The organism is Pseudomonas sp. AC136, assembly GCF_979258585.1.
The window spans coordinates 2,410,001-2,522,432 of record NZ_OZ409865.1 but is presented as its reverse complement, the minus strand read 5'-3'; the positions used below and the strand labels follow the sequence as shown (position 1 = coordinate 2,522,432).

General features: G+C 62.1%; 103 protein-coding genes and 1 pseudogene (1 of these 104 only partly in view). 55 read left to right on the top strand and 49 right to left on the bottom strand.

Annotated elements, in window-relative coordinates; genetic code table 11:
- Positions 1-540: 540 nt before the first annotated feature.
- On the bottom strand, positions 541-1,671 hold the full coding sequence (locus ACZZZU_RS11470; protein WP_463550645.1) for a M14 family metallopeptidase: 1,131 nt from the start codon (positions 1,669-1,671) through the stop codon (positions 541-543).
- Positions 1,672-1,786: 115 nt separating this feature from the next.
- Positions 1,787-2,080, bottom strand: coding sequence for a hypothetical protein (locus ACZZZU_RS11465; protein WP_122493265.1), 294 nt, complete (start codon positions 2,078-2,080; stop codon positions 1,787-1,789).
- Between the two features lie 263 nt (positions 2,081-2,343).
- Between ACZZZU_RS11465 and ACZZZU_RS11460 the strand changes: the two genes are divergently transcribed.
- The 9 genes and pseudogenes from ACZZZU_RS11460 to ACZZZU_RS11420 all read left to right on the top strand — a co-directional run bounded on the left by ACZZZU_RS11460 (position 2,344) and on the right by ACZZZU_RS11420 (position 10,322).
- Positions 2,344-3,471, top strand: coding sequence for an MlaE family ABC transporter permease (locus ACZZZU_RS11460; protein ID WP_463550644.1), 1,128 nt, complete (start codon positions 2,344-2,346; stop codon positions 3,469-3,471).
- Positions 3,468-4,262: an ABC transporter ATP-binding protein gene (locus tag ACZZZU_RS11455; RefSeq protein WP_463383913.1), complete on the top strand. Its 795-nt coding sequence runs from the start codon at positions 3,468-3,470 to the stop codon at positions 4,260-4,262. The genes ACZZZU_RS11460 and ACZZZU_RS11455 overlap by 4 nt, the downstream gene beginning before the upstream one ends.
- A 1-nt stretch (position 4,263) precedes the next feature.
- Positions 4,264-5,202: an MlaD family protein gene (locus tag ACZZZU_RS11450; RefSeq protein WP_463540187.1), complete on the top strand. Its 939-nt coding sequence runs from the start codon at positions 4,264-4,266 to the stop codon at positions 5,200-5,202.
- Positions 5,199-5,822, top strand: coding sequence for an ABC-type transport auxiliary lipoprotein family protein (locus ACZZZU_RS11445; RefSeq protein WP_463550643.1), 624 nt, complete (start codon positions 5,199-5,201; stop codon positions 5,820-5,822). Before ACZZZU_RS11450 ends, ACZZZU_RS11445 begins: the two co-directional genes overlap by 4 nt.
- Positions 5,823-5,986: 164 nt before the next feature.
- Positions 5,987-7,054: pseudogene (locus ACZZZU_RS11440) on the top strand (PDC sensor domain-containing protein); the annotation flags it as partial.
- A 126-nt stretch (positions 7,055-7,180) separates the two neighbouring features.
- The gene (locus tag ACZZZU_RS11435) at positions 7,181-7,918 is read left to right on the top strand and encodes a methyl-accepting chemotaxis protein (protein ID WP_463542250.1); all 738 of its coding nucleotides are present in this window, start codon (positions 7,181-7,183) and stop codon (positions 7,916-7,918) included.
- A gap of 125 nt (positions 7,919-8,043) precedes the next feature.
- Positions 8,044-9,396, top strand: a complete 1,353-nt coding sequence (gene mpl, locus ACZZZU_RS11430; protein WP_463550642.1) for a UDP-N-acetylmuramate:L-alanyl-gamma-D-glutamyl-meso-diaminopimelate ligase — start codon at positions 8,044-8,046, stop codon at positions 9,394-9,396.
- Between the two features lie 7 nt (positions 9,397-9,403).
- A complete protein-coding gene (gene ubiX / locus ACZZZU_RS11425) occupies positions 9,404-10,033 on the top strand; it encodes a flavin prenyltransferase UbiX (RefSeq protein ID WP_463552131.1) in 630 nt (209 codons plus the stop codon).
- Positions 10,026-10,322: a YceK/YidQ family lipoprotein gene (locus tag ACZZZU_RS11420; RefSeq protein WP_463550641.1), complete on the top strand. Its 297-nt coding sequence runs from the start codon at positions 10,026-10,028 to the stop codon at positions 10,320-10,322. Before ubiX ends, ACZZZU_RS11420 begins: the two co-directional genes overlap by 8 nt.
- 1,116 nt (positions 10,323-11,438) lie before the next feature.
- Here the strand turns inward: ACZZZU_RS11420 and ACZZZU_RS11415 are convergent.
- The 4 genes from ACZZZU_RS11415 to ACZZZU_RS11400 form a co-directional block, all read right to left on the bottom strand.
- The gene (locus ACZZZU_RS11415; protein ID WP_163016551.1) at positions 11,439-11,759 is read right to left on the bottom strand and encodes a DUF5629 family protein; all 321 of its coding nucleotides are present in this window, start codon (positions 11,757-11,759) and stop codon (positions 11,439-11,441) included.
- A gap of 77 nt (positions 11,760-11,836) precedes the next feature.
- Entirely contained in the window at positions 11,837-12,478 is a 642-nt protein-coding gene (locus tag ACZZZU_RS11410) for an oxidoreductase (protein WP_122493257.1), read from the bottom strand.
- A gap of 36 nt (positions 12,479-12,514) precedes the next feature.
- Positions 12,515-14,236: a C13 family peptidase gene (locus ACZZZU_RS11405; RefSeq protein ID WP_463550640.1), complete on the bottom strand. Its 1,722-nt coding sequence runs from the start codon at positions 14,234-14,236 to the stop codon at positions 12,515-12,517.
- A 171-nt stretch (positions 14,237-14,407) separates the two neighbouring features.
- A complete protein-coding gene (locus ACZZZU_RS11400; protein WP_122450688.1) occupies positions 14,408-14,863 on the bottom strand; it encodes a MaoC family dehydratase in 456 nt (151 codons plus the stop codon).
- Positions 14,864-15,086: 223 nt separating this feature from the next.
- Between ACZZZU_RS11400 and ACZZZU_RS11395 the strand changes: the two genes are divergently transcribed.
- From ACZZZU_RS11395 to ACZZZU_RS11385, 3 genes are read left to right on the top strand one after another with little or no spacing between them, the layout of a single operon-like run.
- The gene (locus tag ACZZZU_RS11395) at positions 15,087-15,455 is read left to right on the top strand and encodes a CidA/LrgA family protein (protein WP_122493255.1); all 369 of its coding nucleotides are present in this window, start codon (positions 15,087-15,089) and stop codon (positions 15,453-15,455) included.
- Positions 15,448-16,161, top strand: a complete 714-nt coding sequence (locus ACZZZU_RS11390; protein WP_463550639.1) for an LrgB family protein — start codon at positions 15,448-15,450, stop codon at positions 16,159-16,161. Before ACZZZU_RS11395 ends, ACZZZU_RS11390 begins: the two co-directional genes overlap by 8 nt.
- Positions 16,162-16,215: 54 nt before the next feature.
- Positions 16,216-16,803 (top strand): LON peptidase substrate-binding domain-containing protein, encoded by a 588-nt coding sequence (locus ACZZZU_RS11385; protein WP_463550638.1) that lies wholly within the window; start codon positions 16,216-16,218, stop codon positions 16,801-16,803.
- A 77-nt stretch (positions 16,804-16,880) separates the two neighbouring features.
- Here the strand turns inward: ACZZZU_RS11385 and ACZZZU_RS11380 are convergent, their stop codons facing one another.
- On the bottom strand, positions 16,881-18,212 hold the full coding sequence (locus ACZZZU_RS11380; RefSeq protein ID WP_463550637.1) for a bifunctional DedA family/phosphatase PAP2 family protein: 1,332 nt from the start codon (positions 18,210-18,212) through the stop codon (positions 16,881-16,883).
- On the bottom strand, positions 18,209-18,946 hold the full coding sequence (locus ACZZZU_RS11375) for a DNA-3-methyladenine glycosylase (RefSeq protein ID WP_463550636.1): 738 nt from the start codon (positions 18,944-18,946) through the stop codon (positions 18,209-18,211). The genes ACZZZU_RS11380 and ACZZZU_RS11375 overlap by 4 nt, the downstream gene beginning before the upstream one ends.
- A gap of 63 nt (positions 18,947-19,009) precedes the next feature.
- On the opposite strand from ACZZZU_RS11375, the gene ACZZZU_RS11370 reads away from it, so the two are divergent.
- Complete coding sequence (locus ACZZZU_RS11370; RefSeq protein ID WP_463550635.1) at positions 19,010-19,849, top strand: class I SAM-dependent methyltransferase; 840 nt, start codon at positions 19,010-19,012, stop codon at positions 19,847-19,849.
- A 221-nt stretch (positions 19,850-20,070) separates the two neighbouring features.
- On the opposite strand, the gene ACZZZU_RS11365 is transcribed toward ACZZZU_RS11370, so the two are convergent.
- Complete coding sequence (locus ACZZZU_RS11365; RefSeq protein WP_463550634.1) at positions 20,071-21,300, bottom strand: alpha/beta fold hydrolase; 1,230 nt, start codon at positions 21,298-21,300, stop codon at positions 20,071-20,073.
- Between the two features lie 294 nt (positions 21,301-21,594).
- On the opposite strand from ACZZZU_RS11365, the gene ACZZZU_RS11360 reads away from it, so the two are divergent.
- From ACZZZU_RS11360 to lipA, 12 genes are all read left to right on the top strand, one after another.
- Positions 21,595-22,860, top strand: coding sequence for a glutamate-5-semialdehyde dehydrogenase (locus tag ACZZZU_RS11360; RefSeq protein ID WP_463540176.1), 1,266 nt, complete (start codon positions 21,595-21,597; stop codon positions 22,858-22,860).
- Between the two features lie 17 nt (positions 22,861-22,877).
- Entirely contained in the window at positions 22,878-23,522 is a 645-nt protein-coding gene (gene nadD / locus ACZZZU_RS11355; RefSeq protein WP_463384760.1) for a nicotinate-nucleotide adenylyltransferase, read from the top strand.
- A 35-nt stretch (positions 23,523-23,557) separates the two neighbouring features.
- The gene (gene rsfS, locus ACZZZU_RS11350; RefSeq protein WP_122450763.1) at positions 23,558-23,938 is read left to right on the top strand and encodes a ribosome silencing factor; all 381 of its coding nucleotides are present in this window, start codon (positions 23,558-23,560) and stop codon (positions 23,936-23,938) included.
- Positions 23,939-23,947: 9 nt separating this feature from the next.
- Positions 23,948-24,415, top strand: coding sequence for a 23S rRNA (pseudouridine(1915)-N(3))-methyltransferase RlmH (gene rlmH / locus ACZZZU_RS11345; RefSeq protein ID WP_122493246.1), 468 nt, complete (start codon positions 23,948-23,950; stop codon positions 24,413-24,415).
- A gap of 9 nt (positions 24,416-24,424) precedes the next feature.
- Positions 24,425-26,317 (top strand): penicillin-binding protein 2, encoded by a 1,893-nt coding sequence (mrdA, locus tag ACZZZU_RS11340; RefSeq protein ID WP_463550633.1) that lies wholly within the window; start codon positions 24,425-24,427, stop codon positions 26,315-26,317.
- A gap of 60 nt (positions 26,318-26,377) precedes the next feature.
- Positions 26,378-27,481: a rod shape-determining protein RodA gene (gene rodA / locus ACZZZU_RS11335; protein ID WP_206000647.1), complete on the top strand. Its 1,104-nt coding sequence runs from the start codon at positions 26,378-26,380 to the stop codon at positions 27,479-27,481.
- Between the two features lie 17 nt (positions 27,482-27,498).
- The gene (gene mltB / locus ACZZZU_RS11330; protein WP_122493243.1) at positions 27,499-28,509 is read left to right on the top strand and encodes a lytic murein transglycosylase B; all 1,011 of its coding nucleotides are present in this window, start codon (positions 27,499-27,501) and stop codon (positions 28,507-28,509) included.
- The gene (locus ACZZZU_RS11325; protein WP_463550632.1) at positions 28,510-29,514 is read left to right on the top strand and encodes a septal ring lytic transglycosylase RlpA family protein; all 1,005 of its coding nucleotides are present in this window, start codon (positions 28,510-28,512) and stop codon (positions 29,512-29,514) included.
- A 69-nt stretch (positions 29,515-29,583) separates the two neighbouring features.
- Entirely contained in the window at positions 29,584-30,744 is a 1,161-nt protein-coding gene (locus ACZZZU_RS11320; RefSeq protein WP_463550631.1) for a D-alanyl-D-alanine carboxypeptidase family protein, read from the top strand.
- Between the two features lie 97 nt (positions 30,745-30,841).
- Positions 30,842-31,114 (top strand): DUF493 domain-containing protein, encoded by a 273-nt coding sequence (locus tag ACZZZU_RS11315; RefSeq protein ID WP_122493240.1) that lies wholly within the window; start codon positions 30,842-30,844, stop codon positions 31,112-31,114.
- Entirely contained in the window at positions 31,114-31,767 is a 654-nt protein-coding gene (gene lipB, locus ACZZZU_RS11310) for a lipoyl(octanoyl) transferase LipB (protein WP_463550630.1), read from the top strand. Before ACZZZU_RS11315 ends, lipB begins: the two co-directional genes overlap by 1 nt.
- Entirely contained in the window at positions 31,764-32,768 is a 1,005-nt protein-coding gene (gene lipA, locus ACZZZU_RS11305) for a lipoyl synthase (RefSeq protein ID WP_122493238.1), read from the top strand. The genes lipB and lipA overlap by 4 nt, the downstream gene beginning before the upstream one ends.
- Before the next feature lie 160 nt (positions 32,769-32,928).
- Here lipA and ACZZZU_RS11300 read toward each other — a convergent pair whose 3' ends face one another.
- The 5 genes from ACZZZU_RS11300 to leuS form a co-directional block, all read right to left on the bottom strand.
- Positions 32,929-34,239: a lytic murein transglycosylase gene (locus ACZZZU_RS11300; RefSeq protein WP_463383896.1), complete on the bottom strand. Its 1,311-nt coding sequence runs from the start codon at positions 34,237-34,239 to the stop codon at positions 32,929-32,931.
- 59 nt (positions 34,240-34,298) lie between these two features.
- Positions 34,299-34,484, bottom strand: a complete 186-nt coding sequence (gene arfA, locus ACZZZU_RS11295) for an alternative ribosome rescue factor ArfA (RefSeq protein ID WP_463550629.1) — start codon at positions 34,482-34,484, stop codon at positions 34,299-34,301.
- 90 nt (positions 34,485-34,574) lie between these two features.
- Positions 34,575-35,612, bottom strand: a complete 1,038-nt coding sequence (gene holA, locus ACZZZU_RS11290; protein WP_463540169.1) for a DNA polymerase III subunit delta — start codon at positions 35,610-35,612, stop codon at positions 34,575-34,577.
- Between the two features lie 55 nt (positions 35,613-35,667).
- Entirely contained in the window at positions 35,668-36,279 is a 612-nt protein-coding gene (locus ACZZZU_RS11285; protein ID WP_122493234.1) for an LPS assembly lipoprotein LptE, read from the bottom strand.
- 93 nt (positions 36,280-36,372) lie between these two features.
- Entirely contained in the window at positions 36,373-38,994 is a 2,622-nt protein-coding gene (gene leuS / locus ACZZZU_RS11280) for a leucine--tRNA ligase (RefSeq protein ID WP_463550628.1), read from the bottom strand.
- A 223-nt stretch (positions 38,995-39,217) separates the two neighbouring features.
- On the opposite strand from leuS, the gene ACZZZU_RS11275 reads away from it, so the two are divergent.
- Together ACZZZU_RS11275 and ACZZZU_RS11270 are read left to right on the top strand one after the other, a co-directional pair.
- On the top strand, positions 39,218-39,655 hold the full coding sequence (locus ACZZZU_RS11275) for a hypothetical protein (protein WP_463540166.1): 438 nt from the start codon (positions 39,218-39,220) through the stop codon (positions 39,653-39,655).
- 26 nt (positions 39,656-39,681) lie between these two features.
- Positions 39,682-40,443: a YdcF family protein gene (locus tag ACZZZU_RS11270; protein ID WP_463383891.1), complete on the top strand. Its 762-nt coding sequence runs from the start codon at positions 39,682-39,684 to the stop codon at positions 40,441-40,443.
- 132 nt (positions 40,444-40,575) lie between these two features.
- Here the strand turns inward: ACZZZU_RS11270 and lnt are convergent, their stop codons facing one another.
- The 5 genes from lnt to miaB form a co-directional block, all read right to left on the bottom strand.
- A complete protein-coding gene (gene lnt, locus ACZZZU_RS11265) occupies positions 40,576-42,096 on the bottom strand; it encodes an apolipoprotein N-acyltransferase (RefSeq protein ID WP_463550627.1) in 1,521 nt (506 codons plus the stop codon).
- An 88-nt stretch (positions 42,097-42,184) separates the two neighbouring features.
- Entirely contained in the window at positions 42,185-43,024 is an 840-nt protein-coding gene (locus ACZZZU_RS11260) for an HlyC/CorC family transporter (RefSeq protein ID WP_122450714.1), read from the bottom strand.
- Positions 43,025-43,065: 41 nt separating this feature from the next.
- Positions 43,066-43,521 (bottom strand): rRNA maturation RNase YbeY, encoded by a 456-nt coding sequence (gene ybeY / locus ACZZZU_RS11255; RefSeq protein WP_122493230.1) that lies wholly within the window; start codon positions 43,519-43,521, stop codon positions 43,066-43,068.
- Positions 43,514-44,539, bottom strand: coding sequence for a PhoH family protein (locus ACZZZU_RS11250; protein ID WP_122493229.1), 1,026 nt, complete (start codon positions 44,537-44,539; stop codon positions 43,514-43,516). Before ACZZZU_RS11250 ends, ybeY begins: the two co-directional genes overlap by 8 nt.
- Before the next feature lie 87 nt (positions 44,540-44,626).
- Positions 44,627-45,994 (bottom strand): tRNA (N6-isopentenyl adenosine(37)-C2)-methylthiotransferase MiaB, encoded by a 1,368-nt coding sequence (gene miaB, locus ACZZZU_RS11245; protein ID WP_122493228.1) that lies wholly within the window; start codon positions 45,992-45,994, stop codon positions 44,627-44,629.
- Positions 45,995-46,136: 142 nt separating this feature from the next.
- Between miaB and ACZZZU_RS11240 the strand changes: the two genes are divergently transcribed.
- From ACZZZU_RS11240 to ACZZZU_RS11225, 4 genes are all read left to right on the top strand, one after another.
- Positions 46,137-46,463, top strand: coding sequence for a DUF1820 family protein (locus ACZZZU_RS11240; RefSeq protein WP_122450718.1), 327 nt, complete (start codon positions 46,137-46,139; stop codon positions 46,461-46,463).
- 717 nt (positions 46,464-47,180) lie between these two features.
- On the top strand, positions 47,181-48,065 hold the full coding sequence (gene yedA / locus ACZZZU_RS11235; protein ID WP_463550626.1) for a drug/metabolite exporter YedA: 885 nt from the start codon (positions 47,181-47,183) through the stop codon (positions 48,063-48,065).
- A gap of 58 nt (positions 48,066-48,123) precedes the next feature.
- A complete protein-coding gene (locus ACZZZU_RS11230; protein WP_463550625.1) occupies positions 48,124-51,642 on the top strand; it encodes a response regulator in 3,519 nt (1,172 codons plus the stop codon).
- Positions 51,643-51,670: 28 nt separating this feature from the next.
- Positions 51,671-52,861 carry a response regulator gene (locus tag ACZZZU_RS11225; protein WP_463550624.1) on the top strand — a complete coding sequence of 397 codons (1,191 nt, stop codon included), beginning with the start codon at positions 51,671-51,673 and terminating at the stop codon, positions 52,859-52,861.
- 117 nt (positions 52,862-52,978) lie between these two features.
- On the opposite strand, the gene ACZZZU_RS11220 is transcribed toward ACZZZU_RS11225, so the two are convergent.
- On the bottom strand, positions 52,979-53,620 hold the full coding sequence (locus ACZZZU_RS11220; protein WP_463550623.1) for an NAD(P)-dependent oxidoreductase: 642 nt from the start codon (positions 53,618-53,620) through the stop codon (positions 52,979-52,981).
- A 102-nt stretch (positions 53,621-53,722) separates the two neighbouring features.
- On the opposite strand from ACZZZU_RS11220, the gene ACZZZU_RS11215 reads away from it, so the two are divergent.
- The 4 genes from ACZZZU_RS11215 to bfr all read left to right on the top strand — a co-directional run bounded on the left by ACZZZU_RS11215 (position 53,723) and on the right by bfr (position 57,153).
- On the top strand, positions 53,723-54,613 hold the full coding sequence (locus ACZZZU_RS11215; RefSeq protein WP_463550622.1) for a LysR family transcriptional regulator: 891 nt from the start codon (positions 53,723-53,725) through the stop codon (positions 54,611-54,613).
- Between the two features lie 111 nt (positions 54,614-54,724).
- Positions 54,725-55,618 (top strand): PA4780 family RIO1-like protein kinase, encoded by an 894-nt coding sequence (locus tag ACZZZU_RS11210; protein WP_122493222.1) that lies wholly within the window; start codon positions 54,725-54,727, stop codon positions 55,616-55,618.
- Positions 55,619-55,768: 150 nt separating this feature from the next.
- A complete protein-coding gene (locus ACZZZU_RS11205; protein WP_463383883.1) occupies positions 55,769-56,629 on the top strand; it encodes an EamA family transporter in 861 nt (286 codons plus the stop codon).
- Positions 56,630-56,688: 59 nt separating this feature from the next.
- Positions 56,689-57,153 carry a bacterioferritin gene (bfr, locus tag ACZZZU_RS11200; RefSeq protein ID WP_122493220.1) on the top strand — a complete coding sequence of 155 codons (465 nt, stop codon included), beginning with the start codon at positions 56,689-56,691 and terminating at the stop codon, positions 57,151-57,153.
- 72 nt (positions 57,154-57,225) lie between these two features.
- On the opposite strand, the gene cueR is transcribed toward bfr, so the two are convergent.
- The 7 genes from cueR to ACZZZU_RS11165 all read right to left on the bottom strand — a co-directional run bounded on the left by cueR (position 57,226) and on the right by ACZZZU_RS11165 (position 64,585).
- Entirely contained in the window at positions 57,226-57,624 is a 399-nt protein-coding gene (cueR, locus tag ACZZZU_RS11195) for a Cu(I)-responsive transcriptional regulator (RefSeq protein ID WP_122450727.1), read from the bottom strand.
- Positions 57,621-60,020 (bottom strand): heavy metal translocating P-type ATPase, encoded by a 2,400-nt coding sequence (locus ACZZZU_RS11190; protein ID WP_463550621.1) that lies wholly within the window; start codon positions 60,018-60,020, stop codon positions 57,621-57,623. The genes cueR and ACZZZU_RS11190 overlap by 4 nt, the downstream gene beginning before the upstream one ends.
- 301 nt (positions 60,021-60,321) lie before the next feature.
- Positions 60,322-61,083: an SDR family NAD(P)-dependent oxidoreductase gene (locus ACZZZU_RS11185; RefSeq protein WP_122493218.1), complete on the bottom strand. Its 762-nt coding sequence runs from the start codon at positions 61,081-61,083 to the stop codon at positions 60,322-60,324.
- 35 nt (positions 61,084-61,118) lie between these two features.
- A complete protein-coding gene (locus tag ACZZZU_RS11180; RefSeq protein ID WP_463383881.1) occupies positions 61,119-61,889 on the bottom strand; it encodes an amino acid ABC transporter ATP-binding protein in 771 nt (256 codons plus the stop codon).
- The gene (locus ACZZZU_RS11175; protein WP_463383880.1) at positions 61,882-62,544 is read right to left on the bottom strand and encodes an amino acid ABC transporter permease; all 663 of its coding nucleotides are present in this window, start codon (positions 62,542-62,544) and stop codon (positions 61,882-61,884) included. The genes ACZZZU_RS11180 and ACZZZU_RS11175 overlap by 8 nt, the downstream gene beginning before the upstream one ends.
- A 12-nt stretch (positions 62,545-62,556) precedes the next feature.
- The gene (locus ACZZZU_RS11170) at positions 62,557-63,198 is read right to left on the bottom strand and encodes an amino acid ABC transporter permease (protein WP_122493215.1); all 642 of its coding nucleotides are present in this window, start codon (positions 63,196-63,198) and stop codon (positions 62,557-62,559) included.
- Positions 63,199-63,697: 499 nt separating this feature from the next.
- Positions 63,698-64,585, bottom strand: a complete 888-nt coding sequence (locus tag ACZZZU_RS11165; RefSeq protein WP_463550620.1) for a transporter substrate-binding domain-containing protein — start codon at positions 64,583-64,585, stop codon at positions 63,698-63,700.
- Positions 64,586-64,783: 198 nt separating this feature from the next.
- Between ACZZZU_RS11165 and pdxR the strand changes: the two genes are divergently transcribed.
- Positions 64,784-66,280 carry a MocR-like pyridoxine biosynthesis transcription factor PdxR gene (gene pdxR, locus ACZZZU_RS11160; RefSeq protein WP_463550619.1) on the top strand — a complete coding sequence of 499 codons (1,497 nt, stop codon included), beginning with the start codon at positions 64,784-64,786 and terminating at the stop codon, positions 66,278-66,280.
- A gap of 661 nt (positions 66,281-66,941) precedes the next feature.
- Here the strand turns inward: pdxR and ACZZZU_RS11155 are convergent.
- Together ACZZZU_RS11155 and ACZZZU_RS11150 are read right to left on the bottom strand one after the other, a co-directional pair.
- Positions 66,942-67,331 carry a hypothetical protein gene (locus ACZZZU_RS11155; RefSeq protein WP_463550618.1) on the bottom strand — a complete coding sequence of 130 codons (390 nt, stop codon included), beginning with the start codon at positions 67,329-67,331 and terminating at the stop codon, positions 66,942-66,944.
- Between the two features lie 32 nt (positions 67,332-67,363).
- Complete coding sequence (locus ACZZZU_RS11150; RefSeq protein ID WP_463550617.1) at positions 67,364-67,993, bottom strand: TetR family transcriptional regulator; 630 nt, start codon at positions 67,991-67,993, stop codon at positions 67,364-67,366.
- A 152-nt stretch (positions 67,994-68,145) separates the two neighbouring features.
- On the opposite strand from ACZZZU_RS11150, the gene ACZZZU_RS11145 reads away from it, so the two are divergent.
- From ACZZZU_RS11145 to ACZZZU_RS11135, 3 genes are all read left to right on the top strand, one after another.
- Positions 68,146-69,309 (top strand): efflux RND transporter periplasmic adaptor subunit, encoded by a 1,164-nt coding sequence (locus ACZZZU_RS11145; RefSeq protein ID WP_122493210.1) that lies wholly within the window; start codon positions 68,146-68,148, stop codon positions 69,307-69,309.
- Positions 69,310-69,321: 12 nt separating this feature from the next.
- On the top strand, positions 69,322-72,498 hold the full coding sequence (locus ACZZZU_RS11140; protein ID WP_122493209.1) for an efflux RND transporter permease subunit: 3,177 nt from the start codon (positions 69,322-69,324) through the stop codon (positions 72,496-72,498).
- Between the two features lie 355 nt (positions 72,499-72,853).
- Complete coding sequence (locus ACZZZU_RS11135) at positions 72,854-74,044, top strand: Bcr/CflA family multidrug efflux MFS transporter (RefSeq protein WP_463550616.1); 1,191 nt, start codon at positions 72,854-72,856, stop codon at positions 74,042-74,044.
- Between the two features lie 26 nt (positions 74,045-74,070).
- Here the strand turns inward: ACZZZU_RS11135 and ACZZZU_RS11130 are convergent, their stop codons facing one another.
- Both ACZZZU_RS11130 and ACZZZU_RS11125 read right to left on the bottom strand, forming a co-directional pair.
- Entirely contained in the window at positions 74,071-74,250 is a 180-nt protein-coding gene (locus ACZZZU_RS11130) for a hypothetical protein (RefSeq protein WP_122449729.1), read from the bottom strand.
- A 199-nt stretch (positions 74,251-74,449) separates the two neighbouring features.
- On the bottom strand, positions 74,450-75,463 hold the full coding sequence (locus ACZZZU_RS11125; RefSeq protein ID WP_463383872.1) for a zinc-binding alcohol dehydrogenase family protein: 1,014 nt from the start codon (positions 75,461-75,463) through the stop codon (positions 74,450-74,452).
- 130 nt (positions 75,464-75,593) lie between these two features.
- On the opposite strand from ACZZZU_RS11125, the gene ACZZZU_RS11120 reads away from it, so the two are divergent.
- From ACZZZU_RS11120 to ACZZZU_RS11105, 4 genes are all read left to right on the top strand, one after another.
- Complete coding sequence (locus tag ACZZZU_RS11120; RefSeq protein WP_463550615.1) at positions 75,594-76,502, top strand: LysR family transcriptional regulator; 909 nt, start codon at positions 75,594-75,596, stop codon at positions 76,500-76,502.
- 85 nt (positions 76,503-76,587) lie between these two features.
- Complete coding sequence (locus ACZZZU_RS11115) at positions 76,588-76,968, top strand: DUF2946 domain-containing protein (RefSeq protein WP_122493389.1); 381 nt, start codon at positions 76,588-76,590, stop codon at positions 76,966-76,968.
- Between the two features lie 48 nt (positions 76,969-77,016).
- The gene (locus ACZZZU_RS11110; protein WP_463550614.1) at positions 77,017-77,511 is read left to right on the top strand and encodes a copper chaperone PCu(A)C; all 495 of its coding nucleotides are present in this window, start codon (positions 77,017-77,019) and stop codon (positions 77,509-77,511) included.
- A gap of 18 nt (positions 77,512-77,529) precedes the next feature.
- Positions 77,530-78,915 carry a PepSY-associated TM helix domain-containing protein gene (locus ACZZZU_RS11105; protein ID WP_463550613.1) on the top strand — a complete coding sequence of 462 codons (1,386 nt, stop codon included), beginning with the start codon at positions 77,530-77,532 and terminating at the stop codon, positions 78,913-78,915.
- A 138-nt stretch (positions 78,916-79,053) separates the two neighbouring features.
- On the opposite strand, the gene ACZZZU_RS11100 is transcribed toward ACZZZU_RS11105, so the two are convergent.
- Positions 79,054-80,007 carry an adenosine deaminase gene (locus tag ACZZZU_RS11100; protein ID WP_463550612.1) on the bottom strand — a complete coding sequence of 318 codons (954 nt, stop codon included), beginning with the start codon at positions 80,005-80,007 and terminating at the stop codon, positions 79,054-79,056.
- 135 nt (positions 80,008-80,142) lie between these two features.
- Between ACZZZU_RS11100 and ACZZZU_RS11095 the strand changes: the two genes are divergently transcribed.
- Positions 80,143-81,225 carry a calcium:cation antiporter gene (locus tag ACZZZU_RS11095; protein WP_463550611.1) on the top strand — a complete coding sequence of 361 codons (1,083 nt, stop codon included), beginning with the start codon at positions 80,143-80,145 and terminating at the stop codon, positions 81,223-81,225.
- Between the two features lie 123 nt (positions 81,226-81,348).
- Here ACZZZU_RS11095 and ACZZZU_RS11090 read toward each other — a convergent pair whose 3' ends face one another.
- From ACZZZU_RS11090 to ACZZZU_RS11075, 4 genes are all read right to left on the bottom strand, one after another.
- Entirely contained in the window at positions 81,349-82,035 is a 687-nt protein-coding gene (locus ACZZZU_RS11090; protein ID WP_463550610.1) for an SDR family oxidoreductase, read from the bottom strand.
- Between the two features lie 144 nt (positions 82,036-82,179).
- Entirely contained in the window at positions 82,180-83,148 is a 969-nt protein-coding gene (locus ACZZZU_RS11085) for a 2-oxoglutarate and iron-dependent oxygenase domain-containing protein (RefSeq protein WP_463550609.1), read from the bottom strand.
- Positions 83,149-83,283: 135 nt separating this feature from the next.
- A complete protein-coding gene (locus ACZZZU_RS11080; protein ID WP_463540138.1) occupies positions 83,284-84,366 on the bottom strand; it encodes a BMP family ABC transporter substrate-binding protein in 1,083 nt (360 codons plus the stop codon).
- Between the two features lie 197 nt (positions 84,367-84,563).
- Complete coding sequence (locus ACZZZU_RS11075) at positions 84,564-85,919, bottom strand: 8-oxoguanine deaminase (protein WP_463550608.1); 1,356 nt, start codon at positions 85,917-85,919, stop codon at positions 84,564-84,566.
- A 239-nt stretch (positions 85,920-86,158) separates the two neighbouring features.
- On the opposite strand from ACZZZU_RS11075, the gene ACZZZU_RS11070 reads away from it, so the two are divergent.
- The gene (locus ACZZZU_RS11070; RefSeq protein ID WP_463550607.1) at positions 86,159-86,608 is read left to right on the top strand and encodes an REP-associated tyrosine transposase; all 450 of its coding nucleotides are present in this window, start codon (positions 86,159-86,161) and stop codon (positions 86,606-86,608) included.
- A 320-nt stretch (positions 86,609-86,928) separates the two neighbouring features.
- Here the strand turns inward: ACZZZU_RS11070 and ACZZZU_RS11065 are convergent, their stop codons facing one another.
- The 5 genes from ACZZZU_RS11065 to ACZZZU_RS11045 form a co-directional block, all read right to left on the bottom strand.
- Positions 86,929-87,855, bottom strand: a complete 927-nt coding sequence (locus ACZZZU_RS11065) for an ABC transporter permease (protein ID WP_463550606.1) — start codon at positions 87,853-87,855, stop codon at positions 86,929-86,931.
- Between the two features lie 145 nt (positions 87,856-88,000).
- Complete coding sequence (locus ACZZZU_RS11060) at positions 88,001-89,098, bottom strand: ABC transporter permease (RefSeq protein ID WP_463550605.1); 1,098 nt, start codon at positions 89,096-89,098, stop codon at positions 88,001-88,003.
- Positions 89,099-89,110: 12 nt separating this feature from the next.
- Positions 89,111-90,691: an ABC transporter ATP-binding protein gene (locus ACZZZU_RS11055; protein WP_463550604.1), complete on the bottom strand. Its 1,581-nt coding sequence runs from the start codon at positions 90,689-90,691 to the stop codon at positions 89,111-89,113.
- 158 nt (positions 90,692-90,849) lie between these two features.
- Positions 90,850-91,449, bottom strand: coding sequence for an IMPACT family protein (locus ACZZZU_RS11050; protein WP_463550603.1), 600 nt, complete (start codon positions 91,447-91,449; stop codon positions 90,850-90,852).
- Positions 91,449-92,114, bottom strand: coding sequence for a TetR/AcrR family transcriptional regulator (locus tag ACZZZU_RS11045; RefSeq protein WP_122493193.1), 666 nt, complete (start codon positions 92,112-92,114; stop codon positions 91,449-91,451). The genes ACZZZU_RS11050 and ACZZZU_RS11045 overlap by 1 nt, the downstream gene beginning before the upstream one ends.
- A 395-nt stretch (positions 92,115-92,509) precedes the next feature.
- On the opposite strand from ACZZZU_RS11045, the gene ACZZZU_RS11040 reads away from it, so the two are divergent.
- From ACZZZU_RS11040 to ACZZZU_RS11020, 5 genes are all read left to right on the top strand, one after another.
- Entirely contained in the window at positions 92,510-93,691 is a 1,182-nt protein-coding gene (locus ACZZZU_RS11040; RefSeq protein WP_463550602.1) for an ABC transporter substrate-binding protein, read from the top strand.
- A gap of 60 nt (positions 93,692-93,751) precedes the next feature.
- A complete protein-coding gene (locus ACZZZU_RS11035; RefSeq protein ID WP_463550601.1) occupies positions 93,752-94,801 on the top strand; it encodes an aromatic ring-hydroxylating dioxygenase subunit alpha in 1,050 nt (349 codons plus the stop codon).
- A complete protein-coding gene (locus ACZZZU_RS11030; RefSeq protein ID WP_463550600.1) occupies positions 94,798-95,604 on the top strand; it encodes an ABC transporter ATP-binding protein in 807 nt (268 codons plus the stop codon). The genes ACZZZU_RS11035 and ACZZZU_RS11030 overlap by 4 nt, the downstream gene beginning before the upstream one ends.
- Before the next feature lie 158 nt (positions 95,605-95,762).
- Complete coding sequence (locus ACZZZU_RS11025) at positions 95,763-96,560, top strand: ABC transporter permease (RefSeq protein WP_122493188.1); 798 nt, start codon at positions 95,763-95,765, stop codon at positions 96,558-96,560.
- Positions 96,561-96,583: 23 nt separating this feature from the next.
- On the top strand, positions 96,584-98,020 hold the full coding sequence (locus tag ACZZZU_RS11020) for an amidohydrolase family protein (protein WP_463550599.1): 1,437 nt from the start codon (positions 96,584-96,586) through the stop codon (positions 98,018-98,020).
- 119 nt (positions 98,021-98,139) lie between these two features.
- On the opposite strand, the gene ACZZZU_RS11015 is transcribed toward ACZZZU_RS11020, so the two are convergent.
- The 3 genes from ACZZZU_RS11015 to ACZZZU_RS11005 form a co-directional block, all read right to left on the bottom strand.
- A complete protein-coding gene (locus ACZZZU_RS11015) occupies positions 98,140-99,501 on the bottom strand; it encodes a uracil-xanthine permease family protein (RefSeq protein WP_463550598.1) in 1,362 nt (453 codons plus the stop codon).
- Positions 99,502-99,670: 169 nt separating this feature from the next.
- Entirely contained in the window at positions 99,671-100,489 is an 819-nt protein-coding gene (locus ACZZZU_RS11010; RefSeq protein ID WP_463383854.1) for an outer membrane protein OmpK, read from the bottom strand.
- 303 nt (positions 100,490-100,792) lie between these two features.
- Complete coding sequence (locus ACZZZU_RS11005; protein WP_463383853.1) at positions 100,793-101,713, bottom strand: LysR family transcriptional regulator; 921 nt, start codon at positions 101,711-101,713, stop codon at positions 100,793-100,795.
- Between the two features lie 185 nt (positions 101,714-101,898).
- Between ACZZZU_RS11005 and aptA the strand changes: the two genes are divergently transcribed.
- The 3 genes from aptA to ACZZZU_RS10990 all read left to right on the top strand — a co-directional run bounded on the left by aptA (position 101,899) and on the right by ACZZZU_RS10990 (position 105,098).
- Positions 101,899-103,245, top strand: coding sequence for an omega-aminotransferase AptA (aptA, locus tag ACZZZU_RS11000; RefSeq protein ID WP_122493183.1), 1,347 nt, complete (start codon positions 101,899-101,901; stop codon positions 103,243-103,245).
- Between the two features lie 4 nt (positions 103,246-103,249).
- Positions 103,250-103,537: a cupin domain-containing protein gene (locus ACZZZU_RS10995; protein ID WP_463383852.1), complete on the top strand. Its 288-nt coding sequence runs from the start codon at positions 103,250-103,252 to the stop codon at positions 103,535-103,537.
- Between the two features lie 64 nt (positions 103,538-103,601).
- A complete protein-coding gene (locus ACZZZU_RS10990; protein ID WP_122493181.1) occupies positions 103,602-105,098 on the top strand; it encodes a CoA-acylating methylmalonate-semialdehyde dehydrogenase in 1,497 nt (498 codons plus the stop codon).
- A 97-nt stretch (positions 105,099-105,195) separates the two neighbouring features.
- Here ACZZZU_RS10990 and ACZZZU_RS10985 read toward each other — a convergent pair whose 3' ends face one another.
- The 4 genes from ACZZZU_RS10985 to ACZZZU_RS10970 form a co-directional block, all read right to left on the bottom strand.
- The gene (locus tag ACZZZU_RS10985) at positions 105,196-105,543 is read right to left on the bottom strand and encodes a lysozyme inhibitor LprI family protein (protein WP_463550597.1); all 348 of its coding nucleotides are present in this window, start codon (positions 105,541-105,543) and stop codon (positions 105,196-105,198) included.
- A gap of 121 nt (positions 105,544-105,664) precedes the next feature.
- Entirely contained in the window at positions 105,665-107,278 is a 1,614-nt protein-coding gene (locus ACZZZU_RS10980) for an inorganic phosphate transporter (RefSeq protein ID WP_463550596.1), read from the bottom strand.
- A gap of 717 nt (positions 107,279-107,995) precedes the next feature.
- Positions 107,996-108,907: a polyphosphate kinase 2 gene (ppk2, locus tag ACZZZU_RS10975; RefSeq protein WP_463550595.1), complete on the bottom strand. Its 912-nt coding sequence runs from the start codon at positions 108,905-108,907 to the stop codon at positions 107,996-107,998.
- A 91-nt stretch (positions 108,908-108,998) separates the two neighbouring features.
- A complete protein-coding gene (locus tag ACZZZU_RS10970; RefSeq protein ID WP_122493178.1) occupies positions 108,999-110,006 on the bottom strand; it encodes a transporter in 1,008 nt (335 codons plus the stop codon).
- A 330-nt stretch (positions 110,007-110,336) separates the two neighbouring features.
- Here ACZZZU_RS10970 and ACZZZU_RS10965 point away from each other — a divergent pair, with 330 nt between their 5' ends.
- Entirely contained in the window at positions 110,337-111,116 is a 780-nt protein-coding gene (locus ACZZZU_RS10965; RefSeq protein ID WP_463550594.1) for a hypothetical protein, read from the top strand.
- Between the two features lie 38 nt (positions 111,117-111,154).
- On the opposite strand, the gene ACZZZU_RS10960 is transcribed toward ACZZZU_RS10965, so the two are convergent.
- Entirely contained in the window at positions 111,155-111,499 is a 345-nt protein-coding gene (locus ACZZZU_RS10960) for a zinc ribbon domain-containing protein YjdM (RefSeq protein WP_122493177.1), read from the bottom strand.
- Between the two features lie 182 nt (positions 111,500-111,681).
- On the opposite strand from ACZZZU_RS10960, the gene ACZZZU_RS10955 reads away from it, so the two are divergent.
- Positions 111,682-112,432, top strand: the 5' portion of a protein-coding gene (locus ACZZZU_RS10955; RefSeq protein WP_122493176.1) for a YihY/virulence factor BrkB family protein. Its footprint extends 146 nt past the window's final position; the window shows 751 of its 897 coding nt (coding positions 1-751); the start codon lies at positions 111,682-111,684; its stop codon lies off the right edge, out of view.

Sequence of the window (112,432 nt, the reverse complement as noted above, 5' to 3'; positions counted from 1 at the left end):
TCCAGAATTTCCAGGCGGACGCAGTTGTGGAGGTATTCATTACTGCGTGCGCTGAACGTTTTTGTTTCGCGCCTTACGCGCGAGCCTCTCTACCGCGTTCGTTATCAAAACCCTCGTCATTCCCGCGCAGGCGGGAATCCAGTATTTCCAGGCGGACGCAGTTGTGAAGGTATTCATCACCGCGTGTGGTGAACGTTATGGTTTCGCGCCTTATGCGCGACTGACTTTTGGCATTGCCGGATTGCCGGACCACCCAAAAGTAACCAAAAGGTCTAGCCCCTACCTTGGGTCTGCGCTGCGCTGCGACTTCCCTCCTTCCGTCGCCGCTCCGGGGGCCGGCGAGACGGGCCATCCTTGGCCCGACACGCCTTTCGCGGCTCCCGGCCGCTCAACCCCCTACGCAACGACTCCACTCGGCCTGCGATGAACGGTGCGGGGTAGATCAAGAGCGGTAGATCAAGAGCGGTAGATCACGAGCCAGATCACAAGCAAATCAAAAACATCGCGGCTAAAGCCGCTCCTACAGGGGCGAGCGGTTTGTCAGCGCAGCTCATCGACCATGCTCGCGGTCACGCTTAGTACATCTTTTGCCAGTTGTTTTGACCGTTTGCCGTCCCAACCCGTTGTTGGGTTTGGGGTGTCGTCGTGGTCTTTGAAGGGCATTTCGATGGTGAAGGACAGGCAGTCAAATTCTTGCCCAACGGCGTTGCAGGCCAGGGCCATGTTGGCTTTGCCCGGTTCGCTGCGGGGGTAGCCGTAGCGGGTTTGGAATTCGGCGCCGTGGGCGACGAGGCGTTGGCGGAAGCGTTCTTCCAGGCCGGCGATACGCGGGGTGTAGCCGGGGTTGCCTTCGCAGGCGGCGGTGAAGACGTGGGGGATTTCTTCGTCGCCGTGGATGTCGAGAAACAAATCCACGCCCACTGCGCGCATGTGTTGTTGCACGAAGAAGACTTCCGGGGTTTGCGTTTCGTTGGCCGATTGCCAGGCGCGGTTGAGGTCTTTGCCGGCGGCGTTGGTGCGCAGGTGGCCGCGGTAGGCGCCGTCGGGGTTCATGTTGGGCACCAGGTACAAGTCGGCTTTGCTGAGCAGGGCGTTGAGTTCGGCGTCGTCGCGGTTTTTCAGGCGTTCGATCAGGCCTTCCATAAACCATTCGGCCATGTGCTCGCCGGGGTGCTGTTGGGCGATGATCCAGACTTTTCGTGGGGCGTTCGGCGTGCGGCTGATGCGCAGCAGTTGGATGTCCCGGCCTTCGATGCTTTTGCCACAGGCCACTAGCTCGGCGTCCGCTTTGACCAGTGCCTGGTCGATCAACCAGTCGTGGCGCTCGCGGCTGTAGGGTTCGAAGTAGGCGAACCAGATTTGCGGCTGCTCAACGTCAAGGCCGAAGCTCAAGGTGCCGTCGGCGTAGGTGCTGGGTACGCGAAACCAGGTTTTCTGGTCGTACGAGGCGGCGGCGTTATAGCCGGGCCAGGCCCAGCTGTAGGCGGCCTCGCCGGCGTTGGTGATGCTGAAGTCGTAGCGCTGGCCGGGGGAGAGGTCTTCGGCTTTGAAGTGGAACCACTGAAAGTGGGCGCTGTTGAGGTCTTTGCGCATTTTCAGCAGCGGGTGCTGCGCGTTGCTGAGGTCGTGAACCTCGATGTTGCCGCTGTCGAATTGGGAGCTGATTCGCATGGTGAGCCTCTACATCTGTCCGTCGCCCGTTACCGGGCGTGTATGGCGTGTAGCTTCGCAGTTGCCCGCGCGGTTGCAAACGCAGAAGGCGACACAAATGTGCAAGCCAGCAGGCTTAGCTGATCAATAGACTGATCAGCCATAACCCCAGCAGCAACCAGATAATGCCCAGCACCACCGAGCGGCGCATAAAGGCGCGCACGGCGCTGTAGAGAAACAGCAGGCCGATGACCAGCGCGACAATGCTGAGCAACGATGGGGTAATGCCTAGCGCGCTGGACAGACCATGCAGGAACTGGCTGCCGGCGTTGCCGATCAGGTGCAACAGGCCGCTTAGCCCGTCGACGATAAAGCGGATAACCGTGCCCAGCGCGTGGCCAAGCCAATCGAAGAATCCTTCTACCTGCATGCTCTGTCCTCGGGGTGCATGAACAACGACGTTAAGCTTGGGCAAGCGCAGCGTCTGGCGGTTCCATTTGTACGGTATTGCCTGTGTGGGAGCCAGCTTGCTGGCGAATCCTGGAAACGATGGACCCGGCCAGCGCGTGACGAGCCAACTCGTTCCTGCAAACCCAAGAGCAAGCCGCAAGAGCAAGAAACACCTTAACGCGCGCGTGATGTAACCTGCCGTTGCTACGCTACCGGCCACCCAGGATGAGTAAGCCGTTTTACATGACTTCAGCCTTACAGTTAGACACCGTCGCATCGCCTGCGCAGCTGAGGATCAGCGGCGACTGGACCTTGTCCCATTACAGCCAGTTGGCCCGCGACGTGGCGACCATGCGCCCACGGCTCGATGGCGCCACCGCCGTTCACCTCGCTGACCTGCAGGCGCTCGACACCTCCGGCGCGGCGCTGTTGGCCGATTTGCTCGGCGCAGAGCGGCTGATTGATCTGGCCGCCAGCGACGCATCGCTGACTCCCGCGCGCCAAGCGCTGCTCAATTCCGTGGGCGCCGCGCTGCGTACTTACTGCCAGCCAGAAAAACCCAAACCCCGTGCCGGCCTGGCCGATGTGCTCGCGCATATCGGCGGCTTTGTTGCGAGTTTGTGGGAGCGCGTGGCGGCGTTGCTCGGGTTTATTGGCCTGGTGCTGGAAACCTTGCTGCGCGGCCTGTTCGCACCGCGCCGCTGGCGGGTCACGTCGCTGGTTTCCAATATCGAGCAAACCGGTCTGGATGCGGTGCCCATCGTGGTGCTGCTGACGTTTATGGTCGGCGCGGTGGTGGCGTTTCTCGGCGCCACGGTGCTGGCCAATTTCGGCGCCACTATTTATACGGTCAACCTGGTGGCCTTCGCCTTTTTGCGCGAGTTCGGTGTGTTGCTCACCGCCATTCTCATGGCCGGTCGCACGGCCAGTGCGTTTACCGCGCAAATCGGTTCGATGAAGGCCAACGAAGAGGTCGACGCCATTCGCACCCTGGGCCTCAACCCGATTGAGTTGCTGGTGCTGCCACGCGTGCTGGCGCTGCTGGTGTCGCTGCCGATTCTGACGTTTCTGGCCATGCTCTCGGGCATTCTCGGCGGCGCCGTGGTGTGCCTGCTGGTGCTGAATATTTCGCCGACCATGTACCTGACCATCCTCCAGGGCATCGAGGTGCAGCACTTGTTGGTGGGCTTGAGCAAGGCGCCGGTGTTTGCGTTTCTGATTGCCGTGATTGGTTGCCTGGAAGGCTTCAAGGTCAGCGGCAGCGCGCAGTCGGTGGGTGAGCACACGACCTCGGCGGTGGTGCAGTCGATTTTTGTGGTGATTCTGCTGGATGCGGTGGCGGCGATGTTCTTTATGGAGATGGGCTGGTGAGTGCACAAGCGAGCGCCCTGATTGAGGTTCGCGACCTCACCAACGCCTTTGGCGCGCAGGTGGTGCACGAGCACTTGGACCTGGACGTCATGCGCGGCGAAATTCTTGGCATTGTCGGCGGTTCGGGCACCGGCAAATCTGTGCTGCTGCGCTCGATCGTCGGCCTGCAACGGCCCACGGCTGGCAGCGTAAAAGTGTTTGGCGAAAACCTGCTGAGTCTGTCGCCGGAAAAGCGCTCGCAGGTCGAGCGCCGCTTCGGTGTGTTGTTTCAGTCCGGCGCGCTGTTTTCCTCGCTCACGGTTTTGGAAAACATTGCCTTGCCGCTGATTGAGCACGCCGGCCTTAGCCGCGATGAGGCTGAAAGCCTGGCCGTGGTGAAACTGGCCCTGGCCGGATTGCCGGAAACGGCGGCCTACAAGTACCCGGATTCGCTCTCGGGCGGCATGGTGAAACGTGCCGCGCTGGCCCGCGCCTTGGCGCTGGACCCGGAAATCGTCTTTCTCGACGAACCCACGGCCGGCCTCGACCCCATCAGTGCGGCGGCGTTTGACCAACTGATTCTGACCCTGCGCGATGCGTTGGGCCTGACGGTGTTTCTGGTCACCCACGACCTCGACACGCTCTACACCATCTGCGATCGGGTGGCGGTGCTGTCGCAGAAACGCGTGCTGGTGGCCGGCGACCTGACCACTGTGGCGGCTACGCCAGACGCCTGGGTTCACGATTACTTTCATGGCCCCCGTGGCCGTGCCGCGCTGCAAGCCAGCGCCCGTTTAACGGAGAACAACTGATATGGAAACCCGCGCCCATCACGTGCTGATCGGCTTGTTCACGGTGATTGCCGTCGGCGCCGCGCTGCTGTTCGGCCTGTGGCTAGCCAAGTCCACGGCTGACCGCGAATTCGCCCTGTATGACATCGTCTTTTATGAGGCCGTGAACGGTCTGTCGCCCGGCAGCACCGTGCAGTACAGCGGCATCAAGGTCGGCGAAGTGATCGCCTTGAAACTCGATCCCAAAGACCCACGCAAAGTGCGCGCGCGCATTCGCGTTGCGGCGGATACGCCGGTCAAGCAAGACACCCACGCCAAGTTGTCGCTGGTGGGCATTACTGGTGGCTCGTTTATTCAGATGCACAGCGGCTCGCCGCAAAGTCCATTACTGGTGAGCAAGACCGGCAAGGTGCCGGTGATTGTTGCCGACCGCTCGCCGATCACGGCGCTGCTGGCCAGTGGTGAAGACCTGCTGACCAACATCAACAAGCTGGCCGCCAGCGCCAACGCATTGGTGTCGCCCGACAACGTGGCGCGGGTCAGCCGCACGCTTGATCACCTTGAGCAAGCCACTGGCGCCATTGCCGATGAGCGCGAGGACATGCGCGCCATCGTCAAACAACTGGCCGCCGCTTCGCGCCAAGCCAGCGTGACGCTGGAGCAAAGCAGCAAGGTCATGGCCACCGCCAACAACCTGCTCGATCAGCAAGGCAAGGAAGCGCTCAACAGCGCCCGCGACGCCATGGCGGCGTTGGACCGCGCCAGCCAGAGCATTGAAAACCTGCTCAATGAAAACCGCGATTCGCTGAATGCCGGCGCCCAGGGCCTGAGCGCCATTGGCCCGGCGGTTGGCGAGTTGCGCGAAACCCTCAGCAGCCTGCGCGCGATTACCCGTCGCCTGCAGGAAGACCCGGCCGGCTACCTGCTCGGCGGCGAGAAGAACAAGGAGTTCCAACCATGACCCCGCGCGCCCATCGCCCGTTAGTAATGCTCGGGCTGTTGAGCCTGTTGTCGGCGTGTTCGATTTTGCCGAAGACCGAGCCGAGCACCATTTACCAACTGCCTGCTGCGCCGGTGTCGACTGTCAGCGCGGGCGCCCCGGTGAGTTGGTCGCTGCGCGTGGCCAAACCGCAGGCGACCATGGTGCTCGACAGCCCGCGCATCGCGGTGGTGCCGCAGGGCAGTGTGATCAGTAATTACCAGGGCGCGCGCTGGGGCGACACCGGCCCGGTGCTGCTGCGCAATCGACTGCTCGATGGCTTCCAGGCCGACGGTCGCGTTCAGCAAGTGAGCAGCGACGACGCGCAGCTTCAGGCCGATGTGGTGTTGAGCAGCGACCTGCGTGCGTTCCAGGCCGAATATCACGATGGCCAAGTGGCAGTGGTGGTGCGCCTGGACGTGCAACTGGTGGACAGCGCCAGCCGTAAAATTCTCGCCGCGCGGCGCTTCGATGTGCAGCAGCCGGCGAGCAGTGCGCAAGTGGCTGACGTGGTGCGTGCCTTTGGTCAGGCCAGCAACGCCTTGAGCGCCCAATTGGTGCCCTGGACCGTGGCGCAAGGCGAGGCCAAGCGAAAACCCTGACGAGCGGTAAGCGGGAGAGCCGATTAGGAGCTAAAGCTACTAATAGCGGCGGTCGATAAGAACAAAGCGTGTAGTCATAACAATGAAATTTACTGACCGAAAAGTCAGTCGCTTTGTATACAATCTGCCATCAATCTCCCTGCAAGCTCATACAGGTAATCCTCATGCGCCTCTGGCAACGCAGTATTCAGTGGCAGTTGATCCTCAGCATGGGCGCGGCCCTGCTGGCGAGCATTCTGATTGTTGTCGGCATTTATGCCGCCGTGGTTAACCGTCTTGCGGAGAAGGCATTGGTCGAGCAGGCTTTGCCGGCCAGCGTGACCGCCATTGGCAATGACCTAGAACGGATTCTCACCGAACCCCTCACCGCCGCCCGCAGCATTGCGGAAAACAGCATGGTCGAGGAATGGCTGGCCAACGGCGAAGACCCGGCCCAGCAGGAAGCATTCATGCGCTACCTGCGCGGTGTGCAAGGCCAGCAGAAGGCGCTGACCACCTTTATTGTCGCGGCGGACAGCGGCCATTACCTCACCGAAACCAAGTTGGATCGCACGCTTACACGCGGCCCCTCCGAGAACGGCTGGTTCTACAGCTTTGTCGATGGCAGCGAGAACCGCGTGGTGCAGATCGACACCGACAAAACCACCAACCAGCCGACGCTGTTTATTAACCAGCGCATCACCGCCAATGGCAAAACCCTGGGGTTGGCCGGGCTGGGCTACGGTTTGCAGGCCATGTCCGATCTGGTGCGCAACTTTCACTTTGGCAAAACCGGGCGAATCTTTCTGGTTAGCGCCGACGGTAAAGTAAAAATTCACCCACAGGCCGAATTCAACGACACCCGCCAACTCAGCGACCTGCTGGGTAGCGATGCCGCCGGAAAGTTGCTGGTCGACAGCGGCAAGGCTGTGCACTTCGAGCGCGACGGCGAAGCTTACCTAGCCGTGGCGCAGCCCTTGAAAACCCTGGGTTGGCTACTGGTCAGCGAAGTGCCCGAGGCGGAAATCTATGCCGACGCCAACCAGGCGCTGATCACCAGCAGCCTGATCGGTCTCGTGGTGGCGCTGTTCTCCTTGGGACTGGTGGTGCTGCTGGCCCGTGGGCTGGTGCGTCCGATCAAGCAGGTGACCGATGCCCTGGTGGAAATCGGTGGCGGTGGCGGTGACCTCACGCGTCGTCTGAATGAAACGCGCCAGGACGAGTTGGGTGATCTGGCCCGAGGTTTCAACCGCTTCATCGCCAGCCAGCGCGACTTGATCAGCGCCGTGCTCGGCACCAGCGTCAAGCTGCGCACCGCTGTCGACCAAGTGGCCACCGTGGTGGAAAACACTGCCGGCCGCGCGGGGCAGCAGCAGGAAATGACCGACATGGTCGCCACCGCCGTGCACGAGATGGGCCTCACCGTTCAGGAGATCGCCCGCAACGCCAGCAATGCTGCCAGCACCTCGCAAAGCGCTCGCGACGAAGCCATGCAAGCGCGGCAAGTGGTGGGCGGCTCGATCAAGCAGATCGAGCAAATGTCCGATGACATCGGCGAGGCGTCCGGCGCCGTTGGCGAATTGGCCAACGAAGTGGCGTCCATTGACCAAGTGCTGTCGGTGATTCGCGGTATTTCCGAACAAACCAACCTGCTCGCCTTGAACGCCGCCATCGAAGCCGCCCGCGCCGGGGAAATGGGCCGTGGCTTTGCCGTGGTGGCTGACGAGGTGCGAACCCTGGCAAGTCGCACCCAGGCCTCAACGGGTGAAATTCAGCAAATGATTCAGCGCCTGAAAACCGGGGCGCAGGCGGCGGTCAGCTCCATGCAGGCTGGCCAGGCTGCGACCGGCAATGGCGTGCAGTCGAGCCAGCGCACGGGCGAGTCGCTGGGTTCGATCACAGCGCAAATCGAGCGCATCAGCGACATGAACACCCAAGTGGCGGCGGCCACCGAAGAGCAATCGTCGGTGACCGAAGAAATCAACCGCAACGTGCAGGGCATCGCCGACTTGGCCCACGCCACCTCGGATGAAGTGCAAGTCTGCCGCCAGGACTGCAAAACCCTGCTCGGTCTGGCCGATGATCTGGGCAAACAAATGGGCAGCTTCCGCCTGTAAATTTTGCTCCCGCTCAGCGCCTCTGCCATCGCCCGTGCGGGTGATGGGGGAGGGCGCTGGCAAACCTCTCTGGTTCATCCCCAACGCCTGCGGTAACCTGCCCGCCTGTTCTCCGGGGGTTGGTTATGCACATTCATGTTCTGGGTATTTGCGGCACTTTCATGGGCTCGCTGGCCGTTCTGGCCAAGGAGCTGGGCCACCGGGTGACCGGTTCCGACGCCAACGTGTACCCGCCCATGAGCACCCAACTGCAAGCTCAGGGCATCGAACTGATGCAGGGCTACGACCCTTCCCACCTCGACCCTGCGCCTGATTTGGTGGTGGTGGGCAACGCCCTGTCGCGGGGCAACCCGGCGGTGGAATATGTGCTCAATAAAGGCCTGCCTTATGTGTCCGGCCCGCAGTGGCTGGCCGACCACGTGCTGCAAGGCCGCTGGGTGTTGGCCGTGGCAGGCACCCATGGCAAAACCACCACCAGCAGCATGCTGGCCTGGGTGCTGGAACACGCCGGCATGAGCCCGGGCTTTTTGATTGGCGGCGTGCCGCAGAACTTCGCGGTGTCGGCGCGCCTGGGCGGCACGCCGTTCTTCGTGGTCGAGGCGGACGAATACGACAGCGCGTTTTTCGACAAACGCTCCAAGTTCGTTCACTACCGTCCGCGCACCGCCATCCTCAATAACCTCGAATTCGACCACGCCGATATCTTCCCGGACCTGGCCGCCATCGAGCGCCAATTCCACCACTTGGTGCGCACCATTCCGAGCGAAGGTCTGGTCATTTACCCGGCCGCCGAAACCGCGCTCAAGCGCGTGATCGACATGGGCTGCTGGACCCCGGTGCAAACCACCGGCGACGGCGCGCAATGGCAAGCCAAGCTGCTCAGCGAAGACGGCTCGCGCTTTGAAGTGAGCTTCGAAGGTGTGGCGCAAGGTGTGGTCGATTGGCCGCTGACCGGCCAGCACAACGTCGCCAACGCGCTGGTGTGCCTGGCTGCGGCGCGGCATGTCGGTGTGGTTCCGGCGCAAGGCGTCGAAGCGCTGAGCGCGTTCAAGAACGTCAAGCGGCGGATGGAAAAGGTCGCCGAGGTGAACGGCGTGACCATCTACGACGACTTTGCCCACCACCCAACCGCCATCGCCACCACGCTGGACGGCCTGCGCAAACGGGTCGGTTCGGCACAGATCATCGCCATCATCGAACCGCGCTCTAACTCAATGAAACTCGGCGCCCACCGCGACGGCTTGCCGGACTCCGTGACCCAGGCCGATCAGGTGTACTGGTTCGCCCCACCGAATCTTGGCTGGGACCTGGCCGCCACCACCACCAGTTGCACCGTGCCCTCACAGGTATGCGACTCGCTGGAAGCCATCATCGCCGCTGTCAAAGCCCAGGCCACCCCGGGCACGCAAGTGGTGGTTATGAGCAACGGCGGCTTCGGTGGCCTGCACGGCAAACTCGCGGCAGCGCTGGAGGGCTGAGGCCATGATGAACGGACCCGAACGCGTCACCCTGGCCATGACTGGCGCCTCCGGCGCGCAATACGGCCTGCGCCTGCTCGACTGCCTGGTGCAGGAAGAGCGCGAAGTGCACTTTCTGATCTCCAAAGCGGCGCAGCTGGTGATGGCCACCGAAACCGACGTCAGCCTGCCGGCCAAAGCGAAAATGATGCAGGCCTTTCTCAGCGAATACACCGGCGCCGCGCCCGGGCAGATTCGCGTGTACGGCAAGGAAGACTGGATGGCGCCCGTGGCCTCCGGCTCCGGCGCACCGGGGGCGATGGTGGTGGTGCCGTGTTCGACCGGCACGTTGTCGGCAATTGCCACGGGTGCCTGCAACAACCTGATCGAACGCGCCGCCGACGTGGCGCTGAAGGAACGCCGTCAACTGATTCTGGTGCCGCGTGAAGCGCCGTTCTCCAGCATTCACCTGGAAAACATGCTCAAGCTGTCCAACATGGGCGCGGTGATTCTCCCCGCCGCACCGGGCTTCTATCACCAGCCGCAAACCATCGACGACCTGATCGACTTCGTTGTCGCGCGCATCCTCAATGTGCTCGGCATTCCCCAAGACATGCTGCCGCGCTGGGGTGAGCATCACCTGAGCAGCGATGAATAAAACCGCGCGGGCCTTGCTGCTGGTGCTGCTTGCAGTTCAGTTGTTCGGCTGCGCCACCACCCGCACCTTGAACGCCGCCAAGCCGGGTGCGCCCGTGGTGTATGCCGGCACGCGGCTGGATTGGTACACCTTGAACGGGGGTTGCTGTCCGCTGGACCGTTTTGGCGCCGAAGCGCCGAAATACGCAGGGCTGGATTTGCCCGTCAGCGCGTTGCTCGACACGGTGTTGCTGCCGTTGTCGCTGGCAGCGGCGTTGGGGTTCAGTCTTGGGGTAAGCGGCGGGTTGTGATGGGTGCTCGCCTTGCGATTCTGGGTCCCCGCGTTCGCGAGGACGACGGGGATAACCCATAAACCTCCGTCGTCCTCGCGAACGCGGGGGGCCAGGCTACCGAAGGTGGCGCCTCTCCTGAAGGAGACCCCAATCCGCTGTAGGAGCGGTTGGGGCGGCATTTCGATTAGCCGCGCTTGTTTCACAACTCAGCCACATCGGGGGTTCAGTCTCGGGGTAAGCGGCGGGTTGTGATGGGTGCTCGGCTTGCGACTCTGGGTCCCCGCGTTCGCGAGGACGACGGGGATAACCCGTAAACCTCCGTCGTCCTCGCGAACGCGGGGACCCAGGCTACCGAAGGTGGCGCCTCTCCTGAAGGAGACCCCAATCTGCTGAATGTGCGGTTCGGCGGCATTCCGATTAGCCGCGATGCTTTTTCACAACTCTGCCAAATCAAGGTTCAGTCTTGGGGTAAGCGGCGGGTTGTGATGGGTGCTCGGCTTGCGACTCTGGGTCCCCGCGTTCGCGAGGACGACGGGGATAACCCATAAACCTCCGTCGTCCTCGCGAACGCGGGGACCCAGGCTACCGAAGGTGGCGCCTCTCCTGAAGGAGACCCCAATCTGCGGAATGTGCGGTTCGGCGGCATTCCGATTAGCCGCGATGCTTTTTCACAACTCTGCCAAATCAAGGTTCAGTCTTGGGGTAAGCGGCGAATTGTGATGGGTGCTCGCCTTGCGATTCTGGGTCCCCGCGTTCGCGAAGACGACGGAGATAACCCATAAACCTCCGTCGTCCTCGCGAACGCGGGGACCCAGGCTACCGAAGGTGGCGCCTCTCCTGAAGGAGACCCCAATCTGCTGAATGTGCGGTTCGGCGGCATTCCGATTAGCCGCGATGCTTTTTCACAACTCTGCCAATTCAAGGTTCAGTCTTGGGGTGAGCGGCGGGTTGTGATGGGTGTTCGCCTTGCGACTCAGGGTCCCCGCGTTCGCGAGGACGACCGGGATAACCCATAAACCTCCGTCGTCCTCGCGAACGCGGGGACCCAGACCACCGAAGGTGGTGCCTCTCCCGAAGGAGACCCAATCCACTGTAGGAGCGGTTGGGGCGGCATTCCGATTAGCCGCGATGCTTTTACAGCTCAGCCACATCATCATCCGGCATGTCATCCGCCGCATCGGCGTTGTCGGCGTTGATGCCGGCCAGCGCTTTGACTTCATGGCTAGCCTTGCCATCGCTGATGGCCCACGTGTCGCTGGCGACGTTGTGTTGGGCGGCGGCGATCTGCTCCAGGGTGAATTGCCATTTGCGCAATTCGCGGCCGTCCATGCATTCGATGCGCAACGCCGGGCCGGGGTGGGCCGGGTCGCTGTGCAGTTCGAATTGCCAGGCGTACAGGCCGTTGATTTCCAGCATGTCGGCGGTTTGCAGTACGGAGAGCAACGTGGTGGTCATGGCCAATCTCGAGCGGTAAAAAAGAGCGGCCATAGTGGCCGCTCAATGTGCGTTAAACAATGTGCGACAGGCAGCCGTCAGCGGCCCAGACGCCGCAATTCGTCCGATTCAACAATGCGCACGCCTTCGCCTTCTTCCAGCGCCAGGCGCCACAGCGCGCGGGCCAGGGTGCACGCCGGAATGCCACGGTATTTACCCGGCACCCAACGCATGATCGGCGCCAGTAGGCGTTCGCCGAGGCGCGGTTCCAGGCGGTCGCCAATCAGTAACGACGGCCGCGCGATGGTCAGCTGCGGCCAGTTCTGCGCGATCAGCGCTTGTTCCACTTCACCCTTCACGCGGTTGTAGAACACCGACGATTTCGGGTTCGCGCCCATCGCGCTGATCAGCAGGAAATGCCGGGCGCCGAGGTCACGGGCGCGCTGGCTGACGGCCAGCACCATGTCGTAATCCACCGCGCGAAACGCTTCCTGCGAGCCGGCCTGTTTGATCGTGGTGCCCAGGCAGCAGAAGGCGATGTCTTGTTTGCCGGCGAGCATCGGCAGCAGCGTCAGCAGGTCGCCTTGCGGGTTGTCCAGGTGAGTGTGTTCGGCGAGCGCTCGACGGGTTGGGGCGAGCACGCGTTGCACCGTAGGCTCGCTGAGCAGACGGTCGAGTAAGTGTTCGCCGGTCAGGCCGGTGGCGCCGGTCAGCAGGATGTTCTGTGGGGTCAAATACATGGTTCTACTCCCTCCTGGAATCCAACAACTTCAAGTCTAGTTGCTGCCGTCGGGGTTGCTCGCTGCGCTGTTGGCCAGGGCGTGTTTGGCCTGACCGGCGCGCAACGTGCGCCACTGGGTGATTACCCCTTTGGGCGCCCAGAGTTGCGGCTCCGACGGTTCGAACTCATCTTCCAGCTCGCGTTTGGCCACGCTGGCCTTGGCTTGCTCGAAGGCCCGTTCCAGGTCGTCGGTGCTGCTCAGTGCTTCGGCAAACAACGCACGGCCGAAGTAGGTGAAGTCGGCCTCATCGGAGCAGCCGAATGAGGTTCTGTCACTGCGCGCGGCGGCCATTACCAGGGTGTTGTCATCCTTGATGTGCGGGATGAAGCCACCCGAATAACACGCCGAAACGACGACCACTTTGTAATGACTCTTTAATGGCACGAGCAGTTCCGCCAGTTCCTGGGCCGGCATATTCGCCAGTTCCAGGCCCGGCTGCACCAGGCTGAGCTGGTGGTCGCTGGAGCCGTGACTGGTAAGGTAGATGAACACCACGTCTTCGGCCCCCGATCGTTCGGCCAGGGTTTTTACCGCGCGGCGCAGGTTTTCGCGGGTGGCCAGTGGGCGGTCGAGCATATGGTCGCGGTGATTGACCAACGTGATCTGGCCATAGGCGCCGAAGCGCTCGCGCAGCAGGTTGCTGACGTAGTCGGCCTCGCGCAGGAACACGCTTTGCTCGCCGTCGCCAGCCAGGGTCAGGGTGTACAGCTCGACGGCCGGCGTGGAGGCGGGAATGGCGGCCAGGGCCTGGTCCAGCAGCTTGCCTTGTTGCAACAGGCCGACTTCCAACTGATCGGCCAGGGCATTGCCTTGCGCATCGCGGGCCAGCTTGCCGTTCTTCCACGTGCCGTTCTGCACCGTGCCGTCGGCCAGGGTGAGCGTGCCGGCGCCGTCGTAGTTGCCACGGGCGAAGTGGCCTTGATAGCGGCCGCCGTCTGCCAGTTTCAAAACGCCTTCGCCGTGGTAACGCCAGTATTTGAAATCGCCGTCGTAACGGCTGCCGTCGGTGCGCTCCAACTGGCCTTTGCCGGTCAGGCTGCCCTGGCTGAACTGGCCGAGCCAGACGTCGCCGTCCGCGCTTTGATAGCGGCCTTTGCCCTCAAGATTCGAATTTTTGAAGCTGCCGACATACGTGCTGCCGTCTTCGCCCTTGAGCGTTCCTTCGCCATTGATCACGCCCTTTTTGAAGGTGCCGGTGAGCTGGTTGCCGCGCTCATCGGTGGTGGTGCCGAAGCCTTCGGGCTCGCCTTTCTTGAAGCTGCCTTCAAAGCCGCTGCCGTCGGCACGTTGCAGCTTGCCGATGCCGTGGTACTGATCGTTTTTGAATTCGCCCTGGTAGCGGTCGCCACCTTTGATGGTCAGCGCGCCGACGCCGTCTTGTTTGCCTGCCTTGAAAGCGCCGGTGTAGCTGCTGCCTTCGCTGTACGTCAGCGTGCCTTGCCCGGCGAAGTCGCCATTGGCGAAACCGCCTTTGTAATGAGTGCCGTCCGAGTGGTGCAGTTCGCCTTCGCCATCCATCAGGCCGTCTTTGAACGTGCCTTCATACCAACTGCCGTTGGGGTAATCGATACGGCCTTTGCCTTGCAGCAAACCCTCGACGACCTCGCCGCGATAACGGCCGCCGTCGGGGAGTACGGCGTTGGGCGGGGTCAGCGGCTCGCCTTTGCCGCAGGCGGTTAGCAGCAGGGCCAGGGCGAGGATGGAGAGGTGGCGCATGTGGGAGAACGTCCATGTTGGATCGGGTTTGGGCGGAGTATGCCGCAAGTGTGCGGACAAAAAAGCATCGCGGCTAAAGCCGCTCCCACAGGGTGTGCAATAACTGTGGGAGCGATGCTTCCCCAAAAAAACAGGGCGCCGAAGCGCCCTGTTTTTCCACACCGTCCAGAATCAGACGAAGTACAAGCTCAGCGATTCAGCGATATACGCCGGCTTGGCCTGGCCTTCGATTTCCAGGGTGCACTTGGCTTTGAGCAGCCACTGGCCCGGATTTTTCTCGGTGATGTCGATCACGCTGGCCGACACACGCACGCGAGAATTCACTTTCACTGGCTGGATAAAACGCACGCTGTCCAAGCCGTAGTTCACCGCCATTTTCAGTCCTTCCGGGGCCAGCGCGATTTTCTCCATCAACACGGGAATCAGCGACAGCGACAAAAAGCCGTGGGCGATGGTGCTGCCGAACGGGGTCTTGGCGGCTTTTTCCGGGTCGACGTGGATAAATTGATGGTCGCCCGTGCATTCGGCGAATTGGTTGATGCGTTCTTGGTCAATCGTCAGCCACTCGGAATGGCCAAGTTCTTTGCCGATGTAGGATTTCAGTTCAGCGACGGGTACCAATGGCATATGTCCTCCTTGAGGAGACGGGTTTTGTTTTTGTTGAAACGTCCATGCCCCGTAGATCATCACGCGAGGTGAAGACGGTCAACCCTGCATCGCTGCGGCGAATAACAGCCCATACAGCCGGCGCGACGGGCTGGTTGGGGCGTTTTGCTTAGCGTGCTTATAATGCCCGACGCGATTTTTTTACCCCGGCGCTGCCCCCGTCGGGTCTGGATTGGAGAACTCCATGCTGTTACGTGGCCTGACTTGGTTGGTGGTTTTCCAACTGCTTGGCACGGTCTTGAACGTGCTGTTCTTGCACATGCTGCCGGGCCCGATCATTGGGCTGGTGCTGCTGCTCGGTTACCTGATTTGGCAGGGCGAGGTGGACGAGTCGATCTCCGTGGCCTCGTCGAGTTTGCTGCGTTATTTGCCCTTGTTGCTGGTGCCGGCGGCCGTGGGCGTGATGGTTTACGCCAAGGCGATTGCCGCCGACTTCTGGGCGGTGGGCGGCTCGTTGGTGTTGTCGGTGCTGCTGTCGATGCTGTTCGCCGGGTGGATGATGCAAAAGCTCATCGACCGTCAGCAGCGCAAGCGAGGTGAGCGCGATGTTTGATGTCGCCGGCGCCTGGCAGGCGCTCATCCATCACCCCTTGTTTGGCGTCGGCGTGACCCTGGCCGCTTACCAGTTGGCGCTTGCCGCCTACGAGAAAACCCGCTGGTTTTTCCTGCAGCCGGTGCTGGTCTCGATGCTTGCCGTAATCGCCGTGCTGGTGGCCTGTGGCCTGAGCTACGACGAGTACAAAGACAGCGCCAAAGCCCTGACTATTTTCCTCGGCCCGGCCACCGTCGCCCTGGCGGTGCCGCTGTTTCTTAACCTCAAACGGATTCGCCAACTGTTCTGGCCGACTTTGCTGACCCTGTTAATCGGCGGCGTGGTGGCCACCGGCATGGGCGTGTTGCTGGCCTGGTGGTTCGGCGCCGACCATATGATGCTGATGAGCATGGCGCCCAAATCGGTGACCTCGCCGATTGCCATGTTAGTGGCTGACCAGATTGGCGGCATTGCTGCGCTGGCGGCGGTGTTCGTGCTGATTACCGGCGTGATCGGCGCCATCCTCGGGCCTGAGCTGTTGCGCCGCATCGGCGTTCGCCACCCGGCGGCGCAAGGCTTGGCCATGGGCATGACCGCCCACGCCGTTGGCACCTCGCGCGCGCTGCAAGAAGGCGAAGAATGTGGCGCCTTCGCCGCGCTGGCCATGAGCCTGATGGGCGTTGGTACGGCGGTGGCGCTGCCGCTGGCCGTGGCGCTTTTCAGCTGATCATCCCGGCGCAACCGTTGTCACAGCCCTACGAGTGAATCAGGAGCGAGAAAGATGGTGCCGTTGTTTCCCCTCAATGTGGTGCTGTTCCCCGGCAGCGTGCTCGACCTGCAAATTTTCGAAGCCCGTTATCTGGACATGATCAGCGCCTGCATGAAACGCAACGAAGGCTTCGGCGTGGTGTGCATTCTCGAAGGTCGGGAAGTGGGCGAGGCGGCAGACAGCTTCGCCCAGGTCGGCTGCGAAGCGGTGATTCGCGACTGGAAACAACAACCCAACGGCTTGCTCGGCATTCGCGTGGAGGGCGCCCGGCGCTTCCATGTGCAACGCTCGCACGTGCAGCGCGACCAACTGACCACCGCCGAGGTTACCTGGGCCGACGAGGCTTCAGACTTCCCGCTGCTGCCCGAACACGCCGACCTGGCCGCGCTGCTGCAAGCGCTGGCCCAGCACCCGATGGTGTCGGAATTGGGCATGGGCAATGAGGCGACGGGGCAGCAGAGCTTGGGGTATCAACTGGCGTATCTGCTGCCGTTCGATGTCGAGCAAAAGCTGCAGCTGCTGGCGATTGATGATCCGCTGGAACGGCTCGATGCCATTCAGGGAATGCTGGATGAGTTGCAGGGCGAGATGACGGCGTAGCTCGAAAGCATCGCGGCTGAAGCCGCTCCCACAGGGTTAAATGCGAACCTGTAGGAGCGGCTTTAGCCGCGATTTTTTTACGGCACTATCGGCGCATACCGATACTGCTCCAGCGCATGCGGCAGCGCCCAACTGGCATGGGCGGCCAGCACGGCCAGGCACGCCGGCAATACCAACCACCACACGCGCGGCGACATAGCTGGCAACGGCTGACGCCACTGCGAGCAGGTCAGGCTGACCGCACACGCCGTGGCGGCGAGTAGCGCGCCGGCGATGATGTCGGTCGGCCAATGCACCCCCAAATACACCCGCGACAAGGCAATCGCCAGCGCCGGAATTACCGCCAGCAGCAGCCACGTCAGGCGCATGCGCACCGGCTGACCACGGCCGGCGAGCACCGCCAGCGTCAGGAAAAAGGCGAACGCGCCCGAGCTATGGCCGCTGGGCATGCTGAAGCTGTGCAGCGGCTCCAGCAGAATTTCCGGGCGGGCGCGGCCAAAGAACAGTTTCAGGAAATGGTTGGCGATGGCGCAGCCCAGCATCGTGCCGGTGGCGAAGAAAAAGCTGCGGTATTGGCGCGCCACCAGCAGCATCAGGCAGAGCATGATGCCGACGGTGAGCTGGGTGCGGAAGTCGCCCAGGCGCGTGATGATGGTGATGATGCTGTCCATCGCCGGTTGCCGCTGTTCTTGCACCAGCGCCATCAGACCCTGGTCGAGCTGACCCAGGCGCGGGTAGCCGATCAGCATGGCGATCAGCAGCACAAAGCCCATGCCGGCCATCCAGGCGGTCGCGCGGTGTTGTTGGCGCAGCGCGCCTTGCAGGCTGACGCCGATGAACACCGCCAACGCGGCGGCCACCACGGCGGCTTGTCCCCAGAAGCCTTCCGGCAAGGGCAAGCGCATGGCGGCGCCAGTGGCCCAGCCGGGCATCAAATAGGCAATCGACCAGCCGGCCGCGGCAATCAGGCTGACGATAATGAAGCGCGGCAACGGCATGTCGAGCATGCCGGCCACCATCGGCAACATCGGGCGCAGCGGGCCGATATAGCGGCCAACCAGAAGACTCGCCACACCGTAGCGCTGGAAGTAGCTCTCGGCACTGGCCAGCCATTCGGGGTGGGTGCGCAGGCCCGGCAGGTTGCGGATGTTCTGGTGAAAGCGCCGGCCCAGCGCATAGGAAATGGCATCGCCCAGCAGGCCGCCGGTGTAGCCCAGCAGCAGGGTTTCGCCGAGGGTCAGGGCGCCGCTGCCAGCCAGCACAGCAATGGCGAACAGCAGCACCGTGCCGGGCACGATGATGCCGGCAATCGCCAGGCACTCCACGCAGGCCACGACAAAAATGGCGATGCCCAGCCATTGAGGGTTGGCGCTGAGCCAGCCGGTGAGTTGGTTGAGCCACTCCGTCATGGGGCAAGGTCCTGTTGCGAGATCATGTAATAGAAGTCCTGATTTTCCAGTTGCCCACGGCGCAGAGGATTGCGCGTGCAGTGGCGGGCGTAAGCAGCATCGACAAAGCGGTAGAGCAAATGTTCATCGCGGCCGAGGGGAATGCCCAGGCGGGTGGTTTGAATAATCTGCTCGGGGGCGTAGCCGACATCTTCGACAAAAAACCGCTCGGGGTCGAAGCGTTTGCCATCCCAGGCCGGCACTTTAAGGCCGAGGGCGCGGCACAGCAGGGTCTGACCGTTACAGAGTTTTTCCAGCGAGCGCGGCTGGCCCTGGCTGTCGGGGTTGTTCTGCTGCATGCGCGCCAGGCATTCCGGGCCGCTGTGGGCGTCGGTATAAGGAAACGCCGATTTAATCAGCACCGCGTTGCCCGGCCCGTGGGCGCTGAAGTTCAGCGAGTCGCCGCCGCGCGCGTAGTACATATAAATGTGTCCGCCATCGAGGAACAGCGCCCGGCGTTTTTCCGTGTAGCCCAATGAGGAGTGGCTGCCTTTTTCGGCGAAGTAGTACGCCTCGGTTTCGATGATGCGCGCGGCGAGCCACAAATCGCCGACGCGGTGGCGGATCACTTTGCCCAATAAGGACTGCGCCAGCAATTGGGCGTCGCGGTCGAAAAAGCAGTCGGGCAGGGCGCGGCCTTCTGGCCAAGTGGGGTGTTGGGCGTTGGGCAAACTAAGGGTGGGATCACTCGGCATGGGCTGTCATCACACTGGGGCAAGGCTTAGGCTCGGGCGATCATAACAATAAGAGCTTTGGCCATGCCCGACCGCAGCCGTGCCGACAGTGCCCACATCAGCCCCAGCGCCCATTACACGGGTTATGTCTGGTACCGCCACCAACTCAGTGACGCCGCTTTTGCCACGCCCTTCGGCCGCTGGGTGCATGGCTTGCTGAGCCCGATTGCCTGGGGCGCGCGGGTCGGCTTTGGGCTGGATATCGAACACCTGTTGTTGCAGCGGCACCTGCTGCTCGATGCTCGGCTGACCGCCGCCATCGAAGAGCGCGGCGTGTGCCAGGTGGTGGAAATTGCCTGCGGGCTGTCGCCGCGTGGTCGGCGCTTTTGTCAGCGCTACCCCGAGTTGCGTTATCTGGAAGCTGATCTGCCGGGTATGGCCGTGCGTAAACGCCTGCTGCTGCACAGCGAAGGCTGGCTCAATGGCCGGCATCAGGTGCGCTCGGTGGATATTCTGGCCGAGCAGAGTTTGGAAGCGTTGTTCGCCGGGCTGGATCGGTCCGAGCCGGTGGTGGTGATCACCGAGGGACTGGTGAACTATTTTGAGCGGCCGGTGATTGAAGGTTTCTGGACGGCGCTGGCGGCGCAGTTGAAGGGATTTCCCCAAGGCGCCTACCTCACCGATTTATACCCCGACCTTAAAGAGCACCCGCGTTACCGCCAGTTGCGCTGGGGCGTGGGGATTATTGGGCGGCTGACGCGGGGCAATTACCCGCTGCACTACAGCGATGCCAGGGAGATTATCGAAGCGTTTGAACGCTGCGGTTTTCGCCACACCGAGGTGCTGGACCCGGCGCTGCACAGCCAAGGCTTGCCGCCGGTGACGCAGGCGACGTTGGTGCGGGTGATTGAGGCATCGGTCTGATATCGGCGTTTGCAGGAATCGAGGCTAAAGCCTCTCCCACAATGAACTCGGTCACCTGTGGGAGAGGCTTTAGCCTCGATTTTTTTGACTCATGCGCACGCCACGGCGGGCATTGCCCCTTGCCTAACCCGTTCGGCCCACGCTGCACTGCCTGCGGCATCCGCCTCTCCCACAATGAACTCGGTAACCTGTGGGAGAGGCTTTAGCCTCGATTTTTTGACTCATGCGCACGCCACGGCGGGCATCGCCCCTTGCCTAACCCGGTCAGCCAGCGCCGCACTCCCAGCCGCATCGGTATGCGCAAACACCCAGGCCAACTCCGAAGTGCTGCTTCGCAAGGGCAGAATCGCCAAGGCGGGCATATCAACCATCTGCAGTTGCCAGCCGCGTTGCGGCATTAGGGTTGGCAAGTCGCCCTGTAAGAGCCCGCCAAAAAATCCGAGTTCGTTCACGTCGACATTCAGTTCACCTATCACCGGATGCAGCAACCGCGCGCGGTTATGCAGCGGCGGATTTCGCGGTTCGTGGCGTTTTTCCAGGTGCGGCCACTGGTTGCGCGGCAGGTGCGTGCTGCCAGGGCTGATCAGGGGCAGCGGCTCGCCGCGCAGGAACGGGTTGTACAAACTGGTGCAGGCGTTGCGCCGTTCGAATTGGGCGAGGTGGTCGGCGTTGTGGATCAGCGCGCACTGGGCGTCGGCGCAGGCGCTGGCAAACACGGTGTGTTCCCACGGCTGGGTGAAATGGTCGTATTCGCCGGCCAATACCAGAGTCGGGCAACGGGGATGTTGGCGGAAGCCGGAAAAGGCCAGCAGGCGCTGGCTGTTTTGCCGGTAACGCTCGATTTCAGTCGCCGACAAGCGTTGCAACTGGCGCAGCAGGGCTTTGCGAAACACCGGCGCTACGCCAGTTTCCTGGCTGCGAGTGGGGTTGAGCAGGCCGGTGACGGCGCCGTGGGCAAACTCGGCGCAGCGCCCTTCCGCCAACAGCGCCAGGCTTTCTTCCAGTAATACCCGCGCGCCTCGGCGGCCAAAGGCGGTGATGCCGGCCAGCAGCAGGCGTGCGCAGTGCTGCGGGTGGCGGGCCGCAAACAGCGCGGCCAACGCCGAACCGTAAGACAAACCAATGGGCATCAGTGGCGGCACGTTGAGTTCGTCGGCGAAGGCGGCGATCAGGTCGGCGAGCGCTTCCAGGCTCAGTTCGGGCGCCAGTTGCAGGTTGCCGCCCTGGCTCGGCAGGTCGAGCAGAATCACCGGGTGATTGACCAGCAGCTCCTCCACTTCGCTGGCAAACGAGCGGAAGCACTGGAACGCGCCGCCTAGTAACAGCACCGGGCTGCGCGGGTCGTCGGCGCGGCTGGAATAGGCTTGGTACTGCACGCGCCACTGCCCCAGTTGCACAAACGGGCTGCTCTCTACCAACAGCGCCGGACTGTAGTCGGTGCGATAGCGCATGGCGCGTCTCCCTTCACTGTCATTGTTGTGTTGCCCGTCCCTGGCGGTGGGCAATTGGCTATGACTGCACGGTAGACATCTGCGCCCCGTTTGTTTACCTAACCTTCGGGGGGAGCAACGAGCCGCTGGCGTGGCAAGTGTCACCGTCTCGCGGCAAGGCGCGCGCGCTGTGCTTGCCAGTGTTACCGGAGGCTGAGTTGTAACGCGCTGTTTACCACCCGCCAGACGCCGCTGGGCGTGGGCCCGCCGCGCCGCTATAATCAGCCGCTTTCCCGACTGCCAGACCGCCTCGACATGACTGAGTCCGTGCTCGACTACATGACCCGCCTGGGTCGCACTGCCCGTGAAGCCTCCCGTGTGGTCGCCCGCGCCAGTACCGCGCAGAAGAACCGTGCCCTGCACGCCGCCGCCGCTGCCCTGGATGCAGCCCGCGCCGAACTCACCGCCGCCAACGAGCAAGACCTCGCCAACGGCCGCGCCAACAACCTTGAACCCGCCTTGCTGGACCGCCTGGCCCTGACCCCCGCGCGCATCGACGAGATGATCGAAGGCTTGCGTCAGGTGGCTACGCTGCCAGACCCCATCGGCGAAATCCGCGACATGCGTTACCTGCCTTCCGGCATTCAGGTCGGCAAAATGCGTGTGCCGTTGGGCGTGATCGGCATCATTTATGAGTCGCGTCCAAACGTGACCATCGACGCCGCCAGCCTGTGCCTGAAGTCGGGCAACGCCACCATTTTGCGCGGCGGCTCGGAAGCGATTAATTCCAACCGCGCCATCGCCGCCTGCATTCAGCAAGGCCTGGCCGAAGCCGGTTTGCCAGCGGCCGCCGTGCAAGTGGTGGAAACCACCGACCGCGCCGCCGTTGGCGCGTTGATCACCATGCCCGAGTACGTCGATGTGATCGTGCCGCGCGGCGGCAAGAGCCTGATCGAGCGCATCAGCCGCGATGCCAAGGTGCCGGTGATCAAACACCTGGACGGCATCTGCCACGTGTTTATCGACGCGGCGGCCGATATCGACAAAGCCATCCGCATTGCCGACAACGCCAAAACCCAGCGCTATGCGCCGTGCAACACCATGGAAACCTTGCTGGTGCACGCCGCTATCGCTGAGCGCGTGTTGCCGCCGCTGGCCGCTATTTATCGCGACAAAAAGGTTGAGCTGCGCGGTTGCCCGCGCACTCGCGCGCTGCTGGGCAGCGATGTGCTGGAGGCCACCGAAGAAGATTGGCGCACCGAATACACCGCGCCGATTTTGTCGATTCGTATCGTCGACAGCCTCGACGAGGCCATTGAGCACATCAACACCTACGGCTCGCAGCACACCGACTCCATCGTCACCGAGAACTTCACCACGGGCCGGCGCTTTATCACTGAAGTGGATTCCGCCTCGGTGATGATCAACGCCTCGACGCGTTTCGCCGATGGCTTCGAATACGGCCTGGGCGCAGAAATCGGTATCAGCACCGACAAACTGCACGCCCGTGGTCCGGTTGGCCTGGAAGGGCTGACCAGCGAGAAGTACGTGGTGTTCGGCGACGGTCACATCCGTACTTGAACACTGAACCAACAGCGGTGGGCAAACGCATTGGCGTGCTCGGCGGCACGTTCAACCCGGTGCACGTCGGCCATTTGCGCAGCGCCCTGGAAGTGGCGGAGTTCATGGGGTTGGACGAGCTGCGCTTGATTCCCAACGCGCGCCCGCCACACCGCGACGCCCCGCAAGTGTCAGCGCCGGACCGCTTGGCCATGGTCGAGCAGGCTGTTGCCGGCGTGCCGTTGCTGACGGTGGACGACCGCGAACTCAAGCGCGATCGGCCCTCTTACAGCATCGAAACGCTGGAGTCGTTGCGCGCTGAACTGGCGGTTGAGGATCAACTGTTTTTACTGCTGGGGTGGGACGCGTTTTGCGGCCTGCCGACCTGGCATCGTTGGGAAGAATTGCTGGACCACTGTCACATCCTGGTGTTGCAACGCCCGGATGCCGACAGCGAAGCGCCGCAAGCGCTGCGTGATGTTCTGGCAGCCCGCAGTGTCAGCGATCCGCTGACCATGAGCGGTCCCGGCGGCCAGATTGCTTTTATCTGGCAGACCCCGCTTGCGGTGTCTGCCACCCAGATCCGGAATCTGCTGGCCAGCGGAAAGTCGGTGCGTTTTCTGGTGCCCGACGCGGTGCTGGCCTACATCAATGCGCACGGACTGTACCGCGCGCAGAACTAGACACGAGAAACGAGTTAACTATGAGCAAGCCCGTAATGCCGAGCGAAGACCTGGTCAAATTGGCCGTCGCCGCCCTTGAAGACATCAAAGCCCAAGACATCACCACCATCGATGTACGCGGCAAAACCAGCATCACCGATTTCATGGTGATCGCCAGCGGTACCTCGAACCGTCACGTGAAGTCCCTGGTGGACAACGTGCTGGAAAAGGTCAAAGAAAAGGGCGTTCGCCCGCTGGGCAGCGAAGGCCTGGACACCGGCGAATGGGCACTGCTCGACCTGGGCGACATCGTCGTTCACGTGATGCTGCCAACCGCTCGCCAGTTCTACGACCTGGAACGCCTGTGGCAGGGCGCTGAGCAAAGCCGTGCGCAGAACCAGAACAGCGCGGAACAGTTCAACAGCGACGGCGAGTAAGGGCACCCCTTGCGTATACGACTGATCGCTGTCGGTTCGCGCATGCCGCGTTGGGTGGAAGACGGCTGGCAGGAATATGCCAAACGTCTGCCTGCCGAGCTGCCGCTTGAACTGGTGGAAATTCCCCTGAACACCCGTGGCAAGAATGCCGACGTGGCGCGCCTGATCCGTCAGGAAGGCGAGGCCATGCTGGCCAAGGTGCAACCGGGGGAAAAGATCGTCACGCTGGAGGTCACGGGTAAACCGTGGAGCACTGAGCAGTTGGCGGCGGAGCTGGAGCGTTGGCGTCTGGATGCGCGCACCATCAACTTGATGGTCGGCGGCCCGGAGGGTCTGGCGCCCGAAGTGCAGGCTCGCAGCGAACAACGCTGGTCGTTGTCGCCGCTGACCTTGCCGCATCCGCTGGTGCGCATTCTGCTCGGCGAACAGATTTATCGCGCCTGGACCGTGTTGTCCGGGCACCCTTATCACAAATAAAGCCTCGTAATGCCGCAGCCGATCCGCCTCAAGGACCACGAGAAAGACGCCCGCCAAGTTCGCAATCGCGTGGTGGTGGGGGCGGTCGCCATCTGTTTATTGATCGTGGTGCTGATTGCGCGCCTGTATTACCTGCAGGTCATTCAATACGAGTACCACTCGACCCTTTCTGAAAACAACCGCGTGCACGTGCAGCCGATTCCGCCCACCCGTGGGCTGATTTTCGACCGCAATGGCGTGGTGGTGGCCGACAACCGGCCAAGCTTCAGCCTGAGCATGACACGCGAACGCGCCGGCGACTGGCAGCAAGTGCTCGACGTGATTGTTGAAGTGCTGGAGCTGACCCCCGAAGACCGCACCCTGTTTGAGCGGCGTATGCGTCAGGGCCGTCGCCCCTTTGAGCCGGTGCCCATTCTGTTCGAGCTGAGCGAAGAACAGATCGCCCGCATCGCCGTGAATCAATTCCGCCTGCCAGGCGTGGAAGTGGTGGCGCAGTTGGTTCGCCATTACCCGCAAGGCGAACACTTCGCTCACTCCGTGGGGTATGTCGGGCGCATCAACGAGGCCGAGCTGAAAGTGCTCGACCCGGTGAATTACAGCGGCACCCACCATATCGGCAAAACCGGTATCGAGCGCTTCTACGAGCCGCAGTTGCATGGCCAGGTGGGCTACGAAGAAGTCGAAACCAACGCCCGTGGTCGCGTTCTGCGCGTGCTCAAACGCACCGACCCGGTGCCCGGCGCCGACATTGTGCTGAGCATGGACATTCATCTGCAGGAAGCGGCAGAAGCTGCGCTGGGCGGGCGTCGAGGGTCCGTTGTGGCGCTGGACCCGAACACCGGCGAAGTGCTGGCGATGGTCAGCCAGCCGAGTTTCGACCCCAACCTGTTTGTCACCGGCATCGGCTTCAAGGCTTACTCCGAGCTGCGCGACTCGCCGGACCGGCCGTTGTTCAACCGCGTGCTGCGCGGGTTGTATCCGCCCGGTTCGACCATCAAGCCCGCCGTGGCGATTGCCGGGCTGGACTCCGGCGTGGTGACGCCGAGCACCCGCGTGTACGACCCGGGCTTCTACCAATTGCCCAACTACGACCACAAGTACCGCAACTGGAACCGCAGCGGCGATGGCTCGGTGGACCTGCAAGCGGCGATCATGCGGTCCAACGACACCTACTTTTACGACCTCGCGCACAAGCTCGGCATCGACCGCCTGTACACCTACATGAGCCGCTTTGGCATCGGCCAGAAGGTGTCGCTGGACATGTTCGAAGAATCGCCCGGCCTGATGCCCAGCCGCGATTGGAAGCGCGGTCGCTATCGCCAAGCCTGGTTTCCGGGCGAAACGCTGATTCTCGGCATCGGCCAGGGCTACATGCAAACCACACCGTTGCAGTTGGCGCAGGTGTCGGCGCTGGTGGCCAACCACGGCAAATGGATTCGTCCGCACCTGGCGAAAACCGTGGACGGCGTGCCGCCGGTCGACCCCAACCCCATGCCCGATATCGTGCTGCGTAACCCCGGCGACTGGGCGCAAGTGAGCGCCGGTATGCAGCAGGTGATGCACAACCCGCGCGGCACTGCGCACAAAGTCGGCGACACCTCGACCTACCGCATCGCCGGCAAGAGCGGCACCGCGCAGGTAGTGGCGATCAAGCAGGGCGAGAAGTACGATCGTTCCAAGCTCGACGAACGCCACCGCGACCACGCCCTGTTCATTGCTTTCGCACCGGCCGAAACGCCGAAAATTGCCGTGGCGGTGATGATTGAAAACGGCGAGGGCGGTTCCAGCGTGGCGGCGCCCGTGGCCAAGGCCGTCATGGACGCGTGGCTGCTGGGCGAAAACGGTCAGTTGAAACCGCAATACGCACCGCCGGTTACGGCTGAGGCGCCCCGTCATGAATAGCGCTTACTGTGGGGCAGCATGAGTAATAACTTCGACCGGACAATTTCCAACGAAGACGTGATGCGTCGGCGCGCCAGCCTGTTGCAGCGCCTGCACATCGACGGCCAACTGTTCGTGCTGCTTACGGTGCTCGCAGCCGGCAGCCTGTTCGTGCTGTATTCGGCCAGCGGCAAGAACGTTGACCTGCTGTTGAAACAAGCCACCTCGTTCGGCCTGGGCGCCGTGGCCATGTGCGTGATCGCTCAGTTCGAACCGCGCTTCCTGGCGCGCTGGGTGCCGCTCGGTTACTTGGCGGGCGTGGGGCTGTTGGTGGTGGTGGACGTCATGGGCCACAACGCCATGGGCGCGACTCGCTGGATCAACATCCCCGGCATCATTCGGTTCCAGCCGGCGGAGTTCATGAAGATCCTCATGCCCGCGACCATCGCCTGGTACATGGCTCGACACAATTTACCGCCACGGCTTAAACACATCGTTATCAGCCTCGCCTTGATCGGCATTCCGTTCGTGTTGGTGATCCGCCAACCCGACCTTGGCACCTCGTTGCTGATTCTCGCCTCGGGTGCGTTCGTACTGTTTATGGCCGGGCTGCAATGGCGCTGGATCCTAGGCGCGGTGGCGGCTGTAGTGCCGGTGGCGATCGCGATGTGGTTCTTCGTGATGCACGATTACCAGAAGCAGCGGGTGCTCACATTCCTCGATCCGGAGAGTGATCCGCTGGGCACCGGCTGGAACATTATTCAATCGAAAGCGGCCATCGGCTCGGGCGGCGTTTTCGGAAAAGGCTGGCTGTTGGGCACGCAATCGCACCTGGATTTTTTGCCCGAAAGCCATACGGACTTTATCATCGCGGTTTTGGGCGAAGAGTTCGGCCTGGTCGGCATCTGTTTGTTGTTGCTGGTTTACGCGCTGCTGATTGCGCGCGGTCTGGTAATTACTGTCCAAGCGCAGACGCTGTTCGGTAAGCTGCTCGCCGGCAGCCTGACGATGACCTTCTTCGTTTATGTGTTCGTCAATATCGGCATGGTCAGTGGCCTGTTGCCGGTGGTTGGGGTGCCGCTTCCTTTCATTAGCTACGGCGGAACTTCGCTGGTGACGCTGATGTCAGGGTTTGGGCTTTTAATGGCTGTCCACACGCACCGTAAGTGGATCGCTCAGGTTTGATTGGGGTGAGGGATTTAATGCTAGGTTTGCGTCGCTGGGCCACGCGCACGGCACATTTGGCCAGCCTTGCTGGTATCTGCGGTTTCGCCCAGCAGGCAGTTGCCGCTGATTACGAAGGGTCGCCGCAGGTTGCCGAATTCGTTTCCGAAATGACCCGCGACTACGGTTTTGCCGGCGAACAGCTGGTGACCCTGTTCCGTGAAGTGGAACGCAAACAGTCGATTCTCGACGCCATTTCCCGTCCGGCCGAAAAGGTTAAAACCTGGGCCGAGTACCGTCCGATCTTCATCACCGACCGGCGCATTTCCCAAGGCGTCGAATTCTGGCGTCAGCACGAAGCAGCACTGGCCCGCGCCGAGCAGGAATACGGCGTACCGGCGCAGGTGATCGTGGCCATCATCGGCGTTGAAACCTCCTACGGCGGCAACACCGGCAGCTACCGGGTGATCGACGCCTTGTCGACCCTGGGCTTCGACTACCCGCCACGCGCCGAATTCTTCCGCAAAGAACTCAAGCAATTCCTGTTGCTGGCCCGGGAGCAGCAGGTTGATCCGCTGACCCTGAAAGGCTCCTACGCGGGCGCCATGGGCTTGCCGCAATTTATGCCGAGCAGCTTCCGTGCGTACGCCGTGGATTTTGACGGCGACGGCCACATCAATATCTGGAGCGACCCGGACGATGCCATCGGCAGCGTCGCCAGCTATTTCAAACGCCATGGCTGGGTGACGGGTGAAGCGGTGGTGAGCACCGCGCAAATCAGCGGCGAACAAGCCGAGCAAGGATTGACCCAAGGGCTGGACCCGGTAAAAACCGTGGGCGAGTTGCGTGCCATGGGCTGGTCGAGCCACGAAGCGGTGCGCGACGACGAACGCGTGACTGCCTTTCGTCTGGAGGGTGAAGCGGGACCGGAATATTGGTTAGGCTTACCCAATTTTTATGTCATCACTCGTTACAATCGCAGCGCGATGTACGCCATGGCGGTGCATCAGTTATCCGATTTGTTGGTTCAGGCCCGGGGCACGAAGTAAATGCAGGCAACGCCGTTCAAGCTCATCGCCTTTGGCGCACTGGCCGTAATGTTGGTCAGCTGCTCCAGCAGCCGTGCGCCGCAGCCGACCCCAACGCCCACCACCATTTCCGGCCCTGGCGACTTCGCCCGTCCGCACCGCGACGGCGCGCCATGGTGGGACGTCGACATTTCCAAAGTTCCCGATGCCGTGCCCATGCCGCACTACGGCGCCTATAAGGCCAACCCGTACACCGTGCTCGGCAAAACCTATTACCCGATGCCCGACGGCAAGCGCTATCTGGCCACCGGCACCGCGTCCTGGTACGGCACCAAGTTCCATGGCCAGGCCACCGCTAACGGTGAGAAATACGACCTGTATGGCATGAGCGCCGCGCACAAAACCCTGCCGCTGCCCAGCTATGTACGCGTGACCAATCTGGATAACGGCAAAAGCGTGATTCTGCGGGTGAACGACCGTGGGCCGTTTTACTCGGATCGCATCATCGACTTGTCGTTTGCCGCCGCGAAAAAACTTGGTTACGCCGAAATCGGCACCGCCCGCGTGAAGGTCGAAGGTATCGACCCAGCCGAGTGGTGGGCCCAGCAGGGTCGCCCGGTGCCGATGGTGTTGGCGCAGCCGCAGATGGCGCAAGTGCAGCCAGTGAAAACCACGACCACGCAGATCATGGGCCAGCCCATCGAGCAATACACTCCGCCGCCACAGCAGCACGCCGCTGCGGTGGTGCCCGTGCAAATCGACGCAAAAAAAAACGCTTCACTCGCTCCATCTGGCCTGTATCTCCAGGTCGGAGCCTTCGCCAACCCGGACGCTGCGCAGCTCCTGAAGGACAAGCTGACGACCGTGGTGAGTGCGCCGGTTTTTATCAGCTCTATCGTGCGCAATCAGCAGACGTTGCACCGCGTGCGGATGGGCCCGGTAAACACGCAGGGTGAAGCCCAGAATATCCAGAACAGTGTGCGGTCGGCCAACCTTGGCCAGCCGACTTTAGTGAAGCCGGAATAGCGCCTCGCGCGCCGGCTTCGACCGACTTGCTCGCCAGAGCCTGTTTGCCATTAGTAACTTGAGAGACTGATGAATATCACCGCCTTTACCCGTCGTCTGAGTCTGTTCGCCCTCCTGATCACTGCCCCGGCTACCTGGGCCGCCGAAACGGCCGTTCCTGCCGCACCGGAGCTGGCCGCCAAGGCCTACGTGCTGATGGACGCCGCCAGCGGCAACGTGCTGGTGGAGAACAACGGTGACCAGCGCCTGCCGCCGGCCAGCCTGACCAAGCTGATGACCGCCTACATCGCCACCCTGGAAATCCGTCGCGGCCAGATCAGCGAAACCGACAAGGTCATGGTCAGCGAACACGCCTGGCGTACCGGCGGCTCGCGCATGTTCATCAAGGTGGGCACCGAGGTGTCGCTGGGCGACTTGCTGCACGGCATCATCATTCAGTCGGGTAACGACGCCAGCGTCGCCACCGCCGAGCACATCGCCGGCAGCGAAGACGCCTTCGCCGACATGATGAACACCACCGCCGAAAAACTCGGTATGTCCGGCAGCCACTTCATGAACGCCACCGGCCTGCCTAACCCCGAGCACTACTCCACCGCGCACGACATGGCGCGTCTGGCGCGCGCGATCATCTACGAAGACCCGGCGCACTACGCCATCTACTCGCAGAAAGAGTTCTTCTGGAACAACATCAAACAGCCCAACCGCAACCTGCTGTTGTGGCGCGACAAAACCGTTGATGGCCTGAAAACCGGCCACACCGACGAGGCCGGTTACTGCCTGGTAGCCTCGGCCGTGCGCGACGGCATGCGCCTGATCGCCGTGGTATTCGGCACCAACAGCGAACAAGCCCGCGCTGCTGAAACCCAGAAGCTGCTGACCTACGGCTTCCGCTTCTTCGAAACCCAGACCTTCTACCAAAAAGGCGCTGAGCTGGCCCAGGGCACCGTATGGAAAGGCGCGAGCCGCCAGGTGAAAGCCGGTCTGGCCGAAGACCTGACCATGACCCTGCCGCGCGGTCAGCTGAAAAAGCTCGCTGCCAGCATGACCTTGAATCCGCAACTGGTTGCCCCGATTAAGCAGGGCGACGTGATCGGTAAAGTTGAAGTGAAGCTCGAAGACAAGGTGGTGCACAGCGCCGACCTGATCGCACTCGAGCCCGTGGACGAAGGTGGCTTCTTCCGCCGCGTGTGGGATAGCATCCGCCTATTCTTCTTCGGCTTGTTCAACTGACCGCCGCGTTCACCGAATAACCGAGGCACCGGCCTTTCGCTCCAAAAGAGCGGGCCGGTGTCCGCTTTTGCGGACCACAAGTTCGCCGAGACCGCCCATGACCGATGCCCAAAACGTCACCATCGAATTTCCCTGCGAGCGCTACCCGATCAAAGTCATCGGCGATGCCGGCGAGGGTTTCGTTGCGCTGGTAACCGAGATTCTGCAACGCCACGCCCCGGACCTGGACGTCGGCACACTGGTGCAACGTGACAGCCGCAACGGCAAGTACCTGACCGTGCAATACCTGATCACCGCCACCGGCATCGAACAACTGCAAGACATCAACAGCGACCTGCGCGCCACTGGCCGCGTGCACATGGTGCTCTGATGAGCCAACGCCTGGGCTTTCGCGAGCTCGGCCAGGTTCCCTACGAACCCACCTGGCATGCCATGCAGCACTTCACCGACAGCCGCGTGGCGGACACGCCCGATGAAGTCTGGCTGCTGGAACACCCGCCCGTGTTTACCCAAGGGCAGGCTGGCAAGGCCGAACATGTGTTGTTCCCCGGCGATATTCCGGTGGTGAAAGTGGACCGTGGCGGTCAAGTGACGTACCACGGTCCTGGTCAGCTGGTGGCTTACCTGCTGCTGGATGTCCGCCGTTCCAGTCTCGGTGTGCGCGAGCTGGTCAGCCGCATCGAGCTGAGCTTGATTGAACTGCTGGCCAGCTATGGCGTAACAGCCGAGGCGAAGGCCGATGCACCGGGCGTGTATGTGGACGGGGCGAAAATTGCCTCGCTGGGCCTGCGCATCCGCAACGGCCGCTCGTTTCATGGCCTGGCCCTGAACGTGGACATGGACCTGCAACCCTTTCAGCGCATCAACCCCTGTGGTTATGCCGGCTTGCCCATGACCCAACTGCGTGAACTGGTGGGACCGATAGAATTTGCCGAAGTAAGTGCCCGGCTGCGCGCGCAGCTCGTCACACACCTCGACTACGCTGAACAGACGACCCTGACGGGCGGAATTGAATCGCTATGAGCACCCTCGAAGTAGCTGGCAACGAAGCAACCGGCACCGCTGTTAAAGCCCCACCGGCCAAGGTGGAAATGGGCGTGAAACTGCGCGGTGCCGAGAAGATGGCGCGTATCCCGGTGAAGATCCTGCCGACCGCGGAATTGCCGCGCAAGCCAGACTGGATCCGCGTCCGCGTGCCGGTCTCGCCGGAAGTCGACCGCATCAAACAACTGCTGCGTAAACACAAACTGCACAGCGTGTGCGAAGAAGCGTCCTGCCCGAACCTGGGCGAATGTTTCTCCGGCGGCACCGCCACGTTCATGATCATGGGCGACATCTGCACCCGTCGCTGCCCGTTCTGCGACGTTGGCCATGGTCGTCCAAAACCGTTGGATGCAGACGAGCCGATGAACCTCGCGGTGGCCATCGCCGACCTTCGCTTGAAATACGTGGTGATCACCTCGGTAGACCGCGACGACCTGCGCGACGGCGGCGCCCAGCACTTCGTCGACTGCCTGCGCGAAATCCGCAAGCTGTCGCCGGGCGTGCAGCTGGAAACGCTGGTGCCGGACTACCGCGGCCGCATGGACGTGGCATTGGCCATCACCGAGCAAGAGCCGCCAGACGTGTTCAACCACAACCTGGAAACCGTACCGCGCCTTTACAAGGCCGCGCGTCCGGGCTCGGATTTCGAGTGGTCGCTGGACCTGCTGGAGAACTTCAAAAAACGCGTACCGCACGTGCCGACCAAATCGGGCCTGATGCTCGGCCTGGGCGAGACTGACGAAGAAGTCATTGAAGTGATGAAGCGCATGCGCGAACACGACATCGACATGCTCACCCTCGGTCAGTACCTGCAGCCGTCGCGCAACCACCTGCCGGTACAGCGCTTCGTGCACCCGGACATTTTTGCCTGGTTTGCTGAAGAGGGTACCAAGATGGGCTTCAAGAACGTGGCGTCCGGCCCGCTCGTGCGTTCTTCGTATCACGCCGATCAGCAAGCGCATGAGGCCAAGAAAGGCTAAGCCTTTCGGAGCAAACAAAAAGGGCGGCCCATGGGTCGCCCTTTTTATTTGCCTGAATATTCATGCTCTGTAGCAGCCAGCTTGCTGGCGAACCCTGCACACCTCGGCGTTTCCAAGGTTCGCCAGCAAGCTGGCTCCTACAAAAGCAGCGGGGCGCCGTTTATTTCCCGCGCAACCGGTTCAGCAAGCTGTGATCCGCATACCCATCGGCCGGCAACCCCAACTGCTGCTGGTATGCCCGAACCGCCTTACGGGTATTGGCGCCAACAATGCCGTCAGCACTGCCCGGTTCAAAGCCATGGGCGGCAAGCAATTCTTGCAGTTCAATACGCTCGCTGCGGCCCAGTTGCGGGTCGTCTCGAGGCCAGTCGGCGATCACGGCGGCGTTGGCGCCGCGTATGCCGTCGGAGAGCAAACCTACAGCCAACGCGTAGGACGACGAGTTGTTGTACTTGAGGATGCTGCGGAAATTGCTCAGCAGCAAAAACGCCGGGCCGCGATGGCCGGCGGGCAACAGCAAGGTCGCCGACTCGCCGGCGAGCGTCGGCGCAACGGCCGAGCCACTGGCGGGCATCACGCCAAGGCGCGTCCATTCAGCCACGCTTTTGCGTTGCTCGGGGTCAGCCAGGGCGTAGTCGAACCCTTGCGGCAAACGCACTTCGAAGCCCCACGGTTTGCCCAACTGCCAGCCCGACTGCTGCAAGTAGTGGGCAGCGGAAGCGAGGGCATCGGCGGAGGAGTACCAAACGTCGCGGCGGCCGTCGCCGTCGAAATCCACGGCGTGCTGGTTGTAGGTGGTCGGCATGAACTGGGTCTGGCCCATCGCGCCGGCCCAGGAGCCCACGAGGCGCTCCGGCTGGATGTCGCCATGCTGGAGAATTTGCAGCGCGGCGATCAGTTGCTCACGCCAGAACGCGGCTCGCCGCCCTTCATAAGCGAGGGTCGCCAGCGAGCGGATCACGCTGTTGTTGCCGATGTTGTTGCCGTACGCGCTTTCCATGCCCCAGATGGCCACCAGCGTTTCGGCTTGCACGCCGTAGCGTTGTTCGATGCGGCTCAGCGTGGCCTGTTGCTGTGCGTATTGCGCCTGGCCGTTAGCGATGCGGCGGGCCGAGACGGCGCCGTCCAGGTATTCCCAGATCGGGCGGGTGAATTCAGGTTGGCTGTTGTCGGCGGCGACCACAGCCGGGTCGAGGGTGACGTTGGCAAAGGCGCGGTCGAACAGCGCGGCGCTGATGCCGGCGTTAACTGCATCGCTGCGCAATTGGTTGCGCCATTCTTCAAAGCTTTGTTGTGGCAAGACAGGCGCGGGCGCGGTGGTTGTGCCGGCAGCGGTCGGTGCATGGGCGGCGGCGGGAATGGCAGGCGGCGTTGGCTGGGGCGCTTGTGGCGCTTCGGCGCAGGCGGTGAGCAGGTTGAAGTGAAAGCTCAGTGCGGCGCAGGCCAGGATGCGCGGTGACAGGTTAAACATCAGCAGGTCCCAAGACGGTAAACAGCGGCCACCTTATCACGCTGCCGGGGGCGAAGCCTTCACGCGGCGATAAAGCCGGCGAGCAAAAAGCCAGTGCCCATAAAGACAGAAGCCCCCCAGTTTTGCTGGGAGGCTTCGCGGCGGTAGCTGCCTTTGCCTTTCTTCGCGCGTTCCTGACGGCTGCGGAACAGAGGCTGGGCAATGATGGATTTCGCTTTATTGGGACGTTTCTTCGATGTGGCCATGACAATCCTCGGGCGGGGCGGGTGATTGAGGAGGCTTGCCCCGCGGCGCGGATCATCGGCCTGCTGGAGGCCGCTGTCCAGAGCCGTTTATCACTCCTGAGGAAGCGACAAACGTTGTCCGGCGAGCATCAGCGTCAGTCGGCTGATCTCCAACCATGGATCGCCCGGCGCCTGGCCCTTGATTTGCGCATCGACGCGCTGGGCATCTTTCAGCATCAGGTTCCAACGTGCGGCCGAGTGACGTTGGAGCGCTTTGCTCACAAGCGGACGGCGCTTGTCCCACACGGGCGGGCGAGCCTGGCTAAAGGCTTTTTCCAGCGGTACGCCTTGGCCGTATTGCTGAGCGATGGTCGCCAGCAAGCGCAACTCGCGGGCCAGCGCCCAGAGCACGACGGTGCTGTCGACGCCTTCGCCGCGCAGCCCTTCGAGCGTGCGCAGGGCATGGCTGGCCTCGCCATTGAGCGCGGCGTCGATCAGGCCGAATACGTCATAGCGGGCACTGTCGGCGACCGCCGCTTGTACGGTACTGGCGTCAATCTGGTTACCGTCGGCGAGCAGTTTGAGCTTTTCGATTTCCTGCGCGGCCGCGAGCAAGTTGCCCTCGACGCGCGCAGCAATCATGTCCACCGCTTCCTGGCTGGCGGTCATGCCGGCCTGGCTCATGCGCTGGCGAATCCACTGCGGCAATTGGTGAACGTCCACCGGCCAAATCTGCACGAACTGCGAGTTCGGCCCGTCGATAACGGCTTTCGCCCATTTGGTTTTTTGCGTGCTGCCATCAAGTTTGGGCAGGCTGATCAGCAGCAAGGTGTCTTCAGGCGGACGCGACAGGTATTCCAGCAGGGCAGCGGTGCCCTTGTCGCCCGGCTTACCGTTAGGAATGCGCAATTCAAGCACGCGCTTCTCGGCGAACAACGACATGCTGTTTCCCGCCTGCAACAGCGTGCCCCAGTCAAAGCTGGCGTCGGCATTGAACACCTGGCGCTCGCTGTAACCCTGGCTGCGCGTGGCGGCGCGAATGGCGTCGGCCGCTTCCTGGCACAGCAGCGGGTCGTCGCCACTGATGGCATAAACGGGCGCGAGGCCGCTTTGCAGGTGTTTGGCGAGTTGCGCGGGGGCGAGTTTCATAGGCGGGGAAACATAAGAAGGGGGAGGCTGGGCCGCCGCAGCGGCCCGAGCGAACTTACTGGGTTTGGATCGGAAGTTGCAGCGGCGATTGCTGCGGCTGTTCGGCTTCGGCTTTGCGCGCCGCTTCGATGGCGTCGGCTTCGGCCTGGGCTTTGGCGTCGGCGGCCTGTTGCAGCTGGTCCAGTTGCGCTGGAGTAATCAGCTGCATGCGTTGCGCCAGTTGCAGCACCAACTCGTGGCGCAGTTCGTCTCGCAGCTGTGTCGCTTCCTGCTCCGAACCGATCAGGTTGTTTTCGTCGTTTACGTAGGTGTTTTGCACGTCGACCGAATTCTTCAACAACACCGTATTGTTGGCGCCGCGCAGTTCGTAGGCCACGGCCATGTTGGCTTCGTATTCAGCGCTACGGGCACTGCCGGTGTAGCTGACGGTACGGTAGCTGGCGGTTTCGCTGGTCAGGGCCATGGTGTACTGCGCGCCCGGGTGCACGTTCACGCCGCTGTTGATCAGCGTTTGACGCAGGTCTTTCACCAGCGGGCCATAGGCATCGCGGGCGGTGAGGTTGATGTCGCTAAGGGCGAACGCCATGTCGCCTGAGCCGCGCAGCTGGAAGCCACAGGCGCTGAGCAAGGTAGCCAGGCCGATTACCATCAGATTCCGTTTGATCATGTGTGTATCCCCTTAACCCTTCGGTAGCGCTGCGAATCGGCGCAGCGCTTACTTCAATGTGTGCTCGCGGCGCTTGGCAGCCGCGATGCGTCATCAGCTCGCGACGATGTTGACCAGCTTGCCTGGCACCACGATGACCTTGCGAATGGTCAAGCCATCAAGGAAGCGCAGCACGTTCTCGTTAACCCGCGCAGCGGCCTCGACTTCTTCGCGGCTGGCCGTTGCCGGCACGTCGATCTGGCCACGCAGCTTGCCGTTCACTTGCACCACCAGTTGCAGGTTGTCTTGCACCAGGGCGCTTTCGTCCAGCACCGGCCATTGGGCGTCGATCACGGCGCTTTCATGGCCCAGCTCCAACCACAGTTCATGGCTGATGTGCGGGGTGATCGGGGCGAGCAGCAGAGCCACGGTTTCCAGGCCTTCCTGCAACAAGGCGCGGTCGGCGTCGGTGTCTTGCGCGGCTTTTTCCAGCACGTTCATCAGCGTCATCACCTGGGCGATGGCGGTGTTGAATTTGTGGTGTTGGCCAATATCCTGGCTGGCTTGCTTGATGGCCAGGTGAATGGCGCGACGGATGTCTTTCTGCGCATCGCTGAGGCTGGCGACATCGAGGCTGCCGGGCACGCCGCGCGCGACGTGCGCCTGGGCCAAACGCCAGACGCGGCGCAAGAAACGGTGCGCGCCTTCCACGCCGGAATCGGACCATTCCAGGCTCATGTCGGGCGGCGAGGCAAACATCATGAACAGACGGCAGGTATCGGCGCCGTACTGGTCGATCATCGATTGCGGATCAACGCCGTTGTTTTTCGACTTGGCCATTTTCTCGGTGCCGCCGATTTCGACGGGCAGGCCGTCGGTTTTCAGCTTGGCGCCGATGATCTTGGCTTTGGCATCGCGCTCGATTTCCACATCTGCCGGGTTGAACCAGGTTTTGCTGCCGTTGGCTTCGAGGCGGTAGTAGGTTTCGGCGATGACCATGCCCTGCGTGAGCAGGTTTTTGAACGGCTCGTTGGAGTCGACCAGGCCTTCGTCGCGCATCAGCTTGTGGAAGAAACGTGCGTAGAGCAGGTGCAGAATCGCGTGTTCGATGCCGCCGATGTACTGATCCACGGGCAGCCAGTGGTTGGCTGCGGCTGGGTCGACCATGCCCTTGGTATAGTTCGGCGAGGCGTAGCGGGCGAAGTACCACGACGACTCCACGAAGGTGTCCATGGTGTCGGTTTCGCGCTTGGCTGCGCCGCCGCATTTCGGGCAGGTGCAGGTGTAGAAGTCGGGCATGCGCGCCAGCGGACTGCCGGCGCCATCGGGCACCACGTCTTCTGGCAGCACGACGGGAAGTTGGTCTTCCGGCACCGGCACGTCACCGCAGGCGTCGCAGTGAATGATCGGGATCGGGCAGCCCCAGTAACGCTGACGGCTGATACCCCAATCGCGCAGGCGGAATTGGGTGCGAGCCTGGCCGAGCGACTTTTTCTGCAAGGCCACTTCGATGGCATCGAACGCGCCGGCAAAATCCAGACCGTCGAACTCACCGGAATTGATCAGTTGGCCGTGCTCGCCATACGCGGCTTGCCACGGCGCCGGGGTTTCGTCGCCGGCGCTGGTGCGCACCACGGTTTTAACCGGCAGGTTGTACTTGTGGGCGAATTCGAAATCGCGCTCATCGTGCGCGGGCACTGCCATCACAGCGCCGTCGCCGTAGTGCATGAGCACGTAATTGGCGACCCACACCGGCAACTTCTCGCCGGTCAGCGGGTGCTCTACGAACAGGCCAGTGGCCAGGCCTTTCTTTTCCTGGGTGGCGATGTCGGCTTCGGCCACGCCGCCGCGTTTGCATTCATCGATAAACGCTTGCAGCTCGGCAGCCTGGGCGGCCGGCAGCTTTTGCAAGGCAACGGTTGCCAGCGCGTGTTCGGCGGCAACGGCCACATAGGTGGCGCCCATCAGCGTGTCGGCGCGGGTGGTGAAGACTTTCAATGCGCCGGTCTGGCCAATCGAGGCTTGGTCGTAAGGGAAGCTGACTTCCATGCCGCGCGATTTGCCGATCCAGTTGCGCTGCATGGTTTTGACCTGTTCCGGCCAGCCATCCAGGTCGTCGAGGCTGGTCAACAGCTCTTCGGCGTACGCAGTGATCTTGAAGTAGTACATCGGGATTTCGCGCTTCTCGATCAGCGCGCCCGAACGCCAGCCACGGCCGTCGATAACCTGCTCGTTGGCCAGCACGGTCTGATCAATCGGATCCCAGTTCACGGTGCCGTTTTTGCGGTAGATCACGCCCTTCTCGAACAGCCGGGTGAACAGCCATTGTTCCCAGCGGTAGTAGTCCGGTTTGCAGGTGGTGACTTCGCGCGTCCAGTCCACCGCCAGGCCCAGGCTTTTGAGCTGGTTTTTCATGTAGGCGATGTTTTCGTACGTCCACTTGGCGGGCGCGACGTTGTTTTTCATCGCGGCGTTTTCCGCCGGCATACCGAAGGCGTCCCAGCCCATGGGCTGAAGCACGTTTTTGCCTTGCATGCGTTGGTAGCGAGCGATTACGTCGCCGATGGTGTAGTTGCGCACATGGCCCATGTGCAGCTTGCCGCTGGGGTAGGGGAACATCGACAGGCAATAGAAGGTGTCTTTGCCTGGTTGTTCGCTGACCACGAAGGACTTCTGCTCGTCCCAGTAGGTTTGCGCGGCGGCTTCGGTTTCACGGGGCTGATAGTGTTCGTGCATGGCTACTTTTGGCTGAAATAAGTGAGCTACAGGGCGCAGCAGCGGTGTTCGGGCGCGGCCTGTTCGAAGAACGCCGTAGCATACATGAGCCCGCTGGGGGCTGGGAAACCCTGATTACGCCTGTCGCCCAAGGCTTCGCCGTTGGTCGCAGCAGCCGGCTGGTTATGGGGGTGACGCTAAGCTTGCTGAAAGCATCAAGAGCACGGAGCGGGCGAGGGTGAGCATGGCGCAGTTCGGGCGGGAAAACGCACAGGGCGGTCTTTACGAGCGTCTTTTGCACCGGCTTGCCATCGCCCTGGACGAAGCCGACAGCGACACCCGCCTGCGTAACCAAACCCCCGAAGAACTCGAACTGCGCGGCCTCAGCCCGGCCGAGCTGGAGCTGATTCGCGCCTACCTGGATCGAGACCTGCACTGGCTGCGCGGCTGGCATGCGGCGGCCAAGGAACTGGCCCTGATCGAGCAAAGTCCCGCGCCCACCATCAAGCCGCCGCGTTCCTTGCAGAGCGCCAAAGTGGTCAAGCCCAAAGGCCTGATGAAGCGGCGCAACAAGCTGCAATGTGCGCTGTGCGGCACCCCCGCGATATGGCGTCCCGGTGAAGGCGTTCAGGCCTGTAGCGCCTGCGGCTCGCAGTTGTTCCGCGCCGCCAAACCCCGGTAGGCTTCGCGCACCCTGGGAGGTGCTCGATGATCCTGCGCTACTTTTTCAAACAACTATTGCTGCCGCCGGGCTGCCTGTTTCTGCTGCTGCTACTGGCCTGGTGGTTGCGTCGACGCATGCCGCGTTTTGCCCTGGGCTGTTTCGTGCTGGGCTTTGGCGGCTTGTGGTTGAGCAGCCTGCCGATAGCCGTCGAGAACCTGGCGAAAATTGTCGAGCGCGAGCCCGCCATCGCAGTCGCGCAATGGGGCGAACTGGCCAAGCAAGCAGACGCCATTGTGGTGCTCGGCGTTGGCCGCGAACGCGACGATCCGGCCTGGGCCGGCGACCAAGCCAGCCACCTGGCCGTGGAGCGCGTGCGCTATGCCTCGCGGCTGGCGCGCGCGTCCGGCCTGCCGGTGCTGATCAGCGGCGGCGCGCCGTATGGCGAACGCGTGAGCGAGGCTGAGCTGATGACGGAGGTGATGGTGCGGGACTTGCGCGTGCCCGTGCGCTGGCAAGAAGGCCGCAGCCGCACGACCTTGGAAAACGCCGACTACAGCGCGCAGATGCTGCGCGACGAGGGCATTCGGCGCGTGGTGTTGGTCACCCACGCGGCGCACATGCCCCGCGCGCGTTGGTGTTTCGAACGCGCCGGATTCGAAGTGGTGGCCGCGCCAGTGGGATTTATCAGCGTGCCTAACCAGCGGCCCTTAGGCGGCTGGTTGCCCGAGAGCAAAGCCATGTGGCAGACCGGGCAGCTGTTAAACGAAGTGGCGGGGCAGATTGCCTATCCGTTGTTTTATCGGTAATGCGGTGGGGGCTGGCAGTAAGCCCGCTGTCCGCGACCGTTGATTCTTCAATACTCTGGATTCCCGCGTGCGCGGGAATGACAGTGCGCTGGGACAGATGCTGGCGTCATTGCGTTAAAGCGCCGGACTGGCTTAAACCGTTTTTGCTATCCGACTCGCCAGCAGCGCCCAGCCAAAGATCAGCAAACACGCAATCACCAGCGGCCACGAGCGCCATTGCAGGTACGGCGTGAGCTGTTGCATCGGCACCACTTCGCCGTAAAGCACGCCTTGTTCGAACTGCGGAATCTGCGTGGTGATATGGCCAAAGGGGTCGATCAAACCGGTTACGCCGTTGTTGGTGGCGCGGATCATCCAGCGGCCCGCTTCCAGCGCGCGCATCTGCGCCATTTGCAGGTGTTGCAGAGGGCCGATGGAGGTGCCGAACCAAGTGTCGTTGCTCACCGTGAGCAGCAACTGGCTCTGGGCCGACAAGGACGCGGCGAACTCCGGGTACACCACTTCGTAGCAAATGAACGGCGCGATCTTGTAGCCCTTCGCCTCCAGCAACGCCTGATTCGCCGGGCCGCGCGCGAAGTCCGACATGGGCAGATCGAAGAAAGCGATCAGGCCGCGCAGCAGATCTTGCAGCGGCACGTACTCGCCAAACGGCACCAACTTCTGTTTCAGGTAAGTGCCGCTGCCATCGCCAACAACAGTGATGCCGTTGTAGTAGCGCTTGTCGCCCTGCTCGTTGGTTTCGCGAACCGGTACGCCGGTGATCAGCGTGGCCTTACGGTCGTTGGCGAAACGCGCCATCACGCTTAAGTAACCTTCGGCGAATTCTTTCAGAATCGGCACCGCGGTTTCCGGCCAGACGATCAGGTCCACCGGTTTGGCGCTGAAGGTCATGTCGCGGTACAGGGCCAGCTGTGCATTCAGGTGCTCGGGGTTCCACTTCATTTCCTGGGCAACGTTGCCCTGGATGGCGGCGACTTTTAGCGGCGCGCCAGCCGGCTCGGTCCAGGCGTGATTCTTCAGCCCGAACGCTACCAGCCATGGCGCGATCAGCATCACCACGCCAATTGCCAAAAAGGCCTTGCGCTGACCGAGGCGCGGCAGGTTGATCAGCAGCGCGGCGGTCAAGGCCAGCACGAAGGAAATCAGCCACATGCCGCCAACGGGAGCCAAGCCACTGAGCGGGCCGTCGAGCTGGCTGTAGCCGGCGTACAGCCAGGGGAAACCGGTCAGGAACCAACCGCGAAAGGCTTCCTGTGCCAGCCACAACGCGGAGAAGGCCAGGGCGTCGGCCAATGGCGCTTCCACCCGGCGCAACCAGCGCGCCCAGACAAAGGCGGGCAGGGCGAAGAACCAGGCGATACAGGCGCAAAAGCCAACGGTGAGGAACAACGCCAAGGGCGCGGAGGCGCCGCCGTAGTCGTGAATGCTGACGTAAATCCAGCTGGTGCCGGCCACGAACACGCCGAAGCCATAGCACCAACCACGGCCCAACGCCTGACGTGGCGTGAGGTCGCGCAGGCCGAGGTAGAACACGGCAATGGCGAGCAGGGCCAAGGGCCAGATGTCGAAGGGGGCGAGTGCGAGGGTGGTGGAAGCGCCGGCGGCGAGCGCGATCAGGTTGCCAACCCAGCCGCTCCTGGAAATCCAGTTCATTGTTTTCCTGTTCGTAGCTCGGTATCGAGTGTGCGCACGGCGTTGGGCTTCGCCTTTGGCTCAACCCAACCTACGTGAGCAATGTTTTTTAACGGTCGATTCGGGTCAGTCGCAGCAGGTGGATGCGGCGGCTGTCTGCGCTCAGTACGCGGAAACGGAAGTCGCCGATTTCGGCAATTTCGTTGCGTTTGGGCAGATGACCGAAGGCGCTCATGACCAGGCCGCCGACGGTGTGGAACTCGTCGTCGGTGAATTCGCTGTCGAACGACTCGTTGAACGCGTCGATGGGCGTCAGCGCCTTGATCAGGAAATCGCCGCTGGGCAGCGGCTTGATGTAGCTGTCTTCTTCGACGTCGTGCTCGTCTTCGATGTCGCCAACGATCTGCTCCAGCACGTCTTCAATGGTCACCAACCCCGCCACGCCGCCGTATTCGTCGATGACGATGGCCATGTGGTTATGGTTGGCGCGGAATTCGCGCAGCAGCACGTTGAGGCGCTTGGATTCCGGCACGAAGGTAGCCGGGCGCAGCATGTCTTTGATGTTGAACGGCTGGCTTTCGTCCTGCAGCACCAGCGGCAACAGGTCTTTGGCCAGCAGCACGCCGATCACGTCGTCCAGGCTTTCGCCGACGACGGGGTAGCGCGAGTGGGCGGATTCGATGATTGCCGGAATCAGCTCTTTCGGCGTCAGGCCCGCTTTGATGCTGACCATCTGCGAGCGCGGCACCATGATGTCGCGCACTTGCAGGTCGGCTACCTGAATGGCGCCTTCGACAATGGCCAGCGCTTCGCTGTCGAGGAGTTTGTTCTGATGGGCGTCGCGCAGCAGCTCCAGCAGCTCCTGGCGGTTTTTCGGCTCATGGGCAAAAGCCTGGGTGAGTTTGCCTAACCAGGATTTTTGCCCGTTGCTCGATCGGTCTTCGCTCATGCTGTGTACTCAGTGTTCCGTTCTGGTGCCTGTGAATCAGGCTATTCGTCGCTGGCGTATGGGTCGGGGTGACCCAGTTCAGCGAGCAATTGTTGTTCCAAGGTTTCCATCTCGACGGCTTCTTCCTCGTCGATATGGTCGTAGCCTAATAAATGCAAGCAGCCGTGAATCACCAGGTGCGCCCAGTGCGCTTCCAGGCTTTTGCCCTGTTCGGCGGCCTCACGGTCGACCACCTGCACGCAGATCACCAGATCGCCGAGCAGGGGAATGTCGAGCAGTTCATCGGGCACGTCGGCGGGGAAAGACAGCACGTTGGTGGCGTAGTCTTTCTGCCGGTAGGTGTGGTTGAGTTCGCGCGCTTCGGCTTCGTCGACCAGGCGAATGGTCAGCTCCGAATCTGCCGTGCGTTGGCGCAGCGCCAGTTCACACCATTGGCGGAACTGGGCTTCGGTGGGGCTGGCGGCACTGCTGGCGTTCTGCAGATCAAGCTCAAGCATCGCCGCGGTCTGCCTCGGAGGCTGCTTTTTTGCTGTCGGCGCTTTTGCGTTCGGCTGCGGTTTCGAAGGCTTCGTACGCCTCGACGATGCGCTGCACTAGCGGGTGGCGAACCACGTCTTTGGACAGGAAGTGCGTAAAGGAAATACCAGGCACATCCTTCAACACGTCGATCACGTGGGTCAGGCCTGACTTGGTGCCGCGCGGCAGGTCGACCTGCGTGATGTCGCCGGTGATCACCGCCGTAGAACCAAAACCAATCCGCGTGAGGAACATTTTCATCTGCTCCAGCGTGGTGTTCTGGCTTTCGTCGAGAATGATGAAGCTGTTATTCAGCGTGCGGCCGCGCATATAAGCCAGCGGCGCAACTTCGATCACCTGTTTCTCGATGAGCTTGGCCACTTGTTCGAAGCCGAGCATTTCGTACAACGCGTCGTACAGCGGGCGCAGATAAGGGTCGATCTTTTGCGACAGGTCGCCTGGCAAAAAGCCCAGCTTCTCGCCCGCTTCCACCGCTGGACGCACCAGCAGAATTCGGCGGATTTGTTCGCGCTCCAGCGCATCCACCGCGCACGCCACGGCCAGGTAGGTTTTACCCGTACCGGCTGGGCCGATGCCGAAGTTGATGTCGTGATCGAGGATCGATTTAACGTAGCGCTGCTGATTCAAACCGCGCGGGCGAATCATGCCCTTGCGGGTGCGCAGCGCCACGTTCGCTTCCACTGTGCTGCTGGCAGCCAATTGCTCAACCGCAGATTCCTGCAGGAACAGATGGACGATGTCCGGCGACAGCTGGGTGGCGTTGGTTTCGCGGTACAGGCGGCGCAACAGTTGCTCGGCGGCCTGGGTGGTTTCGGGTGGACCCACCAATTCGAATTGATTTCCGCGGTTGCGGATTTCGATAGCGAGGCGCTGTTCGATCAAGCGTAAGTGCTCGTCGAATTGCCCGCACAGATTGGCGAAGCGGCGCGCTTCAAAGGGTTCGAGGATAAAACGATGCGGTTCTATGGGTGCGTTCAAGGTCGTGTGTAGCCGCCACTCGGCAAGTAAGAAGAACCGCAGGATAACTCCGGATGCCCGAGTGGGAAAGCTCGGGCATCTGCGCCGTTAGTGGCACTCGGCCACAGCTGCCGTTTGTGCATCGTTTTCCACGACCAGGCTGCCGCGCAAGGAGTGAGGTCTGGCCTCGTCGATCCGTACGTCGGCGAATTGCCCGATCAGGCGCGGATTATCGCAGCGGAAGTTAACGATACGGTTGTTCTCGGTGCGTCCGGTGAGTTGCCCCGGGTCACGCTTGGAGAAGTCATTGACTAGCACGCGCTGAATACTGCCGACCATCTTGCGGCTGATTTCAAAGCCTTGCTGATCAAGCCGATGCTGCAAGCGGGCCAGGCGTTCGCGGTTGGTTTCGGCCGGAATATCGTCGGGCAAATCCGCCGCTGGCGTGCCGGGGCGAGCGCTATAAACGAAGGAGTAAGAGAAGTCGAAACCAACGTCGGCCACCAGTTGCATGGTGTTCTCGAAGTCTTTTTCGGTTTCGCCGGGGAAGCCGACGATAAAGTCTGACGTGATGCTGATATCCGGCACCGCCGCCTTTAGCTTGCGGATTTTCGACTTGTACTCCAGCACCGTGTGGTTGCGCTTCATGGCCGCCAGAATGCGGTCCGAGCCGGCCTGCACGGGCAGGTGCAGGTGCTTGACCAATTCTGGCACTTCGGCGTGGGCGCGGATCAGGCTGTCGGAAAACTCCAGCGGGTGCGAGGTGGTGTAGCGAATGCGGTCGATGCCATCGATGGCGGCGACCACGCGGATCAGCTCGGCTAAATCTGCGGTGCGGCCGTCGTGGGTAACGCCACGGAAACCGTTAACGTTTTGCCCCAGCAGCGTGACTTCACGCACGCCGTGCTCGGCCAGGTGAATCACCTCGGCCAGCACATCATCGAACGGCCGGCTGACTTCTTCGCCACGGGTGTAAGGCACCACGCAGAACGTGCAGTACTTGCTGCAGCCTTCCATGATCGACACGAAGGCGCTGGGCCCGTCGATGCGTGGCTCGGGCAGGCGGTCGAATTTTTCGATTTCGGGAAAGCTGACATCCACCTGCGGCAGGCGGGTGACGCGTGCGGCGTCGATCATTTCCGGCAAGCGGTGCAGCGTCTGCGGGCCGAACACCACATCCACATAGGGCGCGCGGTCGCGAATGGCCGCGCCTTCCTGACTGGCCACGCAACCGCCAACGGCGATTACCATGTCCGGCTTGGCCAGCTTCAGCTCACGCCAACGGCCCAATTGCGAATACACCCGGTCTTGAGCGCGCTCGCGGATGGAGCAGGTATTGAGCAGGATGACATCGGCGTCTTCAGCGCGGGCGGTCACTTCCAGGGCCTGATGTTCGCCCAGCAGGTCGATCATGCGCGAGCTGTCGTACTCGTTCATTTGGCAACCGTGGGTTTCGATATACAGCTTCTTGCTCATGCGCGTTCCGGATCTCAACGAGATGGGGTGTAAAACGAACCGCGCATTATAGGGACGCCGATGGCTGCGGCCTAGCATTGCCTGACGGGAGCCTATGCTATGATCGCGCCCCCCAAAATTTCCCCCGGTTTTTCTCCCTCCCATGAGCAAGCGTGAACCTATCTATAAGGTGATCTTCCTCAACCAAGGCCAGGTGTTCGAGATGTACGCCAAGCAGATTTACCAGAGCGATCTGTGGGGCTTTCTGGAGGTGGAGGAATTCGTTTTTGGTGAACGCACGCAGGTGGTGGTTGATCCCAGTGAGGAGAAGCTAAAGGCGCAGTTCGAGGGGGTTGTGCGCAGTTTTGTGCCGATGCATGCGATTGTGCGGATTGATGAGGTGGAGCGTTTGGGCACGCCGAAGATCAGCGAGGCGCGGCCGGGGGCGGGGAATGTGATGCCGTTTCCGATGCCTATGCCGGATAAGTGAGGGGTTCCGGTTTTGCGGTGGTATTCATCACCGCGTGTGCTGAACGTTTTGTTTCGCGCCTTACGCGCGAGTCACTTTTGTCATTGCGACAAAAGTAACCAAAAACGCTAGCCCCTACCTTGGGTCTGCGCTGCGCTGCGACTCCCCTCACTCCGCCGCCGTTCCGGGGGCACGTCACAACGGGCCATCCATGGCCCGATGTTCCTTTCGCGGCTCCCGGCCGCTCAACCCCCTCCACGTCGACTCCATTCGGCCTGCGATAAACGGGGCGGGTAGATCACAAGCCAGATCACGATCACAACCCAGATCAAAATCACAAGCCAGACCGCGATTGAGTTCCCCTCTCCCGCGCGCGGGAGAGGGGCTAGGGGAGAGGGCAAGCCCCAACGCGGTCTCCATCCTTTTGTAGGAGCCAGCTTGCTGGCGAACCCTGCAAACCCCGGCTCCACCTGCTTTTCCAGGATTCGTCAGCAAGCTGGCTCCTACGATCGCAACCGAGCCAAATTTCCTGCCAAATCAAGCGCCCAAGCCAAACCGCGATCAAGTTCCCCTCTCCCGCTTGCGGGAGAGGGGCTAGGGGTGAGGGCAAGCCCCAACGCGGTCTCCTCCAGCCAAACCCCACTGCTGTATCCCCATCCCACCCCCCACTGTCTCTATTCGTCCCACCGCCCGCGCTTCTACACTCCCTCTCTTGCCTGCCGCCCGCCGAGCCTTCCCATGCACTCGCGTTTCCCGCTGTTACTCATCGCCGCCTTCGCTGCGCTCTATGTCATCTGGGGTTCCACGTACTTGGTCATCCGCATCGGCGTAGAAACCTGGCCGCCTCTGTTAATGGCGGCGGTGCGTTTTCTGATTGCCGGCGGGTTGATGTATGCCTGGCTGCGCTGGCGTGGTACGCCGGCGCCGACGTGGCGGGAGTGGCGGGCGGCGGCGTTGGTGGGGACGTTGTTGTTGGCGTTGGGCAACGGCGGAGTCACGTTGGCGGAACATGCCGGCGTGGCGTCCGGTGTGGCGGCGTTGGCGGTGGCGACCGTGCCGTTGTTCACGCTGGTGTTCAATCGCTGGTTCGGGCACCGCAATTCGAAGCTTGAGTGGGCCGGCATCGCGCTCGGTATGACCGGCATCGCGCTGCTCAATCTCGGTTCCAACTTGCAGGCCAGCCCGGCCGGTGCGGCCTTGATTCTGTTTGCCGCCGCCAGTTGGGCGTTCGGGTCGGTGTGGGGCAAAACCTTACCGCTGCCGAACGGTCCCATGGCCAGCGCGACGGAGATGCTTGGCGGCGGCGCGGTGATGTTGGTGGGCAGCGTGCTCAGCGGCGAGCGCATGACGCAACTGCCCAGCGCCGCTGGCTGGGGCGCGCTGCTGTATCTGATTTTCTTCGGCTCGATTATCGCGTTCAGCTCGTACGTGTACCTGCTTAAACACGTGCGCCCGGCCGCCGCCACCAGTTATGCCTACGTCAACCCGGTGGTCGCGGTGTTGTTGGGTATCTGGTTTGCCAATGAGCAGATCGGCATCGAGGAATGGCTGGCCATGCTGGTGATCATCAGCGCGGTGGTGTTGATCGGTCTGCCGCAGTGGCGGCGCGGGCCCGCCAAGTAGTAGCGCCCCCGCCGTGGCTGACTAAGCTAGCTGAGCAAGATCACGCAATGGAGGCAGTATGGGTGGTTGCAAGGCATGGCTGGTCGGCCTGCTGGTCGCGCTGTGCGGTGTTCAGGCGTGGGCCGCGCCGTTGCAGCTCAACAGCGAGGAGCGCGCGTGGGTGCAGGCGCATCCGGTGGTACGCGTTGGCTTGCAGCGCGGTGGCTGGGAGCCGTTCGATGTCATGGGCGCACAAGGCCAGCACACGGGCATTTCCGGCGATTACCTGGCCTTGCTCGGCCAGCGTCTGGGCATTCGTTTCGAAACGGTGCAGTTCGACGATTGGAACGCCACCCTCGCGGCGCTGGGTTCTGGCCAGGTCGACATGCTGCCCTCGGTGGCGCAAACGCCTGAGCGTGAGGGCCGCATGGCCTTCACCGACTCCTACCTGACCAGCAACAGCCTGATATTCACCCGTCACGAATCCCCCATTCGTAATACACAAGACCTCGCCGGCAAGCGCGTCGCCATAGAACGGGGCTACGTCACCGAAAGCCTGCTGCGCGCGGCCGTGCCGCTGGCGCAGGTTATTGAAGTGGGCAGCGCTGAGGAGGCGCTGCGAACCGTGTCGTCCGGCGGCGCCGATGCCTATGTCGGCAACATGATTGTGGCCAGTTACCTGATCCGCAAACTCAGCCTGGCCAACCTTGAGCTGCGCGGTGAGTCGGGCCTGCTGCGCAGCGAGTTGCACTTTGCCGTGCGCCGGGACTGGCCGCAGTTGGTCAGCGTGTTGGACAAAGCCCTCGACAGTCTGGAGCGCGAGGAGCACGACCAGATTCTCGATCGCTGGCTGCCGCCTCTGACTGCCTTCAGCTGGCAGGGGCTGTTTGCGGTGGGTTGGCCTTACCTGCTCGGCGTATTGGTGGCGCTCGTGGTTGTGGTGCTGTGGAACCGCCACCTGCGCACGCAGATTCGCCAGCGCCAACTGGCCGAGGCGGAGGTGGTGCGCCAGCGCAGTACCTTGCTGGCGATCATCAATGCCATTCCCGATCCGATCTGGTTCAAAGACATTCAGGGCCGCTATCTGGGCATCAACCAGGCCTGCGCCGATCTGTTCGGGCAAAGCAGCGAGCAAGTGCTGGGCAAGCGCGACCATGAATTGCTCAACGTCGAATGGGCGTCCAAACGCGAGGAGCACGACTACACGGCGCTGACCCGCGACGGCACCTATGAAAGCGAAGGGCGGGTGCGTTACCCCGATGGCCACTGGGTGGTGTTCGATACCTTGCGCACCATTTTTCGCGACGACCGGGGCGTGCCCCTGGGCCTGGTTGGTGTAAGCCGCGACATCACCGCACGCAAACAAGCCGAAGCGGCCATGGCCGATGCCAAGGAGTTGGCCGAAGAAGCGGCGCGCTTGAAGTCGGACTTTCTCGCCAACATGAGCCACGAAATTCGCACGCCCATGAACGCCATTATTGGCATGGCGCACCTGGTGCAGAAAACCGAACTGGCGCCACGCCAACGCAGTTACATTGACAAGATTCAGCAAGCCAGCGGGCACCTGCTCGGGGTGATCAACGACATCCTCGATTTCTCGAAAATCGAAGCCGGCAAGCTGGGCATCGAGCACATCGACTTCAACCTGCAGCAGGTGCTGGAAAACGTCGCCAACCTGATTGGCGAGAAAGTCGCGGGCAAGCACCTGGAGCTGGTGTTCAACCTCGACCCCAAGCTGCCGCTGCAATTGGTGGGCGATCCGCTGCGCATTGGTCAGATATTGATCAACTATGCCAACAACGCAGTGAAATTCACCGAGCGCGGGGAGATCGAGCTGCTTATTCGCGCCGAGCAACAGGACGCCGATCAGGTGCAGGTGTATTTCGCGGTGCGCGATACCGGCATTGGCATCACCCACGAACAGCTCGAGCGATTGTTCGAATCGTTCCAGCAGGCCGACAGCTCCACCACGCGCAAATACGGCGGCACCGGGTTGGGCCTGGCGATTTGCAAACGGCTGGCCGAGGCCATGGGCGGGCGCGTGGGCGTGCAAAGCCAGGCCGGGCGCGGCAGCCTGTTCTGGTGCCGGCTGCCGTTGGGCATTTCTGCGCAGAAGCAGCAAGTGTTGCAGGCGCAGCCCAGCTTGCGCGGGCGCCGCGTGTTGGTGGTGGACGACAACGACAGCGCCCGCCGCGTGCTGCACGACATGTTGGTGGGCATGCGCTTTCGGGTGGAAACCGCCGTTTCGGGCAGCGCCGCCCTGCGCCAGGTACAACTGGCGGACCAGCGTCGGCCTTTCGACCTGGTGCTGCTCGACTGGCAGATGCCCGACATGGACGGCATCGAAACCGCCCGTCAATTGCAGCAGATCGGTTTGCAGGCCCAGCCGCGTCTATTAATGGTGACTGCCCACGGCCGTGAAGAGGTGCTGCAAGAGGCCCGGTCCGTGGGTGTCGATGACGTGCTGCTGAAACCGCTCAACCCGTCTGTGCTGCTCGACGCGGTGGTCAGCACCTTGGCCAGTCATCACGCTTCTAGTCCGGCGGGCGTGGCGCCGTCTCCCAGCGGCGGCGCCTTGCCCAACCTGGCCGGCAAACGGGTGCTGCTGGTGGAAGACAACGAGCTGAACCGCGAAGTGGCCTGCGGCCTTCTGGAAGAGAGCGGCTTGCAGATCGAACAGGCCGAGAACGGCGCGCAGGCCGTGGAGATATTGCTGAGCAAAGGCGAAGGCTATTTCGACGCGGTGCTGATGGACATGCAAATGCCCGTGCTCGACGGCCTCTCCGCCACCCGCCGTGTGCGCGCCGAAGCGCAATTCGCCCAGTTGCCGATTATTGCCATGACCGCCAACGCCATGCCCGCCGACCGCGAGCGTTGCTTGGAGGCGGGCATGGACGACCACCTCGGCAAACCGCTGGACCCCGACCAGCTCTGGCGCACCCTGGCGCACTGGCTGCGGGTCGCCGCGCCGGGCGCTGAACGTACGCGCCCATCAGCACCGCCAACCTGGCAACTGCCGGGCGTGGACTTGGCCAGCGGCTTGCGCCGGGTGCTGGGCAAACCGGAGTTGTACCAGCGGCTGCTGCTGAAATTTGCCAGCAGCCAAAAAGATTTCACTGCGCAGCTGCGATTGGCGTTGAACCAAGGCGAGGGGGAAGCTGCCGAACGCCTGGCCCATAGCCTCAAGGGCCTGGCCGGCAACCTCGGCGCCGTCGATTTGCACACCCAGGCCGCCTTGCTGGAGAACGCCCTGAAAGACGCCTACGCCAGCGACGAGCTGGAGCCGTTGATCAACGACGTCAGCGATAGCCTCACCGCGTTGCTCCAGGCCATCGCCGCGCAGTGGCCGGCCGCGATGGACGAGGGCGCCGTCGTGGTTGATCCCACCGTGCTGAACGCGGTGTGTCAGGAACTCGCGGGCTTATTCGCCCACGACGACCCGCGTGCCGGCAAGGTCTTCGAGTCTCAGGCCGGCCTGTTACGCAGCGCGTTCGATGGCGACTATCCGCCGCTCGCCGAGGCGGTTCGCTGCTACGATTTTGAACAGGCCCTGACGTTATTGCGGCAAACCGGTGAACAGCGTGGTCTGAGCCTCTGACGCTCAGCCTTGAACGACAGGAGATGGCATGGACGGAATACTCGACCGACCGGAGCAGCCGCTGGTGCTGCTGGTGGATGACACCCCGGAAAATCTGGAGTTGATGAGTGAGCTGCTGTTGCCCACCTATCGCGTCAAAGTCGCCAGTTCCGGGCTCAAAGCGCTGCGCATCGCCATCAGCAGCCCGCCGCCAGACCTGATTCTGCTCGACATCATGATGCCGCTCATAGACGGCTACGAAGTGTGCAGACGCCTCAAGGCCGATCCGCAAACGCGGGATATTCCGGTCATTTTTCTCACTGCCAAAACCGAGTTGGCCGACGAGCAGCACGGCTTCAACCTGGGCGCCGTGGACTACATCACCAAACCCATCAGCCCGCCGCTGGTGCTCGCGCGCGTTAAAGCGCAACTACAGCTCAAAGCCAGCGCCGACTTTCTGCGCGACAAAAGCGAATACCTCGAACTGGAAGTGCGCCGTCGCACGCGCGATATCGAGAAGCTGCAAGACGTCACCATCGAAGCCATGGCCGGCCTGGCGCGGATGCGCGAGAACCCAGGCGGCGGGCACTTCGCCCGCATTGAACCGTACATGGTGGAACTGGCCAGCGCCTTGGCCCGCCAACAACCGGCGCTTGCGGATGAGTTGAGCCCGGCGCGCATTGCTCGCCTGGGCAAATCGGCCCTGCTGCACGGCATTGGCCGGCTGACCTTGCCCGACCGCATCCTGCACAGCCTGGTGCCGCTGACGCCGGCCGACGTCGAGGTGCTGCACCGTCACGCGGTGGCGGGTTATCACGCCCTGCAAGCGGCGGAAGACAAACTCGGCAGCACCGAAACCTTTCTGAGCGACGCCAAGCACATCGTGCACAGCCAGTACGAGCACTGGGACGGCAGCGGTTATCCACAAGGCCTGCGCGGCGAACAGATTCCACTGCCAGCGCGGTTGATGGCCGTGGTCGGCCGCTACGAAGAACTCACCGCCCACCACCCGTACCGCCAAACCAGCAGCCATGCCGAAGCGGTGGACCAAATCAGCGCCGCCAGCGGTACTGAGTTCGACCCGATGATCGTGCTGGCCTTCCTCGGCGCCGCCGACGAATTCTGCAGCCTGGCGCTGGGGCTGGCCGACGACACCGAAGCGATCAACACCGATTTGCAGCGGTTGGATGAATCGTTCGGCGAGACGATTGAGCTGACGCTGCCGCAAGAGCCTGCCTAAAAAACGTCTTAATGCTTTTGTAGGAGCCAGCTCGCTGGCGAACCCTGCAAACCTCGGCAATCGAAGTTTTCAGGGTTCGCCAGCAAGCTGGCTCCTACAGATAGAGCGGCGTATCGATCAATTCGCCACGGTAAACCGCGCCCGCACATGCTTGGCGTTTTCCAGCTCATCGATAATCGCCACTGCCAAATCTTCCACGCTGATGCTGGCCGGTGCTTCGCCGTCCATTAGCAGCTGTTCACCGCCAACCCGGTATTTATCGGTACGGATGCCCGGCTTCAACAGCGCAGGCGGGGACAGGAAGGTCCAAGCCAACTGCTGTTCTTCGCGCAGTTGGTTCAGGTGCTGGCGTGCGCCCTCGGCGCCATTTTTGTAGGCCGCTGGGAAGTCTGGCGTGTCGATCAGTTGCAGCCCCGGCGCCACATACAAACTGCCCGCACCGCCCACCACCAGCAGACGATCCACGCCGGCCTGTTTGGTCGCCGCCACGATGGCCGCGCTGCCTTTGAGGAACAGCGGCAGGATGTCGGCTTTGTCCCAACCCGGATTGAAGGCGCTCACCACAGCGTCGTGGCCTTTAAGGGCGGCGGCCAGGGCGTCGGCCTTGTAGGCGTCGGCCTTCACGGCCTTGAGCTTGGCGTGCGCAGGCAGTTTTTCCGGATGTTGAACGATGCCGCTAACGTCGTGGCCACGGTTCAGGGCTTCTTGCAAAACGGCCGCGCCAACAAAGCCGCTGGCACCGATCAAGGCGATTTTCATGGGTGTCTCCAAGTGAGTGATGAACTGGCGGCCATCATCAGCGATGGATAAACGCGGGAGAAATAGGCTAAAACGGCTTGAACAATTAAGCAGCGCTTAAGAATGGAACAGCTAAAACGCATGGCCGTGTTCGCCACGGTGGTCGACAAGGGCTCGATGGTCGCGGCGGCGGCGGAGTTGGGCATGACCTCATCCGCCGTCAGCCAGCAAATCAGCAGGCTGGAAGCGAGCACCCAGGTCAGCCTGCTGCACCGCACCACCCGCAAGCTGACCCTCACCGAGGCCGGCGCTGCGTTCTACCGCAGCTGCGCGCAAGTGCTGGCCCTGGCCCAGGAAGCCGAGCAACGTTTGCTCGAACTGCGCGATGCCCCGGTCGGCGAGCTACGCATCACCGCGCCGGTAGGCTTTGCCGGCGGACGCTTGAGCCGCGCGCTGGCGCCGTTGCTGGCGGCCCATCGGCAACTGCGCCTGAACGTGTTTTTCGATGACGAGCAGGTCGATTTGATCGAGCAGCGCATCGACATCGCGGTGCGCATCGGCCGGCTCGAGAACTCCAGCCTGGTCGCCCGCCACGTCGCCGACTGGCCCGCCGTGCTCTGCGCCGCACCGGCGTATCTGGCGCAGCACGCGGCCATCGAAACGCCGGAGCAATTGGCCGACCACGACTGGCTGAGCCTGAGCACCCAGCATCTGCCGCAGCAGCTTGTGCTGGTGAGCGCGGGCGGTGAGGAGCGGCGGCTGAAGCTGGTCAGTCGGGTGAGCTGCAACAACCTGATCGCGGCGCGCGAGTTCACCTTGGCGGGCATGGGCTTGTCGGTGCAGCCGGAACCCGAAGTGCGCGGCGAGTTGGCCAGTGGCCGCTTACAGCGGGTGTTGCCCGCCTGGCAGCCGGCGCCCATGCCGATCTACCTGGTCACGCCCCGGCGCGATGCGCAACCGGCCAAGGTGCGCTATGCCTTGGAAGCGTTGAGACAGAATTTGCAGAAGGGATAGGTGTGCGGGGTCGGCATCTTCCAGCGGCTGTGAGAGGATGGACCCCAGCCGGCGCTCGCGCCCAGGCATGCCCTTCGACTTCTGGCACATAAGGACCCTTGATAAAAGCTGATGAAGACTCCTAAACGCATTGAACCCCTGATTGAAGATGGCTTGGTCGATGAGGTGCTGCGCCCGCTTATGAGCGGTAAGGAAGCAGCGGTGTATGTGGTGCGCTGCGGTAAAGAGTTACGTTGTGCCAAGGTCTACAAGGAAGCCAACAAACGCAGCTTCCGCCAGGCAGCCGAGTATCAGGAAGGCCGCAAGGTGCGCAACAGCCGTGACGCCCGCGCCATGGCCAAGGGCTCCAAACACGGGCGCAAGGAACAGGAAGAAAACTGGCAGAACGCCGAGGTGGCTGCGCTGTTCCGTCTCGCCAGCGCCGGCGTGCGGGTACCTAAACCGTTCGACTTCCTCGACGGCGTGCTGCTGATGGAAATGATTGCCGGCGCCGACGGCGATGCCGCGCCGCGTTTGAACGACGTGGTGATGGAGCCCGACGAAGCGCGCGAATATCACGCCTTTCTGATTCGCCAGATCGTGCTGATGCTGTGTGCCGGTCTGGTGCATGGCGACCTCTCGGAATTCAACGTACTGCTCGACGCCAACGGCCCGGTCATCATCGACCTGCCGCAAGCCGTCGACGCCGCTGGCAACAATCACGCCTTCAGCATGCTGGAGCGTGACGTCGGCAACATGGCCGCTTACTTCGGTCGTTACGCACCGGAGCTCAAAGAAACCCGTTACGCCAAGGAAATGTGGGCGCTGTACGAAGCCGGCACCTTGCACCCAGGCAGCGTGTTGACCGGTGAGTTTGCCGAAGAAGAAGAGAGCGCGGACGTGGGCGCCGTGATGCGTGAAATCGAGGCCGCGCGCATCGACGAGCAACGCAAGCAAGCGGCGCGGGCCGATGCCGAAGGGCCGGCCAAAAGCGACGAGCCGCCACCGCCGCCTTGGTTGCAATAAAAAGCTCGTCGATTGGGAATGGGTAGGTTGGGCTTCGCTTGCGATCACCGTAGCGGAGCGACCCAACCTACCAATTTTCGTTTCCAGCTGTATCCATACATTCCCCCGCCCACCTGCTAGCGTACGCCCCAGTTTTTCTGGAGCCTCGCCATGCCGTTACGCCACGCCTTGCTTGCCTTGCTGGTCACCCTGATCTGGGGTGTGAATTTTGTGGTGATCAAGGTCGGCCTGGAAGACTTCCCGCCGCTGTTGTTCTGCGCGCTGCGGTTTGCCCTGGCGGCGTTGCCCTTGCTGTTCCTGCGTGGGCCGATGCCGGCGCCGTTGTGGCGGATCGTGCAGATCGGCTTGCTGCTCGGCGTGTTCAAGTTCGGTGTGTTGTTTGTCGGCATGCACCTGGGCATGCCGGCCGGGCTGTCGTCGCTGGTGCTGCAAAGCCAGGTGTTTTTCACCATTCTGATCGCCGCCGTCATGCTCGGCGAACGCCCCAGCCACCGTGCCTTGGCGGGCCTGGCGTTGGCCGCCAGCGGGCTGGTGTTGATCGGCTGGCAGCGGCCGATGGGCGACAGCTTGCTGGCCTTCGCCCTTGTGGTGTTCGCGGCGCTGATGTGGGCCTGCGCCAACATCGCCACCAAGCGCTCGGGTGCCACCGACATGCTGCGCCTGATCTGCTGGATCAGCCTTATTCCTCCGCTGCCGCTGCTGGCGCTTTCCTACATATTCGAAGGGCCGGACGCCATCAGCCATGCGCTAACCCACCTGACATGGCGTGGCATCGGCGCGCTGCTGTTTATCGCCTTTCTCGCCACCACTGTCGGCTTTGCCATCTGGAGCTTTTTGCTGCGCCGTTACCCGGCCAGCGTGGTCACGCCGTTTGCCCTGGCGGTGCCGGTTTCCGGGCTGTTGGCCGGTTGGCTGCTGCTGAATGAACAGCTCAGTACGCTGAGCTGGCTGGCGTGCGCGCTGGTGTTTGTCGGCCTGGCCGTGACGGTATTGCCCAAACGCCGGGCTTGACCGCTCGGTGTTGTCGGCCGAAGCTTTCGGTTCTGGTTTTTTAGTGCGGGGAAACAGCAATGCAGGGCAATAGCGAAGTCGTCGAATACCTCAAGGATCTGCTGCGCGGCGAGTTGTCCGCCCGCGATCAGTATTTCCTGCATTCGCGCATGTACCAGGACTGGGGCTTCAACAAGCTCTTTGATCGCATCAACCACGAAATGGAAGAAGAAACCCAGCACGCCGATGCCCTGCTGCAACGCATTCTGTTCCTGGAAAGCACCCCGGACATGACGCCCAAGCCCATGTTCCCCGGCCGCACCGTGCCCGACATGCTGCGCGCCGACCTCAAGCTGGAATACGAAGTGCGCGCCGCCCTGAGCAAAGGCGTGGCCTTGTGCGAAAGCCATAAGGACTACATCAGCCGCGACATTCTGATTCTGCAACTGCAAGACACCGAGGAAGACCACGCCTACTGGCTGGAACAGCAACTCGGCCTGATCGACCGCATTGGTCTGGAAAACTACCTGCAATCGCAGGCGTAAAACCCATCGCGGCTAAAGCCGCTCCCACAGATAGCGCAAAACCTGTGGGAGCGGCTTTAGCCGCGATGCTTTTCAAGCACAACACCCCCGCTCCAAGTCTTTCAATATCGGACAATCCGGGCGGTCGTCGCCGTGGCAGCTTTGCGCCAGCTCCTGCAGGGTGTCGCGCAGGCTGGTGAGTTCTTCGATTTTGCGGTTCAACTCGTCGATATGATCCCGTGCCAGGGCTTTCACATCAGCGCTGGCGCGTTGCCGGTCTTGCCACAAGGTCAGCAGCTTGCCGACTTCTTCCAGCGAAAACCCCAGGTCGCGCGAGCGTTTGATAAACGCCAGTGTGTGCAGGTCTTGCGGTTGGTAATGGCGATAACCGGCTTCGCTGCGGTGCGCCGGTTGCAGCAGACCGATGGCTTCGTAGTAGCGAATCATCTTGGCGCTCAGGCCTGAGCGTTTTGCCGCTTGGCCAATGTTCATGGCGCGGTCTCCTGTAAGGCAGTGAAATCGGGTTTCCAACGTTTGAGCAGCAACGCGTTGCTCACCACGCTGACGCTCGACAGCGCCATGGCGGCGCCGGCCAGCATCGGGTTGAGCAGGCCGAAGGCGGCCAGCGCAATGCCGACCACGTTATAGATAAACGCCCAGAACAAATTCTGCCGAATCTTGGCATAGGTGCGCCGGCTGATATCCAACGCGGCGGCCACCAGACGTGGATCCCCGCGCATCAGCGTAATGCCGGCCGCATGCATGGCCACATCGGTGCCGCCGCCCATGGCGATGCCTACGTCCGCCGCCGCCAGTGCCGGTGCGTCGTTGATGCCGTCGCCGACCATCGCCACCGTGGCCTGCTGTTTAAGGCCATTGATCAGCGCCGATTTTTCTCCGGGCAATACCTGCGCGTGTACCGAGTCGATGCCCAGCGCCGATGCCACCGCCTGGGCGCTGCCCGCGTTGTCGCCGCTGATGAGGTGGCAGGCGATTTGCCGTTCCTGCAGGGCGGCGATGGCCGCCGCGGCGCCGGGCTTCAGGCTGTCGCCAAACGCCAGCACGCCGAGCACCTGCGGGTTCGGTTGCAGTTCCAGTAGCCACGACACGGTGCGGCCTTCGGCTTCCCAGGCGCGGGCCTGGGCGTCGAACTGCTCGCCGGGCATTTGGCTTTCTTCCAGCAAGCGGCGATTACCGAGCGCCAGTTGGCGACCTTCAACTGTGCCGGCGATGCCGCGCCCGGCCAAGGCTCGGCTGGCGTTGGCTGGGAGTATTTGCACGTCGCGCTCTTTGCACATTGCCAATACCGCTTTGGCCAAAGGATGTTCGCTGCCGCGTTGCAGCGCGCCGGCCAAGCTGAGCAACTCGGTTTCAGCAGCGCTGGCCTGCATATGCACCACGCGCGGGGAGCCCGACGTGAGCGTGCCGGTTTTGTCGAAAGCGACCACGCTGACCTGGTGGGCGATTTCTAAGGCGTGGGCATCCTTAATCAAAATGCCGTGTTTGGCCGCCACGCCGGTGCCGGCCATGATTGCCGTCGGCGTGGCCAGACCCAGGGCGCATGGGCAGGCGATGACCAAAACTGCCACGGCGTTAAGCAGCGCGGTTTCCACACCGCTGCCCGCCAACAGCCAGGCGGCCAGAGTGAGCAGGGCAGCGACCAGCACCACCGGCACAAACACCTGGCTGACGCGATCAACCAGATGCTGAATCGGCGCTTTTTCGGCCTGAGCGTCTTCCACCAGCCGAATGATGCGGGCCAGCACCGTTTCGCCGCCCAGCGCTTGCGTGCGTACCAGCAAGCGGCCTTCGCCGTTAATGGCGCCGCTGGTCACACGATCGCCAGGCTGCTTGGCTTGCGGCAGGCTTTCGCCAGTGATTAGCGCTTCGTCGGCATGGCTTTGGCCGTCTACCACCTCGCCATCCACGGCGAAGCGCTCGCCGGGTTTCACCACAATCAGATCGCCCACCTTTAGCGCGGTGATGGAGACAGTTTCTTCGACGCCATCACGCACTCGCACAGCGCTGTCCGGGCGCAGCGCTTCCAAGGCGCGGATGGCGCTGGCGGTCTGGCGCTTGGCGCGGCTTTCCAGGTATTTGCCCAGCAGCACCAAGCTGATGACCACGGCCGCCGCTTCGAAATACAAATGCGGCAGCGTGCCGGCGGGCGCGGCCCACCACTGATAAACACTCAGGCCAAAGGCGGCGCTGGTGCCGAGCGCTACGAGCAAATCCATATTGCCGGCGCCGGCGCGCACGGCCTTGAACGCTGCCACATAAAAACGCGCGCCAAAGATGAACTGCACTGGCGCGGCCAAGGCGAACTGCGCCCAGGCCGGCAGCATCCAGTGCAAACCGAACCACTCCAACAGCATGGGCGCCAGCAGCGGCACGCAGAGCGCCAGGGCAATGATTACCGTCCAGCGTTCGCGGTGCAGGGCATCGGCCGGATCGGTTTGCGGCGCGCTATCGCCGAGGGTGCTGGCGCCATAGCCGGCGTGGGCAACGGCGGCAATAAGCGCCGACGGTTCAACGGCGCCCACCACCTCCACGCTTGCGCGCTCGGTGGCCAGGTTGACGCTAACGGCGCTCACGCCCGGCATTTGCGCCAAGGCGCGTTCGATGCGCCCGGCACAGCCGGCGCACGTCATGCCGGTAAGCGCGAGGTCGATACGCTGGCTGGCCACCTGATAGCCAGCGGCCTGCACCGCCTCGAGCAAACGCGGGAGGGCGTCGGGGCTGGCGGTGATGCGCGCGTGTTCGGTGGCCAGGTTGACGCTGGCCTGGGCGACGCCGGGCACGGCTTGCAACGCGCGCTCGACACGGCCGGCGCAACCGGCGCAGGTCATGCCTTGGATGGGTAAGTCGAACGCTTGGGGGCTGGACATTGGGCGGTCTCCAGTGAGTTCGCCCATAGAATCAACCTTGACCGGAGGGGAAGGTCAAGGGGTGGCAGGTAATCCGGGGGACTGGGATTTTGGATCGCGCGCTGATCCAAAACTCTGGATCCCCGCGTGCGCGAGGATGACGGAGGTTTTGGTGACGCGCTGTGTCAGGATGGCCTGCATCTCTAACTCCCACCGTCATCCTCGCGCACGCGGGAATCCAGAATCTCGGCGGGAACGTTGCATGTCGCAACAACCCCACCGCTCAAGAAATGACCGCAGTTAAATCCCCGCCAACGCAGCCTTACTTATCCCGATCCACCGCAAACGCCGACCACGCCTGCCGGCTCGGCATAATTTCCAGCCGGTTGATGTTGATGTGATCCGGCAAACTCGCCACGTAATAAATCTGCTCGGCGATATCTTCAGCGCTCAGCGGCGTAGTGGTGCCGTACATGGCATCTGACGCCGCCTGGTTGCCTTTGGTGCGCACCAGGGTGAATTCGGTTTCGGCCATGCCGGGGGCGATGTCGGTGACGCGTACGCCGGTGGCGATCAGGTCGCAGCGCAGGTTGTAGCTGAACTGTTTAACGAACGCCTTGCTCGCGCCATACACATGGCCGCCCGGATACGGCCACTCGCCGGCCACCGAACCGATGTTGACGATGCTCGCGCCTTTGCCGGTTTCCAGCAGCTTTGGCAGCACCGCGTGGGTGACGTTGACCAGGCCGGTGATGTTGGTGTCGATCATGGTGTGCCAGTCTTCCAGGGCCACCTTTTGCGCCGGCTCCGGCGCCAGTGCCAGGCCGGCGTTGTTGATCAAGCTGCGGATGGTGCGGAAACCTTCGGGCAGGTCGTCGACCATTTTCTGCACGGCGGCGGCGTCACGTACGTCGAGTACCGCGATATGCACCGGCACCTTGGCGGCCAGTTCTTTTTGCAACTCGATCAGGCGTTCTTCGCGGCGACCGCTCAGTACCAGCGACCAGCCCGCTTCGGCGAAACGCCGTGCGGTGGCCCGACCAAAACCCGATGTTGCGCCTGTGATAAATACCACCTTGCTCATGTTTACCTCGCCTTCACGGAGACTTGATGGAGCGGTCAGTGCGACAGCTCGAGAAATTTGCGCACCCGCTCGGTCTCGGGGTTGCTGAAGAATTTTGCCGGGGCCGATTTTTCGATGATCAGGCCTTTTTCCAGAAACACCACTTGGTCCGACACAGCGCGGGCGAATTCCATTTCGTGGGTGACCACGATCATGGTGTAACCCTCACTCGACAGGTTTTTCATCACCTGCAACACCTCGCCGACCCGCTCGGGGTCCAGGGCGGAGGTGGGCTCGTCGAACAATATTACCTCCGGGCTCATCGCCAGCGCGCGAGCAATGGCCACGCGCTGCTTCTGACCGCCGGACAGGGTAAACGGGTAGGCGTCTTTGCGCTCGCTCATGCCGACCTTTTCCAACAACTGTTCGGCAATGGCGTGGGCTTGGTCCTTGGGCATGCCCTTCACATAAATGGGCGCTTCCATCACGTTCTGGATCACGCTCAGGTGCGGCCATAAATTGAAGCCCTGGAACACCATGCCGGTCTTGGCGCGCAGCGTGGCCAGCTCTTTGCTGGTCATTTTGCGGCCGGCTTCTTCATTCACCCCGATGCGTTGCCCAGCGATATGAATGCTGCCGCGATCAGGTACTTCCAGCCAGTTGATGCAGCGCAGCATGGTGGATTTACCCGAGCCGCTGGAGCCCAGCACGCTCACCACTTCACCCTTGTTCACTTCCAGATCGATATCGCGCAACACCTCGATATCGCCAAAGCTCTTGGACATGCGCTTGATGCTGACGGCAGGTGCCGCCGGGGCGTTAGACATAATCAAAACCTCGTTTGGCGCCGAAGCGGCCAGCCCATTTGAGTGCCAATTCCAGGCCGATGCTGATCAACCAATACAGGATGATCACCAGCACAAACGCCTGGGTTGGAATGAAGTAGGTGGACTGCGCCGAGTTGGCGGCGGCCGTCAATTCCTGCACGGTGATGATGGTCAGGAACGCGGTGTCTTTCAGCGCGATGATCAGTTGGTTGCCCAGCAACGGCCGGGTCTTGATCACCAGCTGCGGCAGGATGATGCGCCAGAACAGTCGCCCCGGCGTAAAACCATGGGCCTTGGCCGCCTCCACGTAACCGGCTGGCATCACCAACCGGCTGCCACGCAGAATTTCGCCAAAGTAGGCCGCGTGGTAAATCACCAGCGCGATAAACCCGGCGGTCCAGGCGTCCAGGCGCACGCCCAATTGCGGCAAACCGTAGTAGAGCAAATAGGCCAGAATCAGAAACGGCAGGGTGCGCATCAGGTTCATCAGCGCGCGAATCACCCAGGAGATACGGTCGCCTTCCTCCAGGCGATACACCGCCAGGCAGCCCAGCACAAATGCGCACAGCGTCGCCAACACGAACAGCACCAGCGTGCCGATCAGGCCGTTGACGAAGGTCTCGCGCGCTTCCCACAAAATCGTCCATTCGGTCATAGCGAGCCTCCCTTACATAGCCAGTCGGTTGGCTTTCTTTTCCGCCATCGCTTGCAGCTTGAGCAGCACGCTGATGATCAGCATGTACAGCAAAGCGGCGCACAGAATGGGCGGCAGCGGTTCGTAGGTGACGGCCGAAATACGGTTGGTCACGCGGGTGAGATCGACAATGCCGATCACCGCAATCGCCGGGCTGCCCTTGATCAGAAAGGACATCTCATTGACCAGCCCGGGCAAGCTGCTGGTAATCATCTGCGGCAGCATGATGCGACGGAAAAACACCCCGCCGGTCATGCCGCAGGCCAGTGCGGCTTCGCGTTGGTCGCGAGAAAAGCTCATAAACGCCGCGCGCCATATTTCCGCATTGAAGGCGGCGGTGTTCAGCGTCATGGCGACGATGGCCGCCGTGTTGCGGTTCATGTTGATGCCAAACATCGGCGCCGACAGAAACAGGAACAACACAAAGGTCACCAGCGGCGTGGCGCGGGCCAGGCTGATGTAAAGCACCAGCAATTGCTCCACAAACGGAATTTTGGCCATGCGCAACAGCGCCACGCCAAGGCCCAACACAACGCCAATGGAAATGGCGATACCGCAGAGCCACAACGTGGTCCAGGCGCCTTCCAACAGCAACAACCAGGCTTGAGCGTTCATGCCTCGGCTCCTTATTTACAACGAGGGTTAATGCGAGCCAGACCGGGGGTGGTTTTTAAGGCTTGGGGAAAGAGAAGCAAAGCGGGGGCCAGGTGGGTGGATGGGATGTCGCAGACGCTCATACGTAGATCCCCACCAACCCACCGTCATTCCCGCGCAGGCGGGATCCAGAGTCTGTCAGAACGGTGCACGACGGACCACTCTGGATCCCCGCGTTCGCGAGGATGACGGGTGTATGGGATTTGATAGCTGGGTTCATACATCCCGATTCCAACCAACCCACCGTCATCCTCGCGAAAGCGGGGATCCAGAATCTGTCAGGAGAACGGTGCACGACGCTCCACTCTGGATCCCGAATCGTCGGACCGCCGCGTTCGCGAGGATGACGGATGTACGGGGTTTGATACCTGCGTTCATACATCCCCGATCCCCACCAACCCGCCGTTATCCCCGCCGCCTTCGCGGGAATGACGGGTCTAAGGGTTGGATATCCGTGTCCTTACATCCCCGCCAATTTATGAAACTGCTCCACATTGGTAATCGGCTCTTTCGGCATATCCGGGAACGCCTCGCCAAACCACTTGGTCTGCAACGCCGCCAAACGTCCATTGCCGCGCACCTTGTCCATAAACCCAGTGAGGAATTTCAGCAGCTCCGGGCTGTTCTTCGGCATTGGCCAGGCGGCAAAACCAGGGCCGGAAACCGGGATGCCTTTGGCGAAGGTGTCGCCACGGGTCTTGATCAAATCGTTCACCGAAATCAGTGCGTTGACGGCGTAGTCCAGGCGGCCGTTGGCGAGGTCGGCGTACACCTCTGGGTAGGATTGGTACTCCACCACTTTGCCCATCTCGCAGCCTTTCTCTTTCATCATCGCCTTCAGCTCAGGCAAACGCGCCAGCAGGGCGCTGCCGGCTTGTACGCCGACGGTTTTGCCGCACAGGCTGGCAATGTCGCTGAGGCTCTTGTCGTCGGCGCGCTTCACGTAATAGTGCTGGGCGCTGGCGAACGGCGGGGTGAAGTTGAACACGCGCAGGCGCTCGTCGGTGACCAGGGCGCCGGTGAAGGCCACGTCGTACTGGCCTGACGACACCGAGGCGAGCAGACCCGTCCACGGCAGGATGTCCTGCTTCACTTCGATCTTCTGTTCCTTGGCGTAGGCCACCAAGTCTTCGAGCAGCTCCTTGTGGAAACCGTCGGGCTTGCCGTCGACGATAAAATTGAACGGCGCGTAGTCGTCTTCGGTCGCAACCGTGAGCACGCCTTTGCTTTTCACCTCGTCCAGGTCGGCATGGGCGAACGGGGCGCTCAGCACGAGCGTGGCGAGGGTCAGCTTGCGCAACAGGCCAAGCGATTTGAGGGCCAGCGAACCGTTGTTCGTGTGCTTCATAAGTGCTGCTCCAGTTGTCTTGAAGGGTGAGCCTGGCCACTTTTAAACGGGCCTTCGGGTTGGCTGGTATTCACCATAGAGAGCGCTGGAAGCGAGGGGATAGGGGCAGTTTTGGCCATTCGACTGGCCAGTGCGCAGCGCGAAAATCGTGGCGCGCTAATTGCAAAGTTCCTCGGTCGGCAAGCGAGTGGAACGACCATGATCGATCATTTGTTTCATCTGTCTTTCGACCACCAGCGGGGCCTGCAAGAGCAACTGCGCGAGTCGCTGGTGTCGACCATTCTGGGCGGCGGTTTCCCCGCCGATGAACCGTTGCCCTCGTGCCGCAAGCTGTCGCAACAGCTCTCGGTTTCGCGCAACACCGTGGCGCTGGTGTACGAAAGCCTGCTCGACAACGGCTACCTCATCAGCCGCCCGCGCAGCGGTTATTACCTTCACCCCGACTACTGCGGCGCCGACTTCGACGACAGCGTGCTGCGCATGACCCCGCAGCGCCAACCCGACCACGCCGACAGTGGCGGCAGCGAGCGTGCACCGAATTGGGCCGCGCGTTTCAAGATGCAGCCCAGCCTGAAGCACGGCGTGCTGCGCCCCAGCAACTGGGCCGGCTTTACCTACCCGTTTATTTACGGCCAACCGATTCGCGACCTGTTTCCGCTGGAGCGCTGGCGCGAAGTGTCACGCAACACGTTGCGCAGCGAGCGCGACCAAGGCTGGCTGCGCGACCGCTTTGACCGTGACGATGAAATGCTCATCGAACAACTGCGCACCCGCGTGCTGCCCAAACGCGGCATCTGGGCGCGTGCCGATGAAATTCTGGTCACCCTCGGCTCGCAGAATGCGCTGTATTTGCTTGCCACTTTGCTGATGGGCAAAGGCGTAAAAGTGGCCGTGGAAAACCCAGGCTTTCGCGACGCCCTGAGCATCTTCGACCTGCAAGGCGCGCACGTGCAGCTGCAAGACATCGACCGCGAAGGGCTGGTGGTCGACTCGCGCCTGAACGACTGCGAATACCTGTACGTAACGCCGGGCCATCAAGTACCGACCGGCATCGCCATGAGCGCCGAGCGCCGCACGCAGTTGTTGGCGCACATTCGCGAGCACGACCAGGTGCTGATCGAAGACGACTACGACGCCGAACTGAACCTCGACAACCACCCACAGCCGGCGCTTAAAGCCAGCGACAGCCAGGGCCGGGTGATCTACCTGAGCAGCCTGTCGAAAGCCTTTTCGCCGGGCTTGCGCATGGGTTATCTGGTGGCTGATGCCGAGTTGATCGACGAGCTTCGCGCGTTGCGTCGGCTGATGTACCGGCACCCGCCACTGAACAACCAGCGAATGCTTGCGGAGTTTCTCGCCCAAGGGCATTACGACGCGCACTTGCGCCGCTTCCGTGAAGAACATGCACGGCGGCGGGAAGCTTTGAGCGAAGCGTTGCGCGAAGAATTGCCCAGCTGCGAACCGGTGGGCAGCCCGGGCGCCAGCGCTTTTTGGCTAGCGGCGCCAGCGGGGGTGGATACGCAAAAATTGGCGTGGGCGGCGGCGCAGCGCAGTGTGTTGATTGAAGCGGGGGCGCAGTTTTTCTTTGGTCAGCATGTGCCGGCGAATTTTATGCGGTTGGGGTTTCATGCGATTGATGCGCAGCGCATCAGGCCGGGGATTCGGGTGTTGGGGGAGGTGTTGGAGGGGATTTGAATCCAGAGCTGGATCGCGAGCTTCTCTACCGAGCTCGTTATCAAAATCCCCGTCATTCCCGCGCAGGCGGGAATCCAGTATTTCAAGCCGTACACGGTAGATCAGCGGAGGTATTCATTTGCGCGTGCGCTGGACGTTTTTGTTTTCGCGCCTTACGCGCGAGCTTCTCTACTGCGTTCGTTATCAAAATCCCCGTCATTCCCGCGCAGGCGGGAATCCAGTATTTCAAGCCGTACACGGTAGATCAGCGGAGGTATTCATTTGCGCGTGCGCTGAACGTTTTTGTTTTCGCGCCTTACGCGCGAGCTTCTTTTGGCATTGCCGGATTGCCGGACCACCCAAAAGTAACCAAAAGGTCTAGCCCCTACCTTGGCCTTACGCTGCGCTCCAGGTTCCCTCGCTCCGTCCTTGCTCCGGGGGCACGGCGAGACGGGCCATCCATGGCCCGACACGCCTCTCGCGGCTCCCGGCCGCTCAACCCCCTACGCAACGACTCCACTCGGCCTGCGATAAACGGTGCGGGGTAGGTCACAAGCCAGATCAAGATCAAAAGCTTTAGATCAAAACCTCGAGGCTAAAGCCTCTCCTACAGGGATCCAGTTTCTGTGGGAGAGGCTTTAGCCTCGATTCCTGGAAACGTCTGAACCAAAGGCCAAAAACCTCACTGATTCAACGCCGGCGCCTGCAGCAAATACAACCCCGTGGTATTCAGCGCAATCCGATACCGGCGAATCTCGCCCGGTACCAGGTCGACCAAAATGCTGGTGGCCTGACTGATGCCCGGTGAACAAACGCCTGGCCCGAGCAGGCCAAGCCTCACAGAAATGGCGCCCGGCGGCAGGTTGAAGGCCACCGATTGGCCTTGCCACAAGCGCGCGGCCAATTGGTCTTGCAGGTACAGGCCGATGTCGCACGGGCTGCCGACTTCCAGGCGTTCGCGGGAGATGATCAGCACGCCGTAACCGTCGGATTGCGGCGTCGGCGCATCGGCGAACTCCGCGTGCGCCAGCGTCGAAAGCAGCAGCATCGAAAGGATGAAAAAAACGCGCATGGTCAGCACTCCTGCCGGCAGATTTTTCTAGCTTAGTTGCTTAGCGGCCATTGACGGGCGAGGCCGCGGAACAGGGTGTCGATCATCGCCGCCGCTTGCTCGTCGGGGCGGTACAGGTCGGGGTCGCGCAGGTAGTCGCTGAACAGGCCGATCACCAGCCCGTGCAAGGTTAGCGCGGCCATGCGTGGGGTCATGGCGGGGTGCAGATGGCCTTTGTCCGCGGCGCGCTGGAATACGGTTTCGCACACGTCGATAAATTGCCGAACAAAGGCGTTGTGCCGGTCTTCGGCTTCGCGCAGCTCGTCGGTGAACTCGCAGCGAAACAGCAGGATGGTCATGATCCGCCGCCGCTGCTCGTCGTGGGCTAGGTCGATGAGCGCGTCCACGCAGATGTCACGCAGGCTTTGCAGCGGTTCGCGGCCATTGTCGGCGGATAACAGCTCGGCCATTTGCTCCGGCGGCAGGCGAACCTGGTCGAGCATTTCGTGGAACAAATGGGCTTTGTTTTGGAAGTGCCAGTACACCGCGCCGCGCGTTACTTCGGCGGTTTTGGCGATTTGATCCAGGGTGGTGTGGCCCACGCCTTTTTGCAGAAACAACATCTCGGCGGCCAACAAAATGGCGCTGCGGGTTTTCTCTGCTTCTTCTTTGGTTCGGCGCATGGCGGTTGGGCTATTTCTGTCTAGGCTCTTGTTCAGTTAGAGCGGGGCGTAGGGGGTGAGTGTAATGCCTGTCAGGTTTTACAAACACACTCGTATGTATCGGCCGGCTCTGGATAGCCAACTTTCTGATGCGCCTGGTCATGGAGACCGCTATGCCGTACGCCTTGTCTTCTGTTGTTTTGATTACGCTGAGCCTGTTCAGTGCGAACAGTCTGGCCGCCGACGCGCCAGCAGCGGCCGCCCCGCCACCGCCGGAAGTGACCGTGGAAGTGGCCAAAGCCGAAACCTTTCCGCTGGTGCTGGAGTATTCCGGCCGCACCGCTGGTTATCGCGAGGTGCAGGTGCGCGCGCAGGTGAGCGGCATTTTGCAGCAACGCACCTACGACGAAGGCAGCAAGGTGAAAGCCGGTCAGGTGCTGTTTCGCATCGACCCTCGGCCGTATCAGGCCGCGCTGATGCGCGCCCAAGGCGCACTGGCGCAAGCACAGGCGCGCTATCGCCAGACCGAGCGTGATCTCAAGCGCATTCGCGAGCTGCAGAAGAAGGGCTTCGCCAGCGAAAGCGAGCTGGACAACGCGGTGTCCAATTTCGAGCAGAGCAAGGCCAACGTCGAGGCGTCGAAGGCCGAAGTGGAGTCGCGGCAAATCGATCTCGACTACACCACGGTGGTCGCGCCCATTTCCGGCATCACCAGCAAGCAAACGGTGTCCGAAGGCAGCCTGGTGGTGGCCTCCGATGCCAATGCCAGCCTGCTGACTCAACTCACTCAACTCGACCCGCTGTACGTCAACTTCGCCTACCCCGACACCGAGGCCGAGCGCCTGCGCGAGGGCGTGCAGAGCGGCAAATTGGCCATGCCGGCCGACGGCAAATTATTCGCCCAGTTGAAGTTCGGCGACGGCAGCAGTTACCCCATTGAGGGCCGCGTCGACTTCACCGACAGCTTCGTCAGCAGCGGCACCGGCACCGTCAGTGCCCGCGCGGTGGTGCCCAACCCCGACCAGAAATTGCTGCCCGGTCAATTTATGCGCGTGGTGATCAAGGGCCTCACGCGCCCGAACGCCGTTACGGTGCCGGAGCGTGCCTTGTTGCAAGGACCGAAGGGCACGTTTGTGTACGTGGTCGATGACCAGGGCATCGCCCATGCTCGCCAGGTTGCCACCGGGCCGACGTCGGAGGGCCGGTGGGTGATCGAGTCGGGCGTTGGCGTGGGCGACAAGGTGATTGTGGAAGGGATTCTCAAGGTGCGTCCGGAGTCGCCGGTCAAAGCCAGTGAAGCGAAGGCACAAGCCGAACAACCTGCGAAAAAATCCTAAAGGAGCGTCGCCGTGATCTCTCGCTTCTTTATTGATCGGCCGATTTTCGCCACGGTCATTTCCGTGGTTATCGTGCTCGCCGGGCTGGCGGCCATGCGCTCGCTGCCCATTTCCCAGTACCCGGAAATTCTGCCGCCGCAGGTGGCCGTCACCGCCAGTTACCCCGGCGCCAGTTCGCAGGTGATCGCCGAAACCGTGGCGGCGCCGCTGGAGCAGGAGATCAACGGCGTCGAGAACATGATTTACCAGCTCTCGAACTCTGACAGCAGCGGGGCGATGAGCCTGAACGTGTACTTCCAGGTCGGCACCGACCCGGACCAGGCGACCATCAACGTCAACAACAAGGTGCAGGCGGCGCTGGCGAAGCTGCCGGAAGAAGTGCGTCGCCAAGGGGTGAAGGTGGAGAAGAAATCCTCCGACATCCTGCAAGTCATCACCCTGTATTCGCCGGACGGTTCGCGCGATCCGATCTTTATCAGTAACTACGCGCTGATCAACGTGATCGATGAACTCAAACGCCTGAAAGGCGTGGGTGATGCCAGTCAGTTTGGCTCCAAGGATTACTCCATGCGCATCTGGCTGCGCCCGGACAAGCTGGCGCAATACAACCTCACGCCCACCGACGTGGTGAATGCCATTCAGGAGCAGAACTCGCAATTCGCCGCCGGCAGCTTTGGCAAACAACCGCTTACTCAGGAGCAAGACTTCACCTACACCGTCACGACTCAGGGCCGTTTTGCCGACCCGAAAGAGTTCGAGAACATCATTCTGCGCACCGACGCCACCGGCGCCAGCTTGCTCCTTAAAGATGTGGCGAGAGTGGAGCTGGGCGCGCAGGACTATTCGCTGGTAACCACCCTCAACGGTCAGCAAAACGCCGCCTTTGGTATTTACCTGCAACCCGGCGCCAACGCCCTGGACACCGCCAAGCTGGTGAATCAGACCATGGAGCGCCTAGCCAAGCGCTTCCCTTCGGGCATTACCTACAAAATCCCCTACGACACCACCAAGTTCGTGACCGTTTCCATTGAAGAGGTGATTCACACCTTCTTCGAGGCGTTGGTGTTGGTGGTGCTGGTGGTGTTTATTTTCCTGCAGAACTGGCGCGCCACGCTGATTCCGGTGCTGGCAATTCCGGTGTCGCTGATCGGCACGTTTGCCGGCATGTACATGCTCGGGTTCTCCATCAATTTGCTGACCCTGTTCGGCCTGGTGCTGGCCATCGGCATCGTGGTGGACGATGCGATTGTGGTGCTGGAAAACGTCGAGCGGGTGATGCGCACCGAGAAACTGCCGCCGCGCGAGGCGGCGATCAAAGCCATGGAAGAAGTGACCGGGCCGATCATCGCCATCGTGCTGGTGCTGTGCGCGGTGTTTATTCCGGTGGGCTTTCTTGGCGGGCTGGCGGGGCAGATGTATTCGCAGTTCGCCATCACCATTGCCGTGTCGGTGGCGGTGTCCGGGCTGGTGGCGCTGACGCTGTCGCCGGCGCTGTGCGCTTTGTTACTCAAGCCCGGGCACCACGAGCCAGCCGCGCCGTTCCGCTGGTTCAACAGCTTTTTTGAACGCGCCACGAACGGGTACAGCCGGGGCGTGGTGTTCTTTCTCAAACGCTCGATAATCGGCTTGCTGCTGTTCGGCGGCATGATCGCCTTGATGGTGGTGTTGTTCGGCCGCGTGCCGGGGTCGCTGGTGCCGGATGAGGACCAGGGCTACGTCATCAACGCCTACTTCCTGCCGGCCGCCGCCTCGCTGACGCGCACCGAGAAAGTGACCGGCGACGTGACCCAGCAACTGATGAAGCACCCGGCCGTGCAAGACGTGGTGACCTTCGCCGGTTTCGACGTGCTCACCTTCGGCACGCGCAGCAACGCCGGGGTGTCGTTCGTGCCGCTGAAAGACTGGAGCGAGCGCACCACCGAGGAGCTGGACGCGCGCAACTTGCCCGGCGCGTTCATGGGCATGGGCGCCTCGCAAAAAGACGCCATGGTCATGACCTTCAACCCGCCGCCCATCACCGGCATGAGCACCACCGGCGGCTTCGAGGCGTACATCCAGGACCGCAGTGGCGGCAGCAGTGAAAAACTGGCTGAGACTGTACATAAATTCATGGCCGAAGCCGCCAAGCGGCCCGAGCTGGCGGGCGTGAACACCACCTTCAACGCCGACGTGCCGCAGTACTACATCGACCTTGACCGCATCAAAGCGCGGGCCTTGGGCGTGGCGATCAATGATGTATTCACCGCCATGCAAACCACCTTCGGCAGCTACTACGTCAACGACTTCAACCTCTACGGCCGCACCTGGCAGGTGAGCTTGCAGGCAGAGGCGGAGTTCCGGCGCAAGCCCGAAGACCTGAGCCAGGTGTACGTGCGCTCCACCGCCACGTCCGAGCTGATTCCGCTGTCCTCATTGGTCAGCGTACGGCGCATTCTCGGGCCCGACAGTTATGCGCGGTTCAACGTGTACCCGGCCGCGAAAGTTCTCGGCGGGCCGGCGCCTGGCTACAGCTCGGGGCAAGCGCTGCAAGCGATGCAGGAAGTGGCCGATGCGACGTTGGGCAGCGACTACACCATCGGCTGGATCGGCCAGGCGTATCAGGAACTGGCTTCCCAGGGCTCTGGCAGCACCGCGTTTCTATTCGGGCTGGTGATGGTGTTCCTGATTCTTGCCGCCCAATACGAACGCTGGACCTTGCCGCTGGCCGTGGTCACGGCGGTGCCGTTCGCGGTGTTCGGCGCCATTCTGGCGGTATGGCTGCGCGGCATTCAGAACGACGTGTACTTCCAGGTCGGCCTGGTGACGCTGATTGGGTTGGCGGCGAAAAACGCCATCCTCATCGTCGAATTCGCCGTGCTGTGCCGCAGCCAAGGCATGAGCATTTACGACTCGGCGCTGGAAGCCGCGAAACTGCGCTTCCGGCCCATCGTCATGACCTCGCTGGCGTTTATTCTCGGCTGTGTACCGTTGGCCATCAGCACGGGGGCGGGGTCGGCGAGTCGCCACTCCATCGGCACCGGGGTGATTGGCGGCATGTTGGCGGCGACGCTGTTGGCGACGTTTATGATTCCGATGTTTTATTTGCTGGTGGAGAGTGCGTCGGCGCGGATGGGGAAAGGGAAGGGGGATAAGGGGAAAGCGGTGGCGCCTGAGGTTCCTCGGGCGAGTGATTTGCCTGCGGATCGGTGATAACTGGGCGATTCGGGATCCAGGGTTTTCCGTCGAGCGGCGATACCTGAACGAGCCTGGATTCCCGCCTTCGCGGGAATGACGGTGTTGTGGAAAAAGCCGCCGTCATCGCGGGAGTGACGGTGGACTTTAATAACACCTCCGTCATTCCCGCGCAGGCGGGAATCCAGAATCTCGCGCCGAGCAGCGATTCCTGAACGACCCTGGATTCCGAATCGTCGGACCGCCGCCTTCGCGAGGCTGACGGAACTCTTATTCACTCCGACCATCGCCAACCACCCCCTCCACCTGCGCCTCGCCCCCTCCCACGGTGTACCATGCCCCGCCTCGTGTTCTCGCTGTTGCCGGACCTTTAATGAACTTACGTATCCTGCTTATCCTCGGCGCGCTCAGTGCCTTCGGCCCGTTGGCCATCGATTTCTACCTGCCCAGTTTCCCCACCCTGGCCCACGCCTTCGGCACCGACGTCGAGCATGTTCAGCTCACCCTCGCCGCCTATTTCAGCGGTCTGGCGATTGGGCAGTTGGTGTACGGGCCGCTGACCGATCGCTTCGGCCGCCGCCTGCCGCTGCTCGTCGGTGTGGTGCTGTTTACGTTGGCATCGGCCGCGTGCGCGCTGTCGTCGAGTCTGGAATGGCTGATCGCCTCGCGCTTCGTGCAGGCCCTGGGCGGTTGCGCCGGTATGGTGATTTCCCGCGCGGTTATTCGTGATCTGTGCGACCCGCTGGCCTCGGCCAAAGCCTTCTCGCAATTGATGCTGGTAATGGGTGTGGCGCCAATCCTTGCGCCGTTCGGTGGCGGTGTGTTGCTCAATCTGTTTGGCTGGCCGTCGATTTTCTGGTGCCTCACCGGCTTCAGCGTGTTGTGCCTGCTCGGGGTGGCGTTGTGGTTGCCGGAGACCATTCCCGCCGGCCTCGAGCGGCCGCCGTTGCGCGGGGCATTTCGTCAGTATTGGCGTTTGCTGGGCGACGGCCAGTTCCTCGGCCATGCGCTCACGGGCGGCGTCGCTATGGCGGGCATGTTCGCCTATATCGCCGGCTCACCCTTTGTGTTTATCGAACTGTATGGCGTGCCGCCGGAGCATTACGGCTGGCTGTTTGGTGGCAACGCGGCGGGGTTTATTCTGACGGCGCAGATCAACGCGCGCCTGTTGCGCCACCACGGGCCGGGTTACTGGCTGGTGCGGATCGTGTGGCTGTACCTGCTATTCGCCCTGATTCTGCTGGCCGTCACGGCATTCAAACCGGCGCAGTTGTGGCCGCTGATGCTGCCGTTGTTCTGCTTTATCGCGAGCCTGGGTTGCATCATCCCCAACGCCTCGGCCTGCGCCATGGCCGGGCAGGGCAGCCACGCGGGAAGCGCGTCGGCACTGTTAGGTTGCCTGCAATTCAGCGTGGCGGCGGGAGCTGCCAGTTTGGTGGGTGTGCTGCACGACGGCACGGCGATGCCGATGGCGATGGTCATCAGCCTGTGCGGTGTGGTGGCGATGGTGCTGGCGCTGGTGACATCACGCAGCGCCAAGAACGTGCCGTTCGGGGTGTTGTAACGGCACGTCGGGCATAAAAAAACGCGCTATCCGGCGGCGCGTTGTTCGACTTGCGGGAGTTGGTGCGGGGCTTTCAGCCGGGCTTCCAGGGTGGTGACGAACTCGCGGGCTTGCGCCTCGCTGCGGAAACTCACGGCATGTTGATCCATGCGAACTTGCCAAAGCGGGCCTTGCGGCGTGGAGAGCGTACGAACCAGAATTTTCATGCCTGCCTCCTGCGGTTGGTATGTCGAGGAAGTTGCAGTCTAGTCAGCGTTCGTGAATTTTCTTTGACTGCCGTCATTCGAGCGACACGCGGTCGTGTGGTTAAAAGCATCGCGGCTGAAGCCGCTCCCACAGTTGATAGAAAAACCTGTAGGAGCTGCAGGGCGTCACTCCGATCAGCCGCAATCGCCGTCACGGCAGTCAGAAGCTCTCAAGCACAATCTTGCCCTTGGCCTTGCCGCTTTCCAGCAGCGCATGAGCGCGGCGCAGGTTGGCGGCGTTGATGCTGCCGAAGTGGTCGCCGACGGTGGTTTTCAACGTGCCGGCGTCGATCAGCTCGGCCACCTGATTGAGCAAGCGATGCTGCTCGATCATGTCGGCGGTCTCGAACATCGAGCGGGTGTACATAAATTCCCAATGCAGCGACAGGCTCTTGCGCTTGAGCTTGGTCACGTCGAGGCTTTTCGGGTCGTCGATCAGGCCCAGCTTGCCCTGCGGTTCCAGCGCTTCGACGAGCTGATCGAAGTGGTCATCGGTGTTGGTCAGGCTGGCGACGTAGGTCACCTGGCCGACGCCGATGCGTTTGAGTTCTTCGGCCAGCGGCTTGCTGTGGTCGATGACGTGGTGGGCGCCCAGCTCGCGCACCCAGTCCTGGGTTTCACTGCGCGAGGCGGTGCCGATCACGGTGAGGTCGGTGAGCTGACGAGCCAGTTGCACCAGAATAGAACCCACCCCGCCAGCGGCGCCTACCACCAGCAGGCTGTGTTTTTTGCCGCTGCTGCCTTGTGGCACCTGCAGGCGTTCGAACAGCAGTTCCCAGGCGGTGATCGCGGTCAGCGGCAGGGCGGCACTTTGGGTGAAGCTGAGATTTTTCGGCATATGGCCGACGATGCGTTCGTCCACCACGTGCAGCTCGCTGTTGGCGCCAGCGCGGGTCAGGGCGCCGGCGTAGAACACCTTGTCGCCGACCTTGAACAGGCTCACTTCGCTGCCTACCGCCTTCACCACGCCGGCTACGTCCCAGCCCAGAACCTTCGCGTCGCCATTTTCCGGCGCCACGTTTTTACGAATCTTGGTATCAACCGGGTTTACCGAAATCGCCCGCACTTCCACCAGCAAATCACGCGGCAGCGGGGTTGGGGCGGGGAGTTCGATGTCTTGCAGCGCGGCTTCGTCGTCGATGGGCAGCGAGTGGTAATAGGCAATGGCTTTCATATGAAGACTCCGAAAAGTGGATGGGCGATGGATGGCGTGCAGGTTGTGATATTTCGCGAGTGGGAAAAAGAGCGTAAAAGCGAACTCTCTTTCAATTCTCTATTGATAATTGCCTGCCGCGAGAACCGCCATGTTGCGCCTGGATGATCTGCAAATTGTTGTGCGTACCGCTGACTTGGGCAGCCTGTCAGCGGCGGCGCGTGATCTGGATGTGTCGCCAGCCGTGGCCAGCGCAGCGCTCAAGCGGCTCGAGCAGCAGCTCGAAGTACGCTTGTTCGCCCGCTCCACGCGCAGTTTGCGCGTGACGCCTGAAGGCGAGCAGTTTTTGGGCTATGCCCGTGCCGCTTTGCAAAGCCTAGACGAAGCCCAGCAGCAATTGGCGGGCAGGAAGGTAGACATTAGTGGGGTGCTACAAATTTCCGCGCCGTCGGATTTCGGCCGCAATGTGCTGCTGCCCTGGCTCGACGAGTTCCAGGCCGAGCACCCGTTATTGCACGTGCGCCTGCTGCTCGGCGACCGCAACGCAGACCTCTATCGCCAGCCGGTGGATATCGCCATTCGCTACGGCGCGCCGGAAGATTCCAGTCTGGTGGCGCTGCCGTTGGCACCCAACAACCGCCGCGTGTTATGTGCCTCGCCGGCCTACCTGAACAAACACGGCGAACCGCTGCGGGTCGACCAACTGGCGCAGCACAATTGCCTGCTGTACATGCTCGGCGGCCGCCTGCACGAGCGCTGGCGGTTTATCGATGGCAAGCGTGAACTCAGCGTGACGGTGGGCGGTAATCAGGTCAGTGACGATGCCGACGTGGTGCGCCGCTGGGGCGTGGCCGGGCGCGGCGTTATGTACAAATCCTGGCTGGACGTTGCCGCCGACGTGAAGGCCGGGCGCCTAAAGGTGTTGTTGCCGGAACTGCGTGGCGAGCCGGCGGCTCTTAACCTAATCTGCACCCATCGCGCCCAACTGAGTAAAACGGTGTACTTGCTGCGTGAGTTCATTCAACTGCGTTGTAGCCAACTGCTCGAAGCCAAGCCGTAGTGCCGCCCAACGAAACGGCATGTGCGGCAAATGGCTCGTGCGCCGGGGCTTGTCATCGCGCCGCGCGCTGGTAGAGTCGCGCGCCATGATCGCCTCCCCCTCCCATCGCTCGCTCGTTGCCTGGCTGCTGTATTTCAGCGTGCTGTTCAACGTGCTCGCCTGCGGCATTGGCCACGGGCAGATGATGGGCTTGAGCTTGAATGGTCTGGGCGGCGCCTTCTGCTCCGCCGACAACGGCGCCGGCCCGACGCTGGATTCGGGCAGCGGCTCGATCAACGACGACAGCGCCACCCCGTCGTTTAACTGTCCCCTCTGCGGCGCCATCAGCCTCGGCTTGGCGCTGCTGTTCTGCCTGAGCTGGCTGCTGCGCCCGCGCCGCGACCGTCTCCCGGCCTGGGAGCCGCGCAGCAAAGCGCCGCCCCGTTACTTGTGGCCCTCGGCCAACCCCCGCGCTTCCCCGATCTGAACACGCTGTTCTGCTGCTAACCCCGTGTTCATTTTTTGGAGAAGTGTGATGACCCTGTTCAAGTCCTTGTTTCTGAGCGCGCTGCTGAGCGTGTCGTTTGCTGCCGTGGCCCACGAGTACGAAGTGGGCGAGCTGCATATCGATCATCCGTGGTCGCGCGAAATGCCGCCGGGCGCCCCCACGGCGGCGGCCTATTTCATCGTGCACAACAAAGGCGCCAGCGCTGACCGGTTGGTCTCGGTGGCAACCCCGGCGGCCGGCAAAGCCGAGATGCACGAGCACATCGACCAGAACGGCCTGATGAAAATGCAGCAGGTGCAGTTCGTCACCGTGCCGGCTGGCGGCGAAGCGACCTTCGCGCCCATGGCCTACCACGTGATGCTGTTCAACCTGAAACAACCGCTCAAAGACGGCGAGCGCTTTCCCCTGACCCTGACGTTTGAAAAAGCGGGCGAGGTGACCGTGCAGGTGGCCGTGCAAAAAGATGCACCGCCTGCGCAGCACGATATGTCCAAGCACGACATGTCTGAGCACAGCAACTAACACGCCGGGGGAAAGTGTATGAGCAAGGCGCCTGTCTCGTTCTACAACCAGGCCTGGCGATGGCATTTCTACGCCGGGCTTTTTGTCATTCCTTTTATGGTGATGCTGTCGCTGACCGGCATCATTTATCTGTTCAAACCGCAGCTCGATAACCTGATGTACGCCGACCTGCTGGAAGTCAATCCGATTGGCCAACGCCTGAGCGCCGAAGCGCAACTGGCGCGGGTGCAAGCGGAGTATCCCCAAGCCGCCGTGAGCCAATATCTGCCGCCGGTGGACGAGCGCCACAGCGCGCAGTTCGTGGTGACCGAGGCGGGGCGCAAGCTCAATCTGTTTGTCGACCCGTACAGCGGCACGGTGCTCGGCAGCCAGGACGCGCAGAACAACCTGCAAGCCATCGCCCGCGCGCTGCATGGCGAGCTGATGATCGGCACGGTCGGCGACCGGCTGGTGGAATTGGCCGCCGGGTGGGGCGTGGTGCTGGTGGTGTCGGGCCTGTACCTGTGGTGGCCGCGTGGTCGCTGGGGCGCGGGCGTGTTGTGGCCGCGCATGGCGGCGCGGGGGCGTTTGTTCTGGCGCGACGTGCACGCGGTGACCGGCTTTTGGGGTTCGCTGCTGTTGCTGTTTATGCTGCTCACCGGCATGACCTGGACCGGCTTCTGGGGCAAAAGCTTTGCGGACGTGTGGAACCAGTTTCCGGCCGCCATGTGGAACGACGTGCCTAAATCCGGCGCCGAAGCCCGCAGCCTCAATACCCGCGATTCGCAGACCGTGCCCTGGGCCGTTGAGAACACGCCGCTGCCCGCTTCCAAGCCGCCGGCTGTTGATCCCCATGCGGCGCACAACGGCCACCACATGGCCGACATGGCGCCCGCCGCCGGCGGCCAGATTCCGTTACAACAGGTGGTCGATATCGCCCAGGCCAACAACGTGACGCCGGGCTACAGCATCACCCTGCCGCAGGGGGCAGAGGGCGTTTACACCATCGCGGTCTTCGCCGACGACCCGCGCAACGACGCCACGCTGCACGTCGACCAATACAGCGGCCAGGTGCTCGCCGACGTGCGCTGGCAGCACTACAACCTGGTGGCCAAGAGCGTGGAAACCGGGGTGATGCTGCACGAAGGCAAACTGTTCGGCCTGGCCAACCAGCTGATTATGTTGGCCGTGTGCCTGCTGATTTTGCTCAGCTCGGTGAGTGGTCTGGTGATCTGGTGGAAGCGTCGGCCGCAAGGCCAACTCGGTGTACCGCCGCTGCGCCATGACTTGCCGCTGTGGAAAACGGCGGTGGTGATCATCATCGCGTTGGGCGTGGCGTTTCCGCTGGTGGGCATGTCGCTGGTGGTGATTGGGGTGTTGGATTGGTTGGTGGTTTCGCGGGTGAGACGGATGGAGACGGCGTAGGCCGCCTGCCCTCACCCCCAGCCCCTCTCCCGCGCGCGGGCGAGGGGAGCCGATCGGCGCAGCGCTTTGGCTTTTCGTCCCCTCTCCCTGAGGGAGAGGGCTAGGGTGAGGGGGAGACGCCACCGCCAATCTAAAGGCTCAACCCTTAACCAACCGCGCATCCAAACTATTCTGCGCCAACCGCTGCGCCTGCTCCTGGGTCATGCCCAAGTGCTCGTGCAGCGCCATGAAGTTTTCAGTCACGTAGCCGCCGAAATACGCCGGATCGTCCGAATTCACCGTCACTTTCACGCCCTGTTCGAGCATGTCGAGGATGTTGTGCTGGCCCATGTGGTCGAACACGCAGAGCTTGGTGTTGGACAGCGGGCACACGGTCAGCGGAATTTGCTCGTCGATGATTCGCTGCATCAAACGCGGGTCTTCGCTGGCGCGTACGCCGTGGTCGATGCGGCTGATTTTCAGCAGATCCAGCGCTTCCCAAATGTACTCGGGCGGGCCTTCTTCGCCGGCGTGCGCCACGGTGAGGAAACCTTCGCTGCGCGCTCGGTCGAACACGCGCTGGAATTTGCTCGGCGGGTGGCCCATTTCCGAACTGTCGAGGCCGACGGCGAAAAACGCGTCGCGAAACGGCAACGCCTGGTCGAGGGTTTGCTGCGCGGCGTCTTCGGGCAGGTGCCGGAGAAAGCTCAAGATCAAGCCGCTGTTCACGCCCAGTTGCTCGCGGCCATCTTTGAGCGCAGTGGCGATGCCATTGAGCGCCACTTCGAAGGGAATGCCACGATCGGTATGGGTTTGCGGGTCGTAAAAGGGTTCGGTGTGCACCACGTTCTGCGCTTTGCAGCGTTGCAGGTAGGCCCAGGTCAGGTCGTAAAAATCCTGCTCGGTACGCAGCACGTCGGCGCCTTGGTAGTAGAGGTCGAGAAACTCTTGCAGGTTGTTGAAGGCGTAAGCGCTGCGCAGCGCTTCGACGTCGTTCCAGGGCAGGGCAATCTTGTTGCGCTCAGCCAATGTGAACAGCAACTCCGGCTCCAGCGAGCCTTCCAGGTGCAGGTGCAATTCGGCTTTGGGCAGGGCGTTGAGCCAGTCGTACATGGTGGGCACCTTGTCAGTTGGAAATGCCGGCTAGTTTAGCTGACCGTGAAGACAGAATCCCGCACGCGATTCTCTCTGAACGGATGCGCACGTAGACTGCCGAAACATTTTGTTGCCACGGAGCGCCGACATCCCATGCTTGCCCACCTCAAGAACGAAAAGATGCTGCTGATCGCCATCCTGGCGGTGGCGATTGCCTATCCGCTGGAGCATGTGCTGCTGCATTCGGGGCAAGCCGTCGCGCTGGTCAGCGCATTGGTGCTGGTGGCGGCAATCATCTGCGCCTCGATGCGCGTGGCGCACCACGCCGAGCTGCTGGCGCACCGGGTGGGCGACCCCTACGGCACCATGATCCTCACCTCGGCCGCCGTGCTGGTGGAAGTGGTGGTGCTGGGCATCATGATGAGCAACGAAGCGTCACCAACCCTGGTGCGCGACACCATTTATTCGGCAGTGATGCTCGACATCAACGGCATCCTCGGCCTTGCCGCGTTGATGGGCGGCCTCAAGCACGGCGAGCAGCCGTACAACGACGACTCCGCGCGCAGCTACAGCGTGATGATCCTCACCGCCATGGGCATTTCCATGATCGTGCCGGAGTTCGTTCCGGACAACTCGTGGAAAGCCTATTCGGCGTTCACCATCGTCATGATGGTCATGCTCTACGGCTTGTTCCTGCGCATGCAGGTCGGCCCGCACAGTTACTTCTTCAGCTACAGCTACCCGGAAAAACGCCGCGCCAACGCCCAGGAAGAAGAGCGCGAGAGCAAGTCGTTGTCGATTGGTTTGCTGATCGTCGGCGTGGTGGTGATCGGTGCCTTGGCGGAGGTGATGTCCAAAGCCCTCGACCTCGGCCTGGAGGGCACCGGCGCGCCTCCCGTGTTAGCGGCGCTGTTGGTGGCCGGCATTTCCGCCGCCCCGGAAATTCTCACCGCCTTGCGCGCGGCCATGGCCAACCGCATGCAATCGGTGGTGAACATCGCACTCGGTGCTTCGCTGTCGACGGTGATTCTCACCGTGCCGGTGATGGAAGGCATCGCGCTGTACACCGGTCAGCCGTTCATCATGGCCATGACGCCGGTGCAAACCATGATGGTGTTTATCACCTTGGTGGTGGCGGCCATCAACCTCAACGACGGCGAGACCAACGCCATTGAAGGCATGACCCACTTTGCGTTGTTTGCGACGTTTTTGATGCTGACGTTTATCGGCCTGTAAACCGCGCCCTCACCCCCAGCCCCTCTCCCGTGCCGGGCGAGGGGAGACAAACGCCGTGCGCCCCTCTAGCGCGATTTGACCCCCTCTCCCGTTTACGGGAGAGGGTTGGGGTGAGGGCGGCTCTTACCAAGCAATCGCTTCGCCCTGGTAATCAATAAACCGATGCCCACCCACGCCGGCTTGTTTGTTGATTTGCGCCACCATCCCTTTGCAACTGGTCTCGATATCCAGTGTTGCGCCTTCGCCGCCCATGTCGGTTTTCACCCAGCCTGGATGCATCGACAACACGGTCAGCCCGTCAACTGGCAGCTCACACACGAAACTGTTGGTCATCGAATTCAGCGCCGCCTTGCTGGCCTTGTACAGCGCCATATTGTTGCCCTCGGGAATGGCCACGCTGCCCAGCACCGAACTCATAAAAGCGAGCACGCCGTCGGGCGTGTTGATCTGCGCCACCAGCCGTTGCGCCAGGCGGATCGGGGCGATGGCGTTGGTCATAAACAGCTGGCCGATTTCCTCGACGGTGGCCTGTTCAACAGACTGATGAGACGGGCCGGAAACGCCGGCATTGATAAACACCAGATCAAACGTCTGCCCAGTCACGCGCTGCTGAAACGCGCTGACTTGCGCGCCGTCGTTCATCTCCAGTTGCTCGACCTTTACCCCGGCCAGCGCCTGCAATGCATCGACGCCATTCTGGCTGCGAACGGTGGCCGTCACCTGCCAGCCATCGGCGTGCAGCTGGCGCACCAAGCCCAGCCCGAGGCCGCGCGAGGCGCCGATGATCAGTGCGGATTTTGTCTGTGCCATGGTCGGCTCCTGTTGAAAGGGTAGGGAGCACAGCATAGCCGGGGGACGGAGGGGCGGCTGAAAAGCTCGAGGCTAAAGCCTCTCCTACAGGTAACTTTTAGCTCCTGTGGGAGCGGCTTTAGCCGCGAGTTTTTTGCTGCACCGCTACAGCGCTTCCTGCTCGCGGATGTACGCGTACGTATCGGCAAACCGTGACATCAAATACGCCACGCTGGTCACCGGCGGGTACTTCGGCGGGTGGCTGTCGTCCGAGCAGCCCGGTAGGCAACTGATCACGGTGTCCGGGTGCGGCTCGGCAAAGAACGGCATGGAATAGCGATCCACGCCCAGCGGGCTGATTACCCGATGTGGCGTCGACTTGTACCAGTCGTTGCTCCAGCGCGCCATCATGTCGCCAAGGTTGACCACAAAGGTGCCGGCAATCGGCGGCGCGTCAATCCATTCGCCCTTGACGTTTTGCACCTGCAAGCCGCCAGCGTCGTCCTGGTACAGCAAGGTGATACAGCCGTAATCGGTGTGCGCGCCGGCGCCCTGTTGCTCGGCGCTGCTGGCGGTGTGGCGCGGCGGGTAGTGGATCATGCGCAGCACGCTGATGGGCTCGTTAAAGCGCACATCGAAAAAGTCGCGGTCGATATCCAGCGCAATGGTCATGGCCCGCAACAGTGTTTTCGCCAGCGCTTGCATGTCGACGTAATGCTGTTCCATCAACGCTGCCCAACCGGGTTGGTCCGGGTGGCGATTCGGCCCGCGCAGCGGCTTGCCGGCCAGCACTTCCGGGTGGTCGGCGGGCATATGAAAGCCCATGTCGAAGGTTTCTTTCAGGTCGCTCGGCTTGGTCGGGTCGAGCTGTTCGGTGGCGATACCGCCGTAGCCGCGATGGTGCTCGCTCTGGGTGATGTCGATGCGCAGCTTGTCGGCTTCGCTGCTGGCGAAAAACGTCTTCGCCGCGTTGAGCAAATCGTCGATGCGTTGCGCGCTGATCGGGTGGCCCTTGATATAGAAAAAGCCCCACTCGCGGCAGGCGGCGTCGATCTGTTTGGCAACGCTCAGCCAGCCGGCGTCGTCGTGTTGGTACAGCGGGGCAATGTCGATAATGGGAAGGGAATTGGGCATGTCGGCTCCAAGCTGCTCAGGTCTTCTCGTACCCGTAGCGAAGAGGCGGTTCTGCTGAGCCATTCAGCAGGGACGGCACGGATAGCAACTGCAAAAAGGGCACCCCGCGAGGTGCCCCGGTTTAACGCGGCACCTTTACTTCGGCAATTCGGCTTTGACGTTCTCGACGTAGTAATTCATCGAGGCCAGTTCCGCTTCGGTGGCGACCACGCCAGCCGGAATTTTCACCGCACCGGTTTGGTCCTTGATCGGGCCAGTGAACGGGTGGAAGGCGCCGGACTTGATGTCGGCAATAATTTTTTCCGCCTCGGTTTTTACATCAGCCGGCACGATGTCGCTGATCGGCAACTCCACGGTGCCGTCCGCCAGCCCGCCCCAGAAATCTTGCGATTTCCACGTGCCGTCGAGCACTGCTTGGGTCGACTTGATGTAGTGCGGACCCCAGTTGTTGACGATGGATGTCAGCACCGCTTTCGGCCCGAAGTGCGCCATGTCGGAGGCGTAGCCCACCGAGTACACACCGCGACGTTCGGCGGTCTGGATTGGCGCCGGGCTGTCGGTGTGCTGGAACACCACGTCGACGCCCTGATCGATCAGCGCGTTGGCGGCGTCGGATTCTTTGCCCGGATCGAACCAGGAGTTCACCCACACCACTTTCATTTCGGTGCCGGGGTTGTACTTGTCCAGCGCCAGTTGGATGGCGTTGATGTCGCGGATCACTTCCGGAATCGGGAACGAGGCGACGTAGCCGACCTTCTTGGTCTTGGTCATTTTCGCCGCGAGGTAGCCGCCCACATAACGGCCTTCATAGGTGCGCGCCAGGTAAGTGCCGAGGTTTTTGTCCTGCTTGTAGCCGGTGGCGTGCTCAAAGGTGACGCCGGGGAATTGCTTGGCCACTTTCAGCGTTGGGTTCATGTAGCCGAACGAGGTGGTGAAAATCAGCTTGTAGCCGCCCTTGGCCATATTGCGGATCACGCGTTCGGCGTCGGCGCCTTCGGGCACGTTTTCGACAAAGCTGGTATCGACCTTGTCGCCGAGCGCTTCGGCCATCGCCTTGCGGCCTTGCTCGTGCTGATAAGTCCAGCCGTGATCGCCCACCGGGCCTATGTAAACAAACCCCACCTTCAGCGGTTCAGCGGCCGAAGCGCCCAACGTGGCGCTGAAACCGAGTGCGGCGATCAGGGTCCGCAGCAGGGGCTTTTTAAATGTGTTCTGCATAGCGAATGGAGCTCCAGTGGTGTGTGTCGTTGTTTTTTGAATGGCTGGCGAGAGCAATTGCAAAAAATTGACCAACTGGACAAATAACCGCTGCCGCCGCGTAGAAACGGGGCGCCAGCGGTTACCGGCATGCAGCGAGAGAACGCTGTTGGTGCGTGGCGCCGCGTGGGCGCTGTGATGTGGTGCAGAGGCCGGGTTTAACCGGCGATCAACGCTTTTGCCGCCTGGCGGTGGTCGGCGATCAGCTGGGCAACATCCAACCCTTCAATCTGCCCGTCCACCACACGCCATTCGCCGCCGATCATCATGCGGTCGGCTCGATCTGCGCCGCACAACAGCAACGCGGAAACCGGGTCGTGGCTGCCCGAGAAGCGCAGCTCGTCCTGCTTGAAAAACGCCAGGTCCGCCTGTTTACCCACCGCCAGCTCGCCAATATCCGTGCGGCCCAGCAATTTCGCCGAGCCTTTGCTCGCCCAACCCAACGCCAGCTCCGGGGTGATTTTCTCAGCGCCGTAACGCAGGCGTTGGATGTACAGCGCCTGCCGCGCTTCGAGAATCATGTTCGAGCCATCGTTCGAAGCCGAGCCGTCCACACCAATACCGATGGGCGCGCCGGCCGCTTCCAGGTCCACCGTCGGGCAAATGCCCGAGGCCAGGCGCATGTTCGAACTTGGACAATGGCAGATACCGGTGCCGGCCGCGCCGAGGCGGGCGATTTCGTCCGGGTTGAAGTGAATGCCATGGGCGAGCCAGGTGCGGGAACTGAGCCAGCCGACGCTGTCGAGATAATCCACAGTGCGCAGGCCGAACCGTTGCAGGCAGAAGTCTTCTTCATCCAGCGTTTCGGCCAGGTGCGTGTGCAAGCGCACGTCCAGCCGCTCAGCCAGTTCGGCGCTCTGGCGCATGATGTCCTGGGTGACCGAAAACGGTGAGCACGGCGCGAGGGCAATCTGAATTTGCGCGCCATCGCCGCGCTCGTGGTACTGCTCGATCAGGCGTTGGCTGTCGGCCAGAATCACCTCGCCTTGCTGCACCGTTTGCTGCGGCGGCAAGCCACCATCGGCCTCGCCCAGGCTCATGGAACCGCGCGTAAGCATGGCGCGCATGCCCAGCTCGCGCACCACATCAACCTGCACATCAATGGCGTTTTCCAGGCCGCCGGGGAACAGGTAATGGTGATCGGCCGCCGTGCTGCAACCGGACAACAGCAACTCGGCCAGCGCCACCTTGGTCGCCAGCGCCAGCTTTTCCGGCGTCAACCGCGCCCACACCGGGTACAAGGTTTTCAGCCACGGAAACAGCGGCTGATTAACCACCGGGCCCCAGGCACGGGTGAGGGTTTGATAGAAGTGGTGATGGGTGTTGATCAGGCCCGGCAGCAACACATGCTCGCGGGCATCGAAGGTGGAATCACACGGGCGGGAAGGAGATTGGCCAGCGCCGAGCACTTCAGCGATAACCCCGTTTTCCACCACCAGACCGCCAGCGGCGTCGAGTGAATTAGCAGTGAAAACGGCGAGGGGATTTTTGATCCAGAGACGGGTAGCTGCCATGTGAGCAGGCTCCTTGAGGTTGATTTCAGGTAGCCAGCTCAGTGTTGCCCTGTCTGCTGATCCAGGTAGCCGTAAGGCGTGGGGGCGACAATACCTAACTGGGTGGTCAGGATCAACTGCCGACGCCTGACGGTTACCATCGTTGTTAACACCGAAGCTGCAAGCAACCGAGATCCTGTAGGAGAGGCTTCAGCCTCGATAGCGATCGCAAATTCACCCCCTCACCAAAAGGCAACGGAATGCCTAAATCCTCACACCTTAGAACCGGCAGATACTCCGAAGAGGGCCGGATTTACTTCATTACCGCTGCCGTGCGGGGCCGCAAGCCGGTGTTCACCGACTTCCACCTCGGGCGCCTCTTGGTGGCCGAATTGCGCAGCGCACATGAAGACGGTCTGGCTGAATCTCTGGCGTGGGTCATCATGCCCGACCATTTCCATTGGCTGGTATCGCTAAGCCGAGGCTCTTTGGCGACGTTGATTCAGCGTGTGAAAGGTCGGAGCGCGCTGCGGATAAATAAGAAATCGGGAGGCGTTGGTTCGTTTTGGCAGAACGGATATCACGAGCACGCGTTGCGATTTGACGACGATCTTCCCGCATTCGCTCGTTACGTGGTTGCGAACCCGTTGCGCGCTGGTCTAGTCGAACGCATCGGTGACTACCCGCTGTGGGACGCGGTTTGGCTTTAGATCCAATCGCGGCTAAAGCCGTTCCCACAGAAATTCCGCGGTCCTGTGGGAGCGGCTTTAGCCGCGATGCGGTTTGGTGAAGCGCATCGGTGACTACCCGCTGTGGGACGCGGTTTGGCTGTAGATCCAATCGCGGCTAAAGCCGCTCCCACAGAAATTCCGCGGTCCTGTGGGAGCGGCTTTAGCCGCGATGCGGTTTGGTGAAGCGCATCGGTGACTACCCGCTGTGGGACGCGGTTTGGCTTTAGATCCAATCGCGGCTAAAGCCGCTCCCACAGAAATTCCGCGGTCCTGTGGGAGCGGCTTTAGCCGCGATGCTTTTAATGCCCCGGCTGCCACGGTTTGCCCAGCGACACCGGCGCAAACAACCGGGTTTTGATGGCGTCTCGCGAGAGCAGGACCAGCACCACAATCGTGGCGACGTACGGCAGCATCGCCAGCAGGTTGGAGGGCACGGACAAACCAATGCCCTGCGCGACCAAATGCAGAATGCTGGCCAGGCCAAAGAGGTAGGCGCCAAGCAATACGCGGAATACGCGCCAGCTGGCGAATACCACCAGCGCCAGGGCGATCCAGCCGCGGCCGGCGGTCATGTTTTCGGCCCACATTGGCGTGTAGGCGAGGGACAGGTAGCCGCCCGCCAACCCGGCCATGGCGCCGCCGAACATCACAGCCAACGTGCGCACGCGTAGCACCGGCAAACCCATGGCGCTGGCGGCGTCGGGGTTCTCGCCGACGGCCTGGATGATTAAACCGATGCGGCTTTTCAGCAGCACCCACGCCACCGCCGCGAACAGGGCGAAGGACAGGTAAATCAAGGCGTCCTGGGCGAAGAGCATGCGGCCGATCAAGGGGATGTCGCTGAGCAGCGGAATGACCAGCGGCTCGAAGCCGGCCAATGGCTTGCCGACCCAAGCGGCGCCGATGAAGGAGGAGAGGCCGACGCCAAAGATGGTCAGCGCCAGGCCGGTGGCGACCTGATTGGCGTTAAAGCCCAGGGCCACCGTGGCGAACAGCATCGACAACAACATGCCCGCCGCCATCGCCAGCAACACGCCGAGCCACAGGCTGCCAGTGCTGAAGGCGACGATAAAACCGATCACCGCGCCGAACAGCATCATGCCTTCCTGGCCAAGGTTGAGAACGCCGCTTTTCTCGCAGATGAGTTCGCCCAGCGCCACCAGCAGCAACGGTGTGCCGGTGCGGGCCATGGCGAAAAGGATGTTGCTTAATAGGTCGAGATCCATCGGGTGTTGCTCCGGGAATTATGTAATGGCGAACGGCTTGCCCTCTCCCCCAGCCCCTCTCCCGCAAGCGGGCGAGGGGAGCACAATCGCGTGCGGTCTGGCTCCCTCTCCCCTCGTGGGAGAGGGTTGGGGTGAGGGGGGACCTTTAGGCCGCCGCCTCGTTAACCGCCAACCGCCGCTTCCAAACCGCCTTCAGCCGCGGCCGATACAAAATCAACACATCACACGCCAGCAGGAAAAACAGCATCATTCCCTGGAACAACTGGGTGATCGCCTGAGGCAAGTTCAGGCTCAACTGCGCGCTCTCGCCACCGAGGTAGAGCAAGGCCATCAGCAGGCTGGCGAAGACGATGCCGAGCGGATTCAAGCGCCCGAGAAACGCCACGGTGATCGCGGCGTAGCCATAGCCCGGCGACACTTGCGGCACCAGTTGGCCAATCGGCCCAGCCACTTCGCTGACGCCGGCCAAGCCGGCCAGCGCGCCGCTGACCAGCAGCGCAAACCAGACCAGGCGCTTCTCGCGAAAACCGACAAAGCCGGCCGCGCGACGGTCCAGCCCAAGCACTTTGATCTGAAAGCCCAGAAAGCTTTTTTGCAGCAGTACCCACACCGCGACCAGTGCCAGCAAGGCGAAGTAGATGCCGGCGTGCAGACGGCCGTCTTCGCTCATCAGCGGCAGGCGCGCCATGTCGCCGAACATGGCCGACTGGGGAAAGTTGTAGCCCTCGGGGTCTTTCAGCGGGCCGTGCACGAAGTACAGCAGCAGGTTCAGGGCGATGTAGTTGAGCATGATGCTGGTGAGGATTTCGTTGGCGTTGAACTGCGTGCGCAACCACGCCGTAAGCCCGCCCCACGCAGCGCCGGCGAAGGTGCCGGCGAGCAGCACCCAGGCCAATGCCCAGCGGCTTTCCCAGTCGATGATATGCACCGCCACCGCGCTGCCGGCCAGGGCGCCGAGCAGCAGTTGGCCTTCGGCGCCGATGTTCCAGATGCGCGCTTGGTACGCCACTGCAAGGCCCAACGCACACAGCAGAATCGGCAGCGCCTTGACCAGTAATTCCGACACGCCGTACCAGTCGCTTACCGGTGCGATCAACAGGGTGTGCAGGGTTTTAACCGGGCTCAGCCCCAACAGTAAAAACAGCAACGAGCCGCAGATCAGCGTCAGCACGGCGGCCAGCAGTGGCGATAGCCAGAGCATGGCGCGCGATTGCTGGCCGCGCGGTTCTAGGGATAACAACATGCAGGTGCTCCGTCAGCTCAAGGTGGCAGCGCTGGCGGCGCTGGTGTCGGTGGAAAAATGCGGCGCCTGGGGCGCGAATTGGCCGGCCATCCAGCGCCCGACATCAGCAGGCGTGGTGCCGGCGGTGGCGGCCAGTGGCGACAGCGTGCCGCTGGAGAGCGCGCCGATGCGGTCGCTGATCTGGAACAGTTCGTCGAGGTCTTCGCTGATCACCAGAATCGCCGCGCCGGCATCGCGCAGGGCAATCAAGGCGCGGTGAATGGCAGCCGCTGCGCCGACGTCCACGCCCCAGGTCGGGTGCGCGGCCACCAGCAGTTTTGGCTGCTGCATGATTTCCCGGCCGAGGATGAATTTCTGCAAATTGCCGCCCGACAGGCTGCGCGCGGCGGCTTCGGCGTCCGGCGTTTTTACCGCGAAGCGCTGAATGATCGCCTCGGCAAAGGCCAGCACCTTGGCGCGCTGAATCAGCCCCTTGCTCACGAGCCCTTGTTGAAAAGCGCTGAGCAAAGCGTTGTCGCTCAGGGACATATCCGGCACCGCGCCATGGCCCAGGCGCTCGGCCGGCACAAAGGCCAGCCCGCGCTGGCGGCGCGCGTCGGGGTAAAGGTTGGCGATGGGCTGGTCGTCGAGGCTGATGCGTTCGCGCTCGCCGCGTGCCAGCCGCACTTCACCGCTGAGCAGGGCGAGCAGTTCGTCCTGGCCATTGCCGGCCACGCCCGCAATGCCGACGATTTCACCGCTGCGCACTTCCAGGCGCAGGTTGCTCAACGACGTGCCGAAGGGATCAATGTTGTGCCAGGTGACGTCATCCACGCGCAGCCGCACGCGCCCACCGCTGACTTTCGGGTACTCGCTTTCCAGCCCCTCGGCGTCGCCGACCATCAGCCGCGCCAGCTCCAGGTCCGAGCATTCAGCCGGCACGCAATGCCCCGACACTCGGCCGCCGCGCAGCACCGTGGCGCTCTGGCACAAGGCGCGCACTTCGCCGAGTTTGTGGCTGATAAACAGAATGCTGCAGCCCTCGGCGGCCAGGCGGCGCAGGGTGGCGAAGAGCTCGTCGGCTTCCTGCGGCGTGAGCACGGAGGTGGGCTCGTCGAGAATCAACAGCTTGATGTCTTGCATAAGGCAGCGAACGATCTCCACGCGCTGGCGCTCGCCAATGGACAAACTGTGCACCAACCGCTGCGGCTCCAGCGCCATGCCATAGCGCTGCGACACTTCGCGAATGCGCGGTTCCAACTGCTTCGGCGTGCCGGCCTCGCTGCCCATGGCCAGGGCAATGTTCTCGGCCACGGTGAGGGTTTCGAACAGCGAGAAATGCTGGAACACCATGCCGATGCCCAGGCCGCGCGCCATCGCCGGGTCGCGCATGGCCAGGGCTTGACCGTGCCAGACGATGCTGCCGCTGTCGGGCTGGGTGACGCCGTAGATGATCTTCATCAACGTGCTTTTGCCCGCACCGTTTTCGCCCAGCAGCGCATGGATATGCCCCGGCTCGATGCTCAGATCAATGCGGTCGTTGGCCAGGCAGCCGGGGTAGCGCTTGGTAATGCCGCGCAGTTGCAAGCGGTGCGTTGGGGGGGAACTGGACATGGTGGCTGACTCGGGAAAATACGACTGAGTCAGGGGTAAGCAAAAACTTGGCCAGTGGGTCAGAAAGTTGGGGTGGTGGTGTTAAAAAGTTGACCGTGGTGGGCCCATCGCGGCTAAAGCCGCTCCCACAGGTTGGCACAAAAACTGTGGGAGCGGCTTTAGCCGCGATGCTCTTCCAGACGCCGTAAAACAACCCGCCCCCGACTGATGTCGCCAATTACCCGCTGTAGCTCAGCGAACCGCGCCTCGGGAATAGCCAGCTGCAGCGTGGCCCCCTCACCGTCATACACCTCGCTCTCCAACAGCGCCTCCAACTCCCCCAGCCGCGCTTTCAGAATGGGCAGTTCGGCAAACTGGCAGTGGCAGGCGCAGCTCACTCGGCTGACCAGCTCCACTCGCTCGCCGCCTTGCAGGCACTTGCTCGCGCCGCCGCCGTAGGCGCGGGCCAGGCCGCCGGTGCCGAGCTGGATGCCGCCGTACCAGCGAATCACCAGCACCACCACGTTGTCGCAGTCTTGTCCTTCGATGGCGGCCAGAATCGGCCGGCCGGCGGTGCCGCCCGGTTCGCCGTCGTCGCTGAAGCGGTATTGCTGGCCGACTTTCCAGGCCCAGCAGTTGTGGGTGGCGGAGAGGTCGCTGTGGTGTTCGATAAACGCCTGCGCCTCGGCCGCGCTGGTGACTGGCGCAGCCAAGGTGTGGAAACGGCTTTTTTTGATTTCCTCGCGGTACTCGCAAGGCTGGACCAGGCTGAACGGCATCAGGCGCTTGGCGGCGTCAGCCCGCAGCCTTTGAGGATGATGTGAATCAGGGTATCGGTGGCCACGGCGAAGTCTTCCTTGGCGAGCTTTTTACGCCCGGTGAGGCGGCACACTTGCTGGTTGAAGTCGGCGTAATGCTGGGTGCTGCTCCACAGCAGAATGATCAAGTGCACCGGGTCGACCGGGTCGATTTTGCCCGCTGCAATCCAGGCTTCGAACACCGCCGCGCGGCCGCGAAACCAGGTCAGGTAATCCTGGTTGAAGTACTCCGACAGGCACTCGCCGCCGCCAATCACTTCCATGGCGAAAATTTTCGAGGCCAGCGGTTGGCGCCGGGAGAATTCCATTTTGGCGCGAATGTAAGCAGCCATCGCCTGCGCCGGATCGTCTTCGGCGGTGAGGTTGTTAAACGTGCTGTCCCACAGTTCGAGAATGTTGCTCAGCACCGCCAGATACAGCCCCAGCTTGTTGCTGAAGTAGTAATGCAGGTTGGCTTTGGGCAGGCCTACAGTCTGCGCGATGGTGTTCATGCTGGTGCCTTTGAACCCGTGGCGAGCGAATTCTTCCTCGGCGGCGAGCAGAATCGCTTCTTCGTTTTTCTGGCGAATACGCCCGGCCGGTTTGCCGGTGTTTTTGGCGGTGTGCGCGGGGACTTCGAAGTTCATAAGTACAACCGAACCGTTGAGGATGGGGAGCCTGTGCACTGATAACCCAGGCGGCTGCACACTGACAAGCGGGCGTCGCAGAAAAAGCCGTGTATGTCGCCTTCAGTGCAGGGCGTGCACCGTCGTTGTGCGCAACCGCCGCTGCCGTGCGCAGTTTTGTGGCCGCGCGGTTCGGTGCTGCTGCCGCTCGGTTCTGTCCGTATGGTCAACAAAGGCTGCTGGCATCGGCGTTTCCACAACTTGGCACAGCCTCTGCAAAGACCTCCCCGAGTAGAAGCGGTTAGCGTCGAGGCAGTTCATTCGACGTAGGACATTGCTCTTGCGGCCACCCCGGCCGCACACCCGGTTGCGGGTGCTTGATCCTGGCGATTGCCCGGACGAGAGAGAGGTCAGCCATGAACCGTTTTTGCCAGTTCCTCATGCCGTCGCCCGCCACAGGTTTGTGCCTGTCGGCCTCTCGTTGCCGTGCCTTTTTCAGCTCCAGCATTGCCTCCGGTTTCCCTCGCAGCCTGGCGCGTTTTGCGCTGGGTGCGGCTTTCTCTGTGCCCTCCGTAAAAGAGACCATCACCATGAAGCACTTCGCCTTGAAAGCATGCGTCGCCCTGGGTTCCACCGCTTCTCTGCTGCTCAGCCTGGGCGTGCAGGCCAACGACAAAATCGTGTTGCTCACCTCCTGGTACGCGCAGGCCGAGCAGGGCGGTTTTTACCAGGCCAAGGCCAAAGGCATTTATGCCGAGAACGGCCTGGACGTGGAAATTCGCATGGGCGGTCCGCAGGTGAACGGCATGCAATTGCTGCTCAACAAACAGGCCGACGTGATCATCAACTACGACCTGCAAGTGCTCGCCAGCGTGCAGCAGGGCTTGCCCGTGGTGGCCATCGGCGCGCCGTTCCAGGGTGATCCGCAGGGCATGCTGACCCACGCCGATGTCACCAGCCTGGACGGCCTGAAAGACAAGAAAATTCTCGTCTCCACCTCGGGGCAAACCACCTGGTGGCCGTGGCTGAAAGGCAAGTACGGTTTCAGCGACGCCCAGGCGCGCCCGTACACCTTCAACCTGCAACCGTTCTTCGCCGACCCCAACACTGCGCAGCAGGGTTACCCGACTTCGGAATTGTTCCAGGCGCAGAAAGCCGGCGAGAAGGCCAACTTCTTTCTGTTCGCCGACGCCGGTTACCCGCCCTATGGCTCGACGCTGGTCACCCGCCAGGACGTGATCGCCAGCCGCCCTGAAGTGCTTCAGCGTTTCGTCAAAGCCAGCATGCAGGGCTGGAAAAGCTACCTGGCCGAACCCGCTGCCGCCAACGAGTTGATCAAGCACGACAACCCGAGCATGAACGACGAATTGCTCGCCTGGGGCGTGGCCAAGCTCAAGGAATACCGCCTGGTAGAAGGCGGCGATGCGCAGACCCAGGGCATCGGCACCATGACCGACGCGCGCTGGCAGGCGACCCGCGACTTCATGGTGAAAGCCAACCTGCTCAGCGCCGACGCCGATTGGAAAAAAGCCTACGACACCCGTTTCGTCCGCGACCTGAAGGTGCTGCCGGCCGCCGCCGACGTGGCGGCGCAGTAATTCATTTTTCCAGCCCTGCCGCAGAGCGCGGGCGTTAAAAGCTGTGATGAGGAAAATGCCATGCTTGTGACTCAACAACCCGTACTGCGCCGCTTCTGGTATGCACTCATGCCCGTGAGCCTGCTCGCCGACGGCCCGAAACCCTTCACACTGCTCAACGAACGCTTGGTGCTGTTTATGGGCAAAAAAGCCGATGGCGAAATGGGCCCGATTGCCCTGGCCGACCGCTGCTGCCATCGCACCGCGCAGTTGTCCAAAGGCTGGGTCGATGACGGCGTGATCGTGTGCGGCTACCACGGCTGGCGCTACGACGGCAGCGGCGCTTGCGTGTGCATTCCGCAGAAAGCCGACAACGCGCCGATACCCGCTGGCGCGCGCACTGATGCGTTTCACTGCCACGAAAAATACGGCTACGTGTGGGTGTGCCTGGGCGAGCCGCTGCAGCCGATTCCGCACTTCGACGAAGAAGGCCAGCCGCAATACCGGCGCATCTTCCAGTTCTACGAAGAATGGCAAACCAGCCCGCTGCGGTTTATGGAGAACTCGTTCGATAACTCGCACTTCAGCTTTGTGCACAAGGCCAACTTCGGCATGCTCAGCCAGCCCAAACCGTCGAAGTATTTGCTCGAGCAAAACGAGTGGGGCTTCGAGGCCGAAACCATCGTGCCGATCAACAATCCACCGGCCGGGCACCGCGTCACCGGCACCGACGCACCGACCACCACGCGTCACCTGTTCAACCGCTGGCACCTGCCGTTCGTGCGGCGTTTCGGCTGCACCTACCCCGACAGCGGCCTGCACCACATCATTTACAACTGCGCCACGCCCATCGACGACAAGCGTATTCAGCTGGTGCAGTGGCTGTACCGCAACGACAGCGAAGAGGCGTGCAGCACCGAGGAACTGATTGCCTGGGACGCGCCGATCACCCTTGAAGACAAAGAGATTCTCGAAGCCACCGACTACGACGCCTGCGTCGATACCCGTCGGCGCGTGGAGTTTCATATGGAGTCCGATAAGCCGGGCCTGATCATGCGCAAGATGCTCTTCGACCTGCTGCAAGCGCACGGCGAAGAAGAGCAATTCCGCCCCGCGGGCATGCCGCTATGAACGCCGCCTTCAACCTGCCCGTGAGCGAAGAGCCACCGGTGCTGCTGGCCAATCAGGTGGAGAAAACCTACGGCAACGGCACCCACGCGTTACAGAAAATGAAGCTGGAAATCGGCCGGGGCGAATTCGTGTCCTTGCTGGGCCCGTCTGGCTGCGGCAAGAGCACGCTGCTGAAAATGTTCGCCGGGCTGGAACAACCGTCGGCGGGTCATGTGCGCTGGTGGGGCAAAGGCGAAGTGGGCACCGACAGCGCCCAGCAAAAACTGGCGATGGTGTTTCAGGAAGCCACCTTGATGCCGTGGGCGAAGGTGGCCGACAACGTGCGCTTGCCGCTCGATTTGGCGCGCATTCCCCGCGCCAGCAGCGAGCCGAGGGTGCAAGCCGCGCTGGAGCTGGTGGGCCTGGGTAAATTCGGCGGCGTGTACCCGCGCGAGCTGTCGGGCGGCATGCAGATGCGCGCCTCGATTGCCCGCGCCTTGGCGACCGAGCCCAACTTGCTGCTGATGGACGAACCCTTCGGCGCGCTCGACGAATTCACCCGCAACCGCCTGGACAGCGACCTGCGCCAACTCTGGTCGCGCCGCGACCTGACCGTGGTGTTCGTCACCCACAGCATTTACGAAGCGGTGTTTTTGTCCTCGCGCGTGGTGGTCATGGGCGCGCGGCCGGGGCGGGTGATCGCCGATGTAAAAATTGACGGCCCGGCGGAACGTGACGAGGCGTTTCGCATGTCGGCAGGGTTTATCGAACAGTGCGCGCGGTTGTCGGCGTTGTTGGTGGAAGCGAATGGGGAGGGGCGTTGAATATGCGTCGCCTGCTGCCCTCACCCCTAGCCCCTCTCCCGCGCGCGGGAGAGGGGAATCTAACCGCGATCCCGCTTGCCTCCCCCTCGCCCGTTTACGGGAGAGGGGCTGGGGGTGAGGGCGCTTTTGATTTCAGTCCTACCGACAGGACCCACGCCATGAAAACCAAACCCTGGCTATCTAACCCCTCCGTGCAAAACATCCTCGCCCCGCTCCTGGTCGGCGCCGTACTGCTCGGCCTCTGGCAGCTGTTGTGCGTGGCGCTAAAAGTGCCGGTCTACTTGGTGCCCAGCCCCGCCGACATCGGCCGCACGCTGATCACCGACGGCCCAATGCTGCTCGGTGCGTTATGGATGACGCTGAAAATCACCTTCCTCTCGTTCGCCCTCGCCGTGGTGCTGGGCGTGCTGGCGGCGTTCCTGTTTGTACAGAGCCGCATCATCGAGGCCAGTCTGTTTCCTTACGCGATTCTGTTGCAGGTCACGCCAGTGGTGGCCATCGCGCCGCTGATCATTATCTGGTGCAGCAACGCCACGCTGGCGCTGGTGATTTGCGCCACGCTGGTGGCGATCTTTCCGGTGATTTCCAACACCGTGCTGGGGCTGCGCAGTGTTAACCCGGGGCTGCTCAATCTGTTTCGCCTGAACCGCGCGAGCCGCTGGCAGACGCTGGTGCGCCTGCGCATTCCCAGCGCCTTGCCGTATTTTTTCGGAGGACTGCGTATTGCCAGCGGTTTGGCGTTGATTGGTGCGGTGGTGGCGGAGTTTGTGGCTGGCACCGGGGGCACCAGCGCCGGGCTGGCGTATCAGATTTTGCAGGCCGGCTTTCAACTGAACATTCCGCGCCTGTTTGCGGCGCTTGTGCTGATCGCCCTGACGGGCGTGCTGCTGTTTAGCCTGATGGCAGCCTTGGCGCGTTATAGCCTTGGGCATTGGCATGAAAGCGAGCAGGGCTAATCAATGATTTCGGAGCACCTCGCATGACCCCCACCACCTCCTGGCTTATCCGCAATGCCAGCGCCATGCTCACCGGCAAACGCGGCGCCGAGTCGCGCCATGCCGGGCCGGACATGCGCATTGTCGAAGGCCGCATCGCGGCTATCGGCCACCTTGAACCGCAGCCGGGCGAAGCGCAGATCGATGCCCGTGATTGCGTGATTTATCCGGCCTGGATCAACACCCATCACCACCTGTTTCAGTCGCTGCTCAAGGGCGAGCCCGAGGGTTTGAATCAATCGCTCACGCCCTGGTTGGCGGCGACGCCGTACCGGTTTCGCGGCGCGTTTGACGAGCACAGTTTTCGCCTGGCCGCGCGCATTGGTTTGCTCGAGTTGCTGCGCTCAGGCTGCGCCACCGTGGCCGATCACCATTACCTGTATTACCCCGGCATGCCGTTCGATAGCGCGGCGATTCTGTTCGAGGAAGCCGACGCTCTGGGCCTGCGTTTTGTTCTTTGTCGCGGTGGCGCCACGCAGACGCGGCAGCTGGAAGCCGACCTGCCGCAAGCCATGCGCCCGGAAAAGCTCGATGACTACCTGGCCGACGTTGAACGCCTGACCGCCCTGTACCACGACCCTGCTGGCGTTGCCTTCCGGCGCATCGTCATGGCGCCGACCACCACCTTGCATTCCACCACGCCGGCCGAATTACGCGAGACCGCCACGGTGGCGCGCAAGCTGGGCCTGCGCATGCACAGTCACCTATCCGAAACCGTGGATTACCTCGACGCTGCCCGCGCCAAATTCGGCATGACGCCGGTGCAGTTTTGCGCCGAGCACGACTGGCTCGGCTCCGACGTTTGGTTCGCCCACTTGGTGAAATTGCTGCCAGAAGAAATCCAACTGCTCGGCCAGACCGGCACCGGCATCGCCCATTGCCCGCAAAGCAACGGCCGCTTGGGCAGCGGCATTGCAGACTTGCCGGCACTGGAAGCGGCGGGCGTGCCGGTGTCCATCGGCGTGGATGGCGCCGCCTCGAATGAAGCAGCCGACATGCTCTCGGAAACCCATGCCGCCTGGCTGCTACAGCGGGCGCGCAAGGGCGAGCTGGCGCAGCCGAAGTATGCAGGTGGCCAATTCGAAGGCGGCGCTGACGCGGCCAGCATTGACGACGTGGTGCGCTGGGGCACGGCCGGTGGCGCGCAGGTGTTAGGGCTGAGTGATCTCGGCACGCTGGAAGTGGGCAAGGCGGCGGACATTGCGATTTACCGGCTCGATGACCCGCGCTACTTCGGTTTGCACGACATGGCCATTGGCCCGGTCGCCAGCGGCGGTCGCGCCAGCTTGCGGGCGCTGCTGGTGGGCGGTCGGCGTGTGGTGGCCGATGATCAGGTACCGGGGTTGGATGTGATGGAGTTGGGGCGGCAGGCGCAGGTGGCGGTGCTGGAGTTGCAGCGTCGGGCTGGGGTGCGGCGGTGATTAGGCCAGTTCAAAATGGTGGGTGCAGCCATCGCGGCTAAAGCCGCTCCCACAGGTGACCCACCGCTCCCACAGGTGATCACCGACCCCTGTGGGAGCGGCTTTAGCCGCGATGGGTTTTACTCGGTCACCGCCTTCCCACGCTTCTCTTCCGGCAACACCAAATTCAACACAATCGCCGTCAACCCGCCGCTGGTGATGGCGGAGTCGAACAGGTTTTGCACCAGCTTGGGCATCAAATGCAGCAGCGTCGGTTGCGCGGCAATGCCCAGGCCCACGCCAAACGAGGCGGCGATGATGAGCATGCTGCGACGGTCCAGCGGCGACTGCGCGAGGATGCGCACGCCGGCTGCGGCCACGCTGCCGAACATCACTAACGTGGCGCCGCCCAGCACCGGTTTCGGAATCTGTTGCAGCACGGCGCCCAGCAAGGGGAACAGGCCAAGGGCAAACAGCACCACGCCGATGTACAAGCCGACGTAACGGCTGGCGACGCCGGTCATCTGGATCACGCCGTTGTTCTGCGCAAAGGTGGTGTTGGGGAACGCGCTAAAGGTGGCGGCGATCATGCAGCTGACGCCGTCGCCCAATACGCCGCCTTTGAGCCGCGCCAGGTAGCGCGGGCCTTCAATCGGTTCGCGCGAGAGCATGCTGTTGGCGGTGAGGTCGCCAACGGTTTCGATGGTGCTGATCACGTAGATCAGCGCCACCGGAATAAAGGCTGTCCAGTCGAAGGCGAAGCCGAATTTGAACGGAATTGGCAGGCTGACGAGGGGCAAGTCCGGCAGCGGTTGTGGCACCAGCTTGCCGGTGAACCAGGCGGCGATGCTGCCCACGGCCAGGCCGATGATGATTGCCGACAACCGCACCCACGGCCGGCTGGAGCGGTTCAGGACGATGATGGTCAGCAGCACCAGGGCCCCGAGGCCGAGGTTGGCGGGCGCGCCGAAGTCCGGGGCGTTGAAGCCGCCGCCCAGGTCGGTGACGCCCACTTTGATCAAGCTCACGCCAATCAAGGTGATGACGATGCCAGTCACCAGCGGCGTGATCACGCGGCGCAGTTGGCCGAGCATGCGGCTCAGCACAATCTGTACGAAGGCGCCGAAAAAGCACACGCCGAAAATCATCGCCAACACATCTTCCGGGCTACCGCCGCGGCTCTTGACCAAAAAGCCGGCCGACAGCACGGCGCCGAGAAAGGCAAAGCTGGTGCCTTGCAGGCAGATCATGCCGGCGCCGATGCCAAACGGGCGGCGCGCCTGAATAAACGTACCGACGCCCGAGACCATCAAGGCCATGCTGATCAGGTACGGCAGGTGGGCGCCCAGGCCCAGCACCGAGCCGATCACCAGCGGCGGCGTGATGATGCCGACAAAGCTGGCAAGCACATGTTGCAGAGCGGCGAAGAACGCCGGCACCGGCGCCGGGCGGTCTTCGAGGCCGTAGATGAGGTCGGTGTCGCTGTCGGAGTCAGGCTGCATGTTGCGGTCTCGCACAGGTGTTTTGTTGGCCCGGCTGGTCGCGCCGGGCTACAGAATTCTTGATTAAAAAATGCCCATTGAGCGCGGTGCGCCAATGGGCCAATAAAGGAGGTTTACGTTCAAGCGGTAGAGCAGGCCGCTGCGCCAAAACAGCGGCCGGAACAGCGGATCAGAAGTGCACTTTGGCGATGAAGTTGATGGCGCTCTGGTCAGTGCCTTGCAGAATTTCGTCACCGAGGAAGCTGTTGTCGTCGATGGCGTATTTGTTTTTCCAGTAGTCGTATTCCACACCCACGTAGAAGTGTTTGACCGCGCTCCAGCCCATGGCTTTGCCCAGGTCGTATTTAACCTGCGGGTTGAAGTGGAAGTTGGCGTGCAGGTCGTTCGGACGGCTGCTGGTGGCGTCTTTGTTGTTCCACACCCAGTCGAGGTAGCCGTCGATAAGGATGTCGGAATTGCCTACCGGAATGGTGTACGACCACACCGGCGTCACTTGCCACTGGCCGGACGGGTTCTTGGTGATGCCGTCGGGTTTGCGGTAGTAGAAGTTCAGCTGGAAGTAGTCGAAGCCCGGCAGGTTGAAGTCGAAGGCTGGGCCGAGCAGGTAGTTCTGGTTGCGGTTCTCGCCACGCTCGTAGGTGCCAGCGAGCAGCACATCTTTCAGTGGGCCGAACTCGATTTTCTGGTCGAAGATTTTGCTGAACGACAGGCGCGGGGTGATCTCGCCGTAGTAGGTGTTTTTGCCGGCGTTGGCATCTTCGGTGCCGTTGTAGTTGATCTGGTCGAAGAAGATAAACAGGTCGCCGAAGGTCCAGCCGCTCGCGTGTTCGAACGAGAAGGTTTGCTGGATCGCCGGGTTCACTTTGAAGTCGCGGCCGTACAGGTACGTGATGCTGTTGTCCTGCCACACCAGTGGGCCGTCGGCTTGAGCGGCGCTGGCGCCCAGCAAGAGGCTGCCGGCAAGCAGCAGGGAAGAGACTTTATTCATTCGCGTGTGTGCTCCCAGGAAGGCGTCCTTCACACGAGCGCAGTGGCCCGCATGACTTCACTCTAGTTTTAGTTTTCCTGGCCACTTGGTCAGGTGCACTCGTCTTTGCAAGTTTCTGTCCAAGTGATCAGATTCGCCGAAAAAACTTCGCAGAAATTGTGCGCAATCGATGCGGGCCTTGTGTCGGCGGGTGCATACATTCGCTGCAGAAAGGGTGACGGACAAGCCGTCAGACTGACCGATGGGTCGAGGAACGGCGGGCTGCTTCGTCATGGCGCCCGCCGTGCACTGAAGCGGGGCGCCTCAGGTGGTGGCGGCGAGGGCTTCGAGAAAGCTTTCCAGTACCAGGTGCGGGCGACGGCCTTTGCGCGTCACCGAGGCCAGGCTCAGGTCGTAAAAACGGCTTGCCGGTTTCAGCGCGCGCAGCCGCCCTTGCTGCACCCAAAAGCTGGCGTAGTGGTCCGGCAAGTAGCCGATATAGCGCCCGGTAAGAATCAGAAACGCCATGCCTTCACGGTCGGAGGCGCTGGCGGTGGCTTTCAGCACTTGGTACTGGGCCTGAATCTCGGGCGGCAGGCGGAAGGTGGGGGCGATGGCGTCCTGCACGTTCAGGCGCTCGTCGCTGAGTTGGTCGTCGGCGGCGTAGAACAACGGATGGCCGACCGCGCAGTAGAGCAGTGAGCGTTCTTCGTACAACGGTTGGTATTCCAGGCCGGACAAGGTGGTGGCCTGCGGCACCACGCCCACGTGCAAGCGACCGTCGAGCACGCCTTGCTCCACTTCGCTGGGCGGCGTCATGCGGATTTGGATGTGCACATCCGGCCCGCGTTCTTTTAATTGAGCCAGCGCGTTGGTGATGCGCATGTGCGGCAGCGTCACCAGGTTGTCGGTCAGGCCAATGTTCAACTCGCCCCGCAAGTGCTGGTGCAGGCCGTTGACCTCGGTGCGAAAACTTTCCAGGGCGCTGAGCAGTTGCAGCGACGATTGATACACCTCGCGGCCTTCCTCAGTCAGCGCAAACCCGGCGCGGCCGCGCTGGCACAGGCGCAAGCCGAGGCGTTGTTCGAGGTCGCTCATTTGCTGGCTGATGGCCGAGCGGCCGATGCCCAGCACGCTTTCGGCGGCGGAAAAGCCGCCGCATTCCACCACGCTGCGAAAAATGCGCAGCAGGCGGATATCAAAGTCACTGACCTGGGCGAGGGGGTCGGGGCGGCGGGTACTCATAGTTTAGTGAATGCCAATCTGAAAATTAGAAGAATCGGGTTTTTCAGACTTTATGCCCATGGCACCTTTGCTCGCAAGCACAACAGCTACCCGTCATTTGCGTAGGAGCCAGCTTGCCGGCGAATCTTGGTTCGCCAGCAAGCTGGCTCCTACAAAGAACAGAACAATCCATGCGAGGCCATTAAATGAACATGCCGCAAACCGCCCAGCCATCCTTGGCCAGCCAGCTCAAGCTGGACGCGCACTGGATGCCGTTTACCGCCAACCGTAACTTCCAGCGCGACCCACGTTTCATCGTGTCGGCCGAAGGCAGCTGGCTGGTGGACGACCAGGGCCGCAAGATCTACGACAGCCTGTCGGGTCTGTGGACCTGCGGCGCCGGGCACTCACGCAAGGAAATTGCCGAGGCGGTGGGCAAGCAACTCGGCGTGCTGGATTACTCGCCAGGCTTTCAATATGGCCACGCGCTGTCGTTCAAACTGGCTGAGGAAATGGTCGAGCTGATGCCCGGCGACCTCAAGCATGTGTTCTTCACCGGTTCCGGCTCCGAGAGCGCCGACACCTCGGTGAAAATGGCCAAGGCCTACTGGCGCCTGAAGGGCCAGGCGAGCAAAACCAAATTCATCGGCCGCGCCCGTGGTTACCACGGTGTGAACATCGCCGGTACCAGCCTCGGCGGCATCGGCGGCAACCGCAAAATGTACGGGCAGTTGATGGACGTGGACCATCTGCCGCACACCCTGCAACCGGGCATGGCCTTCACCGAAGGCGCTGCGCAAACCGGTGGCGTGGAGCTGGCTAACGAACTGCTGAAACTGATCGAGCTGCACGACGCCTCGAACATCGCGGCCGTTATCGTCGAGCCGATGTCCGGTTCGGCCGGCGTGATCGTGCCGCCAGTGGGCTACCTGCAACGCCTGCGGGAAATCTGCACGCAGCACAACATCCTGCTGATTTTCGACGAAGTGATCACCGCCTTCGGCCGCATGGGCAAGTGGACCGGCGCCGAATACTTTGGCGTGACGCCAGACATCATGAACGTGGCCAAGCAGATCACTAACGGTGCCGTGCCCCTGGGCGCTGTTATCGCCAGCCGCGAGATTTACCAAACCTTTATGAACCAGCCTTCGCCTGAACATATGGTCGAGTTCACCCACGGCTACACCTACTCGGCTCACCCAGTGGCGTGCGCTGCCGGCCTGGCCTCGCTGGAAATTCTCAAGCGCGAAAACCTGGTGCAGCAATCGGCTGAACTGGCCCCGCACTTCGCCAAGCTGCTGCACGGCGTGAAAGGCGCCAAGCACATTGTCGACATCCGCAACTGCGGCCTGGCCGGCGCCATTCAACTGGCCCCGCGTGATGGCGACCCGGTGATCCGTCCGTTCGAGGCTGGCATGAAACTGTGGAAAGCCGGCTTCTACGTGCGCTTCGGCGGCGACACCCTGCAATTCGGGCCAACCTTCAACGCCAAGGTCGAAGACCTCGACCGCGTGTTCTCTGCTGTGGGCGATGCCCTGAACAGCGTGGATTAAGGCCATGACCCAGCGCGTGCAAGCCGTGCCCACCGTGCAGGTGGATAACGATGAGGTGATCGTCACCGAATGGCGTTTTTCGCCCGGCAGCGAAACCGGCAAGCACCGCCACGGTTACGACTATGTCGTGGTGCCGATGACCGACGGCCTGCTGCTGTTGGAAACCCCGGAGGGCGACAAGCACGCGCCGCTGAAAGCCGGCCAGGCGTACTTCCGCAAGGCTGGCGTTGAACACAATGTGATCAACGCCAGTGACCACGAGATCGTCTTCATCGAGACCGAAATTAAATAGGCATCGTGCTGTTCTAGCACGGGCCAGGCGCCAGACGCCGCAGCATTCGATAAGGGAGTTTTGTATGAGCACCATCCAGCATTTGATCAACGGCGAATTCGTGACCGACACCGGTCGCACTGCCGACGTGTACAACCCGTCGACTGGCGAAGCGATTCATAAAGTGCCATTGGCCAGCCGCGCGACCGTGCAACAAGCCATCGACGCCGGCAAAGCCGCGTTCCCGGCCTGGCGCAACACACCACCGGCCAAACGCGCGCAGGTGATGTTCCGCTTCAAGCAATTGCTGGAGCAGAACGAAGCGAAAATCTCGCAGATGATCAGCGAAGAGCACGGCAAAACCCTCGAAGACGCGGCCGGCGAACTGAAGCGCGGCATCGAGAACGTCGAATACGCCTGCGGCGCGCCGGAAATTCTCAAAGGCGAATACAACCGCAACGTCGGCCCGAACATCGACGCCTGGAGCGACTTCCAGCCGGTGGGCGTGGTCGCCGGTATTACCCCGTTCAACTTCCCGGCCATGGTGCCGTTGTGGATGTACCCGCTGGCCATCGTGTGCGGCAACTGCTTCATCCTCAAACCGTCCGAGCGTGACCCAAGCTCCACCTTGTTCATTGCTGAACTGCTGAACCAGGCCGGCTTGCCTAAAGGCGTGTTGAACGTGGTGCACGGCGACAAGGAAGCGGTAGACGCGCTGATCGAAGCGCCGGAAGTCAAAGCCCTGAGCTTCGTGGGTTCGACGCCGATTGCCGAGTACATCTATTCCGAAGGCACCAAGCGCGGCAAACGCGTTCAGGCGCTGGGCGGCGCGAAAAACCACGCTGTGCTTATGCCCGATGCCGACCTGGACAACGCCGTCAGCGCCCTGATGGGTGCAGCCTACGGTTCGTGCGGCGAGCGCTGCATGGCGATTTCGGTGGCGGTGTGTGTGGGCGATCAGATTGCCGACGCGCTGGTCGAGAAAATCGTGCCGCAAATTAAGGCGCTGAAAATCGGTGCCGGCACCTCGTGCGGCCTGGACATGGGCCCGCTGGTTACCGCTGCTGCCCGTGACAAAGTGGCCGGTTACATCGACGCCGGTGTGGCCGCTGGCGCGACCTTGCTGGTAGACGGTCGCAACCTGAAAGTGGCCGGCAATGAAGACGGCTTCTTCCTCGGCGGTAGCCTGTTCGACAACGTTAAAACTGACATGACCATCTACACCGACGAGATCTTCGGCCCTGTGCTGTGCATCGTTCGCGTCGGCAGCCTGGAAGCGGCCATGCAGTTGATCAACGATCACGAATACGGCAACGGCACCTGCATCTTCACCCGTGACGGTGAAGCGGCGCGTCTGTTCTGCGACGAGATCGAAGTGGGCATGGTTGGCGTCAACGTGCCGTTGCCGGTGCCAGTGGCTTACCACAGCTTCGGCGGCTGGAAGCGCTCGCTGTTCGGCGACCTGCACGCCTACGGTCCGGACGGTGTGCGTTTCTATACCCGCCGCAAAGCCATCACCCAGCGTTGGCCGCAACGTGCTTCCCATGAAGCCGCGCAGTTCGCGTTCCCAAGCAACGGCTAAGCGCGTTCGCTGTATCGGCATGTGAAAAGGCCCGTCATGTGACGGGCCTTTTTTTATGCGCGGCCGGCCGGTTTTTCGGCGCCGGCGCGGCTGCTATTCAGGGCGGCGCCACGGTGCAATCCGTGCCGGTTTCGGCGCAGTGCAGGTAGTGCTGCAGCGCGCGAATTCGCGCCAGGGTCATGTCCTCGACGCACCGGCGATAACTGTCGATGTGCTCATTGTTTTGTTCGTCATCGGTAGTGACGAACTCGCATTCGGCATCACGAAAGGCTCGCCAGGAGCGCTGGGTGTTGATCAGTTGCTTGCGGTGAATCGGGGTGTTTTGCAGCAGGGTTTTCAAGGTGGCGTACAGCGTCGCCAACTGCTCTTTGCTGGCTTCGTAGGACACCGGCGTTGCACCGATCAAACTGCCACACAGCAGCAAAACAGCGAGGCGTCGCAGCATACAAGCTCCTGACCGGGCGAACACGTGCGCCCGGATGTGAAGCATAGGCGCTGCGCGGCGCAGACGAATAAACAAGCCGCCCTTGCACAGTGAAAGGGCGGCAATACGCGGGGGAGCGCGGTTAAAACAGGGAGGTGAACAACCAATACAGGCTGCCCGACAACAGGATGGCGACCGGCAAGGTCAGCACCCAAGCCATGATCAGGTTGCGGATCGTGCGCATCTGCAAGCCGGAGCCATTGGCGGCCATGGTGCCCGCCACACCGGATGACAATACGTGGGTCGTGGATACCGGCAGGCCATACACGTCGGCCGCACCAATGGTGACCATGGCCACCAACTCGGCGGAGGCGCCCTGGGCGTAGGTCAGGTGGGTTTTGCCAATTTTTTCGCCGACGGTGACCACGATGCGTTTCCAGCCGACCATGGTGCCGAGGCCCAGAGCGATGGCGACGGCAATTTTCACCCACAGCGGGATGAACTTGGTGGAGTCGTCGATTTGCTTCTTGAACGCCAGCAAGGTGTTTTGCGTGGCGGTGTCGAAGCCGCCGACTTTGTCTTTGTCCATAAAGCGAATGGCTTCGGAGGTGAGGTACATGTCGTTACGCACGTTGGACACTGCCGCCGCCGGGACCTGGGCCAGGGAACCGTAGCTTTTCACTTGCGCGCCGATGGAGCCGGCGAGCGAGGCCAGGGCCGGAATCAGCTCGGGTGTGACCTGTTTGCTGCGCACGTATTCCGAGAGCGTGGCGCGTGGGTCTTGCGGGGCCGGTTGCGGGGCAACTTTCACCAGCGCCTGCTGGGTGACTTGGGCCAGCGCGGTGAATTGCTCGACCTGGCTTTCCGGCATGGCGCGGTTGAGTGCGTAGGCCATGGGCAGCGTGCCGATCAGAATCAGCATGATCAGGCCCATGCCCTTCTGCCCATCGTTGGAACCGTGGGCGAACGACACGCCGGTGCAGGTCAGAATCAACATGCCGCGAATCCACCACGGCGGCGGCGTGTTGCCTTTAGGCGCCTGGTACAGCTCGCGGTTTTTCACCAGCGCACGCAGGGCCAACAGCAGCAGCGCGGCGCAGCCAAAGCCGATCAAGGGCGAGAGCAGTAGGGAGTAGCCAACTTTTGTGGCTTGCGCCCAGTCCACGCCGCTGGCCCCGTCGCGGCCATGCATCAGCGCGTTGGCGATGCCCACGCCGATGATCGAGCCGATCAGGGTGTGCGAAGACGACGCCGGCAAACCCAGCCACCAGGTGCCGAGGTTCCAGATGATGGCGGCGATCAGCAGGGCGAACACCATGGCAAACCCGGCGGACGAGCCCACCTGCAGAATCAGCTCCACGGGCAGCAAGGCAATAATCCCGAACGCCACCGCGCCGCTGGACACCAGTACCCCGAGAAAATTGAAACAGCCCGACCACAACACCGCGAACTGCGGCGGCAGCGAATGGGTGTAAATCACCGTGGCCACGGCGTTGGCCGTGTCATGCAAACCGTTGACGAACTCGAAGCCCAGGGCGATCAGCAACGCGATGCCCAAGAGCACGAAGGGCGTCCAGGTGGTAACGACGGTGCCGGCTTCGTCGACGTCGTGGAACAGGCTATACGCGCTGTAGACCAGACCGAGGATCAGGATGGAGAAGAAAGCCAGTTTGGTGCCCTTGCCGTGGGTTCGGTTCAGCTTGGGCTTGGCGTCTGCCGCGATTGACACATCGCCGGCATAGGAGGGGCTGTTCATGTGAAGGGCGTCCTTGGGGAAGGGAGACCTGATCACTATTCTGTTTGGATGTTACAGATTGTGTTTCGGGGGGCGTTGGTTGTTTGTGGGGGATGTGGGTTGGGGGTAGAGGCTGGATTGGACGGAGTCACCTGAAAGACTCTGGATCCCCGCCTTCGCGGGGATGACGGGTGTTTGTGCGCGCATCTGCGTGTGTGCCCGCGGTATCAGCCAAAATCACCGTCATTCCCGCGCAGGCGGGAATCCAGTTTTTCGGATCGGACGGAGCAACCTGAAAGATTCTGGATCCCCGCGTGCGCGGGGATGACGGGTGTGGTTGCGCGCATCTGCGTCTGTAGCCGCGCCGTCAGCCAAGCCACCGTCATTCCCGCGCAGGCGGGAATCCAGTTTTTCGGATGGGACGGAGTAATCTGAAAGATTCTGGATCCCCGCGTGCGCGAGGATGACGGGTGTATTTGCACGCATCTGCGTCTGTAGCCGCGCCATCAGCACAAACCACCGTCATTCCCGCGCAGGCGGCGGTCCGACGATTCGGAATCCAGTTTTTCGGACGAGACGACGTAACCTGCAAGATTCTGGATCCCCGCCTTCGCGGGGATGACGGATGTTTGTGCGTCGGGCGCCGATGCCTAAACGAGCCTGGATCCCCGCCTTCGCGAGGATGACGGGTGGGGTTGCACACTTGGCGTTCTGCCCCCCAGCCATCGACGCTCCCCCTCAATACGCCTGCGGCACAATAATGCTCGACGGCGTCGGATTCCTCACATAGTCGTCATGCCGCAACCGCTGCGGCAGTTCCACCTGCGGGTGCTCCACTTCCTCGTACGGCATCTGACTTAGCAGGTGGTTGATGCAGTTCAACCGTGCTTTTTTCTTGTCGTCGGCCTGCACCACCCACCAAGGCGCTTCTTTGATGTGGGTGCGTTCGAGCATGATTTCCTTGGCCTTGGTGTACGCCTCCCAGCGGCGGCGCGATTCCAGGTCCATGGGGCTGAGTTTCCATTGCTTGAGCGGGTCGTGAATGCGCGCCAGGAAGCGCAGGTGCTGTTCACTGTCGGAAATGGAGAACCAGTATTTGATCAGCTGAATGCCCGAGCGCGCGAGCATGCGTTCGAATTCGGGCACGCTGCGGAAGAATTCTTCGTATTGCTCGTCGTTGCAAAAACCCATCACCCGCTCGACGCCCGCGCGGTTGTACCAGCTGCGGTCGAACAGCACGATTTCACCCGCCGCAGGCAGGTGCGAAACGTAGCGCTGGAAGTACCACTGCGTTTGTTCACGGTCGTTCGGTGCGGGCAATGCGGCCACTCGGCACACGCGCGGGTTGAGGCGCTGGGTGATGCGCTTGATCACGCCACCTTTGCCTGCCGCGTCGCGACCTTCGAACAGAATCACGACTTTGTGCCCGGTCTTGACCACCCAACTCTGTAACTTCACCAGCTCACCTTGCAGGCGAAACAGTTCGCTGAAGTAACGCTTGCGAGCGCGCTTGGCCTCGCTGTCTTCGGGGCGGCCCTGGAACAGTTCGTCGAGGTCTTGGCCGTCTTCGAGCAGTTCCAATTCCAATGCTTCGTCGCCGTAGTCCTGCAACTCACGGTGGATGCGTTGCATCAGCTGGTCGTTGGTCATGTCTGCACCTCAGGTGGGAGAGCGGGGCGTAGGTGGGCTGGGCTGCCGATGCTAGAGCGTGGGCATGGCAGGCGGATGACAGCGCAGCGCGCTAGTAATCGCTGCGTTTGCGAAAGGCCCAGCGTCCGGCCAGCGCCGTGAACGTGGCCACCAGCGCCACCAGAATCCAGAAACCTTCGGCGTCATCGGCCAACGGAATGCCGCCGACGTTCATGCCGAAAAAACCGGCAATGATGTTGATGGGCAAGGCCAGCACGGTGACTACGGTGAGGGTGAACAGCGTGCGGTTACTTTGTTCGTTGAGCTGGGCGACGATTTCTTCCTGCAGCAACTTGATCCGCTCGCCAAGGGCTGTGAGGTCGCTGATGACCAGGGTGAATTCTTCGGTCGCTTCGCGAAGTTCGCGTACGTCGTCGTCTTGCAGCCAGTCGGGCGGGCGGTTGAGCAGGCGCATCAGCGAACCCGGCTCCAGTGCCAGCAGGCGTTGCAGGCGAACCAGCACTCGGCGCTTGGTGCCGAGGTCGGCGCGGTTGCTGTTCAGGCGCGAGGCGAGCAGTTGGTCTTCAATGCCGTCCACGCTGAGGCTGGTTTCGCGGACGATGCCGGTGAGCACGTCACCTTGATCGCGCAGCAGGTGAACCAGCACCTCCAGCGGCGAGCGGAAATGTTCCCCGCGTTTAACTGAGGAGCGCAGCTTGTCGACCGAACGCAGCGGTTGCAGGCGGGCAGTCACCAGCAGGCGGCTGCGTGCGCAGACCCACAGGGTGGAGATGTCGGTGCTGACCATGTCGAAGTTGAACACCACGTCGTTGACCACCGCCAACAGCGCCGAGTCCACGTGCTCCAAGCGCGTAGAGCGCGAGCCTTCGCGCAGGCTTTCGAAGAAGTATTCCGGTAGGTCGAGGTGCGCCATCATCCAGCGCTCGCAGGCCGCGTGTGCCAGGTTGAGGTGCAGCCAGAGGAATTCGCCGTCATCGCTGGGCGCTTGAAGCCAGGACAGGGCGGCGCTTGAGTCGATTTCCTCGCCGCGCTCGCCCGGGCGGAAACGAAAGCCATAGAGCAGACCGAACAGGTCTGGAACCTCAAGGGTGTGATTCATGGCGGCTCACTGCTGTAACAGAACGCTGGGAGGATCGGTAACCGACGGGCGATTTTGGCGTGCGGACGGCGAGCAGCTTGCGCGGGTGTTGTGACGGGCTGATGACGGAATGAAGTCGGCGCGCAGGGTCTGCCCAGTAGGGGCAAACCCTGCGTTTTGCCAGGCGGCGCAACCTCTGCGCGACTTGCCGGTCAGACCCTGAGGCCGACGCGACGAGGCGTGTTGGCTGGGGTGCCTAAAAAATAACCAGGCACGGCATTTTTATTGCTAGCGCTGAGCTAGTTGCACTGCACAGCGCCTGAGTGGATGACTGTACGACGCATGGATTGGATGAACCTGCTAGCAAGTGTCGCCGGGCGGCGCGCAAGGCTTCGGAGCGAAGCTGGGGTGCGGCGTTGGCCGTCGCACGCGTGCGCGTTGCTGCTAGCTTTGCTTCTTGCCGGCTGCGCCACGCACCAGGACCACGATTCAATTGTGGGCAATAAAAGCGCGGTGAAGCCTGGCGAGTTCTTCCAGACGCACACCGACCGCATGGCCACCATTGGTATGCGCAACAACCTCAATACCCTCTATCGCCTGATGGACAAACTCTACCGCCGCAATCCGCGCGAGTGGCGTAAGACCGGCTTGCCGACGCTTGAAGAAGCGGAAAAACAAGTGCAGCTGTCTATCGAAAAAGACCTTCCATTACCTGAACTCGGCGGCCGTAAAGACGTTGAGGCGCTGAGCTACGCGTTGAGCGTGGACTACAAGGGTGATCGGGTGGGTGGTTTTGTTTATGCGCTGGGCAGCATGTTGATTACGGCGCATGGCGGGCGTACCGAGTTCTATATGACCGATGAGCTCGACCCGCAATTTATCCACAACGCTGCGCGCAATATCGAGAAGGCGACGTGGATGCTCGCCAGTCGTAACGACTTGAAGGGCAACCCGTGGCTGTTGTCGAACGAGCTATCGCCGGATGTTCGCAACCTGAGTTTTGCCGTGGAGTTCGGCAAGATTGTCGCGCGCCTGGACCTGCTCACCGATGTGCTCGATGAGCGTTATCGGCGGCTGGGGGTGAGTTATGCGCAGGGGCTGCTGTTTATGAACTTCTTGCCGGTGCAGTAAGGCGGGGTAGGGCGGCGCGGTAGGCCGCCCGGAAGTGGTTAGACCTTTTTGACGAATTCGGACTTCAGCTTCATGGGGCCGATGCCGTCGATTTTGCAGTCGATGTCGTGATCGCCGTCGCACAGGCGGATGTTCTTCACTTTGGTGCCCACCTTGACCACCAGCGACGTGCCTTTGACCTTGAGGTCTTTGATCACGCTGACCGAGTCGCCGTCTTGCAGTACGTTGCCGACGGCATCCTTGATGACCTTGTCGCTCTCGCCGCCTGTGTCCGTTGCCGCAGTGGCCGACCATTCGTGGGCGCATTCCGGGCAGACCAGTTGCTGGCCATCTTCGTAAGTGAATTCGGAATTGCATTTCGGGCAGGGTGGCAACGTGCTCACGGGAACCTCGGCTTCAGACCGCTAAAAAGGCCGCATAGTGTATAGGGTTTTTCCCTCGTTTCGGTTGGCCGGCGGGGGACGCTTATTTTTACACGAACCGATTTGCCGCCCGTGTGCTCAAAACCCGTGGACGCGGCGCTATTTCACTGGCGCCGCAGGCAGCTAACGCACGGGGGTTGAGCATGTTTTTACCGGATCTGCGCGGTGTTTCCTTCTGGGAAATCATGAAGTGCACGGTGGTCGACTTTCTTGATGACGAGTTGCCGACCTACGCATCGGCACTGGCCTTCCAGCTGTTCTTCTCTTTATTCCCGTTCTTGTTGTTCCTGATCGCGCTAATCAGCGTGCTCGACTTACAGCCGTTCTTTGATTGGTTGCGTGAACAAGCTGCACTGGTATTGCCTCGCGCGGCGATGGAATTGGTCGACCCGGCGATCAGCAATCTGCAAACGCAAAAGGCGGGTTTGTTTTCCTTCAGCATTGTTATCGCCCTGTGGACGGCTTCGGCCGCGGTGCGCTCCACGATGTTGGCGATGAATCAGGTATATGGGGTGGAGGAGGGGCGGCCGGCGTGGAAGCGAATTCCGCTATCGGTGATTTACATCATTGGGGTAGCGGCGTTGCTGCTGATTGCGGCGGGGCTGATGGTGGTCGGGCCTCAGGCGATGAATTGGCTGGCGCACCAACTGGGTATTGAGCAGATCGTGGTCGTGCTGTGGAACTGGCTGCGTTGGCCGGTGGCGGTGTTCATGCTGGTAGCGGTGGTGGCGACGGTTTATTACCTGGCGCCGGATGTGAAGCAGGAGTTCCGCTTTATTACGCCGGGGTCGGTGGTGGCGGTGATCGGCTGGATTGCCGCTTCGTTGGGCTTCGGGTTCTACGCGCAGAACTTCGCCAACTACAACGCCACCTACGGGAGCATCGGGGCGATCA

What these genes read in the sequence shown, in the direction of transcription:
- ACZZZU_RS11415 (WP_163016551.1), bottom strand. Translation starts at nt 11,759, where the DNA reads ATGACCACCACGTTGCTCTCCGTACTGCAAACCGCCGACATGCTGGAA.
- ACZZZU_RS11070 (WP_463550607.1), top strand. Translation starts at nt 86,159, where the DNA reads ATGCCTAAATCCTCACACCTTAGAACCGGCAGATACTCCGAAGAGGGC.
- ACZZZU_RS11085 (WP_463550609.1), bottom strand. Translation starts at nt 83,148, where the DNA reads ATGCCCAATTCCCTTCCCATTATCGACATTGCCCCGCTGTACCAACAC.
- ACZZZU_RS11150 (WP_463550617.1), bottom strand. Translation starts at nt 67,993, where the DNA reads ATGCGCCGAACCAAAGAAGAAGCAGAGAAAACCCGCAGCGCCATTTTG.
- ACZZZU_RS11090 (WP_463550610.1), bottom strand. Translation starts at nt 82,035, where the DNA reads ATGGCACAGACAAAATCCGCACTGATCATCGGCGCCTCGCGCGGCCTC.
- ACZZZU_RS11445 (WP_463550643.1), top strand. Translation starts at nt 5,199, where the DNA reads ATGACCCCGCGCGCCCATCGCCCGTTAGTAATGCTCGGGCTGTTGAGC.
- ACZZZU_RS11395 (WP_122493255.1), top strand. Translation starts at nt 15,087, where the DNA reads ATGCTGTTACGTGGCCTGACTTGGTTGGTGGTTTTCCAACTGCTTGGC.
- ACZZZU_RS11420 (WP_463550641.1), top strand. Translation starts at nt 10,026, where the DNA reads ATGAATAAAACCGCGCGGGCCTTGCTGCTGGTGCTGCTTGCAGTTCAG.
- ybeY (WP_122493230.1), bottom strand. Translation starts at nt 43,521, where the DNA reads ATGCTTGAGCTTGATCTGCAGAACGCCAGCAGTGCCGCCAGCCCCACC.
- ACZZZU_RS11100 (WP_463550612.1), bottom strand. Translation starts at nt 80,007, where the DNA reads ATGTACGACTGGCTCAACGCCCTGCCCAAAGCCGAATTGCACCTGCAC.
- yedA (WP_463550626.1), top strand. Translation starts at nt 47,181, where the DNA reads ATGCACTCGCGTTTCCCGCTGTTACTCATCGCCGCCTTCGCTGCGCTC.
- ACZZZU_RS11040 (WP_463550602.1), top strand. Translation starts at nt 92,510, where the DNA reads ATGAACCGTTTTTGCCAGTTCCTCATGCCGTCGCCCGCCACAGGTTTG.
- lipB (WP_463550630.1), top strand. Translation starts at nt 31,114, where the DNA reads ATGAGCCAACGCCTGGGCTTTCGCGAGCTCGGCCAGGTTCCCTACGAA.
- ACZZZU_RS11005 (WP_463383853.1), bottom strand. Translation starts at nt 101,713, where the DNA reads ATGAGTACCCGCCGCCCCGACCCCCTCGCCCAGGTCAGTGACTTTGAT.
- ACZZZU_RS11470 (WP_463550645.1), bottom strand. Translation starts at nt 1,671, where the DNA reads ATGCGAATCAGCTCCCAATTCGACAGCGGCAACATCGAGGTTCACGAC.
- holA (WP_463540169.1), bottom strand. Translation starts at nt 35,612, where the DNA reads ATGAAACTCGCCCCCGCGCAACTCGCCAAACACCTGCAAAGCGGCCTC.
- ACZZZU_RS11065 (WP_463550606.1), bottom strand. Translation starts at nt 87,855, where the DNA reads ATGGATCTCGACCTATTAAGCAACATCCTTTTCGCCATGGCCCGCACC.
- ACZZZU_RS11360 (WP_463540176.1), top strand. Translation starts at nt 21,595, where the DNA reads ATGACTGAGTCCGTGCTCGACTACATGACCCGCCTGGGTCGCACTGCC.
- ACZZZU_RS11110 (WP_463550614.1), top strand. Translation starts at nt 77,017, where the DNA reads ATGACCCTGTTCAAGTCCTTGTTTCTGAGCGCGCTGCTGAGCGTGTCG.
- pdxR (WP_463550619.1), top strand. Translation starts at nt 64,784, where the DNA reads ATGATCGATCATTTGTTTCATCTGTCTTTCGACCACCAGCGGGGCCTG.
- ACZZZU_RS11285 (WP_122493234.1), bottom strand. Translation starts at nt 36,279, where the DNA reads ATGATCAAACGGAATCTGATGGTAATCGGCCTGGCTACCTTGCTCAGC.
- ACZZZU_RS11405 (WP_463550640.1), bottom strand. Translation starts at nt 14,236, where the DNA reads ATGCGCCACCTCTCCATCCTCGCCCTGGCCCTGCTGCTAACCGCCTGC.
- ACZZZU_RS11165 (WP_463550620.1), bottom strand. Translation starts at nt 64,585, where the DNA reads ATGAAGCACACGAACAACGGTTCGCTGGCCCTCAAATCGCTTGGCCTG.
- ACZZZU_RS11465 (WP_122493265.1), bottom strand. Translation starts at nt 2,080, where the DNA reads ATGCAGGTAGAAGGATTCTTCGATTGGCTTGGCCACGCGCTGGGCACG.
- ACZZZU_RS11210 (WP_122493222.1), top strand. Translation starts at nt 54,725, where the DNA reads ATGAAGACTCCTAAACGCATTGAACCCCTGATTGAAGATGGCTTGGTC.
- ACZZZU_RS11240 (WP_122450718.1), top strand. Translation starts at nt 46,137, where the DNA reads ATGAGCAAGCGTGAACCTATCTATAAGGTGATCTTCCTCAACCAAGGC.
- ACZZZU_RS11025 (WP_122493188.1), top strand. Translation starts at nt 95,763, where the DNA reads ATGAAAACCAAACCCTGGCTATCTAACCCCTCCGTGCAAAACATCCTC.
- miaB (WP_122493228.1), bottom strand. Translation starts at nt 45,994, where the DNA reads ATGAGCAAGAAGCTGTATATCGAAACCCACGGTTGCCAAATGAACGAG.
- aptA (WP_122493183.1), top strand. Translation starts at nt 101,899, where the DNA reads ATGAACATGCCGCAAACCGCCCAGCCATCCTTGGCCAGCCAGCTCAAG.
- ACZZZU_RS11460 (WP_463550644.1), top strand. Translation starts at nt 2,344, where the DNA reads ATGACTTCAGCCTTACAGTTAGACACCGTCGCATCGCCTGCGCAGCTG.
- ACZZZU_RS11370 (WP_463550635.1), top strand. Translation starts at nt 19,010, where the DNA reads ATGCCCGACCGCAGCCGTGCCGACAGTGCCCACATCAGCCCCAGCGCC.
- ACZZZU_RS11095 (WP_463550611.1), top strand. Translation starts at nt 80,143, where the DNA reads ATGCTTGCCCACCTCAAGAACGAAAAGATGCTGCTGATCGCCATCCTG.
- ACZZZU_RS11045 (WP_122493193.1), bottom strand. Translation starts at nt 92,114, where the DNA reads ATGAACTTCGAAGTCCCCGCGCACACCGCCAAAAACACCGGCAAACCG.
- ACZZZU_RS11375 (WP_463550636.1), bottom strand. Translation starts at nt 18,946, where the DNA reads ATGCCGAGTGATCCCACCCTTAGTTTGCCCAACGCCCAACACCCCACT.
- ACZZZU_RS11075 (WP_463550608.1), bottom strand. Translation starts at nt 85,919, where the DNA reads ATGGCAGCTACCCGTCTCTGGATCAAAAATCCCCTCGCCGTTTTCACT.
- ACZZZU_RS11050 (WP_463550603.1), bottom strand. Translation starts at nt 91,449, where the DNA reads ATGCCGTTCAGCCTGGTCCAGCCTTGCGAGTACCGCGAGGAAATCAAA.
- ubiX (WP_463552131.1), top strand. Translation starts at nt 9,404, where the DNA reads ATGAACGGACCCGAACGCGTCACCCTGGCCATGACTGGCGCCTCCGGC.
- ACZZZU_RS11120 (WP_463550615.1), top strand. Translation starts at nt 75,594, where the DNA reads ATGTTGCGCCTGGATGATCTGCAAATTGTTGTGCGTACCGCTGACTTG.
- ACZZZU_RS11060 (WP_463550605.1), bottom strand. Translation starts at nt 89,098, where the DNA reads ATGTTGTTATCCCTAGAACCGCGCGGCCAGCAATCGCGCGCCATGCTC.
- ACZZZU_RS11130 (WP_122449729.1), bottom strand. Translation starts at nt 74,250, where the DNA reads ATGAAAATTCTGGTTCGTACGCTCTCCACGCCGCAAGGCCCGCTTTGG.
- ACZZZU_RS11275 (WP_463540166.1), top strand. Translation starts at nt 39,218, where the DNA reads ATGGCGCAGTTCGGGCGGGAAAACGCACAGGGCGGTCTTTACGAGCGT.
- ACZZZU_RS11215 (WP_463550622.1), top strand. Translation starts at nt 53,723, where the DNA reads ATGGAACAGCTAAAACGCATGGCCGTGTTCGCCACGGTGGTCGACAAG.
- ACZZZU_RS11170 (WP_122493215.1), bottom strand. Translation starts at nt 63,198, where the DNA reads ATGAACGCTCAAGCCTGGTTGTTGCTGTTGGAAGGCGCCTGGACCACG.
- ACZZZU_RS11320 (WP_463550631.1), top strand. Translation starts at nt 29,584, where the DNA reads ATGAATATCACCGCCTTTACCCGTCGTCTGAGTCTGTTCGCCCTCCTG.
- ACZZZU_RS11015 (WP_463550598.1), bottom strand. Translation starts at nt 99,501, where the DNA reads ATGCAGCCTGACTCCGACAGCGACACCGACCTCATCTACGGCCTCGAA.
- ACZZZU_RS11260 (WP_122450714.1), bottom strand. Translation starts at nt 43,024, where the DNA reads ATGAGCGAAGACCGATCGAGCAACGGGCAAAAATCCTGGTTAGGCAAA.
- ACZZZU_RS11105 (WP_463550613.1), top strand. Translation starts at nt 77,530, where the DNA reads ATGAGCAAGGCGCCTGTCTCGTTCTACAACCAGGCCTGGCGATGGCAT.
- ACZZZU_RS11300 (WP_463383896.1), bottom strand. Translation starts at nt 34,239, where the DNA reads ATGTTTAACCTGTCACCGCGCATCCTGGCCTGCGCCGCACTGAGCTTT.
- ACZZZU_RS11400 (WP_122450688.1), bottom strand. Translation starts at nt 14,863, where the DNA reads ATGCCATTGGTACCCGTCGCTGAACTGAAATCCTACATCGGCAAAGAA.
- ACZZZU_RS11410 (WP_122493257.1), bottom strand. Translation starts at nt 12,478, where the DNA reads ATGTATTTGACCCCACAGAACATCCTGCTGACCGGCGCCACCGGCCTG.
- ACZZZU_RS11115 (WP_122493389.1), top strand. Translation starts at nt 76,588, where the DNA reads ATGATCGCCTCCCCCTCCCATCGCTCGCTCGTTGCCTGGCTGCTGTAT.
- ACZZZU_RS11390 (WP_463550639.1), top strand. Translation starts at nt 15,448, where the DNA reads ATGTTTGATGTCGCCGGCGCCTGGCAGGCGCTCATCCATCACCCCTTG.
- ACZZZU_RS11145 (WP_122493210.1), top strand. Translation starts at nt 68,146, where the DNA reads ATGCCGTACGCCTTGTCTTCTGTTGTTTTGATTACGCTGAGCCTGTTC.
- lipA (WP_122493238.1), top strand. Translation starts at nt 31,764, where the DNA reads ATGAGCACCCTCGAAGTAGCTGGCAACGAAGCAACCGGCACCGCTGTT.
- lnt (WP_463550627.1), bottom strand. Translation starts at nt 42,096, where the DNA reads ATGAACTGGATTTCCAGGAGCGGCTGGGTTGGCAACCTGATCGCGCTC.
- ACZZZU_RS11035 (WP_463550601.1), top strand. Translation starts at nt 93,752, where the DNA reads ATGCTTGTGACTCAACAACCCGTACTGCGCCGCTTCTGGTATGCACTC.
- leuS (WP_463550628.1), bottom strand. Translation starts at nt 38,994, where the DNA reads ATGCACGAACACTATCAGCCCCGTGAAACCGAAGCCGCCGCGCAAACC.
- rodA (WP_206000647.1), top strand. Translation starts at nt 26,378, where the DNA reads ATGCGTCGGCGCGCCAGCCTGTTGCAGCGCCTGCACATCGACGGCCAA.
- ACZZZU_RS11315 (WP_122493240.1), top strand. Translation starts at nt 30,842, where the DNA reads ATGACCGATGCCCAAAACGTCACCATCGAATTTCCCTGCGAGCGCTAC.
- ACZZZU_RS11180 (WP_463383881.1), bottom strand. Translation starts at nt 61,889, where the DNA reads ATGTCTAACGCCCCGGCGGCACCTGCCGTCAGCATCAAGCGCATGTCC.
- ppk2 (WP_463550595.1), bottom strand. Translation starts at nt 108,907, where the DNA reads ATGACCAACGACCAGCTGATGCAACGCATCCACCGTGAGTTGCAGGAC.
- ACZZZU_RS11270 (WP_463383891.1), top strand. Translation starts at nt 39,682, where the DNA reads ATGATCCTGCGCTACTTTTTCAAACAACTATTGCTGCCGCCGGGCTGC.
- ACZZZU_RS11185 (WP_122493218.1), bottom strand. Translation starts at nt 61,083, where the DNA reads ATGAGCAAGGTGGTATTTATCACAGGCGCAACATCGGGTTTTGGTCGG.
- ACZZZU_RS11230 (WP_463550625.1), top strand. Translation starts at nt 48,124, where the DNA reads ATGGGTGGTTGCAAGGCATGGCTGGTCGGCCTGCTGGTCGCGCTGTGC.
- ACZZZU_RS11325 (WP_463550632.1), top strand. Translation starts at nt 28,510, where the DNA reads ATGCAGGCAACGCCGTTCAAGCTCATCGCCTTTGGCGCACTGGCCGTA.
- ACZZZU_RS11380 (WP_463550637.1), bottom strand. Translation starts at nt 18,212, where the DNA reads ATGACGGAGTGGCTCAACCAACTCACCGGCTGGCTCAGCGCCAACCCT.
- ACZZZU_RS10990 (WP_122493181.1), top strand. Translation starts at nt 103,602, where the DNA reads ATGAGCACCATCCAGCATTTGATCAACGGCGAATTCGTGACCGACACC.
- ACZZZU_RS11365 (WP_463550634.1), bottom strand. Translation starts at nt 21,300, where the DNA reads ATGCGCTATCGCACCGACTACAGTCCGGCGCTGTTGGTAGAGAGCAGC.
- ACZZZU_RS11220 (WP_463550623.1), bottom strand. Translation starts at nt 53,620, where the DNA reads ATGAAAATCGCCTTGATCGGTGCCAGCGGCTTTGTTGGCGCGGCCGTT.
- ACZZZU_RS11155 (WP_463550618.1), bottom strand. Translation starts at nt 67,331, where the DNA reads ATGCGCGTTTTTTTCATCCTTTCGATGCTGCTGCTTTCGACGCTGGCG.
- ACZZZU_RS11010 (WP_463383854.1), bottom strand. Translation starts at nt 100,489, where the DNA reads ATGAATAAAGTCTCTTCCCTGCTGCTTGCCGGCAGCCTCTTGCTGGGC.
- ACZZZU_RS11225 (WP_463550624.1), top strand. Translation starts at nt 51,671, where the DNA reads ATGGACGGAATACTCGACCGACCGGAGCAGCCGCTGGTGCTGCTGGTG.
- ACZZZU_RS11080 (WP_463540138.1), bottom strand. Translation starts at nt 84,366, where the DNA reads ATGCAGAACACATTTAAAAAGCCCCTGCTGCGGACCCTGATCGCCGCA.
- ACZZZU_RS11020 (WP_463550599.1), top strand. Translation starts at nt 96,584, where the DNA reads ATGACCCCCACCACCTCCTGGCTTATCCGCAATGCCAGCGCCATGCTC.
- ACZZZU_RS11055 (WP_463550604.1), bottom strand. Translation starts at nt 90,691, where the DNA reads ATGTCCAGTTCCCCCCCAACGCACCGCTTGCAACTGCGCGGCATTACC.
- ACZZZU_RS11385 (WP_463550638.1), top strand. Translation starts at nt 16,216, where the DNA reads ATGGTGCCGTTGTTTCCCCTCAATGTGGTGCTGTTCCCCGGCAGCGTG.
- ACZZZU_RS11450 (WP_463540187.1), top strand. Translation starts at nt 4,264, where the DNA reads ATGGAAACCCGCGCCCATCACGTGCTGATCGGCTTGTTCACGGTGATT.
- ACZZZU_RS10970 (WP_122493178.1), bottom strand. Translation starts at nt 110,006, where the DNA reads ATGAATCACACCCTTGAGGTTCCAGACCTGTTCGGTCTGCTCTATGGC.
- ACZZZU_RS11175 (WP_463383880.1), bottom strand. Translation starts at nt 62,544, where the DNA reads ATGACCGAATGGACGATTTTGTGGGAAGCGCGCGAGACCTTCGTCAAC.
- ACZZZU_RS11435 (WP_463542250.1), top strand. Translation starts at nt 7,181, where the DNA reads ATGACCGACATGGTCGCCACCGCCGTGCACGAGATGGGCCTCACCGTT.
- mrdA (WP_463550633.1), top strand. Translation starts at nt 24,425, where the DNA reads ATGCCGCAGCCGATCCGCCTCAAGGACCACGAGAAAGACGCCCGCCAA.
- ACZZZU_RS11205 (WP_463383883.1), top strand. Translation starts at nt 55,769, where the DNA reads ATGCCGTTACGCCACGCCTTGCTTGCCTTGCTGGTCACCCTGATCTGG.
- ACZZZU_RS10980 (WP_463550596.1), bottom strand. Translation starts at nt 107,278, where the DNA reads ATGAACAGCCCCTCCTATGCCGGCGATGTGTCAATCGCGGCAGACGCC.
- ACZZZU_RS11125 (WP_463383872.1), bottom strand. Translation starts at nt 75,463, where the DNA reads ATGAAAGCCATTGCCTATTACCACTCGCTGCCCATCGACGACGAAGCC.
- ACZZZU_RS10985 (WP_463550597.1), bottom strand. Translation starts at nt 105,543, where the DNA reads ATGCTGCGACGCCTCGCTGTTTTGCTGCTGTGTGGCAGTTTGATCGGT.
- ACZZZU_RS11030 (WP_463550600.1), top strand. Translation starts at nt 94,798, where the DNA reads ATGAACGCCGCCTTCAACCTGCCCGTGAGCGAAGAGCCACCGGTGCTG.
- ACZZZU_RS10995 (WP_463383852.1), top strand. Translation starts at nt 103,250, where the DNA reads ATGACCCAGCGCGTGCAAGCCGTGCCCACCGTGCAGGTGGATAACGAT.
- bfr (WP_122493220.1), top strand. Translation starts at nt 56,689, where the DNA reads ATGCAGGGCAATAGCGAAGTCGTCGAATACCTCAAGGATCTGCTGCGC.
- ACZZZU_RS11190 (WP_463550621.1), bottom strand. Translation starts at nt 60,020, where the DNA reads ATGTCCAGCCCCCAAGCGTTCGACTTACCCATCCAAGGCATGACCTGC.
- mltB (WP_122493243.1), top strand. Translation starts at nt 27,499, where the DNA reads ATGCTAGGTTTGCGTCGCTGGGCCACGCGCACGGCACATTTGGCCAGC.
- ACZZZU_RS10965 (WP_463550594.1), top strand. Translation starts at nt 110,337, where the DNA reads ATGAACCTGCTAGCAAGTGTCGCCGGGCGGCGCGCAAGGCTTCGGAGC.
- arfA (WP_463550629.1), bottom strand. Translation starts at nt 34,484, where the DNA reads ATGGCCACATCGAAGAAACGTCCCAATAAAGCGAAATCCATCATTGCC.
- cueR (WP_122450727.1), bottom strand. Translation starts at nt 57,624, where the DNA reads ATGAACATTGGCCAAGCGGCAAAACGCTCAGGCCTGAGCGCCAAGATG.
- mpl (WP_463550642.1), top strand. Translation starts at nt 8,044, where the DNA reads ATGCACATTCATGTTCTGGGTATTTGCGGCACTTTCATGGGCTCGCTG.
- rsfS (WP_122450763.1), top strand. Translation starts at nt 23,558, where the DNA reads ATGCCGAGCGAAGACCTGGTCAAATTGGCCGTCGCCGCCCTTGAAGAC.
- ACZZZU_RS11135 (WP_463550616.1), top strand. Translation starts at nt 72,854, where the DNA reads ATGAACTTACGTATCCTGCTTATCCTCGGCGCGCTCAGTGCCTTCGGC.